Source organism: Vibrio makurazakiensis, assembly GCF_050337375.1.
GTDB classification, from domain to species: Bacteria; Pseudomonadota; Gammaproteobacteria; order Enterobacterales; family Vibrionaceae; genus Vibrio; species Vibrio makurazakiensis.
The window spans coordinates 1-93,848 of sequence record NZ_JAKJSW010000018.1; the positions used below are offsets into that span (position 1 = coordinate 1).

Genomic DNA, 93,848 nt, shown 5'->3' on the forward strand with positions numbered 1-93,848 from the left:
CTCAAATCGGACGGCCATTTTAGCGATTTAAGTTTTAGTGTCAACCACTTTTTTCAAAACTTTTTTCAAGCGCTTAGCTTGGCTAATTTGACCTGCTGATTCGTTTTGGTTTCTTACGAAGCCTTCCCGTTTCAACGAGGTCGCATTATAGAGATTTCGATCACACTGGCAAGCCCTTTTTGAAGTTTTTCTTACTTTTTTGATTGTTCGAGCGTTTTTTGTTCGAAACACCCCGTTTTCACTAGTATTCCCCTTAATTAAGGGCTTAAGGTGCCTATATAAAGGAGGACTTATGAGTTCAATACGCAGTTATAAAGGAATATCCCCCCAGATTGGACAAGATGTCTATATAGATACAAGTTCGGTACTGGTTGGTGATATCAAAATCGGTAACGACTCTAGCGTGTGGCCTTTGGTTGCAGCTCGAGGAGATGTAAACCACATCCATATTGGAGAGAGAACGAATATTCAAGACGGAAGCATTTTGCACGTCACCCATAAGAATGCAGAAAACCCTGAGGGTTATCCTCTATTAATAGGTAATGATGTCACTATCGGACATAAAGTAATGCTGCATGGCTGCACGATTGAAGATCGTGTACTTGTTGGTATGGGAGCTATCGTGCTTGATGGTGTGATTATTAAAGAAGAAGTGATGATTGGTGCTGGTAGTTTAGTTCCACCACATAAAACATTAGAGAGTGGCTTTTTGTATGTTGGTAGCCCTGTAAAAAAAGCTCGCCCGCTATCGGAGAAAGAACGAGCTTTTCTTCAGAAGTCTTCAGATAATTATGTTCAAAACAAAAATGATTATCTGAGTTCTGTAAGGCCTGTTTAATTATACGATTTGAATATTTCCAGAGGAGTCATACTCCTCTTCTTCTATTAGCTCTTCAGCCAGCTCTTCAATTTCAAATCGAAGCTCATTGAATGTTGCGATTGCTTGCTCACTCGACGTAATAGTTTTCGACGCTAAACGTTCTAGCGACCCGAGCGATATATAGCACTCAATAAGTGCACCAGATTCCTGAGCGGGAAAGATCACTCTCTGTTCAGCTTCATCCCAGGTTTGAATATCAGGAAAAAATATCGATTGATTCATTATTTATTTTCTAACTCTTCTCTAAGTGTTTGCAGTACTTTTTCAGTTTCAGGTCTAACACCTCGCCATAAAGCAAAGCTTTCTGCAGCTTGCCCTACTAACATCCCCAAACCATCATAAACTTGATTGCACCCGCAGTCTAAAGCCCACTGATTAAAGCTGGTCGCCCCTTGCTGATACATCATGTCGTAGCTCGTACTCTTGTCATGAAATATTGCCTTGGATATATCAGGAAGATCACCGCTTAGACTTGCAGARGTAGAGTTGATAACCACATCGAAACTTTGTTCTATTTCCTGCATAGAGAGCGCCTGAACATTTCCAAACTCAGCGAAAGACTCTGCTAATACTTCTGCTTTACTCAATGTTCGATTTGTTATTACCACTTTGCTCGGCATTTGATCTAGTAGAGGCTTGATAACACCACGGGCAGCTCCACCAGCACCAATCACTAATATAGTCATATCAGCAAGTGTGACCTTGTTTCTCAATAAGTCTTGAACAAGCCCTTCACCATCAGTGTTATCACCAACAACGACACCTGAGTGTAAACGCTTAAGAGTATTGACGGCACCCGCCAGTTGAGCTCGTTCTGTTAATTGTTCTGCAAACTTAAAAGCGTCTTCTTTAAACGGCACCGTTACATTACAACCTTTACCGCCGTCATTAAAAAATGCTGTCGCTGCCTGAACAAATCCATCTTTAGGTGCTTTATAGGTTGTATAGGTTAAGTGTTGTGCTGTTTGGCTGGCAAACATAGTGTGAATGAAAGGAGATTTACTGTGTTCAATAGGATTACCAAACACCACATATTGATCATTTTGCTGAGCCATATCCCTGCCTACAATGCGTAATTAAAAAAGGTCACTAAAAGTGACCCTAACATTTCAAATAAAAAACGCCAACCTTGCTACCAAGCTCTTGGACTTAAGTATTCACTATATAAACGTTGTTCAGGTGAACCTTCTTCTGGCTCGTAACGATACTCCCAACGAGCAAGTGGCGGCATAGACATTAATATCGATTCTGTTCGCCCCCCACTTTGTAGACCAAACAAGGTGCCACGATCATAAACGAGATTAAATTCAACATAACGTCCACGGCGGTACAATTGAAAATCACGTTCACGTTCTCCGTAAGGCACTTCTTTACGGCGTTCGACTATTGGTAAATAAGCAGCGGCATAACCTTCCCCTACCGCTTGCATATATGCAAAGCTCTTTTCAAAGCCCCACTCATTTAAGTCATCAAAGAACAAACCACCTACACCACGAGTTTCGTCACGGTGCGGTAGGTAGAAGTACTTATCACACCACTCTTTGTGTTCTTGATAAACATTGTCACCAAACGGAGCACATAAATCTTTGGCTGTTTGATGCCAACTTTGACAATCCTCATCGAACGGATAAAACGGCGTTAAGTCAAAACCACCACCAAACCACCAGATAGGCTCTTCACCTTCTTTCTCTGCAATGAAGAAGCGCACGTTAGCATGAGAGGTCGGGATATAAGGGTTTTTAGGGTGGATAACTAAAGAAACACCCATAGCTTCAAATTTGCGTCCAGCCAATTCAGGGCGATGAGCGGTTGCAGAAGCTGGCATCGCTTTTCCTGCGACATGAGAAAAATTAACGCCGCCTTGTTCGAATATCGCACCATTCGTCATTACTCGAGTACGACCACCACCACCTAAGCGCTCGCCGGGCTCGCGTTCCCACGCATCTTCTTCAAATAAAGCGCGACCATCAGCTTGCTCTAGTTGATGACAAATTGAGTCTTGTAAGCTTAGTAAGAACTGCTTAACTGCTTCTTTATTAATGGCTGACATTTCTTTTCCTTTGCAGGGTTAACCCTGTCTTAATACTTTTAATGTTCGTGCATCACGAATTTCGCTTGGCTTATCTCGTCCACCAGTCTGGCCATCTAAAATTGCAACCAAGTACTGCCCGAGCTGTTCTTGTACTTCTTTAGTCGTTACACACGGTGGTTCACCGGTTAAGTTAGCACTGGTCGAGGTTAACGGCTTACCAAATTCATTACACATTTTTTGAACAAGAGAGTGATCGGTAACACGAACAGCTATCGAATCAAATTGACCACTGACCCACTCCGTCACTCGCTGACTAGCTGGCATAACCCAAGTATACGGCCCTGGCCAAGTAGATTTCACTGTAGACAGTTGTTCTTCGGTCAATTGGCTTTCATCGATATACGGTAACAACTGCTCATAGCTAGCTGCAATTAGGATCAAACCTTTTTCGATTGGTCTTTGTTTTAGATCGAGTAACTTTTTGATTGCTTGTGGGTTATCAGGATCGCAGCCAACGCCAAAAACGCCTTCTGTTGGGTAAGCAATCACTTCACCTTGCTGTAGTGCGTGTAATGTATGTTGAAGGTTATCCATTATGTGCCTCATTCTTCATTTTCTTAAACCCGGTCAGTGTACAAATTATCATTGACTGTGACTAAAGCTATTTGTTTATAAAATGTATCAAATAGCAATTTAGACTGACGCAAACGTTTTCCTTAAGCTAATTTACCCGTATAATGCGCGCAAATTATCTATTTCACTTAATAAAACGTGCCTGAAGGAGTTTGATATGACTGTCGGTATTATCATGGGTTCTAAGTCTGATTGGCCAACAATGAAACTAGCAGCTGAAATGCTAGATCAATTCGGCGTAGCGTACGAAACAAAAGTAGTTTCAGCGCACCGTACCCCTCAACTTCTTGCGGACTACGCAACAAGTGCAAAAGAGCGCGGTATTAAGGTGATTATTGCAGGTGCTGGCGGTGCTGCGCACCTTCCAGGAATGGCTGCTGCGTTTACTAGCGTGCCTGTTCTAGGTGTTCCAGTGCAATCTAAAGCACTTAAAGGAATGGATTCTCTACTATCGATTGTACAAATGCCAAAAGGTATTGCTGTCGGTACGCTAGCTATTGGTGAAGCAGGCGCTGCGAACGCAGGTATTTTAGCAGCTCAAATCATTGGCACGCACAATGAAGATGTGATGGCTAAAGTAGAAGCATTCCGTCAAAACCAAACAGATACTGTTTTATCTAACCCAAACCCAGCAGAGGATTAATTCCCATGCATGTACTTGTGTTAGGTGCTGGTCAGTTGGCTCGAATGATGTCACTTGCTGGAGCACCGCTGAATATTGAAATTTCTGCTTTTGATGTTGGCAGTAAAAATATTGTTCACCCTCTAACGCAAGCAATTCTAGGTCACGGCCTAGAAAATGCCATCGAAAATGCTGATGTCATTACCGCTGAGTTTGAACACATCCCTCACGATGTTCTAGAAGTTTGTGAACGTAGCGGTAAGTTCTTACCTTCAACAGAAGCTATCAAAGCAGGCGGAGACCGTCGCATTGAAAAAGCTTTACTGGATGAAGCAACAGTAAAGAACGCAAAGTATTACGTCATTAACTCTCGTGAAGACTTTACTGCAGCTATCGAACATGTTGGCCTTCCAATGGTGTTGAAAAGCACATTAGGTGGTTATGACGGCAAAGGCCAGTGGCGTTTAAAAGAGCAGACTAATATTGAGTCTACTTGGGCTGAAATGTCGGAATGCATAAATGCAACTGACAACCAAGCCATTGTCGCTGAAGAGTTTGTATCATTCGATCGTGAAGTATCGCTGGTTGGTGCACGCGCTAAAGATGGCAGCATTGAAGTTTACCCACTGGCAGAAAATGTTCATACCGATGGTGTACTTAGCTTATCTACTGCAATCGATGATTTTGAGCTACAAGAGCAGGCAAGAAACATGTTCATTGCCGTCGCCGAACGATTAAATTACGTTGGTGTTCTAGCTCTAGAATTCTTCGACGTTCAAGGTGAGTTGCTGGTAAACGAAATTGCACCACGAGTACACAATTCTGGGCACTGGACACAGCAAGGTGCTGAAACTTGCCAGTTTGAAAATCACCTACGTGCCGTTTGTGGCTTACCTCTTGGTAGCACCAAACTAATTCGCCCTACGTCTATGATCAATATTTTGGGTGAAGATTCACTGCCTGAAGCTGTCATGGCGCAAGAAGGATGTCACGTACATTGGTATGGTAAAGAGAAGCGTGCGGGTCGTAAAATGGGTCACATCAATGTGAGCGCAGATTACACAGCAGAACTACAACGTTCGTTACTGTTACTTGCAGAAGTTCTAGATAAAAAGACTTACCCTGCGGTACATGAGTTTGCTCAGCAGATGAAATAGCCCAGCTAAGTAAAAAGTACCGAAGCAAATACGAAAAACGGCGCTAATCTTTAGTAAATAGAGATTAGCGCCGTTTTTTCAATTTATGACAATCTAAATTATGATTGAATGTGGTGACATTTACGATCTGCACATTGAATTTTATTGCCACTCGCTAGTTTCTTTTCAACTAACAACGGATAGTTACAGACTTCGCACTTACCAATCACTGGCGGTAGGTTTACTGCAAATTTGCATTTCGGATAGCTATCGCAGGCGAAGAATACTTTACCGTAGCGGGATTTACGCTCGGTCAAATGCCCTTTTCCACACTCGGGGCAACCAACCAAAGGTTTCACTTCTGGCGTTTCTTTCGGCTTGTCTAAAGACTCAATATGATTACAAACTGGGTAGCTACTACAACCGATAAACATGCCATAGCGCCCTTGCCTCAAAACCAATTCACTTTGGCACTCCGGGCAAGCAACCCCTAACTCTTTAACAATGTGACCATCATTTTGGTGCAAAGGTTTGATGTAATCGCAACTTGGATAGTTATTACACCCCATAAACGGGCCGTGCTTACCATGGCGAAGTTGCAATTCCCCTTCACACTGCGGGCATGGTTCATGCTCTAATGCATGTTCATGCGCTGAAAATAGCTGATTGTCGATCTGACTACTCATGTTAAGCCTGTATTAATGCAATATCCCTTGCTCTTTGGTGTACAACAGCTCTTCCATTTGCGTGTAAGCACTTTCATTACCAGGCACATTAAACAGTACCATCAAGATAATCCATTTAAGATCATCTAGTTCAAATTCATTTGTTTCCAAGCCCATAACACGATCGATCACCATTTCACGAATCTCTGTCGTGAGAACATTTATTTGCTCTAAAAACAGTAAGAAACCGCGACATTCTAGATTAATTCGTGCCGTCTCTCGATTCGTATAAATACGCATCGACGTCGACGCACAATTAGTAATTGCGGCTTGGTTATCGCTCTCTTGCAATGCGGCTAAATCTTCTAACCAATGGAGAGCCTTATAAATATCTTTTTGGTGAAACCCTGCGCGAAGTAGCTCTTCTTCAAGCTCATCTTGATCCACCTGCAATTCAGAATCGCTATGGATGTAGGTCTCAAACAAATACATCAGTATGTCCATCATCATAGCTAGCCTCTCCCCTTTCGAATATAGCCACCGGAAACTGCAACAACATGCCCTGAAAGCTCAAGCTCTAAGAGCTGCATCATGACTTCATGCACAGGTATATGGGTACGCTGTGCCAAAATATCAACAGGTATAGCCTCTCCCCCTACGTTAGCTAACAGCTGTGGAAATGGCAATTGTTCATTTACGACATCACTTTCAAAAAAACTAGGCTGCTGATTAATAGACCAATTTAATAAAGATTCTATTTCATTTAATACATCTTGAGCACTTTGTACTAAGCAAGCGCCTGATTTAATTAAGGTGTTCCCTCCTCGACTTGTAGGTGAGTGAATAGAGCCAGGTAAAGCAAACACCTCACGATCTTGCTCAAGCGCGTACCTAGCTGTGATTAATGAGCCACTTTTCTCAGCGGCTTCTACGACTAAAGTTCCTAAAGATAAACCACTAATAATTCTATTACGCCGAGGAAAATGCTCAGGGCGAGGCTTTGCATTAGGGCGAAACTCCGAAATCAATGCACCATTTTCAACGATTCGACTTGCAAGGTGTCTGTGCCTTGCTGGATAAATAGATTCTAATCCAGAGCCCAGTACCGCAAAGGTTTCTCCACCACCTTGCAACGCTCCATCATGCGCATAACCGTCAATACCTAACGCTAATCCACTTGTTACGATCAGACCTTGTTGGACAAAAGCTTGCGCGAAAGATTTGGCTGTTTGAAGCCCTTCTAAAGAAGCATTCCGACTTCCCACCATCGCTATCTGAGGTTCAATCAGTTTCTGTACATGCCCTTTAACAAATAGAGCAGTGGGAAAAGACGCTATTTCACTTAGCAAAGGAGGATAATACTGACTGAGAGGAGTCACTATATGATGTTCCGGTGACGTGCTTTGCCACTCTAAACATTCATCCACATCTTTCTCATAGCCTTGCTTAAGATAAGATATCTGCTTGGGTTTCAAGCCTATGGCTTGTAAATGCTCAGCAGAATATTGAACAATATTTTGAGGGAAATCGAGAGAAATAAGGTGAGATAAACGCTTCCCACCTAGTTGTGGCGTAAAGCTAAGAGCTAGCCAGGCCCTTAGTTCTTTTTCATTCATTCTGGTGTCTCAACACCTACAGCTTCGCTAACCCGAGCAATAGGTGAAAAGGCGATTGTTTCTTTATTTATGGGTTTCTGGCTGCTAGTCACTAACGCTAAGCTGAAGTATTCGTATGGTCTTATCACCATCAATGAGCCAACGGGAGTATCAGGTAAAATGACTTTCTTACCCGTGGCACTGCTTTTATAAGTATATGTTCCTTGTTCTCCATAAACCGTCGTCCCTACCTCAGCTAGGTGATACATACTGCCCTGGCGAATATTATCGAACGTACCTTTATCAACAACGACCACTTGATTCTTAGTACTAAACTGGCTTCCGTCGATAGAACCTAAAATATTAGCAAACTCTCCTGCAGGTGAAGGCGCAGGGTAAAACGTTGTAGATAGGCTAATGCCTTCAATACCCACCTCAGGCAGAGCAACGTCATTAAGTAAGATTTCTTGGAACTGTTTATCAACCTTCAAACGACTAAATTCGTCACTGTTATCTTCAAGTGTCGCTCTAGCAATCAAACGCAGTGATGTCATCTTCGCAGTAGGATTTTCTCGTTGATAGTTTTCTACTGCACGGTAGATCCCCCAAGAAGTATGCTGACTTACGTCACTAATAAACAATCGGTCTTCGTTAGTTAAAAACTTACGTCCTTCACTCGTACCAATCACTCTAAATGCAGCATTTAACGTTTTTTCGTCAATCAAACGATCAGATTTGAAGTAAGGAACAACGAGACCTTCATTAACTGTCGGTACTGCTTTCTTTTCTGACACACGAACTTTAGGGCTTAACTTCACAACAGGCTTAAGGCTTAAAACTGGTTGGCCGTTACGCCATACCAAAGTCAGCTTATCTCCTGGGTAAATTAAATGTGGGTTATCTATCTCTGGATTTACTTGCCACAAACGAGGCCAAAGCCAAGGATTATCAAGATAAAGCTCTGATATATCCCATAGAGTATCGCCCTTCACCACTACGTAAGTTTCAGGTGCTCCGGCTTTAATTGGGAGGGGTTGCTGCTCTTGTTCAGCCGCGACTGACATGGAGAATGGTAGGCAAAGAATGGAAAATGTACGAAATAATTGACGCATGACCTAAGTTCCTTGGTCGTTAACTATGATATCTAATCCGAGATTTACCATCAGGATGCTGTCATTTGACCTCTAAAATGTCTAGAATTGAGCCAACAAGGTTTATGCTGTTTCGGCACAGTTCAACATTTCGAGTGTATATGTCTGTATTAGAAGTATTAACATTCCCGGATGATCGTCTACGCACCGTGGCGAAACCGGTAGAAGAAGTTACCCCAGAGATTCAAAAGTTCGTTGATGACATGATTGAAACCATGTACGACGAAGAAGGAATTGGCCTTGCGGCGACGCAAGTTGATTTCCACCAACGCGTTGTTGTTATCGATATTTCAGAAACTCGTGATGAGCCAATGGTGCTTATCAACCCTGAAATTACTGAAAAACGCGGCGAAGACGGTATCGAAGAAGGCTGTCTATCTGTTCCTGGTGCACGAGCGCTAGTCTCACGTGCAGCTGAAGTAACAGTAAAAGCGCTAGATCGTGATGGTAAAGAATTTACATTTGAAGCGGATGACCTACTGGCTATCTGTGTTCAACATGAGCTTGACCATTTAGAAGGTAAACTTTTCGTTGATTACCTTTCGCCACTGAAGCGTAAACGTATTCAAGATAAGTTAGCGAAAATTAAACGTTTCAACGAGAAACAAAAGTAAATAGCGCTAGCGTTAATAAAATTAGAAGGAAGCCTACCTTGAGTCAGTCTTTAAGAATTGTCTTTGCAGGTACTCCGGATTTCGCCGCCCGTCACTTGGCGGCGTTGTTGTCTTCGGAGCATGAAGTTATTGCTGTTTACACACAGCCAGATCGTCCTGCAGGTCGCGGTAAGAAACTTACTGCAAGCCCAGTAAAAAATATTGCTCTAGAAAATGATATTCCGGTTTATCAACCTGAGAATTTCAAATCAGATGAAGCAAAACAACAGTTAGCGGAACTGAACGCAGACATTATGGTTGTGGTTGCTTACGGCTTATTACTGCCTCAAGTTGTGCTTGATACTCCAAAGCTTGGTTGTATTAATGTTCACGGTTCAATTCTTCCACGCTGGCGTGGTGCCGCTCCTATCCAACGTTCAATTTGGGCTGGAGACAAAGAAACGGGCGTAACTATCATGCAGATGGATATCGGTCTAGATACAGGCGATATGCTGAGCATTGCGACTCTACCAATTGAAGCGACTGACACGAGCGCTTCTATGTACGAAAAGCTGGCAGGCCTTGGCCCAGATGCTTTAGTTGATTGCCTTGCGGATATCGCAGCAGGTAACGCCGTTGCAGAAAAGCAAGATGATGAGCTAGCGAACTACGCTAAAAAGCTAAGCAAAGAAGAAGCAAAAATTAATTGGGCGGACAACGCTGAGCACATCGAACGCTGTGTTCGCGCTTTCAACCCATGGCCAATGAGCCACTTTGCAATTGTAGATAGTAGCTCTGATACAGAGAAAAGCATCAAAGTATGGCAAAGCCGAGTTGAGGTTCAAGAAACTCCTCAACCAGCGGGCACTATCATTAAAGCCGACAAAACCGGTATTTATGTCGCTACAGACAAAGACGTATTAGTTCTGGAGCAACTTCAAGTACCTGGTAAAAAAGCGATGCCAGTTCAAGATATTTTGAACTCTCGCGCAAGTTGGTTTGAAGTTGGAACTCAACTTTCTTAATCAACCAATTATTGTGAACAACGTAAGCTGTTCGCAATAAGATAAACTTTTACGAGGGTAGAGATACCCTCAGTTATTTCCCTATTAGATTTCGGTATTCCACATGAATGTTCGCGCAGCAGCTGCAAATGTCCTGTTTCAAGTAGTCGACAAAGGCCACTCACTTTCACACGCATTACCTGCGGCTCAAAAAACGATTAAACCTAGAGACCACGCTCTTCTTCAAGAGATTTGCTACGGCGCTCTTCGCTACTTGCCTCGTTTAGAGTCAATCGCAAATGAACTTATGGATAACCCGCTAAAAGGGAAAAAGCGTGTATTCCATCACCTGATTTTAGTTGGTATTTACCAGCTTAGCTTCATGCGTATTCCTTCGCATGCAGCTGTAGCAGAAACAGTAGAAGGTACAAAAACGCTAAGAGGCCCAAGCCTAAGTGGTTTGATTAACGCTGTATTACGTAGCTACCTTCGCGATCAAGAAGAACTAGACGAAAAAGCCGTTAGCCATAACGCAGGAAAATACGGCCACCCTAGCTGGATTTTAAAAATGCTTCAGGAAAGCTACCCACAACAATGGGAATCTTTGGTTGAAGCAAACAACAGCAAAGCACCAATGTGGTTGCGCGTAAACCGCCAACACCACACTCGCGACGAATACCTTGAGTTGCTTAAAAATGAAAACATTGAATACACCATCCACCCTGAAGCTGCTGATGCAATAAAATTAGCGTCACCTTGTGATGTCACTTTATTACCAGGCTTTAGCAAAGGTTGGGTATCGGTACAGGATGCTGCGGCTCAACTGTCGGTGAACTACTTACAGCCACAAGACGGTGAGTTAATCCTAGATTGCTGTGCAGCCCCAGGCGGTAAAACAGCGCATATTCTAGAGCACACTGAAAATACAGAAGTTGTCGCAATTGATTGCGATATTAAGCGTCTAGATCGTGTATATGACAACCTAGAGCGTCTTCAATTGCGTGCTGATGTTATCTGTGGTGATGCTCGCTACCCTGAAGAATGGTGGATGGGCGATAAGTTTGACCGCATTCTGCTCGATGCTCCTTGTTCTGCAACGGGCGTTATTCGCCGTCACCCTGATATTAAGTGGCTTCGTCGCGCAACAGATATTGATGCACTGGCTGAATTGCAAAGCGAGATCATGGACGCAATGTGGCGTCAGCTAAAAGTTGGCGGTACTATGGTTTACGCAACCTGCTCTATCACTCCACAAGAAAACGTCTTGCAAGTGAAAGCATTTTTAGAGCGTACTAAAGACGCGACGTTAGTCGGTTCCGAGATCGAAAACCCAGGTCGTCAAATTCTACCGGGTGAAGAAGATATGGACGGCTTCTACTACGCTGTTCTCGTCAAACAAGCATAATCAAATTAAAGCGGCTAATGACTTTGTCTTAGCCGCTCTTTTGTTGTAATGAGTAAATACCGACGCGAATACTCATTAGGTAAAGTAAACAAAGAGAAAAACTATGAAAATCATAATTCTTGGTGCAGGTCAGGTAGGCGGCACGCTAGCAGAGAACTTAGTTGGCGAAAATAATGATATTACGATCGTTGACCACAATGGTGACCGCCTGCGAGAACTGCAAGATAAGTATGATTTACGTGTAGTAAATGGCTACGCCAGCCACCCGAAGACCCTTCGTGAAGCCGGCGCACAAGATGCCGATATGTTAGTCGCCGTAACCAATATGGATGAAACTAACATGGCAGCCTGTCAGGTCGCGTTCTCTTTGTTTAATACACCGAACCGAATTGCACGTATTCGCTCCCCTCAGTACCTTTCTGAGAAAGAAGCCTTATTTAAATCGGGCGCGATTCCAGTCGATCACTTGATTGCACCAGAAGAACTGGTCACCAGCTACATTGAGCGTTTAATCCAATACCCTGGTGCACTACAAGTTGTTAGTTTTGCCGAGCAGAAAGTCAGCCTAGTGGCAGTAAAAGCATATTATGGCGGCCCGTTAGTTGGTAACGCCCTGTCAGCACTGCGTGAGCACATGCCTCACATCGATACTCGTGTAGCCGCGATTTTCCGTCAAGGTCGCCCTATTCGCCCACAAGGTACAACGGTTATAGAAGCAGATGACGAAGTCTTCTTCGTTGCGGCAAGTAACCACATTCGCTCAGTAATGAGTGAACTACAACGTCTTGAAAAACCGTACCGCCGTATCATGATTGTTGGTGGTGGTAACATTGGTGCAAGCTTGGCAAAGCGCCTTGAACAAAGCTACAGCATCAAACTGATTGAGCGCAGCTACACCCGTGCCGAGAAGCTTTCTGAAGAACTCGAAAACACCATCGTATTTTGTGGGGATGCGGCAGACCAGGAATTGCTAACAGAAGAAAACATCGACCAAGTAGATGTGTTTATCGCTCTGACTAACGAAGATGAAACCAACATCATGTCYGCAATGTTGGCCAAACGCATGGGTGCCAAAAAAGCTATGGTGCTTATCCAGCGTGGTGCTTACGTTGATTTAGTACAAGATGGTGTTATTGATGTGGCTATATCTCCGCAACAAGCCACCATCTCAGCATTGTTAACTCATGTTCGCCGTGCTGATATCGTTAACGTATCTTCACTACGCCGCGGAGCTGCAGAAGCTATCGAAGCCATTGCTCATGGAGATGAAACAACATCGAAAGTCGTGGGTCGAGCAATTGGCGATATCAAGCTGCCACCAGGTACAACCATCGGTGCCATTGTTCGTGGTGAAGAAGTATTAATCGCACACGATAGAACCGTAATAGAACAAGATGACCACGTGGTAATGTTCCTCGTCGACAAGAAATACGTACCAGACGTTGAATCGCTTTTCCAACCAAGCCCGTTCTTCTTGTAGAACCGAGTTCTAGCGAACACACCATGGTCAACTTCCGTCCCATCTTATTCGTTATAGGGCTAGTGCTTTCGAAAATAGCCCTATTCATGTATATCCCGACACTTGTCGCTTTCTTTACCGGCACGGGTGGCTTTCTAGAGTTTGGTAAGTCAGTACTAATCACTCATACCGTCGCATTTATTTGCCTAAGCCTTGGCCGAACCGCACGCTTTAGACTTGGAGTGAGAGATATGTTTCTTATCACTTCACTGGTTTGGACGATTGCCAGTGCGTTTGCAGCCCTACCTTTTGTGTTTATCAACCATATCAGTTTTACCGATGCCTACTTTGAAACCATGTCTGGGATCACCACCACAGGCTCTACCGTTTTAAGTGGTTTAGATGATATGGCACTCAGTATTCTGCTATGGCGTTCAACCTTGCAGTGGCTTGGTGGTATTGGCTTTATCGTAATGGCGGTTGCTGTACTACCGATGCTTAACGTCGGTGGTATGCGACTGTTCCAAACCGAATCATCGGATTGGTCAGATAAAAGCAGCCCACGCGCAAAAACCGTCGCCAAAAATATTGTGGCCGTTTATCTCGTTCTGACGGCCGTCTGCACTCTGGGTTATCTCGTGACAGGCATGAATTTATTTGATGCTATCAACCACGCATTCACGACATTATCAACCGGCGGCTACTCCACATCAGATGGTTCGATGAACCACTTTTCTAATGGCGCACATTGGGTAGGCACGCTATTCATGTTCCTTGGTGGCTTGCCGTTCTTATTATTCGTCAGCGCCCTGAAAAGCCGCAACATGGACCCATTATTTAAAGATGCCCAAGTCCGAGGTTTCACATACTTATTCCTAGGCTCTAGTGCCGTGATAGCAGCGTGGCTAGTGATCCGTGATGGCTACGAAGTTCTGGATGCTATTCGAGTGTCTATGTTTAACATTGTTTCTGTCGTGACAACCACAGGCTTTGGCTTGGAAGACTTCACGGCATGGGGCGCACTACCAACAACACTATTTGCCTTTTTAATGATGGCTGGCGCTTGTTCGGGGTCAACCTCTGGCGGGGTGAAAGTGTTTCGCTTTCAAATTGCGATGACACTACTCAATAAGCAAATGATGAAACTCATCCATCCATCAGGTGTGTTTGTTCAAAAATATAACCAAAGACCTGTTAACGACGATATCGTCCGCTCACTGGTCGCATTTGGTTTAATGTTCTTCATCACTATCATTGTTATTGCTGGTGGGCTAAGTGCTATGGGGCTTGACCCTATCACCAGTATTTCAGGCTCAATTACTGCCGTTGCCAATGTAGGTCCAGGAATGGGCAGCGTAATAGGCCCGACAGGAAACTTTGCCCCATTACCCGATGCAGCCAAGTGGCTGCTAAGTATTGGGATGTTGATGGGCCGACTTGAAATCCTGACTTTACTCGTACTATTTTTCCCTGCCTTTTGGCGACGTTAAGGAATAAACATGACACGCTGGAACACGTTACTGACTTGCGCTCTATTTACATTGCCAGCCTTAGCTGATCAAACCATTACTCTTGAAGATGGCAAAGAAATACGCCTAAAAGATGACTTCACTTGGGAATATATAAGCAATCAGAATGACGCATCTAAAGATGAGTTTCAAAGTGTTCCAGTGGCAAAGTCGACAAAAGGAACAACCATAACCATTGGTGATAACAAGCCGAGCCTGCAACTTTCAAAGTCAGGTATCGATATCTTGATTGGTGCTGGTTTATACGAAAATGGGAACTTAACACTGCCGGTTTCGATAACTAACCAAAGTAGCCAAGCTATTGTTTTGGTCACATTAAAGGTAGCAGTTCATTCTCTTTCTGGAGAGCTGTTGTACCAAGATACCATTAACACCTGGCAATCCATCAAACGCCTAGCTGATACTTATTTGCGACCGCAAACCTCTGCGGAAGGTAAGCCACTCTCAGTGGAAGTTGAGCAATATCCACAGTATCAATTAACGGTCGAAGTCACTGAGGTTACCGCGCGCTAAACAGGTGTGACATACCAATAAATAGCCAAGAAGTGGCAAGCGCATCCTGCCAATACAAACAAATGCCAAATGGCATGATTGTATGGGATGCGTTTTGAAACATAGAAAATGACACCTAATGAATAGATAACGCCACCCACCGCTAGCAGAATCAACCCACCAATATCAATACTTACTGCCAACTGATAAACCACGATCAACGATAACCAACCCATGGTTAAATAGGTGATCAACGACAGTTTCTTAAAGCGATAAACAAACGCAATTTTCATCACAATACCGATCAACGCTATTGCCCAAATCACGGCCATTAGCCCTATAGCCAAAGGCGTACGTAAACCCACTAATAGGAAAGGGGTATAACTACCAGCAATGAGCAAATAAATAGCACAGTGATCTAACGTTTTCAGTAAGCGTTTCGTCTTTTCTGTAGAGATTGAATGATAAAGCGTAGAAGCAAGAAACAGTAATATAATGCTGCTGCCATAAACTGACATGCTGGCGAACGTCAGCAGATCGGCATCAAACTCAAACGAACGGATTAACAGTAAAATTAACCCAACAACGCCTAATACAACGCCCAAGCCATGGGTGATCGCGTTAGCTCTTTCTTCCACTACACTGTATTCGCTCGCCGATGCTGACGACATAAATCACCCACTAAAGTAAATTGAATATTTGCTCTAGTATTACACATTAAGCTTACACGTGTAAGCTTAAATAATTATCGCCCTTACGTCTCTGTAATCATGACGTCGACTCAAGGTATTCAAGTACCTTCTTGCCAGCAACTTCGCTTGGCGTATCAACAGGCAGAACCAGTTGACGTTTTAGCTGACCAATACCGAGTAAACTCGCCAACATCCCTTTCGCACCATCACGATTACGATCAATTTCAAACCACAACTGAAGCTCAGTTTCACTGCGGTGAGCAACTACTTCTAATTCACGCCAGCGCCCATGAAAAGGTCCGGTCGTTGGAACAAATTCAAATTCTTGTACGAAAGGTAAATCAAAGCCATCAACCGCTTCACACTCAACCTGACGAATGCGTAGCCCCTGCTCCTCTAACTCAGTAAAGATCCCATCAAGCATGCTATCTGGGCGTACGGTAAGAATATCTTTATCACTAGGATCAATCGCCATTGCGATATCTAGCCCTGTCTCTAGCCACACTTTGGCGTCACCAACAGTAATTGGCGTATTCAAAGGGATATCAAGTTCGACATCGAAGTCACGACTTTCTCCCGAACCAATCGTAAAGGCGTATGGCAAAGTCCACTTCGCTAGAGAGTAAGTTTGATGAACGCGACGCTTATGACCGCTATTTTGATTATCACGATTCGCAGATACTTCCTTGATATAGCGACAGCACAGGTTAAGTTCAATGTTGTCGATATCCTGGGCTTGAGCTCCCCCATAAACATGAACTGTAATATTGGCTTTCTGCCCAGGGTAAAGCACTTCTTGCTGCAATACAGAATCTACACGAGCAGAGCCAATTCCAAAACTGGCGAGAGTTTTCTTTAAAAACGACATATGCACCTCCTAGCAATATCTCGTAATAACTAAGGCTCATAGTAAGCTTGATTCATTATCAAACTCAAATACCCTGCTCACACAATTCTAGCTGTTATTTCGTGTAATTATTACCCAACCCTCGATCGAGAGGTCGGATTTTGATAACCTAACCTTGATATGCATACATATCATTATCCTGACTAATCATTTGGATTGGCGAAAGCCAGAAGAGCCACACTTCAAGAATTTGAAGAGCAACTCATTGTTAGTCAGGCCATTAAATTGGCAATGGATATGCCTGACCGTTAGGTAAAACTATGCGCCCAACAGCTGTCAGGTCTTCGCACACCAACCGTAGTGCGATGCGTCGTCGTAGTGGCTTTGTTACTACTCCGATCGCAAAGAAAATGGCTCCATCAATGACTCTTGTTGAGAAGACTGCTTTATTGACGTCTGCTTCAGCAAAAATTGTAAAAGCCGCTTAATAAAAAGCGCAGTATTTTACTGCGCTTTTTTCTTTCCAAGTTTTGTCTCCACTGGTATTCCCAGCCCAATTTGATACCTTTAGCAAAAATCACTATAAAAATTGTGGAGAAAGACTATGAAGTGCCATCGTATTGAGGAATTGCTTGAACTGTTAGAGCCTGAGTGGCAAAAAGATCAAGAGATGAACTTACTGCAATTTATCGTCAAGCTGACTCAAGAAGCAGGCTACCAAGATAAGCTAGAAGACCTTACTGACGATGTTCTTATTTACCATCTTAAAATGCGTAACAGCGAAAAAGATGAAATGATCCCAGGCCTAAAGAAAGACCAGGAAGATGACTTTAAAACAGCGATCTTAAAAGCACGCGGCATCATCTAGTTCATTTTACTTTCAATACTCAGCGACCATGACGGTCGCTTTTTTGTTTCTGTTCGGTATTTTTTCATCACAACTGTTATGACTTTTGTTGTTAAAGGTTGATAGTGTTAAAGAAATAACAAAGTTATTGGCGCTATAATCGCCCTCCATAAGAATCTTCTAAAATATACAGGTAGCCAAAGTTTTATAGAGCTATCACCAGAAGTAATGTCGTTGAGTGCTATCACTAGAAATCGCACCAAAAAGCCCAGAAGGATATCCAATGAGTCAGGATAAAATCGATATCAAAGATGTGACTCCAAAAACCTTTAACCCTAAGACCCATAAAGGTAATGGAGATCGATTTAACCCAAGTAATCGTATTTACGTACGTGAAAGTAAAGGTAAGTTCCAACAGCTTCGTCGCTATGGTGGTTGGTTTCTACTGCTACTTTTTGCCGTTATTCCTTGGATCCCATATGGCGAGCGTCAGGCGATATTGCTTGATATAGGCAACCAGCAGTTTAACTTTTTTGGCACCACACTCTATCCGCAAGATCTAACACTGCTTGCGATACTGTTTATGATCGCCGCCTTCGGACTCTTCTTTATCACGACTTTTCTAGGACGAGTATGGTGTGGCTACTTATGCCCGCAAACCGTCTGGACCTTTATGTATATATGGTTCGAAGAGAAACTAGAAGGTGCAGCGAATAAACGTCGTAAACAAGATTCAGGTAAATTGACTGCGAATTTAATTGCTAGAAAAGCACTCAAACATCTTGCTTGGTGGGGCATTGCTGTTGCGACAGGTTTAACCTTTGTCGGCTACTTCATTCCTGTTCAAGAATTAGTGGTCGATTTCTTTACCTTCGAAGCCAGCTTTTGGCCAATCTTTTGGGTACTATTTTTTGCCGCTTGTACTTATGCCAACGCCGGTTGGATGCGCTCGATTGTCTGCTTACACATGTGCCCATATGCTCGCTTCCAATCAGCCATGTTTGATAAAGACACCTTCATTGTTGGTTATAACACCAAACGTGGTGAAAGCCGTGGACCTCGTTCACGCAAAGCTGACCCGAAACCACTGGGGTTAGGCGACTGCATCGACTGTAATTTATGTGTTCAAGTTTGCCCTACCGGTATTGATATCCGTGACGGCTTACAATACGAATGTATTAACTGTGGTGCGTGTATTGATGCCTGTGACAAGACCATGGATCGTATGGGTTATGAGAAAGGCTTGATTAACTACACCACCGAGCACCGACTAGAAGGCCATAACACTAAGGTTATGCGTCCGAAACTTCTTGGATATGGTGCTATTCTCCTAGTGATGATGGGGCTATTCTTCGCGCAAATCGCGGCGGTCGACCCAGCAGGACTCAGCGTATTACGAGATCGTAATCAGCTATTTAGAACCAACAGTGAAGGTTTGATTGAGAACACTTACACATTAAAAGTGATCAATAAAACCCAACAACTACAGAGCTACCAATTAGATGTTGAAGGATTACCTGACGCAACTTGGTACGGTAAGCAAACTATCAAGGTTCAACCGGGTGAAGTTCTTAACCTACCAATAAGCTTAGGGGCAGACCCAGAAAAACTCGGCTCACCCGTTTCAACAATTCAGTTTATACTCTCAGATAATGACGACTTTACCCTTGAAGTAGAAAGCCGCTTTATCAAAAAGCTGTAACTACCCAGTTAACGGAAAAAGGCTCAGTAATGAGCCTTTTTTATTATATGACCGATCAAGCATTCAACTTTAATGCACTTACTCCAGACTTTATGTGGTACGCCCTCGAGAGTATTGGCGTTCGCGCCGAGTCTGGTTTACTGGCTTTAAACAGCTATGAAAACCGTGTTTATCAATTCAGCGATGAAGACAAAAAACGCTATGTGGTGAAGTTTTACCGCCCACAACGCTGGAGTGAGGCGCAAATTCAAGAAGAGCACGATTTTGCTCTAGAGTTGATTGAGCAAGAGATTCCAGTAGCCCCACCAATGAAAATCAATGGTGCAACCCTGCATCAATATCAGGGCTATCTTTTCGCGTTGTTTGAAAGTGTGGGTGGGCGCCAATTTGAAGTCGATAACATCGACCAACTTGAAGGCGTTGGCCGCTTTATGGGAAGAATTCATAAGGTTGGTGCCAAAGCTAACTTTCAACACCGTCCAACAATCAGCCTTGATGAGTACTTACATCAACCACGTAAGATCCTAGAAAATGCAGATTTTATTCCTATGCATTTGGAAAACGCCTTTTTTAACGATCTTGATATTCTCATTAAAGAGCTCGAACAACATTGGTCAAACGACACCAACATTATTCGACTGCACGGTGATTGCCACCCAGGTAATATTCTGTGGCGAGATGGACCAATGTTTGTTGATTTGGACGATGCGCGTAATGGGCCTGCAGTACAAGACTTGTGGATGCTCCTAAACGGTGATCGCCAAGACAAATTAATGCAACTCGATGTGATTTTGGAAGGTTACCAAGAGTTCTGCGATTTTAACTCATCAGAATTGAAACTAATTGAACCTCTGCGCGGTCTACGTATGGTGCATTATATGTCATGGTTGGCGAAACGTTGGCAAGATCCGGCATTCCCGCTTGCATTCCCATGGTTCAATGATCCAAAGTATTGGGAAAGTCAGGTGTTGGCATTTAAAGAACAAATCGCCACATTACAAGAACCACCGTTGTCATTAATGCCTCAGTGGTAAGCGCTACATTCTAATTATAAATCTATGGAGAGTTACACAATGAAAAAACTGTTCGCATTTGCCTCACTATTAATGCTGAGCTTATCTGCACATGCTGCGAAATTTAACGAAGGTGAGCACTATAAAGTACTTGATTTAGAACCTTCTAAAAAGCCAGTCGTGACAGAGTTTTTCTCATTTTACTGCCCACACTGTAATAGCTTTGAACCGATTATCCAGCAACTAAAAACGAAGCTACCTGAAGGCGTGAAGCTACAAAAAAACCATGTGTCATTTATGGGTGGCAACATGGGTAAGTCAATGAGCAAAGCCTACGCGACCTCTATTGCACTAAAAGTTGAAGGTAAAATGACGGCTGTACTTTTCAACCGTATTCACAACATGAACAAAGCGCCTAAGAATGATGACGAGCTACGTCAGATCTTTCTTGATGAAGGTGTAGACGCTAAGAAATACGATGCTGCATTCAACGGCTTCGCAGTAGATTCAATGGTTCGTCGCTTTGATAAGCAGTTCAAAGACAGCGGCTTATCAGGTGTTCCAGCAGTACTAGTAAACAACCGTTACCTAGTTCAAGCTCAAGGCATCAACACATTAGATGAATACTTTGAGCTAGTGAACTTCCTACTCAAAAAGTAATTCCAAAAAGAATAACGGGGAGCTTGTGCTTCCCGTTTTTTTATCCAAAAACCTATCATTCGGTCAAGGAGACTAACGAATGAAAAGAATATCGACGCTCATTGCGACTAGCTTAATCATATCTCCAGCAATAGCTCAGCTGTCTGACGAGCAAGGCTTTAGTGGTGAAGTTTCTATTAATACAGGTGTGACTTCTTCATCTTCGAATTTCAATACCGACGGTGATAGCACCATTACTTCCAATGAGCAGAAAGCTTCTTCCGAGAGTAAGTTTTTAGTTGCTCCACTTGGTAACCTTGCTTATACATTTGGCCAGGGTTTAAACCAACAAATCTATGCTGGTACTGCTCGTGATGATGTCGCAACAGGTACTGTTGTATTGCAAGTGGGTTATAAGTATCAGCTAGAGTCAGGAATGATTATTGATGCTGCCGTATTACCAACCATCATGTCTGGTAAAACATGGGCAAACCCATACCAAACAGATGTAGCACGAACCGAAACGGATGAAACAGGTAATGCATTTCGCCTGAAGCTAGACAAAATTGCCGGATCAAATTTCAGCCTAGACACTGCTTATGCGACGAAAGATGTCGACAATGATTCAGTGGTCGACGAGCTAAAGCGTGATGCTGATACCCTGTACCTAAAAGGTTCTTACCGCCAACCTCTTAGTCGTACCTCTTTCGTGCTTCCATCAATTATCTACCAATCGTCAGATGCGGACGGTAATGCCAACTCTTACGATCAGTTAGGCGCAGAGCTAAGCTATTTCAAGCTGTTAGATCGCCACCAGTTGGTGTTAACTGCCGGCTATAACCAACGTTCTTATGATGCCAGCAACCCTATTTACGACAGTAAAACGCGTAGCGATGATAACTACAGTCTTTTTGCGGCATACGAATATAAGAACTTTATGGACTGGGATGATTGGTCATTTATCGCTTTAGCGGGTTATGGCACGCAGCAATCAAATATCACTTTCTATGATGAATCAGAATCTTTAATGTCTGTCGGTTTAAACTATAAGTTCTAAGAAAAAAACAAAGCCCTCGCTTTAGAGCTTAAACGCCACATCATCTAATATTTAGGGAGCTAATCGCTCCCTTTTTATATCCAGCTAAAATAATCAAAAAAAACTTCATACTGTTTGACAAAAGTTCGACGCGCCCCTTTTTAGACTATCAGCCTCTAACAAAGGAGTATTTTCATGAAAGCTAAACTATCACTACTGGCTCTTGCTATTGCAGCAGCTCCCGCTATGGCTGAGCTATCTGAAGAAGCTGGTTTCAGCGGCGAAATTTCACTAAACACTGGCTACATGTCTTCATCATCTCATTTTGATACTGACGGTGATAAGACGCTTACTGAAGCAAATTCAACGAAAAAAGCCGAGTCTAATGGTGATTTTCTAGCACTACCGCTAGGCAGTGTTGCTTATACATTTGGTAGTCATTTAGATAAACAGGTTTATGCTGGTACAGCTCGTGAAGATATTGCTGTCGGTAACCTTGCTTTAGAGATCGGCTACAAACAAGAATTTGCATCAGGTATGGTTATCGATGCCTCTTTCCTACCAACAATCATGTCAGGTGAAACTTGGTCTGATCCTTACCTTCTAAATGCAGAACGTCAAACTACGGATGAATCAGGCAATGCATACCGTCTAAAGTTTGAGAACATATTAGGTTCTAACTTTACTCTAGATACGGCATACGCAACTAAAGATGTTAGCGATGAGCAATCTGGTATGGGTGTGTTTGACCCAGCAACAGAACAAGACTCTATTGGTGCCCTGCAACGCGATAGCTCTTCTATCTACGTAAAAGGTGAATACCAAATTTCACTGAATGAGACTTCTTTCCTACAACCATCATTAACGTATGTAAAAACAGACGCGGATGGTAAAGCCAATTCTTCGACCTCATTCGGTGGTGAGCTTTCTTACTTTAAAATACTCAACCGCCACCAGTTTGCATTAACTGCAAGCTACACGACTCGTTCTTTTGACGCAGTAAACCCACTGTTTGATAAAACTCGTGACGAAAGTGAACTAAGCTTCTTTGCTGCCTACGAATACCAAGATTTCATGGGATGGCAGGACTGGTCACTGATTTCATTCGCGGGCTACGGCACAACAGACGCTAACATCGACTTCTATGATGAAGATGAATACCTAATGTCCGTGGGTATGAACTACCAGTTCTAAAACCGTTACTGCATTAAGTCGCCATCAAAAACAAAGCCCACCTTCGTGGGCTTTATTATACCGCTTGAGCCGTTAACTGCTTCAACAACCTATCCATCGCTCGGTAGCCCAACGCTTCCGCTAAGTGCTTCTTTTCAATCTGTTGGCACCCTTCCAAATCAGCAATAGTACGTGCCACTTTGATAATTCGATGATACGCCCGTATCGAAAGCCCCAATCGATGCAGTGCATTTTCTAAAAAGTCTGCATCTTGCCTTTTTAAAGGGCAGTAAGCGTCTATTTCTCGGCTTCCCAATAACGCATTGGCCTTGCCATTACGGTTAACCATTAGCTCGCGGGCAGTGCTCACTCGCTCTTTTACTCTAGCCGTAGGTTCTCCCCGATCTCCTCCTTCAGCCAACATACCTTTAGGTAGTAGAGGTATCTCTAAAGACATATCGAAGCGATCAAGAAGTGGCCCAGATAAGCGATTCAAATAGCGCAATATAATCTGGGGATTAGCTCTGGCTTGGTTTCCTTCATAGTATCCAGTCGGGCTTGGGTTCAATGCGCCGACTAATTGAAAGCGAGCAGGAAAGCGAGTCTTCCCCTGAGCTCGTGAAATAATAATTTCTCCGGACTCTAGTGGCTCACGTAATGAATCTAATACTTTTCGTTCGAACTCTGGCATTTCATCTAGAAATAAGAGGCCATTGTGCGCGAGGGAAATTTCCCCCGGACGAGGAATTGTGCCACCACCGACAAGAGCCGCCATGGAACTAGAATGATGTGGAGTACGAAACGGGCGCTGTTTCCAGTTATGTTCGTTCACGTCTTGTTGGGTCAGTGATGCTACCGATGCCGTTTCCATCGCTTCGTCTTCATTCATTTCTGGCAGTAAATCTCGTAACCGAGAAGCCAGCATAGTTTTGCCCGTTCCTGGGGGGCCAAGAAAGAGTAAATTATGATTACCTGCAGCCGCAATTTCCAATGCACGTTTTCCCTGCTGCTGACCAATAATGTCCTGTAAGTCTCGATCATGATTTATGGATGTTCGAGCCACTGGAGTTTGATGCAGTGACAACATCTGTTGCCCACATAAATCAGCGCATACTTCTAGTAAGCTCTGTGCCGATTTATGATTATCTTTACCCACCAAAGCAGCCTGGTCTCCATTAGCATGGGGGACAACAAGACATCGTTGCGCTTTATTAGTCGCCAAAGCCGCTGGTAATACACCTTTTACACTGCGTAGTTCGCCTGATAATGCCAGTTCTCCAACAAACTCATATTGCTCTAGCTTATTCACTGGTAACTGATCAGACGCAGCCAAAATACCGAGCGCAATTGGAAGATCGAAACGCCCTCCTTCCTTGGGTAAATCAGCAGGAGCTAAGTTGACGGTGATGCGCTTAGCAGGAAATTCAAACCGAGAATTGATAATCGCACTTCTTACCCTATCTCGAGATTCCTTAACCGTAGTCTCGGGTAAACCCACTAAAGTGAAGCCCGGCATACCGTTGCTAATGTGTACTTCGACTGTGACTGGAGGAGCTTCAACGCCAACACTGGCTCGGCTATGAACGATTGCGAGTCCCATACCATTCCTTTGTTATTGATTTAAAAGTATTCACATCGAAAGTCATTCAATAATGAATTGATTAAGTTGTTATATAACGTGGTGGGATGAGGTATATATGTGAAAAAAGAATGACATTTTGCTTGTCATACAGCAGATTTCTATGATAACACTAGAGGTATAAACATTTACGTAAGAATATAAACGATAAAATAGTCACGTATGAATTTTAGCACTCGCATTTACGCTCTGGTTAACCTGATTATCGTAGTCATTATTAAGACTACGCGGGGGCGAGTGGATAAAAAATAACCACAAGATTTCAAAAACCCCCGCACTGAAAAGTCCGGGGGTTTTTTCTAATTTATATATTTACATTTTTTAATTTGAAGCATTTCGGCGTTTGTCGATGACAGGAAGAATGGGAGCACAAGATGTGCAGCGTTAAAGGAATCAGCTACCAAATATTCGGTAGCACTGGGGGTTTACGATGAAAGGTGCAGAACTAGTCGTATCCGCATTAAAGCAACAAGGCATTAAAACTGTATTCGGTTACCCGGGTGGAGCTATCATGCCAATTTATGATGCACTTTATGATGGTGGTGTTGAGCATATCCTCTGCCGTCATGAACAAGGTGCTGTCATCGCAGCGATTGGGATGGCTCGTGCCAGCCAAGACGTTGCTGTATGTATGGCGACCTCAGGACCAGGTGCAACCAACCTAGTCACAGGTTTAGCCGATGCTTTTATGGACTCAATTCCTCTTGTTGCAATCACAGGGCAAGTTGCTAGTACACACATAGGCACCGATGCATTCCAAGAGATGGATGTGATCGGTATGTCTTTATCATGTACTAAACACAGCTACCTAGTGACTGACATTAATGACCTTGCTCCAACACTGGCAGAAGCATTTGAAGTAGCAAAAGCAGGCCGTCCTGGCCCTGTTATTGTCGACATCGCAAAAGATGTTCAGCTTGCTCAAGCACCGGTAGAGATCCTTCCAGAATTCACACCACCAGCAATTCCTGTAGCAAGTGCAGAATCAATCTCGCAAGCTCAGCAGGTACTGTCAGAAGCAACCCGCCCAGTGCTATATGTCGGCGGTGGTGTTCAACTAGCGAAAGCCACAGACTCTGTTCGTGAGTTCTTACGTTTAAACCCTATGCCAGCAGTTAGCACACTGAAAGGCTTAGGCACGATAGAACGTCATGACCCTCATTACCTAGGTATGCTAGGTATGCACGGTACCAAGGCTGCAAACTTAGTCGTTCAAGAGTGTGACCTATTAATCGTTGTTGGTGCTCGTTTCGATGACCGAGTAACCGGTAAATTAGACACTTTTGCACCGCTTGCAAAAGTGATCCATATTGATATTGATGCCGCTGAATTTAGCAAGCTACGCCATGCTAATGCACCCGTTCGTGGTGACATCAATAAAGTACTTCCTCAGTTAGAACTGACTCAAAATATCGCATCTTGGGTACATCACTCTGAAGGATTACGCAGTAGCTTTAAGTGGCGCTACGATCACCCAGGCGATCCAATCTTTGCTCCGCTTCTTCTAAAACAATTGTCAGATATGATGCCTGAAAGCTCTATCATCTCGACCGATGTTGGCCAACACCAAATGTGGGCTGCGCAACACATGCAGCCACGCGATCCACAAAACTTCATTACCTCAGCAGGTTTGGGCACGATGGGCTTTGGCCTTCCGGCAGCAATGGGCGCAGCCGTTGCACGCCCTGATGACCAATCTATTCTTGTTTCAGGTGATGGCTCATTCATGATGAATATTCAAGAGCTCGGTACACTGAAGCGTCGCCAAATTCCTGTAAAAATGGTGCTTTTGAATAACTCTCGTCTTGGTATGGTTCGTCAATGGCAATCACTATTCTTCGATGGTCGTCATAGTGAAACGATCCTAGACGATAACCCTGATTTCGTCATGCTAGCAAAAGCATTTGATATCCCGGGTAAAACGATCACTCGTAAAGAAGAAGTAGAGCCAGCACTAAAAGAAATGTTGGAAAGCAAAACCGCTTATCTTCTACATATCATTATTGATGAAGAAGAAAACGTATGGCCGCTTGTACCACCTGGCGCATCAAACAGTGAAATGTTGGAGAACACATAACATGGAAAGATTCTTATTAGACATCAAAGCTGATGACAAACCCGTTCTACTAGAACGCGTTCTCCGCGTCATTCGTCACCGTGGTTTTATTGTTAAGCAAGTGGCAGGTACTCAAAACCACGAAAGCAAAGTGGCTAGTGTTGAAATTATTGTAGACAGTGATCGTCCAATTTCATTTCTAGTAAACCAAATTGAAAAGTTGTGGGATGTTCGTACGGTTGATGTCATTGCTATCAGCAAAAACGAACTACCTAACAACAACCTACAACAAAAAATTACCGGATAAGGAAGTCAGCATGGCAGCTAAAACAGCAGATTACATTTGGTTTAATGGTGAATTAGTTCCTTGGGAAGAAGCGAATGTTCACGTTCTAACTCACGCTATGCATTACGGTACTTCCGTTTTTGAAGGTGTTCGTTGTTATAACACGCCAAAAGGTCCAGTGATTTTTCGTCACCCTGAACACGCTCGCCGCTTAAAAGATTCAGCAAAAATTTACCGATTCCCTATTCCGTACACGGAAGAAGAAATCATGGAAGCAACGCGCGAAACACTACGCCAAAATAAGCTAGATTCCGCTTATATTCGCCCATTAGGTTTTGTTGGAAATGTCGGTTTAGGCGTATGTCCTCCAGAAACTACTGAGATGGACTTGATCATCGCCGCTTTCCCATGGGGCTCTTACCTAGGTGAAGAAGCGCTAGAGAATGGCGTAGATGCGATGATTTCGAGCTGGAACCGTGCCGCACCAAATACGATCCCTACAGCTGCCAAAGCTGGTGGTAATTACCTATCTTCACTACTTGTGGGTGGTGAAGCGCGTCGTCACGGTTACGATGAAGGTATTGCTCTTAGTGTTGACGGTTACCTTTCAGAAGGTGCAGGCGAAAACATTTTTGTGATTCGCAATGGCATTCTTTCTACGCCACCAGCAACGAGTGCAATCTTGCCAGGTATCACGCGCGATTCAATCATGACGCTAGCAAAAGACATGGGTTATGAAATCCGTGAAGAGAACATTGCTCGTGAAGCGCTATACCTAGCAGACGAAGTATTCATGACAGGTACCGCAGCAGAAATTGTACCGGTACGTAGTGTCGACAAAATTGAAGTGGGCAGCGGTAAACGCGGTCCAATAACTGAAAAAATTCAAGCCGCTTACTTTGGTCTCTTTAATGGGACAACTGAGGACAAGTGGGGCTGGTTAGATTACGTTTATCCAGAAAACCACACACCAGTAAAAAAGTAGCAACAGCCAAAAAATTTATAAGGATTTAAGTAATGCCAATCTATCGTTCAGCAACTACTACTCACGGACGCAACATGGCTGGTGCGCGCGCTTTATGGCGTGCAACTGGCGTAAAAGATGATGACTTCGGCAAACCGATCATCGCGGTTGTAAACTCTTTCACGCAATTCGTACCTGGCCACGTACACCTAAAAGACATGGGTCAACTAGTTGCGGGTGAAATCGAGAAAGCAGGCGGTATAGCTAAAGAATTCAATACCATCGCAGTTGATGATGGTATCGCAATGGGTCACGGCGGCATGTTGTATTCACTGCCTTCACGTGAACTTATTGCAGATTCAGTAGAATACATGGTCAACGCACACTGTGCCGATGCCATGGTATGTATTTCTAACTGTGACAAAATCACCCCGGGAATGATGATGGCAGCTATGCGCCTTAACATTCCAGTGATCTTTGTTTCAGGCGGTCCAATGGAAGCAGGTAAAACCAAGCTTTCGGATCAAATCATCAAGCTCGATCTTGTTGATGCAATGATCCAAGGTGCCGATCCAACGATCTCAGATGAGCAAAGTGAGCAAGTAGAACGCTCTGCATGTCCAACATGTGGTTCATGTTCGGGTATGTTTACTGCCAACTCAATGAACTGCCTAACAGAAGCGCTGGGTCTATCTCAGCCGGGTAACGGTTCTATGCTAGCAACTCACGCAGACCGTGAAGAGCTATTCATCAATGCTGGTAAGCGCATCGTTGATCTGACTAAACGTTACTACGAGCAAGATGACGAATCAGCACTGCCTCGTAACATTGCTAACCGTGCAGCATTTGAAAATGCAATGGCACTTGATATCGCAATGGGCGGTTCAAGTAATACAGTTCTTCACCTATTGGCAGCTGCTCAAGAAGGTGAAATTGACTTTGATATGGGTGATATCGACGAGATGTCTCGCCGCGTTCCTCACCTGTGTAAGGTTGCACCTTCAACACCTAAATATCACATGGAAGACGTTCACCGTGCTGGTGGAGTAATGGCTATCCTTGGTGAGCTTGACCGTGCAGACCTACTGAACAATCAAACACGCACAGTGCTTGGCCTAAGTATGCAAGAGCAACTCGCTCAATATGACATCATGCAAACTGATGATGCAGATGTTCTTAAGTTCTTCCGCGCTGGCCCTGCTGGCATTCGAACGACTAAAGCATTCTCACAAGACTGCCGCTGGGATCGTCTTGATGACGACCGTAAAGAAGGTTGTATTCGCACTAAAGAAAACGCGTTTAGCCAAGAAGGTGGCCTAGCAGTTCTTTCAGGTAACATCGCTGTTGATGGCTGTATTGTTAAGACTGCTGGTGTGGATGAAGAAAACCTTAAGTTCCAAGGTCCGGCCGTTGTTTTTGAAAGCCAAGATACTGCCGTAGAAGGTATTTTAGGTGGTAAAGTGAAAGCGGGTGAAGTTGTTGTCATTCGTTACGAAGGTCCTAAAGGTGGCCCTGGTATGCAAGAAATGCTTTACCCAACGACTTACCTAAAGTCGATGGGTCTAGGTAAATCTTGTGCACTTCTAACGGATGGTCGTTTCTCTGGTGGTACATCAGGTCTGTCTATCGGCCACGCTTCTCCAGAAGCAGCAAGTGGCGGTGTTATCGGCCTAGTAAAAGATGGCGATATCATCACTATCGATATTCCTAACCGTTCAATCACGCTAGATATAGCTGAAGATGAATTGGCTGCACGTCGTGAGAAGCAAGATGCACTAGGCTGGAAACCAGCAGACCGTCAACGCGAAGTATCATTTGCACTAAAAGCCTACGCAAGCATGGCGACCAGTGCAGACAAAGGTGCTGTGCGTGACAAGTCCAAACTAGAGGACTAATCCATGACCGATTCTTTTCCAACAAAAGAACGGGAACAATCTGGTGCAGATTATCTGCGCCAGATACTACGAGCTCCTGTTTATGAAGTGGCAAATGTCACGCCATTGCAAGAAATGCCACGCCTTAATGAACGACTGGGTAACCAAGTATTCATTAAGCGTGAAGATCGTCAGCCAGTGCATTCGTTTAAATTACGTGGTGCATACAATATGGTTTCGAGCTTATCTGAAACACAAAAGTCAGCGGGTGTGATTGCAGCTTCAGCGGGTAATCACGCACAAGGCATGGCTCTTTCTGGTTCAAAACTTGGTATTCAAACCACAATCGTAATGCCGAAAACAACGCCCGACATCAAAGTTGATGCAGTACGTGGTTTTGGCGGTAATGTCGTTCTACATGGCAGTAACTTTGATGAAGCCAAGGCAGAAGCTGAGCGTCTATCAGAGCTACATGGCTATACCTTTGTTCCTCCTTTCGATCACCCGTTGGTCATTGCTGGGCAAGGGACGATTGGCATGGAAATGCTGCAACAAAATGGCCACCTAGATTACATTTTTGTTCCTGTTGGTGGTGGTGGCTTGGCTGCTGGTGTAGCTGTTCTCATCAAACAACTGATGCCAGAAATCAAAGTGATTGCGGTTGAGCCAGAAGACTCTTCTTGTTTAAAAGCTGCGTTAGATGCTGGTGAACCTGTTGTGCTTGATCAGGTCAGCATGTTCGCAGATGGTGTTGCGGTAAAACGCATTGGTGAAGAGACATTCCGTTTGTGTCAAAAGTATCTTGATGGACATATCGCGGTTTCTAGCGATGAAATCTGCGCAGCTGTTAAAGATATCTTTGAAGATACACGTGCTATTGCTGAGCCTTCAGGCGCACTTGCCCTGGCCGGATTAAAAAAATTCACTGAGCAGAACAAACTAAAAGATAAGCAGTTAGGCACGGTTCTTTCTGGCGCCAACACGAACTTCCATGGTTTACGCTATGTTTCAGAACGTTGTGAGCTTGGCGAAAAACGTGAAGGCTTATTAGCGGTAACGATTCCTGAGCGCCAAGGCGCATTCTTTGAGTTCTGTAACCTAATTGGTGGCCGTGCTGTCACTGAATTTAACTACCGTTACAACGACGATAGCTTAGCCAATATTTTTGTTGGTGTGCGCTTACAAGGCGGTCAAGAAGAGCTGGAACACATCATCCGTGATTTACGTGAAGGTGGTTACCCAGTCGTTGATCTATCTGATGACGAAATGGCGAAGTTGCATGTTCGCTACATGATTGGCGGTAAACCATCTAAGCCATTAAAAGAACGCTTATTCAGTTTTGAATTTCCTGAATATCCTGGTGCTTTAGTCAGGTTCCTAAGTACGCTGGGGACACACTGGAATATCAGCTTGTTCAACTACCGAAATCACGGTGCAGACTACGGTCGTGTTCTGTGTGGGTTTGAGTTGGGTGAAGATGATCTGGCTGAATTTTCACAACACTTACGTGAACTCGGTTACCAGTGCAAAGATGAAACCGATAACCCATCTTATCAGTTCTTCCTGTCTTGATAAGACGACCTAACCATTAAGGCTATCGATTTAAAAAGGCGAGTTACGACTCGCCTTTTTAGTTTCAGGTAATAAGTTAATGCTCTAACCAATCTTGATGCAGCTGCTGGCTTGAACCTAAGTAATCGACCATCCACTCAATCATTTTGTGATTATCGTCTTTACGCCATACTAAACAACACTGGCTTAGTGGGGTGTCATCGGGCAGAATTTTCTCCACCAGCAAACCGCTTTCAATCAATGGCATAGCTATGTGCCTTGGCATGTACCCCACTCCAACCCCATTCTTAAGACACTCTATTGCACTGTACCAATTAGGCAACAATAGACGCCTTTGACTCACGTAATGCCCAGTGTGACGTTTAGGGAGCACATTAGAGGTATCATCTAAACATATAGCAGGAAACTGACTAACAAACTCTTCAGTCAGGTTTTGTTCACGCACACAAGCATGGCTTGGAGACATCACAAATGCCCAATCAAGCCTCCCCATATCACGGACTTCAAAATCACCACCAACAGGAATAGCCGATGTCGCCCCTATCACAATATCAGCTCTGCCCTGTGAAATGGCTTCCCAGGAACCATTGAACACTTCCATATTGATTTGCAGCTCTGCGAAATCGAACTTTTCATAAAAAGCCTCGATCATGGGTTTCATCTTCTCAAGCTTAACAACATTATCAAGAGTCACTTTAAGTGTTTTTTGCCAACCATGTGCCGCTCGTTTCGTTTGGGCTTTCACTTCTTCCATTTGACGTAAAAGCAGTCTCGCTTCCTCTATAAACAACTCACCTGCTGGAGTCAGTTCTACTTTCCTAGGCAGACGACGAAATAAAACCACATCCAATTCTTGTTCTACTTGACGTACTCCGTAGCTAATCGCAGACGGAACTTTATGTAATTGTTCAGCCGCTGCGGTGAAACTGCCAAGCCTTGCAACCGTATCGAGCATTTCGAGAGAAGATTTAGAAAACATGAGCCTTCAAATTTTTTGATTGATAACCACTAATTTTAACGTTTTATTTTATGTAATGCGAAAAATAGAATGGCGAGGTAAAAATATAGGGGCTTTCAGGAAGCCTAATACAAACAATTTTTTTGATGATAATTCTAATATTAGATCATCATTGCTAACTGGCACTTTTATGAACATTTCAAAATTCCAGCTTGTTTATCTTGCTGCACTATCCATGCTTGGCTTCATCGCAACCGATATGTACCTTCCTGCATTCAAAATGATGGAAGTCGACTTTGGTACAGGCCCAGAGCAAATCGCATTATCACTCACGGTTTTTCTTGTAGGTATGGCTGTTGGCCAATTGCTATGGGGCTTAGCAAGCGACAAGTTTGGTAATAGGAACACACTGGCAGCTGGTTTAGTTATCTTTACCTTGGCTTCATTTGGTTTAGCATTCAGCACGGAAGTGTGGCAACTGCTAGGCCTACGCTTTATTCAAGCGATTGGTGTATGTGCTCCTGCTGTTATTTGGCAAGCAATGGTCATTAAACGTTACCCAGCAGAAGCGAGCCAACAAATCTTCGCAACGATAATGCCATTAGTAGCACTATCACCTGCACTAGCGCCTCAGCTTGGTGTGCTACTTGCTGATAGCTTAGGCTGGCATAGTATCTTTGTCGCTTTGACGCTGCTCGGTACTTTACTCATAGCAACAACGCTGGCTCAACCAAAAGAACAACCAGAGCAAAAGCAAACTAGCATCAGCAATGACATCAAAGTTCTCCTAAAGTCTAAGCCTTACCTAGGTAACGTGATCATGTTCGCGAGTGCTTCTGCTGCATTTTTTGCATATCTAACTGGTATGCCAGAAATCATGGCGCAGTTGGGCTACGAAGCAAAAGACATCGGCTTAAGCTTTATTCCACAGACGATTGCCTTCATGGTAGGTGGCTACTTAGGTAAAGTTGGAGTTAAAAAGTTTGGCGATTCGTTAGTTCTTAAACAGCTTATAGGCCTCTTTACTGTCGCTACACTGCTGATTTTTATCGCTTCTCAGTGGGAACTAACGTCAATATGGCCGTTACTTGCCCCTTTCTGCTTAATTGCAGTCGCGAATGGCGCGTTATACCCAATTGTTGTAAACCGTGCTCTTTCTAATGCAAAGCAAAGCCCTGCAACAGCAGCCGGCCTACAAAATAGTTTTCAAATTTGCTTGAGTAGTATAGCGAGTGGTTTAGTAGCAACGATGGCAACAGTAGCTTTACCTGTAACCGGTGTTGCGATTGTTATCTGTTTAGGCGGGCTTTGGATCGGCTACATCATTGCCAATAAAGAATTAGCTGAACAATTTACCGCGCCAGACAATTCACGAGTGGTATTGGAAGACAATCAAGACTAAGTATCTGTGAAATAAAAAAGAGCGAGTTTAACTCGCTCTTTTTTGTATGGGTTTCTGGCTAAGGCGTGACCTTACTGTCTACCACCTCAAACGTTGGAGACTTCCGACTCGTATATTCTTCATAATTAACAACCCGGCTACGACCATTGTCTTTAGCCATATACAGAGCCTGATCAGCAAGTTTAACCAAAGATTCTGTATCTGATGCAGGTTTAGGGTAACTAGCAACACCAATAGAAACCCCAAGCTGCCCGAGCGATAGTCCTTTATATTCCAAGTGCATGGAACGAACAGCATCACACAACACTTGAGCAAACTCGGTCGCTTTAGCCATAGAGTGGTGAGGCAGCAAAATTGCGAGTTCTTCGCCACCTAAACGACAAGCAATTCCATCTTCACTCACATTTTGCTTAAGTAAAGTACTGATCTCTTTCAATACAAAGTCACCAGCATCATGACCAAAATTGTCGTTAAAGCGCTTGAAGTGATCCAAATCGAGCATGAGTAATGACAGCGGTTGCTCGTTGGTAGCTGAATTCATGGAGTGTTCTTCCAACTTCTGCTCGAAGAAGCGACGGTTGAATAGTCCCGTTAGAGGATCGCTTAATGCCTGAGAACGAAGTTTCTCTTGTAAACTCAAGTTCGCTAACGCTAAACCAAGATGTTCAGAAACACTGAAAGCAAGCTGCTCTATAATTGGATCAATTTTGATATCACCCTGACCAAAGTAAAGGTGCATAATCCCAATAGTATTTCCGTGAGCGGTTAGCGGAATGCAAAGGGTTTGATTGTTATCCATATCATGCATATGACCACAAGCTAATGAATGGAAAGCGTCGTTTGACTGATGCGCTCGCCCCTTACGCAAAGACCAACACTCTTCAGGTGAAAAACTCGCACTACCAGGCCAAGCCTCACCCCAATCTAACTGAGTGACTAGCTGATTTCGAGATGCTCGCATCAAAGACACGCTACCATTTACGTTGCCTAGAATTCGCGGCAGGATATCCGACACGATTTGTTGCGCTTCAACCATGTTGTTACAAGCAGCAAGCATATTGGCTAAACGGTGCATCAACTCAATTTCGTGAGTACGTTGGCGAATGCGCTCATCTTGCTTTTTCTGTTCTTCTTCCACTCTCAGATTGATTTGGCGACTACTAATATAAGAAGTWCCAACCAAAAAACTTAGACTTAAAGCTAGCATCCCTACCAGAATCCCCATCAGCTGAAAGTTCATCTGTTTTAGGTGATACATAGGTGAAGAAAGCACCACGACAAATGGTACGTTATTTACCATTACCTTCTTTGAATTATATATTCGCTCAGTCGAAGTAACCGTACTAAAACGTACATCCTTGCCATAGCCAGCCTTCAGAGCCTGTAAAAATTCAGGTCTCTGACCATGATTCTCAACTTCTTCAAGAGCATGTTTCGTTAGGTCGGTATCGCCAATAACATTGCCTTTTGAATCAATAATCTGAATTCGTAACTGAGTACTCGCTTGCGTTAGGCTACCAATATATATGTCGATATCAGTATCAACAGTAAAGCTATCTCGATCTTCTTCTATCTCATTGACCACGTCATACATCAGAGAAGTTAAATGCTCATGTTCCTTCTCCACTACCAGTTTTTCAAGCGTGATATAAAAGCCATAAAGCCCTAGCAGCATGGAAAACGATAGAATAATAATGGGCAAAACTTGCCACTTTTTATCAACTATCCTCATGAATGATTCGCCTATACAGAATAACAGCCCAAATAGTAACAATTTAACAACAAAATACAATTGGCAAGCTGGTTATTTTTTATCTAATAGGAATGAACGCCTCACTAACGCTCCCATAAAACAAAAAGCCGCAGAGATAATTCTGCGGCTTTTCTTAATATACTAAATCGTTTTACTTTTTCTTTGCCGGGCGCTGCCAATTAGCTATTTTTCGCTCTTTAGCACGACTAATAACTAACTCGTTCTCAGCAACATCTCTCGTTACTGTAGAACCGGCGCCAACTGTTGCACCGTTACCGATCGTTACTGGAGCGATCAATTGACTATCTGAACCAACAAATACGTCATCGCCAATAATAGTCTTAAACTTGTTCGCACCATCATAGTTACAGGTAATAGCACCCGCGCCAACGTTTACGCGTTGACCTATTTCAGCGTCACCTAGATAGGTGAGGTGGTTAGCTTTAGAGCCTTCACCAAGGCAAGTGTTCTTAACTTCAACAAAGTTACCTACATGCGAGTTGTTACGCATATCAGCACCTGGGCGTAGGCGAGTAAATGGACCAACCGTACAGTCTTCACCAACGGTTGCGCCTTCAATGACACTGTATGGACGAACAATGGTGTTATCGTCAATTTCACAGTCTTTCAGAACACAACCCGTACCTATAACCACGTTATCACCAATGCTCACGCTACCTTCAATAATAACGTTGGTGTCGATTTCAACGTCCATACCACATTGTAGTTCGCCACGTAGGTCAAAGCGACTAGGATCACGCAGCATAACGCCCTGCTTCAATAACTTATCAGCCTGTTCAGCCTGGTAAGCGCGCTCTAAACGAGCAAGTTGAGAGCGATCGTTAACGCCTTCAACTTCAATAGGGCTTACTGGGTGAACCGCTTCAACTGCACGACCTTCATCGTGAGCCGCTGCGATAACGTCAGTTAGGTAGTATTCTCCCTGTGCGTTATCGTTGCTTAGGCCAGACAACCAGCGCTTAAGATCGCCACCAGTAGCAACCATCACACCGGTATTAATCTCTTTGATAAGCTTTTGCTCATCTGTCGCATCTTTTTGCTCTACGATAGCGACAACAGGGCCATTACGACGAATAATACGGCCATAGCCCATGGGGTTGTCTAGCACGACTGTCAGTAGTGCAATACCGCCATTTGGCTGAGCATCTAATAGGTTTTCAACCGTTTCAGGTGAAATAAGAGGAACATCACCGTACAACACAAGTACCTTTTCATCGTCGGCAAAATGCTCAGATGCTTGATCAACCGCATGGCCGGTACCGAGTTGCTCAGCTTGCAATGCCCAATTAACAGACTCTTCAGCTAAAGTAACCTTCATCTGATCCCCACCATGGCCATATACCAAGTGAATATTTTGAGCACCAAGACCATTACAGGTATCGATGACGTGTTTCACCATCGGCTTACCTGCCAATGTATGAAGTACTTTCGGCATGTTGGAGTACATGCGAGTTCCTTTCCCCGCAGCGAGAATGACCGCGCTAAACTTCATTTAAAAACCTATTTGACGTTATTTTTGATTAAGCTTCTATTGTAACCGTTTTTAGACGGATATTTAAATGTGCAAGTACAGTTACTGGTATTAGAAACGCAAAAAGGCGACCCTAAGGTCGCCTTTATCTCAACACTGATAACTTTATATAAAATTATCGACGTTGCTTCGTCAGCTCGATTACTCGTAACTGAGCAATGGCTTTAGCCAGTTCACCGGCCGCTTGCGCGAAGTCCATGTCGCCATGCTGATTTTGGATATTCTCCACAGCCTTGCGCTTGGCTTCTTCAGCCTTTGCTGCGTCTAGCTCTTCACCACGGATAGCTGTATCAGCCAGTACAGTCGCTGTACCAGGCTGAACTTCTACCATACCACCAGAAACATAAATGATTTCTTCGTGGCCGTGCTGCTTAACAATACGCACCATACCAGGCTTGATAGCGGTCAGCAGCGGAGTATGACCATGGAAAATACCAAGTTCACCTTCGCTACCGGTCACCTGAAACGTTTCAACAAGACCAGAGAAAAGCTGTTTCTCTGCACTTACAACGTCTAGGTGAAAGGTTATTGCTGCCATATCGCCTCCTAGTTAGCCTTATAGCTTCTTAGCATTCTCAATAGCTTCGTCAATTGCACCACAGTACATGAACGCTTGCTCTGGAATGTCATCGTATTCACCAGATAGTAGACCTTGGAAGCCACGTAGAGTCTCTTTAAGAGGTACGTAAACACCTGGGTCACCTGTAAATACTTCCGCTACGTGGTAAGGCTGAGTAAGGAACTTCTCAATCTTACGAGCACGAGATACAACTTGCTTATCTTCTTCAGATAGCTCGTCCATACCTAGGATAGCAATGATATCTTTCAGCTCTTTATAGCGCTGAAGAGTAGACTGAACGCCACGAGCGATGTCGTAGTGTTCTTGTCCAACTACCAATGGATCCAGTTGACGTGAAGTAGAATCTAGCGGGTCGATCGCTGGGTATAGACCCATAGATGCGATGTTACGGTTAAGTACAACCGTTGCATCTAAGTGCGCGAACGTTGTTGCTGGAGACGGGTCAGTCAAGTCATCCGCAGGTACATATACCGCCTGTACAGACGTGATAGAACCAGCTTTAGTTGACGTGATACGCTCTTGTAGAACACCCATTTCTTCAGCTAGTGTAGGTTGGTAACCTACCGCAGAAGGCATACGACCTAGAAGTGCTGATACTTCAGTACCTGCTAGTGTGTAACGGTAGATGTTATCAACGAACAGTAGAACGTCACGACCTTCGTCACGGAAGCGCTCTGCCATTGTTAGACCAGTCAGTGCAACACGTAGACGGTTACCTGGTGGCTCGTTCATCTGACCGTAAACCATTGCTACTTTTGATTCTTCAGGGTTTTCAACGTTTACAACGCCTGCTTCCTGCATTTCAAAGTAGAAATCGTTACCTTCACGAGTACGCTCACCTACACCTGCAAAAACAGATAGGCCTGAGTGTTGAAGTGCGATGTTGTTGATAAGCTCCATCATGTTAACGGTCTTACCTACACCAGCACCACCGAATAGACCGATTTTACCACCCTTAGCGAATGGACAAATCAAGTCGATTACTTTAACACCAGTTTCTAGAAGAGCTGTCTCGTTAGACTGCTCTTCGTAGCTTGGAGCTTCACGGTGAATGGCGTAATGCTCTTCAGCACCAATTTCACCACACTCATCAATCGCGTCACCTAGGACATTCATGATACGACCCAATGTCTTAGTACCTACTGGTACTGAGATTGGAGCGCCAGTATTTTCAACTGTCAAACCACGACGTAAACCATCAGAGCTACCCATTACGATTGCGCGAACCACGCCACCGCCAAGTTGTTGCTGAACTTCAAGAACTAGACGTTCTTTCACTTCATTAACATTCAGAGCATCGTATACACGAGGTACTTCGCCCTGTGGGAACTCTACGTCGACTACCGCACCGATGATCTGTACGATCTTACCTGTAGCCATCGTTAATCCTCTAACTATTTAGTTTTACCTAAGCTTAAACCGCAGCTGCACCTGAAACGATCTCAGAAAGTTCTTGTGTAATCGCCGATTGACGGGCTTTGTTATACACAAGTTCTAAGTCATCAATAATGTCACCAGCGTTATCTGTTGCTGATTTCATAGCAATCATTCGAGCCGCTTGCTCACAAGCAAGATTCTCGACCACACCTTGATACACTTGAGATTCGACATAGCGAACCAGTAAAGCATCAAGAAGTGGTTTTGGCTCAGGTTCGTAAATGTAGTCCCAAGCATGATCGCGTTTCATGTCTTCGCTGTCTGATTTAGGCAAAGGAAGTAATTGATCGATCGTTGGTTCTTGTACCATAGTGTTTTCAAACTTGTTGAACACTACGAACAGGCGATCTAGTTCGCCTTCATCATATTTCTTCAGCATAACGCTTACAGAGCCAATCAAGTCTTCAAGGCTTGGGCGATCGCCCAGACCAGAAACTTGAGCTGCTACTTTCGCGCCGCTGTTATTGAAAAATGCTGTTGCTTTAGAACCTACAATTGCAAGCTCCACATCAGCACCTTTCTCAGACCAATCTTTCATGTCTAGCATAGCTTTCTTGAACAAGTTAATGTTCAAACCACCACATAGACCACGGTCTGTAGAAACGATGATGTAACCAACACGTTTGGCTTCACGTTCCTCAAGATAAGGATGCTTATACTCGAGGCTACCATTAGCCAAATGACCGATCACTTTACGCATTGTTTCTGCATATGGACGAGTAGCTTCCATTGCGTCTTGAGAACGACGCATTTTTGAAGCTGCTACCATTTCCATTGCTTTCGTAATCTTCTGTGTGCTTTTAACACTACCGATTTTATTACGTATCTCTTTTGCGCCGGCCATCGTTACTCTCCGTTAATGGTATGAGGTGACCCTAAGGCCACCTACCAATTACCAGGTCTGGGTTGCCTTGAAATCGTCAACAAGCTTCTTCAGCTCAGCTTCGATTTCTTTATTGAAAGCACCCGTTGTGTCGATCTGTGTTGCTAGATCGGCATATTGACCACGAGCAAACGACAGTAAAGCAGCTTCAAAGTCTAGAACTTTAGTCAGTTCTACGTCTTGAAGGTATCCACGCTCTGCAGCGAAGATTACTAGAGCTTGGTCAAATACAGACATAGGAGCGTATTGCTTCTGCTTCATCAGTTCTGTAACTTTTTGACCGTGGTCTAGTTGCTTCTTAGTCGCTTCATCAAGATCCGATGAGAACTGTGCAAATGCAGCAAGTTCACGGTATTGAGCTAGAGCAGTACGGATACCGCCAGATAGCTTCTTGATGATTTTAGTCTGCGCCGAACCACCTACACGAGAAACTGAGATACCTGGGTCAACAGCTGGACGTACGCCCGCGTTGAATAGCTCAGTTTGTAGGAAGATCTGACCATCAGTAATCGAGATTACGTTCGTTGGTACGAATGCAGATACGTCACCAGCTTGCGTTTCGATGATAGGAAGAGCAGTTAAAGAACCAGTCTTACCTTTCACTTCACCGTTAGTAAACTTCTCTACGTATACTTCGCTTACACGAGCAGCACGCTCTAGTAGACGAGAGTGAAGGTAGAAAACATCACCTGGGAACGCTTCACGACCTGGTGGACGCTTAAGTAGTAGCGAGATTTGACGGTAAGCTACAGCTTGCTTAGATAGATCATCATAAACAATCAGTGCATCTTCACCGCGATCACGGAAGTATTCACCCATCGCACAACCTGCGTATGGCGCTAGGTATTGTAGCGCTGCAGATTCAGAAGCAGATGCAACAACAACAACAGTGTTAGCCAGTGCGCCGTGCTCTTCTAATTTGCGAACTACGTTAGCAATAGTCGACGCTTTTTGGCCGATAGCTACGTAGATAGAGAAAATACCAGAATCTTTTTGGTTAATAATCGCATCGATCGCCATTGCTGTTTTACCAGTCTGACGGTCACCGATTACTAGTTCACGTTGACCACGACCGATAGGGATCATTGAGTCAACAGACTTGTAACCAGTTTGAACAGGTTGATCTACCGATTTACGGTCGATTACACCTGGTGCGATAATTTCTACAGGCGAAGTTAGTTTCGCTTCGATAGGACCTTTACCATCAATTGGCTCACCTAGCGTGTTTACAACACGACCAAGCATTTCAGGACCTACTGGTACTTCAAGAATACGACCAGTACCTGTAACTTTCATGCCTTCCTGTAGGTCAGCATATGGGCCCATTACAACTGCACCAACCGAATCACGGTTCAAGTTTAGTGCTAGCGCGTAACGGCCACCCGGTAGTTCAATCATTTCACCTTGCATCACGTCCGCTAGGCCGTGGATGCTAAGGATGCCATCGCTTACAGAAACGATAGTACCTTCATTGCGAGCTTCACTAACAACGTCGAAAGATTCAATACGTTGTTTAATTAGATCGCTAATTTCAGTGGAATTAAGTTGCATGCTCCAATCCCCATTAAGACTGCAATGCATCGCTCAGGCGGTCTAGACGACTGCGCGCTGAGTTATCGATGACTAGGTCTCCGGCTCGAATAATAACTCCACTAAGTAGAGTCTCATCTATACTGCAATTCAGCTGAACTTTGCGCGCTAGGCGCAGTTCCAATTTGCTGCTGATATCTGCTCGTTGTTCTTCAGAAAGCTCAACAGCTGAAGTTACTTCAACGTCGATTTCTTTCTCATGCTCTTGTTTGAGCAATAAGAACTGTTTGCACACATCAGGAAAAGCCATTAAACGGCCGTTCTCTGCCATCACCTTAATTAGGTTCTGACCGAATTCATCAAATTGTTCGCCACAAATAACAATGAATACTTCCGCTAATTTTTCCGCAGTCATAGAACCGCTTAATAAATTATGAACATCATCATTTTGTGCCACTTCGGCAGCAAAAGTAAGCATTTGACCCCATTGGTCTAGCTCACCTTTATCCACCGCAAAGTCAAAGGCTGCTTTAGCATAGGGGCGTGCGATTGTAGTCAAATCAGACATATACAGCCCCTTGCTTTAAAGTTTTGCAGTAATGTTGTTAAGAAGATCTTTGTGTACATCTTTGTCGATTGTACGTTCAAGGATTTTCTCAGCACCAGCTATAGCCAGAGTTGCGACTTGTTTGCGCAGGTCATCACGGGCACGTGTGCGCTCAGCTTCAAGTTCTGCTTCAGCTTGCGTTAAGATCTTCTGGCGCTCTGCCTGAGCCTCTTCGCGAGCTTCATCAATAATTTGAGCTTTACGTTTGTTTGCCTGTTCAATAACCTCAGTTGCAGTGCGCTTTGCTTCTTTCATTTGCTCAGAAGCGTTGGCTTGTGCCAGGTTCAAGTCTTTCGCAGCGCGTTCAGCGGCTGCAAGACCGTCAGCAATTTTCTTCTGACGTTCTTCGATTGCTTGCATGATTGGTGGCCATACATATTTCATGCAGAACCAAACAAACATAGAAAAAGCAATTGCTTGACCTAGCAGAGTTGCGTTCATATTCACAACAGCTACCCCTCGTTAAGAATCAACTACAAAAATTTAATTAACTATTAATAGCTAATTAGCCTGCTAGTTGACCAACAAATGGGTTAGCAAACGTGAATAGTAGTGCGATTACGATACCGATCATTGGAACAGCATCCAGTAGACCAGCGATGATGAACATCTTAACTTGTAGCATTGGAGCCATTTCAGGTTGACGCGCAGCGCCTTCTAGGAATTTACCACCAAGAATAGCAAAACCAATTGCAGTACCTACGGCACAAAGACCAACAATAATAGCAACAGCGATTGCTGAAAAACTTAGTACAGTTTCCATTTACGTTCTCCGATTAACATTAATAGTTAGAATAAAAGCTTAAAAAATTTAGTGATCACTATCTTCATGGGCCATTGATAAATAAACGATAGTTAACATCATGAAAACGAACGCTTGAATCAAAATAACCAAGATATGGAAGATAGCCCAAGGTAGAGCACCTACCCATTGCAAGTACCACGGTAGCATTGCTGCAATAAGAATAAACACCACCTCACCAGCAAACATATTACCAAACAAACGCATGCCTAGAGATAAAGGTTTCGCTAATAGCGAGATTACTTCTAGAACCAGGTTGAATGGAATCATGATTGGGTGATTAAATGGGTGAAGTGCCAATTCCTTAGCAAACCCGCCAAGCCCTTTTACTTTGATGCTGTAGTAGATCATCAATGCAAAAACGCCCAAAGCCATAGCCATTGTTATATTTGCATCAGCTGTAGGAACCACTTTCAAGTAAGGGATACCTAACCAATGCTCTGCAGGATACGGTAAGAAATCGATAGGCACTAAGTCCATCAAGTTCATTATGATAATCCAGCAGAATATAGTCAGTGCTAGAGGAGCGATCAGAGGATTGCGGCCATGGAAAGTTTCTTTAACGTTGTCGCCAACGAATTCCACTACCATTTCAACAAAACACTGAAGCTTTCCTGGTACACCTACTGTTGCTTTCTTAGCGACTGAGCGGAAAACCCAAAGGAATAACATCCCTGTCAACACCGAAAAAAACAGACTGTCTATATGTACGTTCCAGAAACTTGTCTCCTCTACTAGACCAAACTTAGCTAAAGAAAGGTGTTGTAGATGGTGTTCAATGTATCCGGATGCTGTTGGCGCAGCCATAACTCATCCTATTTTTTATTGTTAATGAAAAGCACTGGCGCAAAGATATTAATACCTAGAACCAGTAAATAGGTCAGTTTGAGGGGAACAAGTTCCACCTGCATATACATGTAGACAATAGAAAATAGTAGAACCGTGATTAAGATTTTTAATGCTTCACCTGCGTAGAACGATGCTGCAACCAACTTGGTCGCTCGAGCTCCGCAGAAGATAAATGCACAAAAACAAAATACTGCATTGGAAATGACAAAAATACCGCCACCCACCAGTGAAGCAAAACCCCAATCAGGATTAACAGTTATACCTAATCCTACTGCCAATAAAATAACCGCGCTGAACTCGATCAATAACATTTGCTTTGCAAGCACTCGTCCTGGTCTTGCTAACGCCGCCATCATGTATTCGTACCTCTAGTAGTACCCACAACGTACCGATATGAATCAGTACTGGGAAATTGGCGAAAATTATACGGTGAGTCGAACTGATTGCAATGATAACGCAGCAAAAAGTTACAGTTTTGTTTACAAACCGACAACTTTCGAACAAAAATTAATTAATTACATAATTGACTTAAATCAATTATCTCATCTACCCCTCTAGCTTGGCAATCAATTGCTCCAATTTGTGAGGCTCATCAAGACTAATTGTGATTTTTGACTTTCCACTAGCAGAACGAACAATAGATACCTTGCCTTGTATTATTTCACTTAATCTTTGTGACATATCTATTACTTCTGAGTCTTGTTCTGCAGTTTCTCGCTCAACCTGTGGTGTTAAGCACTTTTTAACTAATTGTTCAGTTTGACGTACGGTCATTTGCTTTTTAGCAACCGTTTGGGCAACCTCTGCTTGTTGGTCACCTTCAAGCGCCAATAACGCACGCGCATGGCCCATTTCTAACTGTTTCGCGACCACAAGTTCTTTCACTACATCATCAAGTTGATTTAGACGAAGTAGGTTGCTGACTGTCGTACGTGATTTACCAATTACTTCCGCTACCTTTTGGTGCGTCAGTTCAAATTCATTTTGTAAACGCTCAAGAGCTTGAGCTTCTTCGATAACGTTTAGATCTTCACGCTGAATGTTCTCAATGAGAGCCATAGCAATCGYAGCACGATCTTGTACATTTTTAATCAAACATGGGACTTGTTTTAACCCTGCTTGACGCGCTGCACGCCAACGACGCTCACCGGCAATAATCTCAAATTTATCTACTGCAATTGGGCGCACGACAATTGGCTGAATAATACCTTGAGATTGAATAGATGCAGCTAGTTCTTCTAGCGCTTCTGGAGCCATGTCTTTACGAGGCTGATAAACACCTGGTTTCAAGCTAGAGATGGAAAGTTCAACCAACTCCCCGTCAGCAGACATTGCCTGACTATGAGTTGCAACTTGCTGTTTCTCACGAGCTAATGAACTAGTTGCCAATAAAGCATCTAGCCCTTTTCCTAAACCACGCTTAGACATTTGAGCTAATTCCTTCGGTTGGAGTATTTATGATACTGGGACTTCTTCGCGACGTAACATTTCACCCGCTAACGCTAAATACGCTTTGGCGCCGGCAGAATATTTGTCGTAGTACATTGCTGGTTTACCATGACTTGGCGCTTCAGCTAAACGTACATTCCTTGGAATAACAGTTCGGTATACCTTACTACCAAAATGTTTCTTTAATTGATCAGACACTTCGTTTGATAAGCGGTTACGAGGATCGTACATAGTTCGAAGTAAACCTTCGATCTTTAGATTTTCGTTTACTACCGCTGCCAACTTACTAATGGTGTCCATCAACGCCGTTAGACCTTCAAGTGCAAAGTATTCACACTGCATTGGTACCAACACAGAATCAGCAGCTGCCATAGCGTTGATTGTAAGGAGGTTTAGAGATGGAGGACAATCGATAAAGATGAAATCATAGTTATCACGAACTGGCGCCAACGCGTTCTTTAAACGAACTTCGCGAGCAAACACTTCCATGAGCTTAATCTCAGCGGCAGTGACGTCACCATTCGCAGCAATTAAATCATAATTGCCCGATGTATGGCGACAAACAACCTCCTCAAAAGAAGTGTCTTCGACTAACAAATCGTAAGCAGATGCTTCAACTTGGTATTTATCGACCCCACTCGCCATTGTTGCGTTGCCTTGAGGATCTAAATCAATAACCAATACTTTACGCTTTGTTGCTGCCATAGAGGCAGCAAGGTTGATGCATGTTGTTGTTTTACCTACGCCACCTTTCTGGTTGGCTATTGCTACGATTTTACCCACGATGGCCTCGCTGTTTATCCCTTACGCGATAAAGTTACTAGATGTCGCTCACCTTCGAGTTCAGGAACTACTAACGTTTTAATGTCAGTGACTGAGCACCATTCTGGAAGCTGATCGATTTCATCTCTCGGATGTTGTCCTTTCAGAGCCAAAAATACACCGGATTGCGCTTTAGGTAAATGATGACACCATTCGACCATGTCTGTCATTGAAGCAAACGCACGACTTAGAACACCATCAAATTTTTCTTCTGGTTGGAACTCTTCAACTCGGCTTTGAACCGGTGTTACGTTCTTCAAACCTAATTCATGAACAACTTGCTTAATGAAACGAATACGCTTGCCTAAGCTGTCCAATAAGAAAAACTCACTATCAGGATTCATGATTGATAGCGGAATACCTGGTAAACCAGGGCCTGTACCCACATCGATAAAGCGCTTGCCTTGCAAGTGAGTACTAACAATAACACTATCCAGAATATGCTTAACCATCATTTCCATAGGATCGCGAACTGACGTTAGGTTGTAAGCTTTGTTCCACTTATTCAGCATTTCAACGTAGCCCACTAACTGGTCACGTTGTAAGTCACTCACTTCTAAATCTGTTTGTCCGAGTAATTGATCCAGTTTTTCACGTAATGCACTCATTATGCTTCGTCACCTTTTTTAAGTAGACCTTGTTTCTTCAAGTACACGAGAAGAATGGAAATAGCGGCAGGTGTAATGCCTGAAATTCGAGACGCGATACCAATAGATTCTGGTTTTGCTGTCGACAGCTTTAAAACTACCTCATTAGAAAGGCCTTTAATTTGGCTGTAATCCAAATCAAGAGGAAGTTTTGTATTTTCATGACGAAGTGACTTTTCAATTTCATCTTGCTGACGCTGAATATAGCCTTCGTACTTAACTTGGATCTCTACTTGCTCAGCCGCTTGTTGATCTTCCAAAGCTGGACCGAATTGATCAAGCTGAGTGAGCTGTGCATAAGTCATTTCTGGACGACGAAGAAGATCCTCACCACTCGCCTCACGAGACATTGGTGCTTTCAAAATCTTATTAAGATCATCAATACCTTCAGATTTAGGGTTAACCCAAGTTTCTTTCAGACGTTGACGTTCCTTTTCCATGTTTTCAACTTTTTCGTTGAAACGTGCCCAACGAGCATCATCAACCAAGCCAAGTTCACGAGATTTTTCCGTCAAACGGATATCAGCGTTATCTTCACGCAGCAACAGGCGGTATTCCGCACGAGAAGTAAACATGCGGTACGGTTCTTTAGTACCCATTGTCGACAAATCGTCAATCAGTACACCCATGTAAGCTTGATCTCGACGTGGGTTCCAACCTTCTTTACCTTGAGTAAACAAGCTCGCGTTTAAACCAGCCATCAAGCCTTGAGCCGCAGCTTCTTCATAACCAGTCGTACCATTAATTTGACCAGCAAAAAACAGGCCTTTAATAAACTTAGTCTCGTAAGTTTGTTTCAAATCGCGAGGATCAAAGAAATCATACTCAATAGCGTAACCAGGACGTGCTATGTGTGCGTTCTCAAAACCCTTCATTGAACGTACGATTTGAACTTGAACATCAAAAGGCAAACTTGTTGAAATACCATTCGGGTACAACTCATGCGTTGTTAAACCCTCAGGCTCAATGWAAATCTGATGACTGTCTTTGTCCGCAAATCGCATTACTTTATCTTCAATTGAAGGACAGTAACGTGGGCCAATGCCTTCGATAACACCCGCGTACATTGGGCTGCGATCTAGGTTAGCTCGGATAACATCATGGGTTTGTTCATTGGTATGAGTAATGTAACAAGGGATCTGACGCGGTTGCTGACTGCGATTCCCCATGAAAGAAAATACCGGCGTTGGGTTATCACCATGTTGAACTTCAAGTTCAGAAAAGTCGACACTGCGCGCATCAATACGCGGAGGAGTACCCGTTTTCAGGCGATCAACTCGAAATGGAAGATCTCTTAAGCGCTGTGCAAGTGCGATCGATGGTGGATCACCAGCACGGCCACCTTCAGAACTTTCCATTCCGATATGAATTTTACCACCAAGGAATGTGCCTACGGTCAGTACCACAGCCTGAGCATGAAACTTCAAACCCATTTGCGTCACAACACCCACCACTTGATCCTGTTCAACGATCAAATCATCAACCGATTGTTGGAACAAAGTTAGGTTCGGCGTATTTTCAAGTGCACTGCGTACGAACGCTTTGTAAAGAGCTCGGTCAGCTTGAGCGCGAGTCGCTCGAACTGCTGGACCTTTCGATGCGTTAAGCGTTCTAAATTGAATACCTGCGTGATCAATCGCCTGAGCCATTAAGCCACCCATAGCATCGACTTCTTTGACCAAGTGTCCTTTGCCAATTCCGCCAATAGCTGGATTACATGACATCTGACCTAGGGTGTCGATATTGTGTGTGAGTAGCAACGTTTTTTGCCCAGTGCGGGCTGATGCGAGTGCGGCTTCCGTTCCTGCATGGCCGCCACCAACAACAATGACGTCAAATTTTTCGTGATAAAGCATGACCGACCTCAGGTATTCAAGCGAGTAATGGACAAATTAAGGAGCGATATTCTACCTGTTTTCCTTGGCTGAGAAAATGTTTTTGAGGTTTTTAAACGACTCTCTTTTTAATTAAAATATACAAGGATCTTTAGAGAGATCTTTTATTAGATCTACTATTAGGATCGAGGGTGTCTGTGGATAAGTCGAAAATGATCAACGAGATCATGGATCTTTTTTAGATCAAATCATGTGATCTAGTTTGGATCATGATGAGGATTAGCTGGGATCAAAAAGGCTACTTATACACAGGGGAGAAATAGCCTAAAAGTTATTATTTGGATAACTATAGGTTTATCACTGGATATAGGTCTACTTATCAACAGACTGTTTGTTCGTTTTTTGTTCAAACAGTTACGGTTATACTAGATTAGTTATTCACAATACGAATTTTAGGTATAAAAAAAGCGGCTAAAAAGCCGCCAAGTCGAGTTCGCTACAGCTAAAAGTTAGAGATATTGTCCCCTAACCATTCCTCAGCAGCGTCTTCTGGTACCGGATTTTCCAAAACATCGATGGTAAAACACTCACTAATCGGCTTACCACCAAGAATTGTGAGTAACTCGAACGCCTCTTTCCCTGCTGAGCAGAAGGTGTCATAACTTGAATCACCAATCGCAATAACGGCTACTTTTAGCGCATTGAGCGATGGTGAGTTCTCTTTTAGTGCACCAATAAAAGGTTGAATATTGTCTGGAAACTCTCCAGCACCGTGTGTTGAAGTAACGATTAACCAAGTACCAGAAACAGGGATCTCTTCATAGTTTGGTTGGTTGTGGATCGTTGTTTGGTGGCCATGCTCTTCGAGTAGATCGCTAAGGTGATCCCCAACGTATTCAGATCCGCCTAAAGTGCTGCCTGTAATGATTTGAATCATATACATATCCCTTTAATGTCGCCTAGCATGGCTTTGAGCTAGGCGATACAGTGAAAGTTATTTACCGATACAGAATGAAGTGAAGATTCGACCTAGTAGATCGTCTGAGCTGAATTCACCGGTAATTTCATTTAAGTGCTGCTGAGTTATTCTAAGTTCTTCGGCCAGAATTTCTCCTGCCATATAGCCTTCAAGCTGCTGTTGGCCTATATCTAGGTGGTGTGAAGCTCTTTCTAGTGCGTCTAGGTGACGACGACGCGCCATAAAGCCTCCCTCATTGCCACCAGCAAAGCCCATGCAGTCTTTTAGGTGATTCCTTAAGGAATCAACACCTTGGCCTGTCTTAGCCGACAGTCGGATAAGAGTCGGGTCGTTAACGTGGCAAATACCAAGATCTTCACTGGTTTGATCGGCTTTATTTCGAATGACAGTGATGCCAATTTTCTTCGGCAAGCGATCAACGAAATCTGGCCAGATTTCTTTTGGATCAGTGGCATCAGTTGTGGTGCCATCAACCATAAATAATACACGGTCAGCTTGAGCAATTTCTTCCCATGCGCGTTCGATACCAATTTTTTCAACTTCATCAGACGCTTCACGTAGCCCAGCAGTATCAATGATATGCAGAGGCATACCGTCGATATGAATGTGTTCACGAAGTACATCGCGGGTTGTGCCTGCAATATCAGTGACAATAGCGGAGTCTTTTCCTGATAACGCGTTAAGTAAGCTAGATTTCCCCGCATTAGGTCTGCCAGCGATCACCACTTTCATGCCTTCTCGCATGATAGAACCTTGGTTAGCTTCTTTACGAACACTTTCCAAGTTATCAATAATTGCTTGTAAGTCTGCGCTCACTTTACCGTCGGCAAGAAAGTCGATCTCTTCTTCAGGGAAGTCGATCGCCGCTTCTACATAGATACGTAAGTGAATTAATGAATCAACGAGTGTGTTAATTCGTTTAGAGAACTCGCCTTGCAAGGATTGAAGTGCTGATTTAGCTGCTTCTTCCGAGCTAGCATCGATTAAATCTGCAATTGCTTCCGCTTGAGTCAAATCCATCTTGTCGTTTAAGAAAGCACGTTCAGAAAACTCACCTGGGCGTGCTGCTCGTACGTCTGAAATTGTCAGAATACGCTTAATCAGCATGTCCATAACCACAGGGCCACCATGACCTTGCAGCTCTAAAACATCTTCACCAGTAAATGAATGCGGGTTAGGGAAGTAAAGGGCAATACCTTGGTCTAGCTCGGTGCCGTCTTGAGCTTTAAAAGGCAAGTATTCTGCGTAGCGAGGCTTGAGAGCTTTACCTGTTACTTCTAAAGCCACTTGCACGGCTTTGGGGCCGGAAACGCGAATAATGCCGACACCGCCACGTCCTGGTGCCGTTGCTTGAGCAACAATAGTATCTGTAGTCATAACTGTGCCTATTGAATATAGAAGCGCTAATTCATGCATCTATGGATAAAATAATTAGCTGAATTGTAATCAGCTCAAAACAAAAAGGCGACCTTTTGGTCGCCTTTCTTTATGCGTTTCTCAACTCACACTCTATTTAGAATGTAAGCCTTTCTTTTCCAGTTGCTTGTAAATAAGCGTTTGCTGGATAAGAGTCACTACGTTCGATACCAACCAGTAAAGAACCAGACCTGAAGGGAAGAACAGGAAGAAGAATGTGAACATAACCGGCATAAAGGTCATGATCTTCTGCTGCATAGGATCCGTTACAGTCGTCGGGCTCATCTTCTGAATTAGGAACATTGAAGCACCCATTAGAAGTGGCAAGATGTAGTATGGGTCTTGTGCTGAAAGGTCAGTGATCCAACCGAAGAACGGTGAATGACGTAGTTCAACAGACTCCATTAGTGCCCAGTATAGTGAGATGAAGATTGGCATCTGTAGAAGAATAGGTAGACAGCCGCCTAGCGGGTTTACTTTTTCTTTCTTGTACAGTTCCATCATCTCTTGGCTCATGCGCTGGCGGTCATCACCAATTCGCTCACGCATTGCAGTCAGCTTAGGCTGAAGCATGCGCATTTTTGCCATAGAAGTGTACTGAGCTTTCGTTAGTGGGTACATAGCACCACGAACGATGAATGTTAGTACAATGATTGCTAGACCCCAGTTAACTACTACGCCTTGAATCATAGATAGTAACCAGTGAAGTGGCTTAGCAATGAACCATAACCAACCGTAGTCAACTACTAGGTCTAGGTTAGGAGCAACTGCTGCCATTTGGTCTTGAAGTTTTGGACCAACCCAAAGTGTAGCTTTGAAGTTAGCTTCAGAACCATCAGCGATAGTTTTGTTTGGCATGCGAATACCAATATCACCAAGGTTACCAATTACACGAGTGTAAAGGTTGCTGCCTGCTTCATCGCGTGGAATCCAAGCTGATGCAAAGTAGTGTTGGATCATTGCTGCCCAACCTTGGCCATTAGCTAGGTTGATTGACAGGTTACGATCTTGCATATCGTCGAAGCTGTACTTTTTGTAACGAGTATCTTCAGTTGAGTATGCGCCGCCACGGTAAGTTGGCATTGTTAGGCTACCACCGTCGTCCATTACATTTTGACGAAGGTGAGCATACATACCAAATGTTGCGTTGTTGCCTGAGTTGTTTACTACATCGTATTCAACATCTATCGCGTAGTTACCGCGTTTTAGGATGAATGTTTTTGTGTAGTTAAGGCCATTCGCTTGGTATGTCATTGGAATGCGAAGTTCGTCTTGACCGTCAGCTAGTGTAAAGCTGTCTGCAGAAACAGAGTAGTTAGGACGATTAGTGCTGCTTAAGTCGATGCCCTGAGGACCAACTAAACCACTTTGAGCAATAAACTGGTGACCAGGAATATTTTTCAAAAGAGTAAAACGCTCTTCTGAGTTAAATTCTTCGGCGTAGTCGTTAAGCTCTGCTGAAACAACATCACCACCAACCGGATCAATTGACAGAGTCAAAACATCAGTTACAACTTTGATGATTTTTGTCGACGCTGTTTGACCTGGTGCTGGGTCTAAATCGTCAGCAAAAGATGGTGCAGGTAGGGTACTGCTAGATTGTGCCTGCTCAACCGCTTGTGGAGCTGGGTTCTGCGCTACGTTCCATTGTTGGAAAAGTAGGAAAGAAACCAAAGCCAGTGCGATTAACAGGATATTACGTTGAGAATCCATCGTTATTTATCTCTGTCTTGTTTTTGGACTGGTGGAACGGGGTCGTATGTCCAACCCTTTTTATTCAAAGGCTGGCATTTTAATAGACGTTTGCCTGATAACCAACTTCCTTTTACAAAACCGTGAGCTTTCAACGCTTCTAACGCATATGAAGAGCAAGTTGGCGTAAAACGACAGCGTGGCCCAAGTATAGGACTAATGAAGCCTTGGTATAATCGAACAAGTCCGATTGCTACTTTCGCGAAGGGCGAGACAGACGAAGCCATAATTTGTCTAGTAATTTGAACATTTCTTCATTGCTCAAATCTTGCGCGCTTTTTTTAGCGATAACAACAAAATCTTTGTTAGGAAGTTGGTGTTGATTGTTACGAAAGCTTTCACGAGTAAGACGTTTGAATCGGTTACGACCCACAGCGGTTTTAATCTGTTTTTTCGGAACAGCTAATCCAAGACGAGGATTCGAAAGAGAATTGTTGCGAGCAATAATGGTGAAATGAGGAGAGCCAGCTCGATGAGCTTGCTTGAAGACGAACTGGTAATGTTCGGGAGTTAACAAGCGTAACTCCCGACCGAAGGCTAGCTTATTCAAAATAATCAAAGATTACTTAGAAAGACGCTTACGGCCTTTTGCACGACGTGCATTGATTGTTGCGCGACCGTTCTTAGTAGCCATGCGAGCACGGAAACCGTGAGTGCGCTTACGCTTTAGAACTGTAGGTTGAAAAGTGCGTTTCATTGTAATTACCTTACTGATCAGTAGTTTTAGGTTTTTGTTAAACCCGGCGTGGGTATTTTTTCTCTTCTTTATATAAGAAAGGAAAACCGACGCCTCTCAACAAAGAGGCGGAATTGTAATCACTGTCACAAAAAGTGTCAATGATTGGCTTAACTAAAATTCCGGTCGGGGGATTATACGTACTATGAGCAAAATCTCAAGGATCCTTACTCGATCCCAACCWTATTTAAGAATTTCTTTAATTTTGGATCCTGTGGACTACCAAATATATCCTGTGGAGATCCCTGTTCGACAATATGACCATCAGCCATAAAGATCACTCTATCAGCGACTTCGCGAGCAAATTGCATCTCATGAGTTACAACCAACATGGTTTGATGTTGAGTCGCAAGCTTCTTCATTAATGCCAGAACTTCACCGACCCATTCAGGATCAAGCGCTGAAGTTGGCTCATCAAACAAAAGTAATTCAGGTTGGAATGCCATAGCACGGCCAATACCAACACGTTGCTGTTGGCCGCCAGAGAGTGCTGCTGGGTAGCTGTCTGCCTTATCACCTAGACCAATATCATCTAATATTTGTTGAGCTTTTTCATGGGCTTGCTGCTTTTTCCAACCACGTACAGTGATCAAGCCTTCAGCAATATTTTGCTTTGCCGTTAAATGAGCAAATAGAGCGTAGTTTTGGAATACAAAGCCAGTCTTACGGCGTAGTGCGAGCACTTCTGACTTAGAGTGTTTAGTGGYGTCGACACTAACGTCATCAATAGTGACTGTGCCTTGATCTGCTTGCTCTAAAAAGTTCACGCAGCGCAGTAAGGTAGACTTACCTGTACCACTAGAACCTATGATAACAATGATCTCACCTTGCTTGATTTCAAGGTCGATGCCTTTAAGTACTTCGGTGTCACCAAAGCGCTTGTGGATATTTTCTAATTTGATCATCGTACGTACGCCTTATTGAGTTTGGTTTCTGCCCAGGTTTGCACGCGAGTAAGAATGACAACAACACCCCAATAAATCAGAGCCACGGCTAAAAACGCTTCGAAAAAGCGGAAACTGGATGAGGCTTCCATCTGGGCTTTAGCCATTATCTCCGCTACGCCAAGCGTAAAGGCTAGGGAAGTTGATTTAATCATATCGATGAAATAGTTCATCAATGAAGGCAGTGCAACACGAGTGGCTTGCGGAAGAATAATTCGACGCATTGCTTGGTTTGTCGTCATACCTACCGACAGGCTTGCTTCCATTTGGCTACGGTCAATACCGATGATGGCTGCTCGAATACTCTCGGCCATATAAGCTGCAAAGTGTAGCGTTAAACCAATGACAGCCGCACTGAATGCATCTAACCCTACTAATAGAGGGAAAACCTGCGGTAATCCGTAATAAAGTAGGAATAATTGTACGAGCAATGGTGTGCCACGAAAGAAGCTAATATAAAGCTGACTTAATTGATCCAATACCGGAACTTTAAATACTCGAATGTTAGCAAGTGCTACGGCTAAGATAAGTGAGAACACTAGTCCCCATGTCGCCATTTCCATGGTTGTGCCTAAATACTTCAGTAGTATTGGCAGCAACTCAAGCATGTAATTGAAGTCGAACCCCATAATGAATCTCTTGGTTTTGTTACGTGTATTGGGTGTGCGTATTCATGGTTAAATAAAACGCAAAAACCCACCGCATAATGTGTCAGCAGTGGGTTTGGGTTAGTTAAAGTGAGTAATTACTTCCGTGTAATGTCAGCACCAAACCACTTTTTAGAAATTGTTGCTAGCGTACCATCTGCGCGCATTGCTGCTAATGCTTCGTTAACCTCAGTTTGCAGTTTTTTACCATTAGCATTGTCAACGAATGGCCATGCATTTTGAATAGTTTCAAATGGCTGACCTGCTAATTGTAGTGGTAAACCGGTTTTCTTGATCAGTTCAAGAGCTGATAGGCGATCCATGACAAATGCGTCAGCGCGACCTAGAGCTACATCGTGCTCAATACCAGTATCGTACGTTTTGATGTTGATTTTGTTGTCTTCATCGTAGCTACGCAGCAGCTGTTCAAAGTTCGAGCCTAGGTTAACAGCGACAGTTTTACCATTCAGGTCTTCAACACCTTTAATGCTGTCGTTTCCTTTACGGACTGTAATTTGTGCGCCGTCGACAACGTATGGATTAGCAAATAGGTACTTTGCTTTACGTGCTTCTGTCATCGTAATTTGGTTAGAAATCGTATCAATACGCCCCGTTTCTAGAAGACCAAATAAACCAGAGAAGTTCGCGGTAACGTATTCCACTTTATAGTCGTTACGTTTACCAATCTCATCCCATAGGTCAACTTCAAAACCTTGTAATTGGTCTTGCTTAACAAACGTGAATGGGAAATAGCGGCCCGACATACCTACTTTTACTTCAGTAGCAGCTTGTACGGTTGCAGCAGAGAGTGCGATTACTGCAATTGCAGCCTTAATCCAGTTTTTCATTTGGTAACTCCTTATATTTATAGGGCAGGATGTTACTGGGAAAATGCTCAATAGAATAAATAACCAGATGTTATTAACCATAACCAGAAGCTATGCCGCTTTTGGGGATAAACTCGTAAGATCCGAGGATAAGTGGATCGTTATGTGAGTATATTTGGGGCAAATTGTGTGGATCTTAGTGATTTGGCATTAAATAGTGTGAATAACTTAGATCTTATTCACCGGATCATCGATCAATCGCTGGTGATCTGACTTATCAACAGGTAAAATTGCCCGTCATTTCAAATTACTTAAATAGAGTGGGGGCACCGTGTCATCTTCGCTTTGGTTGCAATGTTTGCAACAGCTTCAAGAAGAGCTACCAGCTACAGAATTCAGTATGTGRGTTCGTCCGTTACAAGCGGAGCTCAATGACAATACTCTAACTCTATTTGCCCCGAACCGTTTCGTACTTGATTGGGTTCGTGATAAGTACCTAAATAGCATTAACCGTTTACTGCAAGAATATTGCGGTAACGATATCCCACACCTGCATTTTGAAGTGGGAAGCAAGCGTGTTATTGCACCAAAGCCAGCGACACCAGCACCGACTCGCACTCGTACAGCTGCCGATGTGGCCGCTGAGTCGTCAGCACCTGCACAGTTACAAGCTCGTAAGCCTGTTCATAATAACTGGCGCGACGAAGAGCCTGTAGCGGTTGACCTTAACCACCGTTCAAACGTAAACCCAAAACATAAGTTCAATAACTTTGTTGAGGGTAAATCAAACCAATTGGGTTTAGCGGCGGCACGTCAGGTTTCTGATAATCCAGGAACAGCTTATAACCCACTGTTTTTATACGGTGGTACTGGTCTAGGTAAAACGCACTTACTGCATGCAGTGGGTAACGCCATTGTTGATAATAAGCCCAATGCTAAAGTGGTTTACATGCACTCTGAGCGCTTTGTTCAGGATATGGTAAAGGCACTACAAAACAACGCGATCGAAGAATTTAAACGTTATTACCGTAGTGTTGATGCTCTGCTTATCGATGATATCCAATTTTTCGCGAATAAAGAGCGCTCTCAAGAAGAGTTCTTCCATACCTTTAATGCACTGTTAGAAGGTAACCAGCAGATCATCCTTACTTCTGACCGTTATCCAAAAGAGATCAACGGGGTAGAGGATCGTCTTAAGTCGCGCTTTGGCTGGGGCTTAACAGTTGCGATCGAGCCACCTGAACTTGAAACGCGCGTCGCTATCTTGATGAAAAAAGCAGAAGATCACCAAATTCATCTAGCGGATGAAGTGGCTTTCTTTATTGCTAAGCGTCTTCGTTCAAACGTTCGTGAACTAGAAGGGGCATTGAACCGTGTTATTGCGAATGCAAACTTCACTGGTCGTCCTATTACCATCGACTTTGTACGTGAAGCACTACGTGACTTGTTAGCTCTGCAAGAAAAGCTGGTTACGATTGATAACATTCAGAAGACGGTAGCGGAATACTACAAAATTAAAGTCGCAGATCTACTGTCTAAACGTCGTTCTCGTTCAGTTGCACGCCCTCGTCAGTTAGCGATGGCGCTAGCAAAAGAACTGACTAACCACAGTTTGCCTGAGATTGGTGATGCATTTGGTGGACGAGACCATACTACGGTACTGCATGCTTGTCGTAAGATCGCTCAACTTCGTGAAGAGAGCCACGACATTAAAGAAGATTATTCGAATCTGATTCGTACCCTTTCTTCTTAATACACAGTATTCTTAACCCGAGATAAAAGAATTAGGCTGCTCGTTGTATAACGAGCACCATTGATACCGTAAGAGCTAGATATGAAATTTACCATTGAACGCAGCCATTTAATCAAACCGTTACAACAAGTATCGGGTGCATTAGGTGGTCGACCGACCCTTCCTATTCTTGGCAACCTACTGTTAAAAGTTGAAGATAACGTACTTTCTTTAACGGCGACTGACTTAGAAGTAGAGCTGATCAGTCGAGTGACTCTTGAAGGTGACTTTGAAGCGGGTAGCATTACCGTACCATCACGTAAGTTTTTAGATATTTGCCGTGGTTTGCCAGATAGCTCAATCATCACAGTGGTATTGGATGGCGATCGTATTCAAGTTCGCTCTGGACGCAGTCGTTTCTCGCTAGCAACATTACCTGCGGCTGATTTCCCAAATATTGAAGATTGGAACAGCGAAGTTGAAGTGTCAGTGACACAAGCGGAACTGCGTGGCTTGATTGAGAAGACTCAATTCTCAATGGCAAACCAAGATGTGCGTTATTACCTCAACGGTATGTTATTTGAAATTGAAGGTTCAACTCTGCGCAGCGTTGCTACCGATGGTCACCGTATGGCGGTATCTCAAGCTGCATTAGGCGCTGACTTTGCTCAAAAGCAAATCATCGTGCCACGTAAAGGTATTCAAGAATTAGTGAAGCTACTAGACGCGCCTGAACAGCCGGTTACTCTGCAAATTGGTAACTCAAATGTTCGAGCTGAAGTGAACAACTATGTATTCACTTCTAAGCTTGTTGATGGTCGTTTCCCTGATTATCGCCGCGTAATGCCGCAGAATACGACAAAAACACTAGAAGCTAGTTGTGATGAATTACGTTCTGCGTTTTCTCGTGCTGCGATTCTTTCGAATGAAAAATTCCGTGGCGTGCGTGTAAACCTTGCTGATAGCGAAATGCGCATTACAGCCAACAACCCTGAGCAAGAAGAAGCGGAAGAAATTCTAGACGTTAACTTCGACGGCGACGATTTAGAAATCGGCTTCAACGTAAGCTACGTATTAGACGTTCTGAACACACTGCGTTGTGATCAAGTTCGAATCTCAATGTCAGATGCTAACGCCAGTGCGCTTATCGAAAATGCTCAAGATGACAGTGCGATGTATGTCGTGATGCCAATTCGCTTGTAAGGTCGATTCTCACTATATGAAGATCTCATGCCTTTATCGCGTTTAGTCGTAAAGCAGTTTAGAAATATTGAAGCCTGTGACGTTGAACTGTCATCAGGCTTTAACTTTCTTATAGGGCCTAACGGAAGCGGTAAAACCAGCGTTCTTGAAGCGATTTATTTGCTCGGACATGGCCGCTCTTTTAAGAGTTCATTAACGGGACGTATCATTCAAAATGACTGTAGCGAGTTGTTCGTACACGGCCGTTTTATGACATCGGATCAATTTGAGCTACCGATCGGCATTAATAAGCAGCGTGATGGCACCACAGAGGTTAAAATAAGCGGTCAATCTGGGCAAAAGTTAGCCCAATTAGCGCAAGTATTACCTTTGCAATTGATTCATACCGAAGGGTTTGATTTACTAACCGACGGTCCTAAAAATCGCCGTGCTTATATTGATTGGGGTGTGTTTCACAGTGAGCCTGCTTTTTATGAAGCATGGGGGCGAGTGAAGCGACTTAACAAGCAGCGTAATGCTTTGTTAAAAACAGCCACCAGCTATCGTGAGCTCAGTTACTGGGATCAAGAATTAGCGAGATTGGCAGAAAATATCAGCCAGTGGCGTTCTGATTATGTGGCTCAGTTGAAAAGCATCGCTCAAGAAATTTGCGCGACCTTTCTTCCTGAGTACGATATTCAGATTAATTACTATCGAGGATGGGATAAAGACACACCCTATGCCGAGATATTAGAAAAGAATTTTGAAAGAGATCAGCAGCTAGGGTACACCTTTAGTGGCCCGAATAAAGCGGATCTAAAGATTAAAGTGAATGGCACACCTGTAGAGGATGTTCTATCACGCGGTCAGTTGAAGTTGATGGTATGTGCACTGCGAGTCGCGCAAGGGCAGCACCTCACTGAAGTGACGGGTAAGCAATGCATCTACTTAATAGATGATTTCGCTTCCGAATTAGATAGCCAACGTCGAGCTCGCTTAGCTGAGTGTTTTAAGACGACGAAAGCTCAAGTTTTTGTAAGCTCTATTACTGCTGAACAGATCGCAGACATGCGAGAAGAAAACAGCAAGATGTTTCATGTGGAACATGGCAAAATAGAGCAAGGATAATAAGTCAGAGAGTAACTATGTCAGATAATTACGATTCATCGAGTATTAAAGTACTGAAGGGTCTGGATGCGGTTCGTAAGCGTCCTGGAATGTACATTGGCGACACGGATGATGGTACCGGTCTGCACCACATGGTTTTTGAGGTCGTAGATAACTCTATTGATGAAGCTCTAGCTGGTCACTGTAATGACATCATTGTAACTATCCATGAAGATAGCTCTGTGTCAGTAAGCGATGACGGCCGTGGTATTCCAACCGAATTGCACCCAGAAGAAAAAGTATCAGCAGCAGAAGTTATCATGACGGTTCTTCACGCTGGTGGTAAGTTCGATGATAACTCGTACAAAGTATCTGGTGGCTTGCACGGTGTTGGTGTTTCAGTTGTGAACGCACTTTCTAAGCAAGTTACTCTTACTATCCACCGCGGTGGACAAATTCACACTCAAACATACAGCCACGGTGAGCCTCAGGCACCACTAACGGTTGTGGGTGATACGGATAAAACAGGTACAGAGATTCGTTTCTGGCCAAGCGAAGAAACCTTCACTAACATCGAGTTCCATTACGATATTTTAGCTAAGCGTCTACGCGAGCTATCATTCTTGAACTCAGGTGTATCAATTAAGCTGATTGATGAGCGCGAAGAAGACAAAATGGATCACTTCGAATACGAAGGCGGTATCCAAGCGTTTGTTGAGCACCTTAATACCAACAAGACTCCAATCATCCAAAAAATCTTCCACTTCAATTCAGAGCGTGAAGACGGTATTACCGTTGAAGTTGCTATGCAGTGGAATGATGGTTACCAAGAAAACATCTACTGTTTCACTAACAACATCCCTCAACGCGATGGTGGTGCTCACTTAGCTGGTTTCCGTGCGGCGCTAACGCGTACATTGAACAGCTTTATGGATAAAGAAGGCTTCTCGAAGAAAGCGAAGACTTCAACATCAGGTGATGATGCTCGTGAAGGTCTGACGGCTATCGTTTCTGTGAAAGTGCCAGATCCTAAGTTCTCAAGCCAAACCAAAGATAAGCTGGTTTCATCTGAAGTGAAATCTGCTGTTGAATCAACAATGGGTGAGAAGTTGTCTGAGTTCCTTATCGAGAACCCAGGTGAAGCGAAGATTGTTTGTTCAAAGATTATTGATGCAGCACGTGCTCGTGATGCAGCGCGTAAAGCTCGTGAGATGACTCGTCGTAAAGGTGCGTTAGATTTAGCGGGTCTTCCAGGTAAACTAGCTGACTGTCAGGAAAAAGATCCTGCACTGTCTGAACTATATATTGTGGAAGGAGACTCTGCTGGCGGATCAGCTAAGCAGGGGCGTAACCGTAAGAACCAAGCAATCCTACCGCTTAAAGGTAAAATCCTTAACGTAGAGAAAGCACGTTTCGATAAAATGCTGTCTTCTCAAGAAGTAGCAACACTAATCACAGCTCTTGGTTGTGGTATTGGTCGCGACGAATACAACCCAGATAAACTGCGTTACCACAACATCATCATCATGACCGATGCCGATGTCGATGGTTCTCACATCCGTACATTGCTACTGACGTTCTTCTACCGTCAAATGCCTGAGCTGATTGAACGTGGTTACATCTACATTGCTCAGCCACCACTTTACAAAGTGAAGAAGGGTAAGCAAGAGCAGTACATTAAAGACGAAGATGCGATGAACCAGTATCAAGTATCTTTAGCTCTAGATAACGCAGAGTTGCATGTAAACCCTGAAGCACCAGCATTCGCAGGTGAAGGTCTAGAGAAATTGGTTCACCAATACAATGCGGGTATTAAGCTTGTAGATCGTATGAGCCGTCGTTATCCACGTGCACTTATCCATGAACTCGTTTATGTACCTCGCCTAACGGCTGAGCAGTGTCACGATGAAGCGGCAGTTGAAGCTTGGGGTAAGCAGCTTGTTGAGCAGTTAAATGCGAAAGAAGTGGGTGCGAGCCAATACAACCTTGAAGTTGAAAAACACGAAGAGCTAGGCTTAAGTGTTCCTAAGATTGTAGTACGTACACACGGTGTAACTCATGAGCACGTATTAAGCATCGACCTAATCAACTCAAAAGAGTTTGGTAAGTTAGCATCACTATCTGAAGCTCTTGAAGGTTTGATTGAAGAAGGCGCGTACATTAAACGTGGCGAACGAACTCAAGCTGTTTCTACTTTTGTTGAAGCTCTGAACTGGCTAGTGAAAGAGTCTCGTCGTGGCTTAAGCCTACAACGATACAAAGGTCTAGGTGAGATGAACCCAGATCAGCTTTGGGAAACAACCATGGATCCTGAAACTCGCCGCATGATGCAAGTTACAATTGAAGATGCTGTTGGAGCAGATCTATTGTTCACGACATTAATGGGTGACCAAGTAGAACCTCGTCGTAACTTCATCGAAGAAAACGCACTGAAAGTGGCTAACCTTGATGTATAGATTTCTTTAGTAATAAAGAAACTTAACATTAAAAAAGCACTGCCAATTGGCGGTGCTTTTTTATGCCTGTTGGATATGACGACCTGCCGTAGCGAGGAAATACTTACCTGATAAAAGCCCTATTTGGTAATCATGTTCAAGTGCATGCTGAGGGCTCCCTAGCAATGTGGAGTGTAATGCTTTATCTGGATGGATTTCATAGATAGTGGCATCTGCTGGTGGGTTGCTCAGAAAAGATTGAGTAGCGCGGTAATGTTCTTCATGTTTAAGCAATAAACAGATCATTGTTTTGGCTTTTGTCTTGCCCAGTAATTTACTGTATTTATTCATCCAGCGATGGTCAAAGCTCGTTGAAATTGGCACGGTTCTAATTACAACAATATGCTTAAAGCCACGGTTATAGGCTTCCTGCGCTGGAATTGGGGCGGTAACCCCACCATCAAGCCACTTTTCGCCGTTCTCTTGAACTACGGTTGGGCTAATGAAAGGAACAGCGCATGAGGCTTTTAGAGCGTTCTGCCAATCGTGCGAATCTAAGTCAAAGTAGGTTGGTTTATGATGAGTAGCATGGCATGCACAGGCAAGTACTTTACAACTCTTCATATTGTTATGACCGACTTGCCAATTAAGTGGCAGGGTAGTCTGGGTTTGTTCCAATAACCAATCAAAATTTAACCCTTTCTTTTGGGTTAAAAACTTATAAGTGTCGAAAAATTCAGGGCTTGCCGTTGCTTCAGTGATGACCTGATAAGCATGTTGATGTTGACCACATATATAAGACGCTAGATTAAGAGATCCTGCTGATGTGCCGATCATCAATGAAAACGGATTAAAGCTTTGCTCGAGAAAGGCATCTAACACGCCAGCGGTAAAAATTCCGCGTTGACCACCACCTTCTGTTACTAGAGCAACTTTATCTATACAGATATCTAAATGTGCCAAAGCATCGTAAGAATGGAGTGCGTAAGAGATATGTGCAGAAGACATAGTTTTTCCACTAAAAGCAATCTAAAAGAATTCAACCTGATTAGGATATGACCAATAGTGGTTAATTAATATTAAGTAATATTTATATGTCGTTTGGTTTTTCTTAACTAAAAAATAAATAAAGACGCTTGAAAGTGCCTTTAAAGCACCACATATCTATTTATGAAGAGGATGACTGTCTTGCTCAAGAGAGAAGAAACAGAACCTTCATTACCGCTGACAGAGTATCGCTCAAGAGAGGATAACTTTAGCAGCACACAACTTAACGATGATTCATTGTCATGTCCCAGCGTTGTCACCGATAGAGGTGAAGCCCGTGGAATGATGATTGAAAATCTTAGCTGTTTACTTGATCACCACAATACAGATCTAAGTAATATTCACGGCTAAGACTATTGCTTACTAAAAGGATAGTATTATGAGAACTGTAGATTTCGCACCCCTATACCGCAACGCTATTGGCTTTGACCGTCTATTTAACTTGATGGAAGCGAATACGGCTAAAAACACTTCTGGCGGTTACCCTCCGTACAATATTGAACAGCAAGATGAAAATAAATACCGTATCACAATGGCGGTAGCAGGCTTTGCTGATGAACACCTAGACATTACTCAAAAAGAAAATATGTTGATTGTTCGCGGAGAGCGTCAAGCTGAAGAAAATAAAAATTACGTTTATCAAGGTATCGCAGAGCGTAACTTTGAACGTAAATTTCAGTTAGCTGATTACGTAAAAGTGATTGGCGCGACCATGGAAAATGGTCTGTTGCATGTCGACTTAGAGCGAGAAATCCCTGAAGCGATGCAACCTCGTAAGATTGCGATTAACGGTAAAAATCTAATCGATAATAGCTAAGCTTGTTTAGCTGATAGAATAAGAGCGCCATCATGGCGCTCTTTTTGATCTCGCAGTATTAAGCTTGTTGGTAAGCTTTTTCTACTTCTTCAGCGATAATTGCAATGCCTTTTTGCATCATCTCATCATCTTGAACGTAGTTCATACGTAGACATTGGCGAGCATGATCCCAATCGTCATCTTGTCCGATAAAGAAGTATTCACCAGGTACAATCAGAACACCTCGCGCTTTTAGGCGGTCGTAGAGTTCCATTGTGGTAATCGGTAACTCATCAAACCATAACCATAAGAAGATAGCGCCTTCAGGCTTATGGATACGGAAACGTTCATCCGAGATAGCCTGTTGTAGAAGCTCTACTGCACGCTCTGATTTTTGTTTGTAGAAAGGTTTAATTACATCAGTACTTAAACGCAGTAGATCATCTTTTTCGATCATGTGATTGGCTATCGCTGGGCCCAGGCTGCCCGGTGCCAAACTAATGATGCCATTCATATTAGTCAGTGCTTGAGTCACTTCCTCACTAGCAATCACTATTCCGCAGCGAACACCAGGTAAGCCTAATTTAGAAAGGCTCATACATAAGATCGTGTTTTCATTCCAAAAGGGTTCGACATCTTCAAAGATGATGTTTGGAAATGGCAGGCCGTACGCGTTGTCGATCAGTAGTGGAATATTGTTTTCTCGCGCGAGTTTATCGAGTTTACGCACTTCTTCGTCTGTCAGTACATTGCCCGTTGGGTTGGTTGGGCGTGACGCACAAATAGCAGCAACAGAATCATCGACCGTTAGCTTTTCGAAATCGACGTGATACTTAAACTGACGATTGTCCAACAATTCAATTTCTGGATGGTAAGACACGAAAATATCGTCATCTATCCCGGCATCACCGTAACCAATGTATTCAGGTGCGAGCGGTAATAGAATTTTCTTGTGTGAGCCGTCAGGCTGCTGGCCCGCAAGTAAGTTAAATAGATAGAAGAACCCACTTTGACTACCGTTGGTTAGACTAATGTTTTTTTCACTAATGTCCCAACCGTAGGTTTCTTTTAGAAGGTTGGCGAGTGATTTCACAAAGGCATCTTTTCCCTGAGGCCCATCGTAGTTAGCCATAGCTGCCACGAGTTCACCGCTGGCGAGCATTTCTTTACTGGCTTGTTGAAAGTAATCGAGCATGGCTGGGATTGCGGCAGGGTTACCACCTCCGAGCATGATTGCACCTGGAGTACGTAGACCATCATTTAAGTCGTCCATTAAACGAGTGATCCCAGAATATCGATTAAACTTTTCACCAAACTTTGAGAATTGCATTGCTTCGTATACCTAATTCATTGTGATTATTATTCGTAGATTATGATCAATCTTATGAACCCGAGCGTGGCGGGTTACAGTGGGTAATCTTCGAACATACCGCAATGCTTTTACGACGCAAAGCGCGAATTGCTCTAACACGGAAAAAACTTCTCTACTTACCATGACCGCTTCTTAGCTTCCTGCGCTTTAAACTGAACCCAAACTGAATAGAACAGCGGTAAATGTCAGAGCAATGTGAGGAAGGTCACTATTGGATTGCTCAAAAATAGCGCACTTAATATGATTTATCCCGAAGACAAAACAACGTAATTATCTTTTGGAGAAACTAATGTTTACTAATTTATTTGTTAAAACTCAGCTGTTTATTGAATCTTTTAAGAGTGATCAGCGTGGCGTTACAGCAATTGAATACGCAATCTTAGGTGTGTGTATGTCGGCGATCGTGCTTGCTGTATTTGGTGATGGTTTAACTGCCGCTCTACAAAGTGCAGTTGATGCTATTTCTCAAAATATTACTGATGCTAATAATGTTGTACCAGGAACAGAAGTTGCCGACCTCTAATAAGGTTAGCTGATTATGAACTTATGGTGGCTAACTGCCTTAGCCACTATGGCTACTTATGCCTGTTATACGGATTGTCGATATCGAGAGATCAGCAACCGCTTAGTGTTGTGCATGGCGCTATGGACATTATCGCGATTGGAATATCACGGAGAGGCCCAGCACTTACTACATCCAGTTGCTGTGTTGCTCGCTGGTGGTGTGTTGTTCCACCTGAATATTCTAGCTGCGGGAGACAGCAAGCTATTTGCGGCGTTGAGTCTAGCGATTGATCTCCAATTTATGGCAATCACTGTGCTACTTATCGGCTTTCTAGGTGGTTTGATGGCAATAAGCCAGTGGTGGATCGGGCGAGTGACCGCCGATATCCGGTGGACACAGCGCGGAGTTCCCTATGCAGTACCAATCTGTTTGGCAAGCTTACTAGCTATAGCTGCATCATTATAGGTTAAACAATGAATTCAAAAATCATTCTTGGTCTAGCAGTTGTTGCTATATCTATTGGGCTTTATGGCGTGACACAAACGCCTTCTATAAAACAAATTCCTACGCAGTCAGTAAATAAAGTTGAACCGAAGATGCTTGCTTGGCAGTTGAAGCGAGACGTCGTGCAAGGTGACAAGCTTGTCCGTCGCGATTTTGAAGCAGTTTACCTGACACGCCAGCAAGCTGGTTCACACGGCTTAACTGAAGATACTCGGTTTAATTGGCAGCAAAGCTTGTTTGCCAAACAAGCCTTGCAACAAGGTGGCATTGTGACGCCTGAGTTACTGACCTCCCCAGGTCAAACCGATTACTTGAATACGGTGATTGAGCCAGGGTTCGTGCCTTTTAACGTGACGGTTCCGGGAGAGGATGTCGTTGGTGGCACTATCAGTGTTGGAGACTTGGTCGATATTTCTGTGTTGTCAGCACCTAAACAAAACTTGGCCAATGATAAGACCGTCGATGATATTCAACACCTGACTATGACCCCATTACTCGCTCAGGTTCCTGTTTTGGATATGGTCAGTCGACAGCGTTCTGTGAGTACTTTAAGCAGTGAAAAAGTGACCGAGGTGACTTTGGTACTACAAGTCACCAATAGGCAGGTTGCTCAATTAACGATTGCCAAGCGCATTGCAGAGATTGAAGTACATAAGTCAATTGGTAAAGAGTTTTCGGACGATCTGGAAGCTGACTCAAGTGATGTGATCAGTCTGTCTGGTCAACGTGACGAGATACGCGAATATCGGTTTAAGTAGGGCGAATCATGATGACAAAACGAATATTAGCCTTTGCTGGGCTTTGGCTGCTCTCGCCGCTAGTAGTAGCGGCTAGCCTAATCAACCTCTCCGAGGGACAGGCTACAACCGTGAATGTTTCTGGTGATGTGGCTTCAGTCTTCATTTCTGACCAAAAGGTCGCGGACTATCAGGTGATAGACGAACACAAAATTGTCGTGTTTGGCCGCCAGTTAGGAACTACGACTTTCATCGCGTTTGATCAACAAGGCAATGAACTGGTGAATCAACAACTGGTCGTGAATCGCAGCTATACCGATATCGAACAGCAGATCAAAATTCAGTACCCGCAAGCCAAAGTGACCGTTTATGGCATTGGCGAAAACATCATCCTTAGTGGTCCTGTATCTTCCGAACTAGAGAAAGACAATATCTACCAGATGGTCGGTGAATTATTGGGTAAGGAAGAGGTTGAACAGAACTTCTCCTCTGAAAATGAAGCGCCAGTTGATGACTTAAGCATTGAGTTTATGACCAAGCGTCGCTATCGAGGAGTGGTGAATAATATTGAAGTGAACGCTACCAAGCAGGTCAATGTAAAGCTGACTATCGCTGAAGTATCTCACTCTTTTATTCAAGACTTCGGCATCAAAGTGGGCACTGCGGGTAATGCAGGAATGTTTGTTGATCAGCTTACTCATTTTAGTGCTAGCGATATTGTTTCTGTTATTTCTGCGGTGGGATCGGATCAGGTTGGTCAGATTCTAGCGGAGCCTAACCTATCGGTGATCTCTGGTGAGAAAGCGAGCTTTCTTGTTGGTGGAGAGTTACCGGTCGTGACCACTAACGATGGTGGCACCAATGTGGATTATAAAGAGTTTGGTGTTCGATTGGAGTTGATGGCAAAGGTGCTAAGAGACGACAAAATTAAGCTAGCACTGACCCCTGAGGTGAGCTCTTTAGATGCTCAATACAGTAACGAACTCTACGATTTACCGGCTCTAAAGACTCGACGCGCACAAACGACGGTTGAGCTGGGAGATGGGCAAAGTTTTGTACTGGGTGGTTTGTTGAATAGTGAAGAGCGCGAATCGCTGACTCGAATCCCGTTTATTGGCGATATCCCAATTCTTGGTGCGTTATTCCGACACACAGGAACTGAACGTAATAAGACCGAGCTCGTGATAGTGGCAACGGTGAACTTAGTTCAACCCGTTAAAGCGAATCAGGTTCAACTGCCGATAATGGAAAAAACGGGCACTTTGAAGCGCTTCTTAGCGCTAGACAGTGAATATGACAAAGCCGAACAGCGTTGGGCGAGCGAAATTTTATCTGCCGGAGGCTTTAAACAGTGAAACGTTATTTACTAGGTATGTTATGTGCCTTTGGCATCGCTGGATGCGCTGACCATGTCGTTGAACCTGAAGGTACTTCTATCGAAGTGGTGCCGATTCACTATCAATTTAATGCACAGAGTCAGAATCACACTTTAGTTGAGCAACGCTTTGAAGCCTTTATTCAGCGTTATCAATTAGAGGGCAGTACTGCTCAGTGGCAAGTTATCGTGAATGGCTCATCACCTCAACCGCTAGTGTCAGTGCTGGATGAGGTACTGGCCAATAACCATATTGCGCTGTCACAGGTGGAGCATCAAGTTCACAACACATCAAATCGTTTTAGCGTGTCTGTGATTGCAACGGACATGCAGGTTCGTCTAGAGGTCTGTCAGCAACAAAAGGTTGGGCATTATGGGTATAGCAAACTTGGTTGTTATACCGACGGTAACCGCTGGCAATCAATGGTTAACCCTGAAAAGTCACTGTAACTCTGTTTACTGCAGCTCCTTCAACAAGTTTTAGGTTTACGAATATGTTTAATTTAGTCGATAAGTTGAGTGCTAAGGATGAGCAAGCTCCTCAAATAGATAACCATTGTGCAGTGCTTTTTCAGAGTGAAGATTGCCGAGATCACTTATACAAAGCTTTTCGTTTTGAAGGCCTACCTGAGCCTGTCGCTTTTGCAAACCAACCGGTAAGCGCTTTAAAGCTGGCTGAATTCGTGAACTTAAAAGTGGTGATGATTGATCTCAACGATAGCGACAATGTGGTTCGAGATGCTCAGCAGATCGCCTTACAACTTCCGACACACTTATCGGTTGTGGTTATTGGTAGTGAAGATGCGATCACCACTATCCGTGCGTTAAAGGACTTAGGTTTCTACTATCTATTTTGGCCTGCGAGCGAAGTAGAGGTGACCGATTTTTACCGAAGTGTTTTGCACAACCATTTACAGCGTCAAGGTGTAGTTAGAAACCGTAAGGCTAAGCAAATTGCTTTTGTTGGGGTGAAAGGCGGAGTGGGCACCTCATTGATTGCGAGTGAAGTTTCTCGTTGTCTAGCCAAGCAGCACTCACTACCAACTTTGTTGGTTGACCATACCTATACCGGCAGCAACCTAGACGTAATGCTCGGTTTGAGAAAATTCCAGAAGCGTAATGTACAAAAAGGGACGTTAGTTTCTGCGGTTGATACAGCTTTGGCTTCAAACTTGGTGCAGAGCTTAGAAAACAACCTTTCTATTTTGGCAGTTGAGTCCCAAGATTTCAGTCGTGGCGAGTTGCATGAATACACCCAAGCACTGACTAAACAAGTAGAACAGAACAGTTCATTCATCATTGAAGACTATTCGCACAGTGCGCTGACCCAGCAAGAGTTGTCTCGAGCACTGGCTAATGTAGATTCATTAGTTTTGGTATTTGATGCCACTGTTTCATCATTGAGAGAGCTCAATCGAATTGTTGGCAGTGTACAAGCTGAATTACCAACAATGACAATAGTGACGGTGATGAATCACACTCGTCCGAGTAATGCCGCCTCGGTATCGAAAGCTGATGTTGTGAAGCATTTTGGACAAGCCGCTAATTGCCATGTTGAGTTCGATCACAAGGCCAATCAATACCTTCTTCAAGGAGAATTGATCACTGAAACCCGATCTGAGATGCAACTTGGTTTAACGCAGTTAGTGGCGATACTTCTTGGCGAGCAAGTTGCCCAGAAAACCAAAATGTCATGGCTCTCTTGGATTAAGAGGTAGTTCGCATGCAACAGTCAAAACAAGTCTATCTTCAACTTCGTCAGCAAATATTTGAAGCTTTGGATGCGAGTGCAATTGAGTCTCTATCTAGTCAAGAGTTAGAGAAACAGCTGAGCCACGCCATTGAAGTGTTGGTTAACCGTGAACAGCTTCCTGTTTCAACATTGGCTAAGCAAGAGTATGTCACCAGTTTAATCAATGAGCTCGTTGGTTTAGGACCACTTCAAGTGCTCATGGATGACGACAGCATCAGCGATATTATGATCAACGGTCATCAACAGGTCTTTATTGAGCGTAATGGTTTGGTAGAGCGTGCACTGGTGCAGTTTATTGATGAACAACAGCTAATTGAGATTGCCAAGCGCATTGCAAGTCGAGTAGGGCGCCGTATTGATGAGTCATCACCAACATGTGATGCCCGTTTAGAAGATGGCAGTCGCGTCAATATCGTGATCGCGCCGATTGCTCTTGATGGAACCTTGATTTCAATTCGTAAGTTTCGCCATCAGGCAATTAATTTAGACACGTTAACGGAGTTGGGAGCGCTTAGTGAAGAGATGGCGCAACTATTGGCACTAGCTGCTCGCTGTCGCTTGAATATCCTTATATCTGGTGGCACTGGTTCAGGTAAAACAACCTTGCTCAATGCGTTGTCGCAGCATGTCTCTGAGGTTGAGCGAATTGTCACGATTGAAGACACCGCAGAACTAAGATTACAGCAGCCTCATGTTGCTCGAATGGAAACTCGACTCGCAGGAACCGAAGGCACTGGTGCCATCACTTCTCGTGACTTAGTGATTAACTCACTGCGTATGCGTCCTGATCGCATCATTGTTGGTGAGTGCCGTGGCCCGGAAGCTTTTGAGATGCTGCAAGCTATGAATACGGGACACGATGGTTCGATGTCGACATTGCATGCCAATAGTCCTCGAGACGCAATATCACGTGTTGAGGCGATGGTTATGATGGCGACTAACAACTTACCTATCGATGCGATTCGTCGTTCTGTAGTGAGTGCTGTCGATATCATTGTACAGGTTACTCGACTGCATGATGGCTCAAGAAAAATTATCAGTATCTCTGAAGTTGTAGGCCTTGAGGGGGAAAGTGTGGTTCTTGAAGAGCTATTTACCTTCCAAATCGAGGGTGCGTTGAGTGATGGAAAACTGTCGGGACGCTATGTCACTTCAGGGGTAATGAGCCGATCAGTACTCTTTAAAAAAGCGCGCTTTTTTGGGTGTGAACAACAATTACATCAGTTGATTCATGCGATCGAATTAGTGGGGTAGCAGTGTGTATTGGCTTTTAATGTTCTGGGGCGTTGTCCTGCTACTTGTTGCAATTTTTTCGAATAAGAGTCACTCGATTGATGACTATTTTCCATCAAGTGCCAAGACAAAAACAGCGTCAACAGCTCCTCGCCAAGCGATTCAACTCAGTCAGATATCCAATGGATTGGGTTGGTCTTCGATAGCGAGCTTTTTTTATCAAGTTAAGCGACAGTTGGGTTCTTTTGCTGGTGTGAAGGTGGTTTTATTTAGTGGTTGTGTGAGTGTTTTTGCAAGCGCAGTGAATCGCTACCTATTCGGCTTCCCAGCTTGGTTAGTACTTGGTAGCGCGTTGATTGTTACTTGGGTATGGGGTTTCTTGTGGCTGAAACAGCGTGACCGCAAGCAATTTGAAGAGAGCTTTCCTGATGCCTTGAACATGTTGGCTAGCTCCTTATCGGCCGGAGAAAGTATTGGCCGAGGTATTGGTTTTGTTGGCAACAAGCTTCCTGGAGAAGTAGGAAAAGAATTTAAAAGAATGGCTGATCATTTGAAGCTCGGTGAGCCGCTGGACGATGTTTTTCGTAAGTCTTGCCAGCGATTTCCTTATCCGTCATTTCACTTCTTTGTGATTACTCTGCGTGCCAACGTGCAGCGTGGTGGGCAATTGAAAGAGATCATGTCACGTCTGAACCGTCAGATGTTCGAAGCGAGATCGATGGAAAGAAAGAAGTTTGCGATGACTTCAGAGGCGCGTATTTCCGCAAAAATAGTCAGTGCAACACCGTTTGTCTTTATCTCAATGCTGCCAATACTGAGCCCTGAGAATTTTGATTTCTTGATGTTTACCGACGAGGGTCGTCCGGTTCTATATTACCTGTTGATCAGCGAAAGTATTGGTTTAGCGATCATTTGGATGTTGATGAAGAGGGTGAGGTAATGGCCAATATTATTTCGATTTTAATGGAGCCTCAGTCGCAGTCATTGTTGATTTGGACTTGCTTGTCATTTGGCGTCTTGTTGCTCTGTTATTGGTTAATCACTCAGTACATCGCGCAGCAAAAGCTGGCCAGTATTGCCAGTCAGTTTAAATCGATGACTCAACAACGCAGTCAACGACAGCAACAAATCCATAGTCTCTTATGTCCGCTGACACAATTGGTTAATGCGTCCGACCAACAGATGCAGCAGCGCTTTATTCGTGCCGGCATTTATCAAACACGCTATAGCTCAGTGTATATGCCACTCAAATATCTGGTTCTTGCGATAGGTGAAGTGGTGGTAATTGGTGTGTGCTGGTGGTCTGGTGTCGCTATTAATCAGGCTGTCGCTCTGATATGTGGTTGGGCAATGGTCTCTATTGCGCTGCCTGATATGGTACTCGCTCAGCGAACTAAGCGGCGACATCAAAAGTTAGTGGGTCAGTTACCTTACTTGATCGACCTAACGGCGATCTGTGTGCAAAGCGGGATGACGATTGAAGCATCCATGAAGTATTTAGCACAGGAAATGCAGGGCTTTGATCGTGACTTGGCTTATCTACTGAATAAAACCAATCATCGCGCTCGAGTTGTTGGGATGGAAGAGGCGCTTGAAGAGCTTTATCAACAGGTGCCAAGCAGTGAAATGCGTAGTTTTGTGATGACGTTGACTCAAAGCATGCAACACGGCTCGTCGATTTATCGCATGTTAACCGTGTTAGCGAGTGATGTGCGTGAAGTACAAATGCTAGAACTGGAAGAAAAGATAGGGAAGTTAGCCGCCAAGATGTCGATACCATTGATTGTATTCATCTTGATTCCGATCGTATTCGTTATTGCCGCTCCAGGGGTGATGAGGTTAATGCAAAGTGTTTAAAAAAATTCTGATATGTATGCTGCCATTGTGGTTAATGGCTTGCAGCTCAACTGCCAATAATTGGCAACAAGAAGAATCGAAGGAAGCGATTTACCAACAAACCAATAATCACACTAAATTGGTTGCTCTGTATAAAGTACAGCTCCAGCGTGAAGATATCGCCGATATTAGGCTAAAACTGGCGAACAGCTATTTAAAATTGGCCGATGCAGAATCCGCTCTTTTTTACATAACTCCTGTTATAGAGAGTGAGAAAGCCTCACTTGAAGCTTACCAAATCCAAGCGCAAGCATACGGTGATATGGGGCAATATCCAGCAGCAATCGCCGCAGCGAAACTGGCATTAGAGTTAGATCCTAGTAACAGCCGCACCGAGAATTTATTAGGCACCTACTATGGTTACAGCTTTCAAACGACGCTAGCGAGACGCTACTTTGAACGCGCTCGTGATCACTTCTATGACGGCGTCACAGTAAACAATAACCTTGCCGTATTGGACATCGCTGAAGGTGATTATCTTGCTGCGGCCAAGCGCTTAATGCCGTTGTATAAAAACCAGCAAGCGGATGAAATGGTGATGGCTAACTTGACGTTAAGTATGGCGAAGCAAGGTCACTATGCATTCGTGAAGCAAGTGCTTAGCGATAAATACAGCCAACACCAAGTCGAAAGTATCTATCGAGCTTTACGACAGTTTGAACCGATGAGTGCTGATCGTCGCATGGATGCGTTAACGAGTGTCCAATATGAAAACTAAGCAGCGTGGTGTGGCCAGCATCGAGTTTGTGATGGGCTTCTTTGCGTTTTGGCTGATGTGCATGGCGTGGGTTGAAATGAGTTATATGTCTTACATCTCTTCGATCAACGATCTGGCGATTTCTGAGGTTGCCCGTGAAGCAAAGAAAGGCTCACACGATTATTTGGCTACGGTAGAGCAGGTTTTACATAGAGATGGCAGCATGTGGAATAGTGTGATTGATGGTGATGATTTTCAGGTAACCATTCACTATCTCACATCGGTGGATGAGTTGGTGAAAGTCACCAATCAATGCCAGATAGCACCGGGTGAGTCCTATAAAGAGTGTGGTGATGAGCAGAGTTCATCTTTGGCTATTTATCGACTCACCTATCCATTCACCCCAATTTTTAGTTACTTCTTAGGTCTAGATGGATTACTAAGCCGAGAAATGGTCGTGGTTCAAGAGTATGAAAGATCTAAGTTTGAAGTCTAACTCGCGAAAGTGTCAGCAAGGCATATTTAGTATTGAGTTTGCCATTGTCGGGTTCTTTTTTAGTTTGCTGTTGGTATTCAGTGGTGACGTGATCATCAAGCTTTCCGTTAAAGGCAAGTTGGATCGTTTGTCTTATTCGCTGGTGAATGTTGTCAAAGAACGCACGCAGCTTTATGACTCTAGCGTGCTCTTAACCTCTAAGCAGGTAGATGAAATAGACACGATAGCTCGTCACTCCTTACAACGTACTTTTGGTAATTATGACGCTTCGCGTTATGGCTTGTTGGTTGAAGAGCAAAGCTTCACTGGGATTGGCCAAGCTTCACCGAGTATTCGAGAGCAACGTGGAGATCTAAGCTGCAGTGTTGCCAAGCCAATTAGCGAGCTACAGCACCTGTCTGTGGTGAGTGTTTGGGGACACCAGATGCCGCTGTATCGAGTGACACTCTGTTATCGAACTAATAATTGGTTTGGTGGGCTGGTTGGTACTGATTTTACCGATGTGATGTCAGACTCTATCGTGATTGGGAGGTAAACATGAGGCTATCTTTGGCGAAACAGTCTGGCCATGCTGCGATCTTGTTTGCGATATGTATCCCCGTGTTATTTGGTGTGTTTATGCTGGGTTCTGATGGCGCCAGAGCGTTACAAACCAAAGCTCGTTTAGAAGAGGCAGCAGAAGCCGCTGTTCTTGCTGTATCAGCTGAGGATTCAAGTAATCACCCGCTTGCTCAAAGCTACATTGACCATTACCTCTATGACATGGATTCCTTGCTGGATATTCAAGTCGATAAGTTGTCTTGTGATGAAATAGCGGAGTGTGCAGAGCAAGCGGAACAAGGTGGCGCTCGTTACTTTGAGTATCGTGTTGCGGGGAAAAGCCAACATCAATCCTGGTTTCCGGGGCAAGGTGTGATTGTCGGCTTTGGTGACACGTTCGATGTTACTGGCTCTTCGAAGGCACGCCGCTATCAGAGTCAGCCTGTTGACATTACTTTTATCGTCGACTTTTCCGGTTCTATGAACAATAAGTGGAGCGGAGGCAAAAACACTAAGTTGGAAGATCTCAAAGAAATTATTGCTGAAGTAACGGAAGAACTAGATAAGTTTAATCAGCTAAATCCAGTGAGACCGCATCGAGTAGCAATGACTGGCTATAACCGACGTACAATTAACACCAATAAAAACGGCAAGTTGATTCTTCGTGACCAGAGAATAACTAAGTATGACCCAGACGGTTGGGATAAAGATGATGTGTTTTATCCTCAAAAGACTATTGATGCGCAATTTAAAGTAAAAGGTGAAGCACAAAGAATACCTAATGAAGATGATCTCGCTAAGTTTTACGACATCTTCTATACCTCAGACTTTAGTTACTTTATGGACAAAGTGAATGGTTTTGAAGCACATGGAGGTACGGCCTTTCTGCAAGGAGTGATACGAGCAGGACAGATCGTCACCACTATGGCTGAAAATTCACGACAGCTGATCATAGTGCTGTCTGATGGAAAAGACTCAGACCTATATGAAGAGCAGGTACCCAAGTTGATCAAGCGCGGTATGTGCAGCAATATTCTTAATATGCTCAATGGCGGGAAAGTTACAGCAGACAATACCGATGATGCAATTTCAGTGGTTGATGGAGTCAGTCAAGGGATGAAAACGCCAAGTGGAGAGCAAATGAATGCCCGTATGGCAGTGATTGGTTTTGATTATGAACTAGACGAAAACGTCAATTTGAAAAATTGTGTCGGTAAAGACAATGTGTATAAGGCGGAGAATAAGGACGAAATTCTTAACCAGATACTATCACTGATTACAGAAGAAGTCGGTCACTTGGCACAGTAATCTGCGCTAATGATTCGAGACAGTAAAATGAATACTAAGAGAATGAACATGAGAGTTTTTTTATCAATAGCGCTTTTAGTGGCGTTACCTTTTTCAACAATAGCATCGCCATCTAAGTTGGATACTAACGAGTTACTTTACCAATATTGTGATACTGGCCGTTCTGAGTTTGAGCAGTCGGTTACTGTCGGTCAAGGTACTAAGGTCATGTATCACCAAGGCCCTTTTATGCAACTCACTACAACGGTAGATGATCAGGCGCTAGCTGAGTTAATTCAAGGTAAGCTTGCTCAATCTGATCTCAGCAATAGCTGCGCTCAGTTTCTGTTGAGCAGAGCCGTGATCGAAGATGGAAAGCAAAGCAGTAATTTGGTTGCTAGAGTGCTGTTTGATTTTGATAAGGACGAACTGAATAAACAGTCGCGTTATTTGTTGCTTAAACTGGCGGCGAAGTTAGAGCAACAGGTGCCTGAGTTGAGTGTTGTGGGTAACACTGACTCGAAAGGAACGGGAAAATACAATTTAAGCTTAGGCTTAAAGCGTTCAGAGGCGGTTTTAGATTATTTGCAGGAACATGGTGCTTACATTGAGCACGCTAGTGTTGAATCACAAGGCGAAAAAGCTCCTGTACAAAGTAATGACTCTGCAACGGGCCGTCATTTGAATCGCAGAGTCGATATCCAGTCATAAGCTTATAACTTACGTTTGTGGCAGCAGAATCTTCAGAGTGACACCCATGGATGGGTGCTCCGGTGTATCAAACCAAATCGCCCCTTTGTAGCTGTGAATTATCTCATCACACAGTGCTAGCCCCAAGCCTGTTCCCGGATTTTGCTGATCGGCTCTTACCCCTCTTTGAAATAAAGCCTGACTGGTAGCGTTATCGATAGCAGGCCCATCGTTGCTGATTTCAATCAGGACCTGATCATCAAAATCAGAGACTTTGAATAGAACCTGTCTATTGGCAAAGCGAAATGTATTTTCCAGAATATTCCCAAGCACTTCCATAAGGTCCTCTTTGCTTAGAGGCAGCGTTTGTTGGCTTGCATAATTGGTGACAAATTCGATCTCTTTTTCTGCATGAATCTTTGAAAACATGCCAACTAAACTGTCGAGAGTCGGTTTGATCTGGATGGTATTGGTCGTTATTCCTTTCACACCTAATGAAGCTCGTTTGAGCTGGCTTTGGATAAGGCTATCCATCTCTAATAGTTGCTGGTTTATTTGTTGATTCTTCGTTGGCGATTGGTCTTCAAGAAGAGCTTGGGATACAGCAACACGAGTCTTAAGGCTATGGGCGAGATCGTTCAGTGACCGTTTATAACGTTCTTGATTTTCTTTTTGTTGGAACAATAGCTCATTCAATGCACTGGTTACATTGTGCAGGTCTTCTGGATAGGCTTGTGCTAGTTGGTTCTGCTTACCCTGCTTTATTTCATGCAGTTCTTTTTCCAAGCGAGAGAATGGGGCAAAGCTGATTCGATAGAAGACCAAGAGTAAGGCGCTGATCAGTGCCAGTGCTACCACCAATACACCAACCGTGGTGTACTTTAATTGACGGATGGCCTCCATTTGATTCTCAACTTGTTGTGTTAGTAGAACTTTGCCATCTTTTTGATCTTTAAAGCCTTTCCATAGCACGGTATGAACAATAAATGCTGCTCCGCTTGGCTTTTCGATGAGGCGAATACTGTCTATTGGAAAATTAAGGTCAGTACACAAGTTATCGATTTGTGGGCGAGTGATCTCGAGTTCAGCAAGTTGCTTGGTTCTTCGTTCAACGTCTATTGAAGTCCAGACTTGCTGGTTGTTGTCATCACACAAGATGACACTGGTGTTGGGTGACTCTTTGGCGTAGAAGCGATTCCACTCTGTTAGCGGTGGTATCTCTCCTGAAGAGAGCAGCTCATTTATAATCGAAGGTAATTCACGAAGTGTGTTTTTAGAATAGGCTTCAAAGAGTTGGTGTTTTTGACTGTTGTAATAGAACCAAGTACTCGTGAGCACCATTGCAAATAAGATTGAGGCTGCAATGGTAAATGTGCGTCGTCTAAACTGAGTTTTATACAGTCTTTTCATCTTACTTCGCTTCTAGTTCAAATCGATAGCCTTGCCCACGAATTGTGCTGATAATCTTATCCTGAGTGTATTGCGTTAACTTTTTACGTAAGCGTGAAACGATCACTTCAATGTTATTTGGCTGAACACTTTCACCTTGAGCATACAGTGAGTCTGTAATCTGTTGCTTGGAGACTATCTGTAAACTGTGTCGGATAAGGTATTCAAATATTTGAAACTCTAAGGCCGTAAGTTCGATAAGTGCATCATCGTAAGTGATGCGTTTGGCTTGGGTATCAAGAGTTAAGGATTGTGCTTTGATTTGCGAGGCTGAAAACCCCTGGTTGCGACGAACAAGCGCTTCAAGACGTGCGTGTAATTCTTCAAATTGGAAAGGTTTAGTTAGGTAGTCATCTGCGCCAGAGTTCAGCCCTTCAACTTTATCTTGCCAATCACCACGTGCCGTTAATATTAGGATGGGTACAGTAATCTCTTTACGGCGTATTTGTTTGATCAGTGTGATTCCGTCGAAATCAGGTAAACCAAGGTCAATGATCATGACATCTGTATTAGGCTGTTTTTGAATGGTTTGCAGGCACGCTGAAGCTGTTTTCTCTGCATGGACTGTATGTCCTTGCTCACTGAGTTGAGAAGACAGGTGGTGATTCAATATTTCATTATCTTCAACCAAAACAACCAGCATTTAATATCCCTATATACAATAAGATTCAACTAGATAGAGCTTACACTAGCTTTGGATAAAAAAAAGGGAGAAGCCAAAGCTTCCCCCTTAATATTTATTCCAAATGAGCCTACTTCTGTAGTAAAGAAATATCCGCAATCTGTAGGAATAGGTTACGTAGGTTGTTTAGCAGCGTTAGACGGTTCTTTTTCAGAGCTTCGTCATCAGCCATAACCATTACGTTATCGAAGAACGCATCAACTGGTTCACGTAGGTCAGCTAGTTTGCTTAGGGCTTCTTGGTAGTTGCCTGTCGCGAATGCTGGCTCTAGAGCTTCAGTCATGACTTCAACGTTTTCAGCTAGTGCTTTTTCTGCGTCTTCTTGAAGAAGAGTTAGGTCGATTTCAGCTGGTAGTTCGCCGTCGAATTTCGCAAGGATGTTACCTACACGCTTGTTCGCTGCTGCTAGTGCTTCTGCTGCTTCCAGTTCACGGAAGTGAGAAACCGCTTTAACACGTTGGTCAAAGTCTGCAGGTTTAGTTGGGCGACGTGCTAGTACCGCTTGGATGATATCAACACTGAAACCAGCATCTTGATACCATGCGCGGAAACGACCTAGCATGAAGTCGATAACGTCAGCTTCAACGTTGTCGTTAGTCAGCTTGTCGCCTAGTAGCTCTTTCGCTTTACCGATCAGATCAGTTAGGTCTAGGTTGTAGCCGTTTTCAACGATGATACGTAGAACACCTAGTGACGCGCGACGTAGTGCGAATGGGTCAGAACCTTTTGGTGCTTGGCCAATACCGAAGATACCTACGATAGTGTCTAGCTTGTCTGCCATTGCAACTGCTGAAGAGATACCTGTGCTTGGTAGGGTATCACCAGCGAAACGAGGCATGTACTGCTCGTAAAGTGCTAGTGCAACTTGCTCGTCTTCACCATCGTGAGTCGCGTAGTGCATACCCATAACACCTTGAGTATCCGTAAATTCGAATACCATAGAAGTCATTAGGTCACATTTAGCTAGCAGGCCAGCACGCTTAGACTTTTCAACGTCAGCATCGATTTGCTCAGCGATGTAGCCAGCAAGCTCAGTAATGCGGTCTGTCTTGTCTTTGATAGTACCAAGTTGCTTCTGGAAGATAGCTTGGTCTAGTTCAGGAAGACGGTCGATCAGCGGACGTTTACGGTCGGTGTTGAAGAAGAATTCAGCATCAGCAAGACGTGGACGTACAACTTTCTCATTACCTTCGATAACGTGACGAGGCTCTTTAGACTCGATGTTCGATACGAAGATAAAGTTTGGTAGAAGGTTTTTCTCTGCGTCATACACAGGGAAGTACTTCTGGTCGCCTTTCATGGTGTAAACCAAAGCTTCAGAAGGTACTTTTAGGAACTCTTGCTCAAACTTAGCAGTAAGAACCACTGGCCATTCAACTAGTGAAGTTACTTCTTCAACCAAGTCGTCTTCTAGGTCAGCAATACCGCCAACAGCCTCTGCTGCTTTTTTAGCATCAGCTAGGATGATAGCTTTACGAGCATCGTAATCTGCCATTACTTTACCGCGCTCTTCTAGGATCGCAGGGTACTGGTCAGCAGACTCGATTGTGAACTCTTGTTCGCCCATGAAACGGTGGCCACGGATAGTACGAGCAGATGCTACACCTAGGATTTCGCCTTCAACAAGCTCATCACCTAGTAGTACTGTCAGTGTTTTCACTGGACGGATAAATTGAATGTCTGAGTTGCCCCAGCGCATTGCTTTAGGAATAGGTAGGCCCGCTAGTGCTTTCGCAGCGATGTCCATAACTAGTTCCTGAACTGGTTTGCCAGCCACTTCTTGTTTGAAAAGAAGCCACTCGCCTTTGTCTGTTTTCAGACGGTCAGCTTGCTCAACAGTAATACCGTTACCACGAGCCCAACCTTGCGCAGCTTTCGTTGCGTTGCCTTCAGCATCGAATGCAACAGAAACAGCAGGACCACGTTTTTCAACGACTTTGTCTGCTTGGCCTTCAGCCAGTGCTGTTACTTTAAGTGCTAGACGACGAGGTGCTGCGTACCACTTGATGCCTTCGTGAGAAAGCTCAGCAGTTTTAAGGCCTGCTTCAAAGTTAGAAGCAAATGCTTCTGCTAGAGAACGAAGTGCTGTTGGTGGAAGCTCTTCCGTACCCAGTTCAATTAGAAAATTCTTCGCCATGATTATTTGTCCTTCTTACACATTGGGAAGCCAAGCGCTTCACGTGACGCGTAGTACGCCTCAGCAACTGATTTAGTCAGGTTGCGGATACGAAGGATGTAACGTTGACGCTCTGTTACAGAGATAGCTTTGCGCGCATCAAGAATGTTGAATGCGTGACCTGCTTTTAGAATGCGCTCGTAAGCTGGAAGCGGAAGTGGCTTCTCAAGCTCAAGTAGCTCTTTACACTCTTTTTCACACTGATCGAAGAAAGTGAATAGGAAATCTACGTCTGCGTGCTCGAAGTTGTAGGTTGATTGCTCAACTTCGTTTTGGTGGAAGATGTCACCGTAAGTCACGTTAGAACCGTCTGGTGCTACGTTCCATACTAGGTCGTAAACAGAATCTACTTCCTGGATGTACATTGCTAGACGCTCGATACCGTAAGTGATCTCGCCGGTTACTGGCTTACACTCAAGGCCGCCAACCTGTTGGAAGTAAGTAAACTGAGTTACTTCCATGCCGTTTAGCCATACTTCCCAACCAAGGCCCCATGCACCTAGTGTTGGGTTTTCCCAGTTATCTTCAACGAAGCGAATATCGTGAACAAGTGGGTCAACACCAAGAACCTCTAGTGAGCCTAGGTACAACTCTTGGATATTGTCTGGCGATGGTTTTAGCGCTACTTGGAATTGGTAGTAGTGCTGCAGACGGTTAGGGTTTTCACCGTAACGGCCATCAGTAGGACGACGTGAAGGTTGTACGTAAGCTGTAGACATTGGCTCTGGGCCAAGTGCTCGTAGACATGTCATTGGGTGAGAGGTGCCGGCACCTACTTCCATATCTAGAGGTTGAACAATGGTACAACCGTTTTGAGCCCAGTAATCCTGCAGCGCGAGGATCATTCCCTGGAAGGTTTTGATATCGTATTTTTGCATAGTCAGGTTCGCGCGATTCTTTTAAATGAATGAGAAAATAACCTCTGAGTATACCGAGATATTCGTAAAGCGAGTAGGGGTAATCTTGTTTAATTAATCGCCTTAAATCCCTTTTAATGGATTTTTTTCTCTTTAATCTTCTTTTTTCGAGTTAAAGACGCTTTTTAGGTTCAGAGTTACTTGTTTTAGCTGTTTTGGGTCGTTAGAATCACGCCGTCTTTGGGGAGTAGCCTGCCTATTTATCAACACTGGGATAATAGGTTCGTTCGTCAACATAATTGATGCAAAATCATCATGGCGTTCGAGACGAAAACGACGATAACAAAACAAACGTCGACATCGTTTAGCAAGACCTTAGACAAACATCGTGAACCGGGGTGGGGCGCGAGGTTTGTCTTTGGTTAAATATAATAATCCTCGCCCCAAATGAGCATGTCGTGAGCGTTTTAGCAATTTCAATTACAACTGTCGCTTTAGCCGAAATCGGTGACAAGACGCAGTTACTTTCCCTTTTATTAGCTAGCAGATACCGTAAGCCAATTCCGATTATCGCTGCTATTTTCTTAGCAACATTAGTGAATCATGCCCTTGCTGCATGGTTAGGTGTTGTAATCGCAGATTACCTGTCTCCGGACGTTTTGAAGTGGGTGCTGGTGGTCAGCTTTATCGTAATGGCTGGCTGGATTCTGATCCCTGATAAATTGGATGACGATGAAGGTGTGTCGAATCGAGGCCCGTTTGTCGCCAGTTTTATCGCCTTCTTCATTGCCGAGATAGGTGATAAAACCCAGATAGCGACATCGATTTTAGGGGCTCAATATTCTGATGCGTTAACGTGGGTGATTCTGGGGACTACCATCGGTATGTTGCTCGCGAATGTGCCTGTGGTGATTATCGGCAAGTTATCTGCGGATAAAATGCCATTAGATCTGATTCGAAAAGTAACCGCTGCTTTGTTTGTTGCCTTGGCGATTGGTGCTGCCGTTTTATAGTGGTGATTTTACATTTTCGTTTGTAAATCAAAGAGCAATATTAATTGGTCTAGATCAAGTGTTGGTTCGAAAAGCAGTGTGAGTGTGTGTGCTGACACATAACGGTCATGCATGTCATGTTAATTTAATCTTGTGATCGGTTTTTATCTTAATTGGTATAAGCAAGAGGGCATGACTATGTTAACGCGCTATATGGGAATGACTCCAAAAAGCCAAAGTTACCTGTTTACCTTTGGTCTCGCACTTACTTTACTCGGTATGGTGTTGACTGATATGTGGCTACCTATGGTCGCAGGCTCAATCATCATGACTGGACTTTCCGTCGAAGCTTGGATTCGTGTTGCACACATTATTCCAATGAGAAAGGACATGAGAGCAATGCAACATCAAATGGAAAAGCTACAGCAGTACGCTAGAGAATCGGAATAGCAAAAAGCCGCAATGAACAATTCATTGCGGCTTTTTTTGTTGTTTATTAAGTTAACAATAATTTAACCTTATAAACCTTTACGAATGAGATATTGGTAAGGGAGGGCATCAGTTTGCGCGCTAACTAATTGGTGATCCATGAATCGACAAAAGCTCGGAATATCACGAGTTGTCGATGGATCGTCTGCTTTTACCAATAACACATCACCATCCTGCATGTTCCTAATCGTCTTCCTGACCATCATTACTGGTTCTGGGCAGCGTAGCCCCTCAGCTTCTAAAGTGTGTGTTGCCAGTTCAGGATCGAATGTCATGTTTACTTCTCTTTATATGCGTAACGCAAAGAATGATACTTCTGCAGGAAAAATATGCAATAACCTCTTGGCAAACAGAATGATTTGCTATAACTTAGTTAACAAGTTGATAACAACTTGATGTGAGACAACTAGCTAAGGAGTGGCGATGTTGACAGGTTTAGATAGACTTACGATTTATTCAGTACTGTGCTTTATTTCTTTTTGTGCACTGGTATTAAGAACACCCGCAGAAGCGTCATTAATGCCATTGGCAGGTATGATTGCAACAATTTTTGGTATTTGGGTTGAGATGCGCCGTTGGCAAGGTATCTCTGAAGAGCAAGAACATTAACCCAGATCCCTATTACACAATTCCGATACGACATTCCGACACTATCCCCAGTTTTCTTGGGCTTCCCCGCTGAAAGGCGGGATTTTTTTTGCCTGAAGCATGGTATAACAGAGGCAGTATTATCACTTAGGTATTGAGTGTGGAATTAGAAGAAATCTACCGTCGTGACCTTAACTTATTGGTCGCGTTAAAAGTCTTAATTGAAGAAGGCAGTGTTAGCCAAGCCGCTGTTCGTTTGAACTTAAGTCAGTCTGCAACGAGCCGTGTACTTGGGCGTTTAAGACATTTGTTGGATGACCCGCTATTTACCCGCCAAGGTCAGCGTTTGCTTCCTACCAGTAAAGCGTTGGAAATCAGTCAGCAAATTGAGCAACCTCTTGAATCATTTCGGCAGCTTCTGACTCCTAGCGAGTTTAACCCTTACTATTGTAATGAGCGGTTCTTGATTGCGACCACTGACTACGCGATGCAAACCATCTTGCCTTACGCCCTGCCTAAAATTTATGAGCTTGCGCCGAATATCTCTTTGGAGTTTGCACCACTTCAGCATGAAAAGTTGTTTAAACAATTGAGCACTGAAAGAGTGGATATGGCAATTTGTCGTCCGACGGGGTCTGTGTCGCCTCTGCATCAAAAAGTACTTGGCCCAGTAGGCGTATCTTGCCTACTTTCTAGGAATCACCCCTTAGCAAAAGAATCATTGAGTTTAGATGATTATGTCAATCTTCCTCATGCGATGATCGCAATTAGTGATGGCGTGAAAGCGCTACTGGACAATGCACTTGCGAATCAAAACCCACGGAAAATGGTATTGCGGGCTTATCATCTGGAAGCTGCGTTGGCGATTGTTGATAAAATGCCTTTGGTGATCACTGTGCCGGCTGACTTAGCGTATTTAGTGGCTGATCGCTATGACCTTGTAGTGAAACCTTTACCATTTGAGTTTATGCCGTTTGATTATTCGTTGATATGGCATTCTCGTTGTGACTCATCTGCCTCACAACAATGGTTAAGAAGGGTAGTAAAAGAGGAGTGTGGCGAATTGATTCAAAAGCGCATTGCGGATGTTGGCTTGGGCTAACTTAGAAACGCGCTTTTTTCACTTGAGCTGAATGACAAAAATGCAAAAGGGCTGATAGTAATCAGCCCTTTGTTATTTTGGATTGTTGAAGCTTAGCTTTTCAACCCCGTAGCTTACTTAATCACTACCATAGTTTGATAACTAAAGCTTTATAACTAAAGTTTTATAACTAAAGTTTTATAACAACACGACCAGTGATTTGACCGTTAGTGATGTCTTCTGCTGCTTGAATTGCACCGTCTAAAGATACCTCTTTGGTTGCTTGACCGTAGAATGACTCCGGTAATAGCTCTGCAAGTTGCTCCCAAGCTTTGATACGTTTTTCGCGAGGGCACATTACAGAGTCGACGCCTTGTAGGCGAACATTACGCAAAATGAATGGCATTACGGTTGTAGGTAAATCAAAACCGCCAGCTAGACCACACATTGCAACTGCACCGTTGTAATCAATTTGCGCCAATACTTTTGCTAGCACTTTACTGCCTACAGTATCAATAGCGCCTGCCCACAGTTGTTTTTCTAGCGGTTTAGCTGGTTCTTCTAGTTCAGCACGTTCAACGATACGTGAAGCACCTAGTGACTTTAGAAGTTCGCCATTTTCAGATGCTCGGCCAGTTACAGCTGCTACTTTGTAACCTAGCTGGTTTAGTAGAGTAATAGACACGCTACCCACACCACCACTCGCGCCAGTTACTAAAATTTCGCCATCTTCAGGCTTAATTCCTGCGTCAACAATCGCTTGTACACAAAGCATTGCGGTGAAACCAGCGGTGCCGATTGCCATGACTTTTTTAGCGTCTAGGCCTTGTGGCATTGGCACTAACCAATCACCGTTTAGACTTGCCTTTTCAGCCATGCCACCCCAGTGCCCTTCACCAACACCCCAGCCAGTCAGAACGACTTCATCGCCTTCTTTGTAGCGAGGATCATCCGATTGAGAAACCACGCCCGAAAGGTCGATACCAGGAACCATAGGGAAGTTACGAACAATACGCCCTTTTCCTGTAATCGCTAAACCATCTTTGTAGTTAAGAGACGAATAGTTAACGTTAATTTTCACGTTACCTTCCGGCAGTTGCGACTCATCAATTTGAGAAACAGCAGCGATGGTTTTTTYGTCTTCTTGGTTTAATACAAGTGCTTTAAACATGATCAGCTCCGTAGGAGGAATATTAGGAATCTGCCAACAACTCTAGACGAGATTTCAGAGAAAAAATAATGAAACTTCAACATTAGATCTATGCATAAAACGCATAAGTAAACCGAGAAGTTTTGTTGAGGTATAACCGATAGAGAAAAGCGCAATCACGATAAACATGAATTGCGCTTTTTGGAGGTATTTTCGTTAACTCGATATTTTCTTACCAGTTAACAAAGCTGTTTCTTATTCAGTTACAGCTGACTAAGGTCGTTCAAATACCGTTGCAATACCCTGGCCTAATCCAATACACATCGTTGCTAAACCGTATTTAACGTCTTGTGCTTCCATCAGGTTAATTAGGGTGGTTGAGATACGAGAACCAGAACAGCCAAGTGGGTGACCCAGTGCAATCGCACCGCCGTTAAGGTTTACTTTCTCGTCAACCACATCAAGTAGACCTAGATCTTTAGCACATGGAAGAGATTGAGCTGCGAATGCTTCATTTAGTTCAATCACACCCATATCTTCAATCGTTAAACCCGCACGCTTAAGTGCTTTTTGGGTCGCAGGTACTGGGCCGTAACCCATAATTGAAGGATCGCAGCCAGCGATAGCCATAGACTTCACGCGAGCACGAATCTTAAGGCCAAGTGCGTTGGCTTTCTCTTCGCTCATGATTAGCATTGCGGAAGCTCCATCAGATAATGCTGATGAAGTACCTGCTGTTACCGTACCATTCGCCGGGTCAAATACCGGGCGCAGCTGAGATAAACCTTCAACCGTTGTTTCTGGGCGAATGACTTCATCGTAATCCAGAGTAAACAGTGAGCCATCAGCTGCGTGCCCTTCTGTTGGCAGAATTTCGTTTTTAAAACGGCCTTCAACTGTTGCAGCTTGAGCTCGAGCATGTGAACGTGCTGCGAACGCATCTTGGTCTTCACGGCTAATGCCATGCATCTTACCTAGCATCTCAGCCGTTAGACCCATCATGCCCGCAGCTTTTGCTACGTTCTTTGACATGCCTGGGTGGAAGTCGACACCGTGTGTCATTGGCACGTGGCCCATGTGCTCTACACCGCCAATTAGGCAGATCTCGGCATCACCAACCATGATTGAACGAGTTGCATCATGCAGAGCTTGCATAGATGAACCACATAAACGGTTAACAGTTACAGCGCCGATCTCAATTGGTAAACCAGCTAAAAGTGCGGCGTTACGTGCAACGTTGAAGCCTTGCTCTAGTGTTTGTTGTACACAACCCCAGTAGATATCTTCAATCTCTGAAGGGTTAACTTCTGGGTTACGCTCTAAAATGCCTTTCATCAAATGTGCAGACAAATCTTCAGCACGAGTGTGACGGTAAGCTCCACCTTTGGAACGTCCCATTGGGGTGCGAAGGCAATCAACAACAACTACATTATTCATTTTGCTATTCCTTTTCCAAATGTGGGTTACAGAGAACTGGCTTGTTGAGCGTCGTAAAAGCTTTCGCCTTTCGCAGCCATATCAAGCAATAGTTGAGGAACTTGGTACATTGCACCTAAGTCTTGGTAGCCTTTCGCCATTTCAACGAAGTTACCAATACCCACACTGTCTAAGTAGCGGAATACGCCGCCTCTGAATGGAGGGAAGCCTAAACCGTAAACCAGTGCCATATCCGCTTCTTGCGGTGTCGCGATGATGCCTTCTTCTAGACACAGTACGACTTCGTTGATCATTGGAATCATCACGCGTTGGATAATGGTTTGATCATCAAATTCTTGTGGCTGTTGGCATACATCAGCAAGCACAGGAAGAATATCTTCAGAGAAGGTTTTCTTTGGACGACCGCGCTTGTCTACGCTGTAAGTGTAGAAACCGCTACCGTTCTTCTGGCCGTATTTGTCTGCTTCGTAAAGTGCATCAATAGCATCACGACCTTCTTTACCCATACGTTCAGGGAAACCTTGCGCCATTACAGCTTGTGCGTGGTGTGCTGTGTCTAGACCAACAACATCTAGCAGGTAAGCTGGGCCCATTGGCCAACCGAACTTACGTTCCATTACTTTATCCACTTTTGTGAAATCAGCTCCGTCGCGTAGCAACATACTGAAACCGCCAAAGTAAGGGAAAAGGACACGGTTCACGAAGAAACCTGGGCAGTCATTTACAACGATAGGGGATTTACCCATCTTCGCTGCGTAAGCAACCACGCGATTGATGGTTTCTTCTGAAGTGTGTTCACCACGGATGATCTCAACTAAAGGCATGCGGTGCACTGGATTAAAGAAGTGCATGCCACAGAAGTTTTCTGGGCGCTTCAGTGATTTTGCTAATAGATTGATCGGAATAGTTGAGGTGTTTGATGTCAGAACAGTATCTTCACCAACCAAACCTTCTACTTCGCTCAGTACCGCTGCTTTTACTTTAGGATTCTCTACAACCGCTTCTACAATCACATCTGATTGCTCAACACCTGCATAATGCAGACTTGGAGTAATAGAAGACAGAATACCTGCCATCTTGAATCCATCTAGTCGACCGCGTGATAAGCGTTTATTCAACAGCTTAGAAGCTTCGTTCATACCAAGATCAAGAGACGCTTGTGCGATGTCTTTCATCATCACTGGTACGCCTTTCAATGCTGACTGGTAAGCAATACCGCCGCCCATGATACCTGCGCCAAGTACGGCTGCACGTTCAGTCGCTTTGTTTGCTGACTTGCCAGCTTGCTTCGCTAAGCCTTTAATGTATTGGTCGTTAAGGAATAGGCCAACCAGTGCTTTTGCTTCTTCTGACTTAGCCAGTTTTACAAAGTGTTTACGCTCAATATCAAGCGCGGCATCGCGATCGCTGCGAGCTGCTTCTTCAATCGCAATCACTGAGGTGATTGGCGCTGGGTAATGTGGCCCTGCTTTTTGAGCGACAAGCCCTTTAGCCATCGTAAAGCTCATCATGGCTTCTAGCTTGCTTAGTGATAACGCTGATGTTTTTTGTTTACGACGTAGTTGCCAATCAAGTTTTTCGTTTGCTGCCAGAGAAACAGTATTGATAGCTGACTCTAGGAGTTGTTCGGTATCAACAATTGCATCTAACAAGCCAATTTTTAAAGCTTCATCTGCACGACAAGCTTTACCCTGAGTGATGATTTCCATTGCACTATCTGCACCGATAACGCGAGGTAAACGCACACAGCCACCAAAGCCAGGCATGATGCCCAATTTTGTTTCTGGTAATCCGATGCTGGTGGTCTTGTCGCCAATACGGAAATCGGTAGCAAGGACACATTCACAACCGCCGCCAAGGGCATGACCGCGAATCATTGAAAGGGTTGGAACTGGTAAATCTTCTAGTTTGCTGAAAATAGAATTAGCAAATCTTAGCCATTCATCAAGTTCTGCTTCTGGCTTAGCAAATAAACCCAGAAATTCAGTAATGTCGGCACCGACGATGAAGGCATCTTTGTTTGAAGTTAAGATGAGACCACGTAAACCTGAGTGAGCTTTAAGCGCATCAAGTGCTTGGTCTAGGGATTCTAAAGTAGCAAGGTCTAGCTTATTTACAGAAGCTGGAGCGCAGAAGCTTAGTTCAGCTATTCCATCTTGTAATTCCTTTACCTGTAGGGTGTTAGCTTGGTAAATCATTGTCTATCTCCATGACGTACAATCCACGATTGCGTGAGAGAATTCTTGTTGTATTTATATCGTTAAATTCATTCTGGTTTGACCAGTTGTTTTAGTTTGTACTTGGTCTAATGTAAATTCAATACATTTTTTAAACAATTGTTTAACATTGTGCGTTGGCACAGATCTCTAACGGTTATTCAATGTGCGTGATACACTTTGATTTCCTCATTAATAAAGCCATCAATATGAATGACCAGCCTTACCTTATTCCGTTGCAATCGGCGCAATTTGAAGAAGAAATAAAGAAGAGTGTATTCATTACTCATTTAGCTCATACCCCAAGTGTAGAATCTGCCAAACAGTTTGTTGAACAAGTAAAAGCGGATCATGCTTCAGCAAGGCATAACTGCTGGGGATTCGTTGCGGGGCGACCTGAAGATTCAATGAAATGGGGCTTTAGTGATGATGGTGAACCTTCAGGTACGGCGGGTAAACCTATCTTGGCGCAGCTGTCAGGTTCTGGTGTTGGTGAACTAACGGCTGTAGTGACTCGTTATTCTGGTGGAATTAAACTTGGGACGGGTGGCTTAGTTAAAGCTTATGGTGGTGGAGTACAACAAGCTCTCAAGCTGCTTCAAACTATCGAGAAAAAAATAACCACAAACTTACGCCTAGAGTTAGACTATGGATTCGTGCCGATCGCACAATCAATTATGTCTCAATTTGAAGCAAAGGAAGTGCAGGCGGACTATGGCGTCAATGTAGTCATGATCGTTGAGATAGAAGTGCTTCAAGTCGATGCTTTTATGGAAACCATCGTCAATAAAAGCAGTGCTAAAGCACTGGTATCAAAATTAGATAATAACTAGGAAGTTTGAAGCCTCTCGCTTCGTCATATTTGTAATGCAATTTCGCTCAATTATTCGTATCGTCGGGTTATTACTGGCACTGTTTAGTGTCTCTATGCTCGCTCCCGCTCTGGTCGCACTTATCTATCGTGATGGTGCGGGTGTACCTTTTGTAACTACATTTTTTGTACTGCTTTTTTGCGGTGCGACTTGTTGGTTTCCGAACCGCCGACATAAGCATGAATTAAAAGCCCGTGATGGGTTTTTAATTGTGGTACTTTTTTGGACGGTAATCGGTAGTGCTGGTTCGTTGCCCTTCCTTATTTCTGATACACCTAATATCTCAGTCACGGATGCGTTCTTTGAATCGTTTTCTGCTTTAACGACAACAGGTGCTACCGTTATTGTCGGTTTAGACGAGCTTCCTAAAGCGATATTGTTCTACCGCCAGTTCCTACAATGGTTTGGTGGGATGGGTATCATTGTACTAGCTGTAGCTATTCTTCCGGTTTTGGGTATCGGTGGTATGCAGTTGTATCGAGCTGAAATTCCAGGCCCAGTTAAAGACAGTAAAATGACGCCTAGGATTGCTGAAACAGCAAAAGCGCTTTGGTATATCTATTTAAGCTTGACGGTTGCATGTGCGCTCGCATTTTGGCTTGCAGGTATGAGTGCTTTTGATGCTATTAGCCATAGCTTCTCAACAATTGCGATCGGTGGCTTCTCTACACATGACGCAAGTATGGGATATTTTGATAGCCATACCATCAATATGATTACTGTTGTCTTCTTATTGATCTCAGCATGTAACTACTCCTTACACTTCGCCGCATTCGCTTCTGGTGGTGTGCATCCAAAATACTATTTAAAAGACCCTGAATTCAGAGCCTTCATTTTTATCCAAGCTGTATTGTTCTTGGTTTGTTTTTTATTGCTTCTGAACCATCAGTCTTACGATTCTTATTATGATGCGTTTGATCAGGCTTTGTTCCAAACGGTATCAATATCTACTACTGCTGGCTTCACTACTACAGGCTTTTCTGAGTGGCCGCTGTTTCTTCCGGTTCTTCTTTTGTTTTCATCTTTTATAGGGGGATGTGCAGGTTCAACTGGTGGTGGTATGAAAGTGATTCGTATTTTATTGCTGACCTTGCAAGGTGCTCGTGAAATGAAGCGTCTTGTTCATCCCCGAGCGGTATACACCATTAAAGTCGGTGGTGCGGCTTTATCACAGCGGGTCGTTGATGCGGTGTGGGGGTTTTTCTCTGCTTATGCACTGGTGTTTGTCGTTTGTATGTTGGCGTTGATAGCTACAGGAATGGACGAATTAAGTGCTTTCTCTGCGGTAGCTGCAACTCTTAACAACCTCGGTCCTGGCTTGGGTGAAGTAGCCCTGCATTTTGGCGATATAAATGACAAAGCTAAATGGGTATTAGTGGTATCCATGCTATTCGGTCGTTTAGAAATTTTCACTTTATTAATATTACTGACTCCTACGTTCTGGCGTAGTTAAGGATAGGTTGTGGCAAAGGCATTATTTTTGTATTCAAGCCGAGAAGGGCAAACTAAGAAGATTCTCCACTATATAGAAGAAGAGTTATCTGAGTTTGAGTGTGAAATCGTAGATCTACACACAGCGGGTAATATTGATTTCAACTCTTATGATCGCGTATTGATTGGTGCTTCTATTCGTTATGGCCATTTGAATAAAAAGTTGTACCAGTTTATAGAAACAAACATTGAACAATTACAATCAAACAAAGTGGCTTTCTTCTGCGTTAACTTAACAGCTAGAAAAGAAGACCAAGGAAAAGATACGCCAGAAGGTAGTGCATATATAAAGACGTTTCTTAAAAAGTCACCTTGGCAGCCTGCTTTGATAGGTGTATTTGCTGGTGCCCTCTATTACCCACGTTATAACTGGTTCGATAAAACCATGATTCGCTTCATTATGAATATGACTGGTGGAGAAACGGACACCACCAAGGAAATTGAGTATACGAATTGGGGAAAAGTCTCTTTATTCGCAGGAAAGCTCTCGAATATGTAATAGAAAAGCCTACTTTTGAGGCGTTTTGAGTTCTTTTTAATCGAACGAATAAAAAAACGAGAAAAACTTCAAAAAGGGCTTGCCAGTGTGATCGAAATCTCTATAATGCGACCTCGTTGAAACGGGAAGGCTTCGTAAGAAACCAAAACGAATCAGCAGGTCAAATTAGCCAAGCTAAGCGCTTGAAAAAAGTTTTGAAAAAAGTGGTTGACACTAAAACTTAAATCGCTAAAATGGCCGTCCGATTTGAGCGAAGCTCAAAAAGGAAAAGCTCTTTAAMAATTTAAACCTATCAATCTGTGTGGGCACTCGTTGATGATATCAAAAAAGATTTCCTCGGAAATCGACTTTGGTTTCAATGAACTGAGTGACCAATACGAATAGTTGTTCTCTTTATAGAGAGCGGTTATTTGGCACAGTCAATTCATTACCATTCTGTTGGAATGGTAATAGCTTTAGAATTACATGTTTACTTCGGTAAATATTAGTTTTGAAGTCAGTATTCATTGAGCCGACAAAATCTTAAATTGAAGAGTTTGATC

General features: G+C 43.7%; 94 protein-coding genes and 1 riboswitch. Of the genes, 48 read left to right on the forward strand and 46 right to left on the reverse strand.

Features of this window, described 5'->3' with window-relative positions:
• The first annotated feature begins 292 nt into the window (after positions 1-292).
• Positions 293-838, forward strand: a complete 546-nt coding sequence (locus L4C33_RS01560) for a gamma carbonic anhydrase family protein (protein WP_428810718.1) — start codon at positions 293-295, stop codon at positions 836-838.
• Here the strand turns inward: L4C33_RS01560 and L4C33_RS01565 are convergent, their stop codons facing one another.
• From L4C33_RS01565 to tsaC, 4 genes are all read right to left on the reverse strand, one after another.
• A complete protein-coding gene (locus tag L4C33_RS01565) occupies positions 839-1,102 on the reverse strand; it encodes a DUF1488 family protein (RefSeq protein ID WP_428810719.1) in 264 nt (87 codons plus the stop codon).
• On the reverse strand, positions 1,102-1,935 hold the full coding sequence (gene aroE / locus L4C33_RS01570) for a shikimate dehydrogenase (RefSeq protein WP_428810720.1): 834 nt from the start codon (positions 1,933-1,935) through the stop codon (positions 1,102-1,104). Before aroE ends, L4C33_RS01565 begins: the two co-directional genes overlap by 1 nt.
• 77 nt (positions 1,936-2,012) lie before the next feature.
• Positions 2,013-2,930, reverse strand: coding sequence for an oxygen-dependent coproporphyrinogen oxidase (gene hemF, locus L4C33_RS01575; protein WP_428810721.1), 918 nt, complete (start codon positions 2,928-2,930; stop codon positions 2,013-2,015).
• 18 nt (positions 2,931-2,948) lie between these two features.
• Entirely contained in the window at positions 2,949-3,506 is a 558-nt protein-coding gene (gene tsaC / locus L4C33_RS01580; RefSeq protein ID WP_428810722.1) for an L-threonylcarbamoyladenylate synthase type 1 TsaC, read from the reverse strand.
• Between the two features lie 196 nt (positions 3,507-3,702).
• On the opposite strand from tsaC, the gene purE reads away from it, so the two are divergent.
• A complete protein-coding gene (gene purE, locus L4C33_RS01585; protein WP_428810723.1) occupies positions 3,703-4,188 on the forward strand; it encodes a 5-(carboxyamino)imidazole ribonucleotide mutase in 486 nt (161 codons plus the stop codon).
• 5 nt (positions 4,189-4,193) lie between these two features.
• Positions 4,194-5,324 (forward strand): 5-(carboxyamino)imidazole ribonucleotide synthase, encoded by a 1,131-nt coding sequence (locus tag L4C33_RS01590; protein ID WP_428810724.1) that lies wholly within the window; start codon positions 4,194-4,196, stop codon positions 5,322-5,324.
• Positions 5,325-5,422: 98 nt separating this feature from the next.
• Here L4C33_RS01590 and L4C33_RS01595 read toward each other — a convergent pair whose 3' ends face one another.
• Genes L4C33_RS01595 through L4C33_RS01610 form a run of 4 tightly spaced genes read right to left on the reverse strand, consistent with a single transcriptional unit; the run spans position 5,423 to position 8,675 of the window.
• Positions 5,423-5,989 carry a DNA topoisomerase family protein gene (locus tag L4C33_RS01595; RefSeq protein ID WP_428810725.1) on the reverse strand — a complete coding sequence of 189 codons (567 nt, stop codon included), beginning with the start codon at positions 5,987-5,989 and terminating at the stop codon, positions 5,423-5,425.
• A gap of 12 nt (positions 5,990-6,001) precedes the next feature.
• Positions 6,002-6,478, reverse strand: coding sequence for a DUF494 family protein (locus tag L4C33_RS01600; protein WP_428810726.1), 477 nt, complete (start codon positions 6,476-6,478; stop codon positions 6,002-6,004).
• Positions 6,479-6,480: 2 nt separating this feature from the next.
• Positions 6,481-7,584: a DNA-processing protein DprA gene (gene dprA, locus L4C33_RS01605; protein WP_428810727.1), complete on the reverse strand. Its 1,104-nt coding sequence runs from the start codon at positions 7,582-7,584 to the stop codon at positions 6,481-6,483.
• Positions 7,581-8,675, reverse strand: coding sequence for a LysM peptidoglycan-binding domain-containing protein (locus L4C33_RS01610; protein WP_428810728.1), 1,095 nt, complete (start codon positions 8,673-8,675; stop codon positions 7,581-7,583). The genes dprA and L4C33_RS01610 overlap by 4 nt, the downstream gene beginning before the upstream one ends.
• A 140-nt stretch (positions 8,676-8,815) precedes the next feature.
• Here L4C33_RS01610 and def point away from each other — a divergent pair, with 140 nt between their 5' ends.
• From def to L4C33_RS01640, 6 genes are all read left to right on the forward strand, one after another.
• Positions 8,816-9,328, forward strand: a complete 513-nt coding sequence (gene def, locus L4C33_RS01615; protein WP_428810729.1) for a peptide deformylase — start codon at positions 8,816-8,818, stop codon at positions 9,326-9,328.
• A gap of 38 nt (positions 9,329-9,366) precedes the next feature.
• The gene (gene fmt / locus L4C33_RS01620) at positions 9,367-10,332 is read left to right on the forward strand and encodes a methionyl-tRNA formyltransferase (RefSeq protein WP_428810730.1); all 966 of its coding nucleotides are present in this window, start codon (positions 9,367-9,369) and stop codon (positions 10,330-10,332) included.
• A gap of 103 nt (positions 10,333-10,435) precedes the next feature.
• Positions 10,436-11,716 (forward strand): 16S rRNA (cytosine(967)-C(5))-methyltransferase RsmB, encoded by a 1,281-nt coding sequence (gene rsmB / locus L4C33_RS01625; RefSeq protein ID WP_428810731.1) that lies wholly within the window; start codon positions 10,436-10,438, stop codon positions 11,714-11,716.
• Positions 11,717-11,819: 103 nt separating this feature from the next.
• Positions 11,820-13,196, forward strand: a complete 1,377-nt coding sequence (gene trkA, locus L4C33_RS01630) for a Trk system potassium transporter TrkA (RefSeq protein WP_428810732.1) — start codon at positions 11,820-11,822, stop codon at positions 13,194-13,196.
• A gap of 23 nt (positions 13,197-13,219) precedes the next feature.
• Positions 13,220-14,665 carry a TrkH family potassium uptake protein gene (locus L4C33_RS01635; protein ID WP_428810733.1) on the forward strand — a complete coding sequence of 482 codons (1,446 nt, stop codon included), beginning with the start codon at positions 13,220-13,222 and terminating at the stop codon, positions 14,663-14,665.
• 9 nt (positions 14,666-14,674) lie between these two features.
• On the forward strand, positions 14,675-15,217 hold the full coding sequence (locus L4C33_RS01640; protein ID WP_428810734.1) for a DUF3157 family protein: 543 nt from the start codon (positions 14,675-14,677) through the stop codon (positions 15,215-15,217).
• Here the strand turns inward: L4C33_RS01640 and trhA are convergent.
• A complete protein-coding gene (gene trhA / locus L4C33_RS01645) occupies positions 15,214-15,867 on the reverse strand; it encodes a PAQR family membrane homeostasis protein TrhA (RefSeq protein WP_428810735.1) in 654 nt (217 codons plus the stop codon). The two genes, L4C33_RS01640 and trhA, sit on opposite strands and share 4 nt — an antisense overlap.
• Positions 15,868-15,964: 97 nt before the next feature.
• Entirely contained in the window at positions 15,965-16,756 is a 792-nt protein-coding gene (locus tag L4C33_RS01650) for a sporulation protein (RefSeq protein ID WP_428810736.1), read from the reverse strand.
• Positions 16,757-17,055: 299 nt separating this feature from the next.
• On the opposite strand from L4C33_RS01650, the gene L4C33_RS01655 reads away from it, so the two are divergent.
• From L4C33_RS01655 to L4C33_RS01685, 7 genes are all read left to right on the forward strand, one after another.
• Positions 17,056-17,223 carry a hypothetical protein gene (locus L4C33_RS01655; RefSeq protein WP_428810737.1) on the forward strand — a complete coding sequence of 56 codons (168 nt, stop codon included), beginning with the start codon at positions 17,056-17,058 and terminating at the stop codon, positions 17,221-17,223.
• 116 nt (positions 17,224-17,339) lie between these two features.
• A complete protein-coding gene (locus tag L4C33_RS01660) occupies positions 17,340-17,603 on the forward strand; it encodes a YihD family protein (RefSeq protein WP_428810738.1) in 264 nt (87 codons plus the stop codon).
• Between the two features lie 262 nt (positions 17,604-17,865).
• Complete coding sequence (gene ccoG / locus L4C33_RS01665; RefSeq protein ID WP_428810739.1) at positions 17,866-19,284, forward strand: cytochrome c oxidase accessory protein CcoG; 1,419 nt, start codon at positions 17,866-17,868, stop codon at positions 19,282-19,284.
• A 47-nt stretch (positions 19,285-19,331) separates the two neighbouring features.
• Positions 19,332-20,318, forward strand: a complete 987-nt coding sequence (locus L4C33_RS01670; protein ID WP_428810803.1) for a serine/threonine protein kinase — start codon at positions 19,332-19,334, stop codon at positions 20,316-20,318.
• Positions 20,319-20,357: 39 nt separating this feature from the next.
• Positions 20,358-20,957 (forward strand): thiol:disulfide interchange protein DsbA/DsbL, encoded by a 600-nt coding sequence (locus L4C33_RS01675; protein WP_428810740.1) that lies wholly within the window; start codon positions 20,358-20,360, stop codon positions 20,955-20,957.
• A gap of 79 nt (positions 20,958-21,036) precedes the next feature.
• The gene (locus L4C33_RS01680) at positions 21,037-21,993 is read left to right on the forward strand and encodes a DUF2860 domain-containing protein (RefSeq protein ID WP_428810741.1); all 957 of its coding nucleotides are present in this window, start codon (positions 21,037-21,039) and stop codon (positions 21,991-21,993) included.
• Positions 21,994-22,167: 174 nt separating this feature from the next.
• Positions 22,168-23,166 (forward strand): DUF2860 domain-containing protein, encoded by a 999-nt coding sequence (locus L4C33_RS01685; RefSeq protein ID WP_428810742.1) that lies wholly within the window; start codon positions 22,168-22,170, stop codon positions 23,164-23,166.
• 55 nt (positions 23,167-23,221) lie between these two features.
• On the opposite strand, the gene L4C33_RS01690 is transcribed toward L4C33_RS01685, so the two are convergent.
• Positions 23,222-24,745: a YifB family Mg chelatase-like AAA ATPase gene (locus L4C33_RS01690; protein ID WP_428810743.1), complete on the reverse strand. Its 1,524-nt coding sequence runs from the start codon at positions 24,743-24,745 to the stop codon at positions 23,222-23,224.
• Positions 24,746-25,214: 469 nt separating this feature from the next.
• Between L4C33_RS01690 and ilvG the strand changes: the two genes are divergently transcribed.
• Genes ilvG through ilvA form a run of 5 tightly spaced genes read left to right on the forward strand, consistent with a single transcriptional unit; the run spans position 25,215 to position 31,536 of the window.
• The gene (ilvG, locus tag L4C33_RS01695) at positions 25,215-26,861 is read left to right on the forward strand and encodes an acetolactate synthase 2 catalytic subunit (protein ID WP_428810744.1); all 1,647 of its coding nucleotides are present in this window, start codon (positions 25,215-25,217) and stop codon (positions 26,859-26,861) included.
• Position 26,862: 1 nt separating this feature from the next.
• Positions 26,863-27,147: an acetolactate synthase 2 small subunit gene (ilvM, locus tag L4C33_RS01700; RefSeq protein ID WP_428810745.1), complete on the forward strand. Its 285-nt coding sequence runs from the start codon at positions 26,863-26,865 to the stop codon at positions 27,145-27,147.
• A gap of 10 nt (positions 27,148-27,157) precedes the next feature.
• Positions 27,158-28,111 (forward strand): branched-chain amino acid transaminase, encoded by a 954-nt coding sequence (locus tag L4C33_RS01705; RefSeq protein WP_428810746.1) that lies wholly within the window; start codon positions 27,158-27,160, stop codon positions 28,109-28,111.
• Between the two features lie 32 nt (positions 28,112-28,143).
• The gene (gene ilvD / locus L4C33_RS01710) at positions 28,144-29,985 is read left to right on the forward strand and encodes a dihydroxy-acid dehydratase (RefSeq protein WP_428810747.1); all 1,842 of its coding nucleotides are present in this window, start codon (positions 28,144-28,146) and stop codon (positions 29,983-29,985) included.
• Positions 29,986-29,988: 3 nt separating this feature from the next.
• A complete protein-coding gene (ilvA, locus tag L4C33_RS01715) occupies positions 29,989-31,536 on the forward strand; it encodes a threonine ammonia-lyase, biosynthetic (RefSeq protein ID WP_428810748.1) in 1,548 nt (515 codons plus the stop codon).
• 76 nt (positions 31,537-31,612) lie between these two features.
• Here the strand turns inward: ilvA and punR are convergent, their stop codons facing one another.
• The gene (gene punR / locus L4C33_RS01720; RefSeq protein ID WP_428810749.1) at positions 31,613-32,515 is read right to left on the reverse strand and encodes a DNA-binding transcriptional activator PunR; all 903 of its coding nucleotides are present in this window, start codon (positions 32,513-32,515) and stop codon (positions 31,613-31,615) included.
• Between the two features lie 169 nt (positions 32,516-32,684).
• On the opposite strand from punR, the gene punC reads away from it, so the two are divergent.
• Positions 32,685-33,896, forward strand: coding sequence for a purine nucleoside transporter PunC (punC, locus tag L4C33_RS01725; RefSeq protein ID WP_428810750.1), 1,212 nt, complete (start codon positions 32,685-32,687; stop codon positions 33,894-33,896).
• A 58-nt stretch (positions 33,897-33,954) separates the two neighbouring features.
• On the opposite strand, the gene L4C33_RS01730 is transcribed toward punC, so the two are convergent.
• The 24 genes from L4C33_RS01730 to L4C33_RS01845 form a co-directional block, all read right to left on the reverse strand.
• Positions 33,955-35,571 (reverse strand): sensor domain-containing diguanylate cyclase, encoded by a 1,617-nt coding sequence (locus tag L4C33_RS01730; RefSeq protein ID WP_428810804.1) that lies wholly within the window; start codon positions 35,569-35,571, stop codon positions 33,955-33,957.
• A gap of 229 nt (positions 35,572-35,800) precedes the next feature.
• Positions 35,801-37,162 carry a bifunctional UDP-N-acetylglucosamine diphosphorylase/glucosamine-1-phosphate N-acetyltransferase GlmU gene (gene glmU / locus L4C33_RS01735; protein WP_428810751.1) on the reverse strand — a complete coding sequence of 454 codons (1,362 nt, stop codon included), beginning with the start codon at positions 37,160-37,162 and terminating at the stop codon, positions 35,801-35,803.
• A 154-nt stretch (positions 37,163-37,316) separates the two neighbouring features.
• Positions 37,317-37,739: a F0F1 ATP synthase subunit epsilon gene (locus L4C33_RS01740; RefSeq protein ID WP_010433239.1), complete on the reverse strand. Its 423-nt coding sequence runs from the start codon at positions 37,737-37,739 to the stop codon at positions 37,317-37,319.
• 18 nt (positions 37,740-37,757) lie between these two features.
• A complete protein-coding gene (gene atpD, locus L4C33_RS01745; RefSeq protein ID WP_137375416.1) occupies positions 37,758-39,161 on the reverse strand; it encodes a F0F1 ATP synthase subunit beta in 1,404 nt (467 codons plus the stop codon).
• 34 nt (positions 39,162-39,195) lie between these two features.
• Complete coding sequence (atpG, locus tag L4C33_RS01750) at positions 39,196-40,062, reverse strand: F0F1 ATP synthase subunit gamma (protein WP_428810752.1); 867 nt, start codon at positions 40,060-40,062, stop codon at positions 39,196-39,198.
• 48 nt (positions 40,063-40,110) lie between these two features.
• Positions 40,111-41,652, reverse strand: a complete 1,542-nt coding sequence (gene atpA, locus L4C33_RS01755) for a F0F1 ATP synthase subunit alpha (protein ID WP_428810753.1) — start codon at positions 41,650-41,652, stop codon at positions 40,111-40,113.
• Between the two features lie 13 nt (positions 41,653-41,665).
• On the reverse strand, positions 41,666-42,199 hold the full coding sequence (gene atpH, locus L4C33_RS01760; protein ID WP_428810754.1) for a F0F1 ATP synthase subunit delta: 534 nt from the start codon (positions 42,197-42,199) through the stop codon (positions 41,666-41,668).
• 15 nt (positions 42,200-42,214) lie between these two features.
• Positions 42,215-42,685 (reverse strand): F0F1 ATP synthase subunit B, encoded by a 471-nt coding sequence (gene atpF, locus L4C33_RS01765; RefSeq protein WP_428810755.1) that lies wholly within the window; start codon positions 42,683-42,685, stop codon positions 42,215-42,217.
• 58 nt (positions 42,686-42,743) lie between these two features.
• Entirely contained in the window at positions 42,744-43,001 is a 258-nt protein-coding gene (gene atpE / locus L4C33_RS01770) for a F0F1 ATP synthase subunit C (protein WP_004411110.1), read from the reverse strand.
• Between the two features lie 48 nt (positions 43,002-43,049).
• Positions 43,050-43,847, reverse strand: a complete 798-nt coding sequence (gene atpB / locus L4C33_RS01775) for a F0F1 ATP synthase subunit A (protein WP_428810756.1) — start codon at positions 43,845-43,847, stop codon at positions 43,050-43,052.
• 8 nt (positions 43,848-43,855) lie between these two features.
• On the reverse strand, positions 43,856-44,245 hold the full coding sequence (locus L4C33_RS01780) for a F0F1 ATP synthase subunit I (protein ID WP_428810757.1): 390 nt from the start codon (positions 44,243-44,245) through the stop codon (positions 43,856-43,858).
• Between the two features lie 190 nt (positions 44,246-44,435).
• Entirely contained in the window at positions 44,436-45,317 is an 882-nt protein-coding gene (locus L4C33_RS01785) for a ParB/RepB/Spo0J family partition protein (protein WP_428810758.1), read from the reverse strand.
• Positions 45,318-45,344: 27 nt separating this feature from the next.
• A complete protein-coding gene (locus tag L4C33_RS01790) occupies positions 45,345-46,121 on the reverse strand; it encodes a ParA family protein (protein WP_428810759.1) in 777 nt (258 codons plus the stop codon).
• A 14-nt stretch (positions 46,122-46,135) separates the two neighbouring features.
• The gene (gene rsmG, locus L4C33_RS01795; RefSeq protein ID WP_428810760.1) at positions 46,136-46,768 is read right to left on the reverse strand and encodes a 16S rRNA (guanine(527)-N(7))-methyltransferase RsmG; all 633 of its coding nucleotides are present in this window, start codon (positions 46,766-46,768) and stop codon (positions 46,136-46,138) included.
• On the reverse strand, positions 46,768-48,663 hold the full coding sequence (gene mnmG, locus L4C33_RS01800) for a tRNA uridine-5-carboxymethylaminomethyl(34) synthesis enzyme MnmG (protein ID WP_428810761.1): 1,896 nt from the start codon (positions 48,661-48,663) through the stop codon (positions 46,768-46,770). The genes rsmG and mnmG overlap by 1 nt, the downstream gene beginning before the upstream one ends.
• Before the next feature lie 481 nt (positions 48,664-49,144).
• Positions 49,145-49,579, reverse strand: coding sequence for an FMN-binding protein MioC (mioC, locus tag L4C33_RS01805; RefSeq protein WP_428810762.1), 435 nt, complete (start codon positions 49,577-49,579; stop codon positions 49,145-49,147).
• Positions 49,580-49,636: 57 nt separating this feature from the next.
• The gene (gene mnmE / locus L4C33_RS01810; protein WP_428810763.1) at positions 49,637-50,998 is read right to left on the reverse strand and encodes a tRNA uridine-5-carboxymethylaminomethyl(34) synthesis GTPase MnmE; all 1,362 of its coding nucleotides are present in this window, start codon (positions 50,996-50,998) and stop codon (positions 49,637-49,639) included.
• A 132-nt stretch (positions 50,999-51,130) separates the two neighbouring features.
• Positions 51,131-52,750, reverse strand: coding sequence for a membrane protein insertase YidC (gene yidC, locus L4C33_RS01815; protein WP_428810764.1), 1,620 nt, complete (start codon positions 52,748-52,750; stop codon positions 51,131-51,133).
• A 2-nt stretch (positions 52,751-52,752) separates the two neighbouring features.
• Complete coding sequence (gene yidD, locus L4C33_RS01820; protein ID WP_428810765.1) at positions 52,753-53,016, reverse strand: membrane protein insertion efficiency factor YidD; 264 nt, start codon at positions 53,014-53,016, stop codon at positions 52,753-52,755.
• The gene (gene rnpA / locus L4C33_RS01825; RefSeq protein WP_428810766.1) at positions 52,983-53,306 is read right to left on the reverse strand and encodes a ribonuclease P protein component; all 324 of its coding nucleotides are present in this window, start codon (positions 53,304-53,306) and stop codon (positions 52,983-52,985) included. Before rnpA ends, yidD begins: the two co-directional genes overlap by 34 nt.
• A 45-nt stretch (positions 53,307-53,351) precedes the next feature.
• A complete protein-coding gene (rpmH, locus tag L4C33_RS01830) occupies positions 53,352-53,486 on the reverse strand; it encodes a 50S ribosomal protein L34 (protein WP_004735800.1) in 135 nt (44 codons plus the stop codon).
• 206 nt (positions 53,487-53,692) lie between these two features.
• The gene (locus tag L4C33_RS01835) at positions 53,693-54,430 is read right to left on the reverse strand and encodes an amino acid ABC transporter ATP-binding protein (protein WP_428810767.1); all 738 of its coding nucleotides are present in this window, start codon (positions 54,428-54,430) and stop codon (positions 53,693-53,695) included.
• Positions 54,427-55,098 (reverse strand): amino acid ABC transporter permease, encoded by a 672-nt coding sequence (locus L4C33_RS01840; RefSeq protein ID WP_428810768.1) that lies wholly within the window; start codon positions 55,096-55,098, stop codon positions 54,427-54,429. Before L4C33_RS01840 ends, L4C33_RS01835 begins: the two co-directional genes overlap by 4 nt.
• Before the next feature lie 116 nt (positions 55,099-55,214).
• On the reverse strand, positions 55,215-55,964 hold the full coding sequence (locus L4C33_RS01845) for an amino acid ABC transporter substrate-binding protein (protein WP_428810769.1): 750 nt from the start codon (positions 55,962-55,964) through the stop codon (positions 55,215-55,217).
• Between the two features lie 310 nt (positions 55,965-56,274).
• On the opposite strand from L4C33_RS01845, the gene dnaA reads away from it, so the two are divergent.
• The 4 genes from dnaA to gyrB all read left to right on the forward strand — a co-directional run bounded on the left by dnaA (position 56,275) and on the right by gyrB (position 62,420).
• A complete protein-coding gene (gene dnaA, locus L4C33_RS01850; RefSeq protein ID WP_428810770.1) occupies positions 56,275-57,696 on the forward strand; it encodes a chromosomal replication initiator protein DnaA in 1,422 nt (473 codons plus the stop codon).
• An 81-nt stretch (positions 57,697-57,777) separates the two neighbouring features.
• Positions 57,778-58,878 carry a DNA polymerase III subunit beta gene (gene dnaN / locus L4C33_RS01855; protein ID WP_428810771.1) on the forward strand — a complete coding sequence of 367 codons (1,101 nt, stop codon included), beginning with the start codon at positions 57,778-57,780 and terminating at the stop codon, positions 58,876-58,878.
• Positions 58,879-58,905: 27 nt separating this feature from the next.
• Positions 58,906-59,985: a DNA replication/repair protein RecF gene (gene recF, locus L4C33_RS01860; protein WP_428810772.1), complete on the forward strand. Its 1,080-nt coding sequence runs from the start codon at positions 58,906-58,908 to the stop codon at positions 59,983-59,985.
• A gap of 17 nt (positions 59,986-60,002) precedes the next feature.
• A complete protein-coding gene (gene gyrB / locus L4C33_RS01865) occupies positions 60,003-62,420 on the forward strand; it encodes a DNA topoisomerase (ATP-hydrolyzing) subunit B (protein ID WP_428810773.1) in 2,418 nt (805 codons plus the stop codon).
• A gap of 60 nt (positions 62,421-62,480) precedes the next feature.
• Here the strand turns inward: gyrB and L4C33_RS01870 are convergent, their stop codons facing one another.
• Positions 62,481-63,407 carry a patatin-like phospholipase family protein gene (locus L4C33_RS01870; RefSeq protein ID WP_428810774.1) on the reverse strand — a complete coding sequence of 309 codons (927 nt, stop codon included), beginning with the start codon at positions 63,405-63,407 and terminating at the stop codon, positions 62,481-62,483.
• Between the two features lie 418 nt (positions 63,408-63,825).
• On the opposite strand from L4C33_RS01870, the gene L4C33_RS01875 reads away from it, so the two are divergent.
• On the forward strand, positions 63,826-64,263 hold the full coding sequence (locus L4C33_RS01875) for an Hsp20 family protein (protein ID WP_428810775.1): 438 nt from the start codon (positions 63,826-63,828) through the stop codon (positions 64,261-64,263).
• Between the two features lie 58 nt (positions 64,264-64,321).
• On the opposite strand, the gene L4C33_RS01880 is transcribed toward L4C33_RS01875, so the two are convergent.
• Positions 64,322-65,572 carry a valine--pyruvate transaminase gene (locus L4C33_RS01880; protein ID WP_428810776.1) on the reverse strand — a complete coding sequence of 417 codons (1,251 nt, stop codon included), beginning with the start codon at positions 65,570-65,572 and terminating at the stop codon, positions 64,322-64,324.
• A gap of 331 nt (positions 65,573-65,903) precedes the next feature.
• On the opposite strand from L4C33_RS01880, the gene L4C33_RS01885 reads away from it, so the two are divergent.
• Genes L4C33_RS01885 through L4C33_RS01950 form a run of 14 tightly spaced genes read left to right on the forward strand, consistent with a single transcriptional unit; the run spans position 65,904 to position 77,348 of the window.
• Positions 65,904-66,137, forward strand: coding sequence for a Flp family type IVb pilin (locus L4C33_RS01885; RefSeq protein WP_428810777.1), 234 nt, complete (start codon positions 65,904-65,906; stop codon positions 66,135-66,137).
• Positions 66,138-66,152: 15 nt separating this feature from the next.
• Positions 66,153-66,584 (forward strand): A24 family peptidase, encoded by a 432-nt coding sequence (locus L4C33_RS01890; protein WP_428810778.1) that lies wholly within the window; start codon positions 66,153-66,155, stop codon positions 66,582-66,584.
• Between the two features lie 8 nt (positions 66,585-66,592).
• Positions 66,593-67,381, forward strand: coding sequence for an RcpC/CpaB family pilus assembly protein (locus tag L4C33_RS01895; protein ID WP_428810779.1), 789 nt, complete (start codon positions 66,593-66,595; stop codon positions 67,379-67,381).
• An 8-nt stretch (positions 67,382-67,389) separates the two neighbouring features.
• Positions 67,390-68,715, forward strand: coding sequence for a type II and III secretion system protein family protein (locus L4C33_RS01900; RefSeq protein ID WP_428810780.1), 1,326 nt, complete (start codon positions 67,390-67,392; stop codon positions 68,713-68,715).
• Positions 68,712-69,185 carry a hypothetical protein gene (locus tag L4C33_RS01905; protein WP_428810781.1) on the forward strand — a complete coding sequence of 158 codons (474 nt, stop codon included), beginning with the start codon at positions 68,712-68,714 and terminating at the stop codon, positions 69,183-69,185. Before L4C33_RS01900 ends, L4C33_RS01905 begins: the two co-directional genes overlap by 4 nt.
• 44 nt (positions 69,186-69,229) lie before the next feature.
• Positions 69,230-70,453 carry a CpaE/TadZ family protein gene (locus L4C33_RS01910; RefSeq protein ID WP_428810782.1) on the forward strand — a complete coding sequence of 408 codons (1,224 nt, stop codon included), beginning with the start codon at positions 69,230-69,232 and terminating at the stop codon, positions 70,451-70,453.
• A gap of 5 nt (positions 70,454-70,458) precedes the next feature.
• Positions 70,459-71,742: a TadA family conjugal transfer-associated ATPase gene (locus L4C33_RS01915; RefSeq protein WP_428810783.1), complete on the forward strand. Its 1,284-nt coding sequence runs from the start codon at positions 70,459-70,461 to the stop codon at positions 71,740-71,742.
• Between the two features lie 4 nt (positions 71,743-71,746).
• Positions 71,747-72,661: a type II secretion system F family protein gene (locus tag L4C33_RS01920; protein WP_428810784.1), complete on the forward strand. Its 915-nt coding sequence runs from the start codon at positions 71,747-71,749 to the stop codon at positions 72,659-72,661.
• Positions 72,661-73,578: a type II secretion system F family protein gene (locus L4C33_RS01925; RefSeq protein ID WP_428810785.1), complete on the forward strand. Its 918-nt coding sequence runs from the start codon at positions 72,661-72,663 to the stop codon at positions 73,576-73,578. The genes L4C33_RS01920 and L4C33_RS01925 overlap by 1 nt, the downstream gene beginning before the upstream one ends.
• Positions 73,571-74,335: a tetratricopeptide repeat protein gene (locus L4C33_RS01930; RefSeq protein ID WP_428810786.1), complete on the forward strand. Its 765-nt coding sequence runs from the start codon at positions 73,571-73,573 to the stop codon at positions 74,333-74,335. The genes L4C33_RS01925 and L4C33_RS01930 overlap by 8 nt, the downstream gene beginning before the upstream one ends.
• Entirely contained in the window at positions 74,325-74,810 is a 486-nt protein-coding gene (locus tag L4C33_RS01935) for a TadE/TadG family type IV pilus assembly protein (RefSeq protein WP_239716975.1), read from the forward strand. Before L4C33_RS01930 ends, L4C33_RS01935 begins: the two co-directional genes overlap by 11 nt.
• Positions 74,785-75,345 carry a tight adherence pilus pseudopilin TadF gene (gene tadF / locus L4C33_RS01940; protein ID WP_215407445.1) on the forward strand — a complete coding sequence of 187 codons (561 nt, stop codon included), beginning with the start codon at positions 74,785-74,787 and terminating at the stop codon, positions 75,343-75,345. Before L4C33_RS01935 ends, tadF begins: the two co-directional genes overlap by 26 nt.
• A gap of 2 nt (positions 75,346-75,347) precedes the next feature.
• The gene (locus tag L4C33_RS01945; RefSeq protein WP_428810787.1) at positions 75,348-76,658 is read left to right on the forward strand and encodes a TadE/TadG family type IV pilus assembly protein; all 1,311 of its coding nucleotides are present in this window, start codon (positions 75,348-75,350) and stop codon (positions 76,656-76,658) included.
• Between the two features lie 48 nt (positions 76,659-76,706).
• Positions 76,707-77,348, forward strand: a complete 642-nt coding sequence (locus tag L4C33_RS01950; RefSeq protein ID WP_428810788.1) for an OmpA family protein — start codon at positions 76,707-76,709, stop codon at positions 77,346-77,348.
• A gap of 9 nt (positions 77,349-77,357) precedes the next feature.
• Here the strand turns inward: L4C33_RS01950 and L4C33_RS01955 are convergent, their stop codons facing one another.
• The 4 genes from L4C33_RS01955 to glyQ all read right to left on the reverse strand — a co-directional run bounded on the left by L4C33_RS01955 (position 77,358) and on the right by glyQ (position 82,512).
• Positions 77,358-78,737 carry an ATP-binding protein gene (locus tag L4C33_RS01955; RefSeq protein ID WP_428810789.1) on the reverse strand — a complete coding sequence of 460 codons (1,380 nt, stop codon included), beginning with the start codon at positions 78,735-78,737 and terminating at the stop codon, positions 77,358-77,360.
• 1 nt (position 78,738) lies between these two features.
• On the reverse strand, positions 78,739-79,419 hold the full coding sequence (locus L4C33_RS01960) for a response regulator (RefSeq protein ID WP_428810790.1): 681 nt from the start codon (positions 79,417-79,419) through the stop codon (positions 78,739-78,741).
• Positions 79,420-79,528: 109 nt separating this feature from the next.
• A complete protein-coding gene (gene glyS / locus L4C33_RS01965) occupies positions 79,529-81,595 on the reverse strand; it encodes a glycine--tRNA ligase subunit beta (protein ID WP_428810791.1) in 2,067 nt (688 codons plus the stop codon).
• Positions 81,596-81,597: 2 nt separating this feature from the next.
• Complete coding sequence (gene glyQ / locus L4C33_RS01970) at positions 81,598-82,512, reverse strand: glycine--tRNA ligase subunit alpha (protein WP_017632669.1); 915 nt, start codon at positions 82,510-82,512, stop codon at positions 81,598-81,600.
• 209 nt (positions 82,513-82,721) lie between these two features.
• Positions 82,722-82,915: riboswitch (yybP-ykoY riboswitch) on the forward strand.
• Between the two features lie 34 nt (positions 82,916-82,949).
• Between glyQ and L4C33_RS01975 the strand changes: the two genes are divergently transcribed.
• Both L4C33_RS01975 and L4C33_RS01980 read left to right on the forward strand, forming a co-directional pair.
• Positions 82,950-83,504, forward strand: a complete 555-nt coding sequence (locus L4C33_RS01975) for a TMEM165/GDT1 family protein (protein WP_428810792.1) — start codon at positions 82,950-82,952, stop codon at positions 83,502-83,504.
• Positions 83,505-83,675: 171 nt separating this feature from the next.
• Positions 83,676-83,933 carry a hypothetical protein gene (locus L4C33_RS01980; RefSeq protein ID WP_428810793.1) on the forward strand — a complete coding sequence of 86 codons (258 nt, stop codon included), beginning with the start codon at positions 83,676-83,678 and terminating at the stop codon, positions 83,931-83,933.
• A gap of 68 nt (positions 83,934-84,001) precedes the next feature.
• On the opposite strand, the gene tusA is transcribed toward L4C33_RS01980, so the two are convergent.
• Positions 84,002-84,247 (reverse strand): sulfurtransferase TusA, encoded by a 246-nt coding sequence (tusA, locus tag L4C33_RS01985; RefSeq protein ID WP_428810794.1) that lies wholly within the window; start codon positions 84,245-84,247, stop codon positions 84,002-84,004.
• A gap of 148 nt (positions 84,248-84,395) precedes the next feature.
• Here tusA and L4C33_RS01990 point away from each other — a divergent pair, with 148 nt between their 5' ends.
• Positions 84,396-84,581, forward strand: coding sequence for a hypothetical protein (locus L4C33_RS01990; protein WP_428810795.1), 186 nt, complete (start codon positions 84,396-84,398; stop codon positions 84,579-84,581).
• Positions 84,582-84,720: 139 nt separating this feature from the next.
• Positions 84,721-85,662 (forward strand): LysR family transcriptional regulator, encoded by a 942-nt coding sequence (locus L4C33_RS01995; RefSeq protein ID WP_428810796.1) that lies wholly within the window; start codon positions 84,721-84,723, stop codon positions 85,660-85,662.
• Positions 85,663-85,831: 169 nt separating this feature from the next.
• Here the strand turns inward: L4C33_RS01995 and acuI are convergent, their stop codons facing one another.
• The 3 genes from acuI to fadB form a co-directional block, all read right to left on the reverse strand.
• The gene (gene acuI / locus L4C33_RS02000) at positions 85,832-86,812 is read right to left on the reverse strand and encodes an acrylyl-CoA reductase (NADPH) (protein ID WP_428810797.1); all 981 of its coding nucleotides are present in this window, start codon (positions 86,810-86,812) and stop codon (positions 85,832-85,834) included.
• Between the two features lie 252 nt (positions 86,813-87,064).
• Entirely contained in the window at positions 87,065-88,228 is a 1,164-nt protein-coding gene (gene fadA / locus L4C33_RS02005; RefSeq protein WP_428810798.1) for an acetyl-CoA C-acyltransferase FadA, read from the reverse strand.
• Positions 88,229-88,254: 26 nt separating this feature from the next.
• Positions 88,255-90,426, reverse strand: coding sequence for a fatty acid oxidation complex subunit alpha FadB (fadB, locus tag L4C33_RS02010; RefSeq protein WP_428810799.1), 2,172 nt, complete (start codon positions 90,424-90,426; stop codon positions 88,255-88,257).
• A 227-nt stretch (positions 90,427-90,653) separates the two neighbouring features.
• On the opposite strand from fadB, the gene L4C33_RS02015 reads away from it, so the two are divergent.
• From L4C33_RS02015 to hemG, 3 genes are read left to right on the forward strand one after another with little or no spacing between them, the layout of a single operon-like run.
• Complete coding sequence (locus L4C33_RS02015) at positions 90,654-91,277, forward strand: YigZ family protein (protein WP_428810800.1); 624 nt, start codon at positions 90,654-90,656, stop codon at positions 91,275-91,277.
• 34 nt (positions 91,278-91,311) lie between these two features.
• Positions 91,312-92,769, forward strand: a complete 1,458-nt coding sequence (locus tag L4C33_RS02020; protein ID WP_428810801.1) for a TrkH family potassium uptake protein — start codon at positions 91,312-91,314, stop codon at positions 92,767-92,769.
• Between the two features lie 9 nt (positions 92,770-92,778).
• Positions 92,779-93,306: a menaquinone-dependent protoporphyrinogen IX dehydrogenase gene (gene hemG, locus L4C33_RS02025; RefSeq protein ID WP_428810802.1), complete on the forward strand. Its 528-nt coding sequence runs from the start codon at positions 92,779-92,781 to the stop codon at positions 93,304-93,306.
• The last annotated feature ends 542 nt before the right edge of the window (positions 93,307-93,848 follow it).

What these genes read in the sequence shown, in the direction of transcription:
- L4C33_RS01560 (WP_428810718.1), top strand. Translation starts at nt 293, where the DNA reads ATGAGTTCAATACGCAGTTATAAAGGAATATCCCCCCAGATTGGACAA.
- L4C33_RS01565 (WP_428810719.1), bottom strand. Translation starts at nt 1,102, where the DNA reads ATGAATCAATCGATATTTTTTCCTGATATTCAAACCTGGGATGAAGCT.
- hemF (WP_428810721.1), bottom strand. Translation starts at nt 2,930, where the DNA reads ATGTCAGCCATTAATAAAGAAGCAGTTAAGCAGTTCTTACTAAGCTTA.
- tsaC (WP_428810722.1), bottom strand. Translation starts at nt 3,506, where the DNA reads ATGGATAACCTTCAACATACATTACACGCACTACAGCAAGGTGAAGTG.
- purE (WP_428810723.1), top strand. Translation starts at nt 3,703, where the DNA reads ATGACTGTCGGTATTATCATGGGTTCTAAGTCTGATTGGCCAACAATG.
- L4C33_RS01590 (WP_428810724.1), top strand. Translation starts at nt 4,194, where the DNA reads ATGCATGTACTTGTGTTAGGTGCTGGTCAGTTGGCTCGAATGATGTCA.
- L4C33_RS01595 (WP_428810725.1), bottom strand. Translation starts at nt 5,989, where the DNA reads ATGAGTAGTCAGATCGACAATCAGCTATTTTCAGCGCATGAACATGCA.
- L4C33_RS01600 (WP_428810726.1), bottom strand. Translation starts at nt 6,478, where the DNA reads ATGATGATGGACATACTGATGTATTTGTTTGAGACCTACATCCATAGC.
- dprA (WP_428810727.1), bottom strand. Translation starts at nt 7,584, where the DNA reads ATGAATGAAAAAGAACTAAGGGCCTGGCTAGCTCTTAGCTTTACGCCA.
- L4C33_RS01610 (WP_428810728.1), bottom strand. Translation starts at nt 8,675, where the DNA reads ATGCGTCAATTATTTCGTACATTTTCCATTCTTTGCCTACCATTCTCC.
- def (WP_428810729.1), top strand. Translation starts at nt 8,816, where the DNA reads ATGTCTGTATTAGAAGTATTAACATTCCCGGATGATCGTCTACGCACC.
- rsmB (WP_428810731.1), top strand. Translation starts at nt 10,436, where the DNA reads ATGAATGTTCGCGCAGCAGCTGCAAATGTCCTGTTTCAAGTAGTCGAC.
- L4C33_RS01635 (WP_428810733.1), top strand. Translation starts at nt 13,220, where the DNA reads ATGGTCAACTTCCGTCCCATCTTATTCGTTATAGGGCTAGTGCTTTCG.
- L4C33_RS01640 (WP_428810734.1), top strand. Translation starts at nt 14,675, where the DNA reads ATGACACGCTGGAACACGTTACTGACTTGCGCTCTATTTACATTGCCA.
- trhA (WP_428810735.1), bottom strand. Translation starts at nt 15,867, where the DNA reads ATGTCGTCAGCATCGGCGAGCGAATACAGTGTAGTGGAAGAAAGAGCT.
- L4C33_RS01650 (WP_428810736.1), bottom strand. Translation starts at nt 16,756, where the DNA reads ATGTCGTTTTTAAAGAAAACTCTCGCCAGTTTTGGAATTGGCTCTGCT.
- L4C33_RS01655 (WP_428810737.1), top strand. Translation starts at nt 17,056, where the DNA reads ATGCGCCCAACAGCTGTCAGGTCTTCGCACACCAACCGTAGTGCGATG.
- L4C33_RS01660 (WP_428810738.1), top strand. Translation starts at nt 17,340, where the DNA reads ATGAAGTGCCATCGTATTGAGGAATTGCTTGAACTGTTAGAGCCTGAG.
- ccoG (WP_428810739.1), top strand. Translation starts at nt 17,866, where the DNA reads ATGAGTCAGGATAAAATCGATATCAAAGATGTGACTCCAAAAACCTTT.
- L4C33_RS01670 (WP_428810803.1), top strand. Translation starts at nt 19,332, where the DNA reads ATGACCGATCAAGCATTCAACTTTAATGCACTTACTCCAGACTTTATG.
- L4C33_RS01675 (WP_428810740.1), top strand. Translation starts at nt 20,358, where the DNA reads ATGAAAAAACTGTTCGCATTTGCCTCACTATTAATGCTGAGCTTATCT.
- L4C33_RS01680 (WP_428810741.1), top strand. Translation starts at nt 21,037, where the DNA reads ATGAAAAGAATATCGACGCTCATTGCGACTAGCTTAATCATATCTCCA.
- L4C33_RS01685 (WP_428810742.1), top strand. Translation starts at nt 22,168, where the DNA reads ATGAAAGCTAAACTATCACTACTGGCTCTTGCTATTGCAGCAGCTCCC.
- L4C33_RS01690 (WP_428810743.1), bottom strand. Translation starts at nt 24,745, where the DNA reads ATGGGACTCGCAATCGTTCATAGCCGAGCCAGTGTTGGCGTTGAAGCT.
- ilvG (WP_428810744.1), top strand. Translation starts at nt 25,215, where the DNA reads ATGAAAGGTGCAGAACTAGTCGTATCCGCATTAAAGCAACAAGGCATT.
- ilvM (WP_428810745.1), top strand. Translation starts at nt 26,863, where the DNA reads ATGGAAAGATTCTTATTAGACATCAAAGCTGATGACAAACCCGTTCTA.
- L4C33_RS01705 (WP_428810746.1), top strand. Translation starts at nt 27,158, where the DNA reads ATGGCAGCTAAAACAGCAGATTACATTTGGTTTAATGGTGAATTAGTT.
- ilvD (WP_428810747.1), top strand. Translation starts at nt 28,144, where the DNA reads ATGCCAATCTATCGTTCAGCAACTACTACTCACGGACGCAACATGGCT.
- ilvA (WP_428810748.1), top strand. Translation starts at nt 29,989, where the DNA reads ATGACCGATTCTTTTCCAACAAAAGAACGGGAACAATCTGGTGCAGAT.
- punR (WP_428810749.1), bottom strand. Translation starts at nt 32,515, where the DNA reads ATGTTTTCTAAATCTTCTCTCGAAATGCTCGATACGGTTGCAAGGCTT.
- punC (WP_428810750.1), top strand. Translation starts at nt 32,685, where the DNA reads ATGAACATTTCAAAATTCCAGCTTGTTTATCTTGCTGCACTATCCATG.
- glmU (WP_428810751.1), bottom strand. Translation starts at nt 37,162, where the DNA reads ATGAAGTTTAGCGCGGTCATTCTCGCTGCGGGGAAAGGAACTCGCATG.
- L4C33_RS01740 (WP_010433239.1), bottom strand. Translation starts at nt 37,739, where the DNA reads ATGGCAGCAATAACCTTTCACCTAGACGTTGTAAGTGCAGAGAAACAG.
- atpD (WP_137375416.1), bottom strand. Translation starts at nt 39,161, where the DNA reads ATGGCTACAGGTAAGATCGTACAGATCATCGGTGCGGTAGTCGACGTA.
- atpG (WP_428810752.1), bottom strand. Translation starts at nt 40,062, where the DNA reads ATGGCCGGCGCAAAAGAGATACGTAATAAAATCGGTAGTGTTAAAAGC.
- atpA (WP_428810753.1), bottom strand. Translation starts at nt 41,652, where the DNA reads ATGCAACTTAATTCCACTGAAATTAGCGATCTAATTAAACAACGTATT.
- atpH (WP_428810754.1), bottom strand. Translation starts at nt 42,199, where the DNA reads ATGTCTGATTTGACTACAATCGCACGCCCCTATGCTAAAGCAGCCTTT.
- atpE (WP_004411110.1), bottom strand. Translation starts at nt 43,001, where the DNA reads ATGGAAACTGTACTAAGTTTTTCAGCAATCGCTGTTGCTATTATTGTT.
- atpB (WP_428810756.1), bottom strand. Translation starts at nt 43,847, where the DNA reads ATGGCTGCGCCAACAGCATCCGGATACATTGAACACCATCTACAACAC.
- L4C33_RS01780 (WP_428810757.1), bottom strand. Translation starts at nt 44,245, where the DNA reads ATGATGGCGGCGTTAGCAAGACCAGGACGAGTGCTTGCAAAGCAAATG.
- rsmG (WP_428810760.1), bottom strand. Translation starts at nt 46,768, where the DNA reads ATGAGTGCATTACGTGAAAAACTGGATCAATTACTCGGACAAACAGAT.
- mioC (WP_428810762.1), bottom strand. Translation starts at nt 49,579, where the DNA reads ATGATTCAAATCATTACAGGCAGCACTTTAGGCGGATCTGAATACGTT.
- mnmE (WP_428810763.1), bottom strand. Translation starts at nt 50,998, where the DNA reads ATGACTACAGATACTATTGTTGCTCAAGCAACGGCACCAGGACGTGGC.
- yidC (WP_428810764.1), bottom strand. Translation starts at nt 52,750, where the DNA reads ATGGATTCTCAACGTAATATCCTGTTAATCGCACTGGCTTTGGTTTCT.
- yidD (WP_428810765.1), bottom strand. Translation starts at nt 53,016, where the DNA reads ATGGCTTCGTCTGTCTCGCCCTTCGCGAAAGTAGCAATCGGACTTGTT.
- rpmH (WP_004735800.1), bottom strand. Translation starts at nt 53,486, where the DNA reads ATGAAACGCACTTTTCAACCTACAGTTCTAAAGCGTAAGCGCACTCAC.
- L4C33_RS01840 (WP_428810768.1), bottom strand. Translation starts at nt 55,098, where the DNA reads ATGGGGTTCGACTTCAATTACATGCTTGAGTTGCTGCCAATACTACTG.
- L4C33_RS01845 (WP_428810769.1), bottom strand. Translation starts at nt 55,964, where the DNA reads ATGAAAAACTGGATTAAGGCTGCAATTGCAGTAATCGCACTCTCTGCT.
- dnaN (WP_428810771.1), top strand. Translation starts at nt 57,778, where the DNA reads ATGAAATTTACCATTGAACGCAGCCATTTAATCAAACCGTTACAACAA.
- recF (WP_428810772.1), top strand. Translation starts at nt 58,906, where the DNA reads ATGCCTTTATCGCGTTTAGTCGTAAAGCAGTTTAGAAATATTGAAGCC.
- gyrB (WP_428810773.1), top strand. Translation starts at nt 60,003, where the DNA reads ATGTCAGATAATTACGATTCATCGAGTATTAAAGTACTGAAGGGTCTG.
- L4C33_RS01870 (WP_428810774.1), bottom strand. Translation starts at nt 63,407, where the DNA reads ATGTCTTCTGCACATATCTCTTACGCACTCCATTCTTACGATGCTTTG.
- L4C33_RS01875 (WP_428810775.1), top strand. Translation starts at nt 63,826, where the DNA reads ATGAGAACTGTAGATTTCGCACCCCTATACCGCAACGCTATTGGCTTT.
- L4C33_RS01880 (WP_428810776.1), bottom strand. Translation starts at nt 65,572, where the DNA reads ATGCAATTCTCAAAGTTTGGTGAAAAGTTTAATCGATATTCTGGGATC.
- L4C33_RS01885 (WP_428810777.1), top strand. Translation starts at nt 65,904, where the DNA reads ATGTTTACTAATTTATTTGTTAAAACTCAGCTGTTTATTGAATCTTTT.
- L4C33_RS01890 (WP_428810778.1), top strand. Translation starts at nt 66,153, where the DNA reads ATGAACTTATGGTGGCTAACTGCCTTAGCCACTATGGCTACTTATGCC.
- L4C33_RS01895 (WP_428810779.1), top strand. Translation starts at nt 66,593, where the DNA reads ATGAATTCAAAAATCATTCTTGGTCTAGCAGTTGTTGCTATATCTATT.
- L4C33_RS01900 (WP_428810780.1), top strand. Translation starts at nt 67,390, where the DNA reads ATGATGACAAAACGAATATTAGCCTTTGCTGGGCTTTGGCTGCTCTCG.
- L4C33_RS01910 (WP_428810782.1), top strand. Translation starts at nt 69,230, where the DNA reads ATGTTTAATTTAGTCGATAAGTTGAGTGCTAAGGATGAGCAAGCTCCT.
- L4C33_RS01915 (WP_428810783.1), top strand. Translation starts at nt 70,459, where the DNA reads ATGCAACAGTCAAAACAAGTCTATCTTCAACTTCGTCAGCAAATATTT.
- L4C33_RS01925 (WP_428810785.1), top strand. Translation starts at nt 72,661, where the DNA reads ATGGCCAATATTATTTCGATTTTAATGGAGCCTCAGTCGCAGTCATTG.
- L4C33_RS01935 (WP_239716975.1), top strand. Translation starts at nt 74,325, where the DNA reads ATGAAAACTAAGCAGCGTGGTGTGGCCAGCATCGAGTTTGTGATGGGC.
- tadF (WP_215407445.1), top strand. Translation starts at nt 74,785, where the DNA reads ATGAAAGATCTAAGTTTGAAGTCTAACTCGCGAAAGTGTCAGCAAGGC.
- L4C33_RS01945 (WP_428810787.1), top strand. Translation starts at nt 75,348, where the DNA reads ATGAGGCTATCTTTGGCGAAACAGTCTGGCCATGCTGCGATCTTGTTT.
- L4C33_RS01950 (WP_428810788.1), top strand. Translation starts at nt 76,707, where the DNA reads ATGAGAGTTTTTTTATCAATAGCGCTTTTAGTGGCGTTACCTTTTTCA.
- L4C33_RS01955 (WP_428810789.1), bottom strand. Translation starts at nt 78,737, where the DNA reads ATGAAAAGACTGTATAAAACTCAGTTTAGACGACGCACATTTACCATT.
- L4C33_RS01960 (WP_428810790.1), bottom strand. Translation starts at nt 79,419, where the DNA reads ATGCTGGTTGTTTTGGTTGAAGATAATGAAATATTGAATCACCACCTG.
- glyS (WP_428810791.1), bottom strand. Translation starts at nt 81,595, where the DNA reads ATGGCGAAGAATTTTCTAATTGAACTGGGTACGGAAGAGCTTCCACCA.
- glyQ (WP_017632669.1), bottom strand. Translation starts at nt 82,512, where the DNA reads ATGCAAAAATACGATATCAAAACCTTCCAGGGAATGATCCTCGCGCTG.
- L4C33_RS01980 (WP_428810793.1), top strand. Translation starts at nt 83,676, where the DNA reads ATGACTATGTTAACGCGCTATATGGGAATGACTCCAAAAAGCCAAAGT.
- tusA (WP_428810794.1), bottom strand. Translation starts at nt 84,247, where the DNA reads ATGACATTCGATCCTGAACTGGCAACACACACTTTAGAAGCTGAGGGG.
- L4C33_RS01990 (WP_428810795.1), top strand. Translation starts at nt 84,396, where the DNA reads ATGTTGACAGGTTTAGATAGACTTACGATTTATTCAGTACTGTGCTTT.
- fadA (WP_428810798.1), bottom strand. Translation starts at nt 88,228, where the DNA reads ATGAATAATGTAGTTGTTGTTGATTGCCTTCGCACCCCAATGGGACGT.
- fadB (WP_428810799.1), bottom strand. Translation starts at nt 90,426, where the DNA reads ATGATTTACCAAGCTAACACCCTACAGGTAAAGGAATTACAAGATGGA.
- L4C33_RS02015 (WP_428810800.1), top strand. Translation starts at nt 90,654, where the DNA reads ATGAATGACCAGCCTTACCTTATTCCGTTGCAATCGGCGCAATTTGAA.
- L4C33_RS02020 (WP_428810801.1), top strand. Translation starts at nt 91,312, where the DNA reads ATGCAATTTCGCTCAATTATTCGTATCGTCGGGTTATTACTGGCACTG.